The following is a 114,072-nucleotide window of genomic DNA, read 5'->3' as shown; positions in this document are numbered from 1 at the left end:
GGCGGTGCGGACCGGCTCGGCGACGACCGGCCCGGTGCCCGGCACGATGTCCAGGTCGACCCCGGCTGCGGCGACCGGCACCACGATGTCGCTGAACAGGATCGCCGCGTCCACCCCGTGCCGGCGCACCGGCTGGAGGGTGATCTCGGTGACCAGCTCCGGGCGGCGGCAGGACTCCAGCATCGGCACGTTCGCCCGGATTTCCCGGTACTCCGGCAGCGAGCGGCCGGCCTGGCGCATGAACCAGACCGGGGTGTGCGGGGCGGGTCGGCGCTGGCAGGCCCGCACGAAGGCCGAGTCGGCCGGTCCGCCGGGGCGGGGTGCTCCGTCTCGGGCGGCAGTGCCCGTGGTGTCCGTGGTCATCGCCGCCATCGTGCCACGCGCCCGAGCCGCTTCCCCGCCCCCGCCCCCTTTTGTGACCCGTCCCGCCCGCCCGCCGGAAAGGAAGGGCCCCTTGTTAACGCCTCCGGTAGACAAGGGTCCCCTTCTAACGTTGCCGCCCGGCTGGGCTGGCACGGGGAGGCCGCTGGGCGGCGGACCTCGGCGTGCCGTCGAGGCAGGTGGGCCGGCGGCGGCATAGGCTGCCGGCATGGCCCCCCCGATCGCGCTCCCGGAGACCTTCGCCCGCGCGGTCGCCGGGCTGCGGTCGACGGCACCCCGGCCGGAGATCCAGCTGGAGGAGGTCGGCGCGCCCCAGCGGCTCGCGCCGTACGCGTTCGCGCTCTCGGCGACCGTGCTGCGCGCCGGCGAGGAGGTGTCCACCGGGCGGCTGATCCTGCTGCACGACCCGGTGGGGCACGAGGCCTGGCAGGGCACCCTGCGGCTGGTCACCTACGTGACCGCCGAGCTGGAGGTCGACCTGGCCGCCGACCCGCTGCTGCCCGGGGTGGGCTGGACGTGGCTGACCGACGCCCTGGACGCCCAGGACGCGACGTACCGGGCGATCGGCGGGACGGTCACCCAGACCATGTCCACGCGCTTCGGCGACCTGGCCGGCCCGCCCACCGCCGGCGACATCGAGATCCGCGCCTCGTGGACCCCGCTCGACGACGACCTGGCCCCGCACCTGCTCGGCTGGTGCGCGCTGCTCGCCTCCACCGCGGGGCTCCCCCCGCCCGGGGTGACGGCCCTGCCCGACCGCCGGCCCGCCGGCGCGGCCTGACCACCCCCACCGCCCCCGCCCCACTGCGTCGATCATGAGGTTGTTGCCCGCCGCCTCGGCGTGTCGTGACAACAACTTCATGATCGACGGCCGGGGCCGGTCGCTCGGCCCGGGCGAGCCGGTCGGCCGGCCCGGTCACTGTCAGAGGTAGTTGTCCGCCTCGTCGCAGACCTTGTCCAGGCCCTTCATCGCGCTGTCGTACGCGCTCTTGTTGCCGGCCGCCGCCGCGCCCAGCGCGGTGGTCAGCTTGTCCAGGCAGGTCGCGATGACCTTCTTCTGCCGAGCCTGCTCGTCACGGTCGTTGCGGGTGCCGGTGAGGTCCTGCTCGGTGTCGTCGAGCTTGTCCTGCACGGTCTGCAGGTCGACCTTCAGCTTGTCGATTTCCTTGGTGTTCGCCGCGATCGTGCCGTCGCGCTGGCTGACCTGACCGGTCAGCCGCTTCTCGGTACGGTCCAGCTCGTTGCTCTTGGTCACGAACAGCCCGGTCATCACCCCACCGAGGACGAAGAGCAGCGCGGCCACCAGGGCCAGCACGAGCACGCCGCGGCCCTTGCCGGCGGGTGCCGTCGGCGCGCCGTAGGGCGGCATCTGACCGGGCGGCGCGGACATCGGCTGCCCGTAGGCCGCGCCGGAGACCGGCGGCGCAGACATCGGCGGCGCAGACATCGGCTGCCCGTAGACCGGGCCGGAGACCGGTGGCGCGGACATCGGCTGGCCGGGGTACGGCGGGGCGCTGGCCGGGTAGCCGGGCGCCGGCTGGGCGGCACCGGCGCCGTACTGCGGCTGAGGTGAGCCGTACTGCTGCCCGGGGCCGTACTGCACGGTCTGGTCGCTGGGCGACGGGCCACCCGCAACGGGCTGGCCGGGGCCGTACTGCTGTCCGACCGGCTGGCCGGGGCCGTACTGCTGTCCGACCGGCTGGCCGTACGCCACGGTCTGGTCCGGGCCGTACTGCACGGTCCGGTCGGCGGCGGACGGGCCCGGACCGTACTGCTGGGGAACGGGCTGGGTGGCGCCGGCCGGCGGCTGGCCCGGGGCGCCCGGCGCCGGGGTCACCGGCGGACGGCCCTCCGGTCCGGTCGGTGGCTGGGACATTTCTTCCTCCAGGTGAGCTGGCCCCGCGCCGCTGGGCGCGACGGGCCGGATGACACGGGTAGCTGCGGCCGGGTCGGTGGACCCGGTCGGGATCGGGAGACGGCCGGGGAGGCCGTGAAAGGGCGGGCGACCGACCGTTCAGCAGATCTTGAAGCCGTCGCAGGCGACCTTGATCGGTACGGCCAGCCCGATGCCCTCGGCGTCGCGGGCCTTGGCCGTGGCGATCCCGACCACCTGCTTGCTGCCGTTGATGACCGGGCCGCCCGAGTTGCCGGGGTTGATCGGAGCGTCGAACTGGATGGCCGGCCCGGAGTCGCCCTGGGCGGCGCGCAAGGCGCTCACCACGCCGGTGGTGACGCTGTCCTCCAGGCCGAGCGGGGCGCCGACCACCACGATCTGCTGGCCGGACTTGACCGGGGTGGACGCGGCGGCCAGGCCGCTGAACTTGCCGTTGGTGCGCAGTTGCGCCACGTCGTTGGTCTTGTCGACCTTGACGATGGTGGCCGGAAAGCGCTGGTCGGTGCGCTCCAGGAACACCTGGCGCCCGCCGCCGTTCCAGACCGACTCGACCACATGGAAGTTGGTGAAGAGGTTCGTCCCACCGCCGGCCACGGGCTTGCCGACCGCGAACGCGGTGCCGGTGAAGTCGCCGGCCCGGACCCGGAACACGCTGGGCAGCACCGCGCTGGCCACCGCCTCCGGGTTGAAGGCGGCGCCGGCCTGCTTCTCCAGCGCCTCGGCGCGCTTCTCCACCCCGTCGAGCCGGGTCCCGTCGGCGTCCTGGGCCTGCGCCAGCCGCCGGTCGGTGGCCGCGAGCCGGTCACCGAGCCGGTCGAGCTGGTACGCCTGCACCCCCGCGACGACGGCGAGCACCAGGGCGACCAGCGCGGTGAGCAGGGCCGGCCAGCGGCGCCGACGGGGGGATCCGCCGACCTGCTGCGCCCCGGCGGCCGGGTAGCCGGCGGCCGGCCCGGACGGATATCCGGCGGGGGCGGGGTGACTGGGCTGGCCGGGCACGGGAAACGACGGCGGGCCCGCCGGTGGGTAGGGACCGGCGCCCGGAAAGCCCGGCGCGGGGGCGGGCGCGGCCGGTGGGTAGCCGCCGCCGGCCCCGGGAGCGGTGGGCGCACCCGTACCGGGCGCGGCCGGTGCCAGGACAGCGCCGTAGGTGGGCGCGGCACCGGTCTGGCCGGTTGCGGCACCGCCGTGGGTCGGGCCGCCCCACTGCCCGGTGTGCGGTGCCGCGGAGGGCCAGGTGGCCCGGGGCGCCGCAGCGGCCGGCCCGGGGTCGAAGCTCTGGCCGGCGGTCGGGGCGGCGGACCATCTCGTTCCGGCGGCCTGCGGCGGCGCGACGCGCGGCGGCAGCGGACCGGGTCGGTCGCTCGGGGCGTCCGCCCCGCCGGGACCGGCGCCCGTCGGTCGTCCGTCCTCCGGCCCGTGGCCCCCCGAACCGTAGCCAGCCGTCATGATCGCCTTGCCTCCCCGTTGTCACCGCGTGCGGCCAACCGGCCGCGGGTCGCGTCGGACCAGGGCGGCGGCTCGATGGACCGTACCTGCGCGAACGGGGTTTGTCTCCCCCGATGTCCGGCCCCGGAACGGACACCTTCCGGCCACCTGATCGACACACACCGGACCGGCTGCACCCACCACATCGCCGGGCGCACTAGGGTTGGCAGGTGACCGACGAACCACCCCTGCGCCGTCGGCCCGCCGAAAACCTTCCGGGAGACGCACCCCACCGCCCGCAGCCGGCCGAGCCGCAGCCGGCGGGTGTGGGGAGCGACCCGACCGACGGTGGGCCCGTGCCGCTGATCGCCCCGCGCGAGGGCACCCCCGAGCCGGTGGCCGCGCCGGCCGAGCTGGCCGAGGTCGTGGCCCGCTTCGCGGCGGGCTCCGGCCCAGTCGCCCTGGACGCCGAGCGGGCCTCCGGCTACCGCTACAGCCAGCGCGCCTACCTGGTGCAGCTGCGCCGGGCGGGCTCTGGCACCGCCCTGATCGATCCGTTGCCGCTGCCCGACCTGAGCGCCCTCGACGCGGTGATCGGCGAGGCCGAGTGGGTGCTCCACGCGGCCAGCCAGGACCTGCCCTGCCTGGCCGAGCTGGGGCTGCGCCCGCGCCGGTTGTTCGACACCGAACTGGCCGCTCGGCTGGCTGGTTTCGAGCGGGTCGGCCTGGCCGCGCTGACCGAGCAGCTACTCGGGTTCACCCTGGAGAAGCACCACTCGGCAGCCGACTGGTCGAGCCGGCCGCTGCCCGAGTCGTGGTTGACCTACGCCGCCCTCGACGTCGAAATGCTGACCGACCTGCGCGACGCGCTCGACGCCGAGCTGGCCCGACAGGGCAAGTCGGAGTGGGCCGCGGAGGAGTTCGCGGCGCTGGTCCGCACCGGCGCCCGCCCGCCGCGGGTGCGCGCGGAGCCGTGGCGGCGTACGTCCGGGATCCACCGGGTGCGTGGGGCGCGGGCCCAGGCCCGGGTGCGCTCGATGTGGTACGCCCGGGACCAGATCGCGGCCCGCCGCGACGCGGCACCCGGCCGGGTGCTGCCCGACTCGGCGATCATCGCCGCCGCCGAGCTGGACCCGAAGGACGAGAAGACGCTGCTCACGCTGCCCGGTTTCGGCGGTCGTTCGGTCCGCCGGCTGGCCCGCACCTGGCTGGCGGCGCTCGACGACGCCCGGCAACTGCCGGACGACGCGCTGCCGGTCACCCCGGCGGTGGAGGGCCCACCCCCGCCGCACCGGTGGGCGGAGCGCGACCCGGTGGCGGCCGGTCGGCTGGCCCGTTGCCGGGAGGTGGTGCTGCGCATCGCCGGCGAGCACAACCTGCCGGCGGAGAACCTGATCACCCCGGATTCGGTCCGCCGCCTGGCCTGGACCCCACCCGAGGAGGTCACCGAGGAGACGGTGGCGGAGACCCTGCGCGGCTTCAACGCCCGCGAATGGCAGATCGCCCTCCTCACCCCCGACCTGACCGTCGCCATGGCCGACCCGTCCCTCACCTCCGCCTAGCCCCTCGGGGCGGCGCAGGTGTGGGGTGGGCCACAGCGGGGGGTGGGGACGGGCTTGGTTACTGGCGAGTAGCATCCGGGGAAACGTGCCCGTGCCCGCGACTGTCATTCGGTTCGTAGTGCCGTCCATCGCGCGAAGGCCGAATGATGGTCGAGAAGGAGGCTCCAGTGCCCCGTGAAGTCCGGGATGTCGTCTTCGTCGACGGCGTCCGCACCCCGTTCGGCAAGGCGGGTGGCATGTACGCCAACACCCGCGCCGACGACCTGGTGATCCGCTGCATCCGCGAACTGCTGCGCCGTAACCCGCAGCTGCCGCCGGAGCGGGTCGAGGAGGTCGCCATCGCGGCCACCACCCAGATCGGCGACCAGGGCCTCACCATCGGGCGCACCGCCGCCCTGCTGGCCGGCCTCCCCAAGACCGTGCCCGGCTTCGCCATCGACCGCATGTGCGCCGGTGCGATGACCGCGGTGACCACCGTGGCCGGCGGCATCGCCATGGGTGCGTACGACATCGCCATCGCCGGTGGCGTCGAGCACATGGGCCGCCACCCGATGGGTGAGGGCGTCGACCCCAACCCGCGGATCATCGCGGAGAAGCTCGTCGACCCGTCGGCGCTGGTCATGGGCGCCACCGCGGAGAACCTGCACGACCGCGTCCCGCACATCACCAAGGCGCGCACCGACGCGTTCGCGCTCGCCTCGCAGCAGAAGACCGCGAAGGCGTACGCCAACGGCAAGCTCCAGGACGACCTGGTGCCGGTGGCCACCCGCGACGCCGAGGGCGGCTGGGGCCTGGCCACCGTGGACGAGGCGCCCCGCGACACCTCGCTGGAGAAGCTGGGCACCCTGAAGACCCCGTTCCGCCCGCACGGCAAGGTCACTGCGGGTAACGCGGCCGGTCTGAACGACGGTGCCACCGCCAGCCTGATCGCCGCCGAGTCCACCGCCCGCGAGCTGGGCCTGCCGGTCGCCATGCGGCTGCGGTCGTACGGCTTCGTCGGGGTGGAGCCCGAGGTGATGGGCATCGGCCCGATCCCCTCGACGGAGAAGGCGCTGCGCATCGCCGGCCTGAGCATCGAGGACATCGGCCTGTTCGAGCTGAACGAGGCGTTCGCCGTGCAGGTGCTCGCCTTCCTCGACCACTTCGGCATCGCCGACGACGACCCGCGGGTCAACCAGTGGGGCGGCGCGATCGCCATCGGGCACCCGTTGGCCTCCTCGGGCGTGCGGCTGATGACCCAGCTGGCGCGGCAGTTCGCCGAGCACCCCGAGGTCCGCTACGGCCTCACCGCGATGTGCATCGGCATCGGCATGGGCGGCACGGTCATCTGGGAGAACCCCCACTGGGAGGGAGACAAGTGAGCGCGCTCGCCGCACCGAACGAGGTCGTCACCAGGGCGCTGCTGCGCTCGGTGAACGTACCGGGGCTGGACCGGCCGGCCGCCCTCATCACCCTGGACAACGGGTTCGACCACACCAAGCCGAACACCTTCGGCCCGGCCGGGCTGACCAGCCTGGACGAGGCAATCACCGCGGCGCTGGCCGCCGACCCGGCGTTCATCGCGGTCACCGGCAAGCCGTACATCTTCTGCGTCGGCGCCGACATCGTCGGCCTGCCGGCGCTCGCCGACCGCGAGCAGGCGCTGGAGATCGGCCGGCTCGGCCACCGGGTCTTCGCCCGGCTCAAGGACAGCACTGTGCCGACCTTCGCGTTCGTCAACGGCGCGGCCATGGGCGGGGGCCTGGAGCTGGCGCTGCACTGCCACTACCGGACGCTCTCCGGCGGCGCGGCGGCGCTTGCCCTGCCCGAGGTGTCGCTGGGTCTGGTCCCCGGCTGGGGCGGCACGCAGCTGCTGCCGAACCTGATCGGCATCCCGGCGGCGACCCAGGTGATCATCCAGAACCCGCTGATGCAGAACAAGATGCTCAAGCCGAAGCAGGCCGCCGAGCTGGGCATCGCGGACGTCCTGCTGGAGCCGGCCGACTTCCTGGAGCGGTCGCTCGAATGGGCCGCCGGCGTGGTCTCCGGCTCGGTCACCGTGACCCGACCCGAGGTCGACAAGGACATGTGGGCGGGCGTGCTCTACTTCGCCCGGGAGACGCTGAACCAGCGGCTGCACGGCGCGGTCCCGGCCGCGTACAAGGCACTGGACCTGCTGGAGACGGCGAAGGACGCGGACTTCGCGGGCGGCACCGCCGCCGAGGACGAGGCCCTCGCTGACCTGGTCTTCTCCGAGGAGCTGCGCAGCGGCCTGTACGCGTTCGACCTGGTGCAGCGGCGGGCCAAGCGGCCGGCCGGCGCACCGGACAAGGGCCTGGCCCGTCCGGTCACCAAGGTCGGCATCGTCGGCGCCGGCCTGATGGCCAGCCAGCTCGCGCTGCTGTTCGCCCGCCGCCTCCAGGTGCCGGTCGTGATGACCGACCTGGACCAGTCCCGGGTGGACAAGGGCGTCGGCTACGTGCACACCCAGATCGAGAAGGCCGTCACCAGGGGCCGGATGGACAAGGGCACCGCCGCCAAGCTGTACGGCCTGGTCAGCGGGACGGTCGACAAGGGCGCCTTCGCCGACGCCGACTTCGTCATCGAGGCCGTCTTCGAGGACCTGGGCGTCAAGAAGCAGGTCTGGGCCGAGCTGGAGAAGATCGTCTCCCCGGAGGCGGTGCTCGCCACCAACACGTCCAGCCTGTCGATCACCGAGATGGCCGCGGAGCTGGAGCACCCCGAGCGGGTGGTCGGTTTCCACTTCTTCAACCCGGTGGCGGTGCTGCCGCTGCTGGAGATCGTCCGGGGTGAGCGCACCGACGACGCCACCCTGGCCACCGCGTTCGCGGTCGGCAAGCAGCTCAAGAAGTCGTCGGTGCTGGTCAAGGACGCCCCCGCGTTCGTGGTCAACCGGCTGCTCACCCGCTTCCTGGGCACCGTCTTCGCCGCCGTCGACGCGGGCACCCCGCTGGACGTGGCGAACAGCGCGCTGGACCCGCTGGGCCTGCCGATGCGTCCGCTCGCCCTGCTCCAGCTGGTCGGGCCGGCCGTGGCGTACCACGTCGGCGGCACCCTGCACGCCGCGTACCCGGACCGGTTCGGCGTCAGCGAGAACCTCAAGCGGATCGCCGACTCGGGCCAGCCCATCGTGATCGACGACCAGGTCAACGCCGAGGTCGCGAAGCTGCTCGTGGTGGGTGACCAGCCGTTGACCGCGGAGCAGGTGCGCCAGAACGCGCTGGACGCCCTGGCGCAGGAGATCCGGCTGATGCTCAACGAGGGCGTGGTGGCCGAGGCGCAGGACATCGACCTGTGCATGATCCTCGGCGCCGGCTGGCCGTTCCACCTGGGCGGCGTCACGCCGTACCTGGATCGGACCGGCACCTCCGAGCGGGTCACCGGCAAGCGGTTCCTGCCGCGCGGGGCGGCCAGCCTCCCCGCCTGACCGACAGCAGCACCACCGTCGCGGTGGTCGGCAACGTCCCTCCTGGGCCGGCCGGCCACCGCGATCGCGTTCGGGGCAGCGGGCTGACCTGCGAGCAGGTTAAGATCACCCGTTTTGCAGACCTGACTTGGAGCTGATTGATGTCCCAGCCGCCGGCCAACCCCTACGGCCCGCCGCACGGTTCGTACCCCCCGCCGCACCAGCCCGCCGGCCAGCCGGCGACGCCCCAGCCCGGCGGCTGGCCGGCGCCGCAGCAGCAGGGCTTTCCGCCGCCCCAGCAGGGCCAGCCGTACGGCGCCCCGAACCAGCCCACCGGGCAGCCGTACGGCGACCCGAACCAGCCCACCGGGCAGCCGTACGGCGACCCGAACCTGGCCGGTGGCCCGCCGCCGAAGAAGTCCAAGGCCGGCAAGATCGTGCTGATCGTGCTCGCCGTCGTGCTGGTGCTCTGCCTCGGTGGCGCGGCGGTCACCTGGTTCGCGGTCAAGGACGAGGTGGGTGACGTCGTCGACGCCACCAAGACCCGCGTGGTGGCACCGGCCACCCTCGCCGGCCGGCCGAAGATCACCGACCCGGAGCTGCAGAAGGTCTCCGACGAGATGGTCACCGAGATGAAGTCGACGGTGCAGAACGAGACGAGCGCGGTCGGCGCCTTCTACGGCGACCCCGCCAAGCAGGACCTCGTCATGATCGCCGGCGCGTCCGGGGTGATGGCGGACCCGAAGAAGGAGCTTCAGGACGCGGTGACCGGGCTCTCCACTGAGCTCGGCGTAGCCAACATGGCGACGGTCGATCCGGGCCCGCTCGGCGGCGAGGCCCGCTGCGGCGACGGCAAGGCCGAGAGCGTGCCGCTGGGCGTCTGCGTCTGGGCCGACCGAGGCAGTGTCGGCATGATCATCATCTACTTCAAGACCGGCGCACAGGCGAAGTCCGAGTTCGTCGCCATCCGGGGTCAGGTCGAGCAGGTCTCCTGACCGGCGTACCACCGGGGCCCCGGTCCACCCGAGGGTGGGCCGGGGCCCCGTTCCGTCGGACGCCGGTCAGGCCGGGTCACCGTTTCGCGCGGCAGCCCGCGCCGCCGCTGCCGCCGCCCGCTCGGCCGCGTTGCCCAGCACGCAGAACTCGTTGCCCTCCGGATCGGCGAGCACCACCCAACCCCCACCGGTGGGGCCGACGTGGTCGGCGACGTGCACCGCCCCGATGCCGAGCAGCCGCTCGACCTCCTCGGCCCGGGTCCGGTCGGCGGGTTGCAGGTCCAGGTGCAGCCGGTTCTTCACCGCCTTGCCCTCCGGCACGGCGAGGAAGAGCACCTCCGGGCCTCCCGGCGGCAGGAGCATCGCCTCCGGGTCGCCGGGGAAGTCGTCGGGCTGCCGGGGGCAGTCGAAGACCTGCGACCAGAAGCCGGCCAGTGCGTACGTGTCGGCACAGTCGATGCTGATGTTGTGGATCGTCGAACTCACGGTTGGTCCTCCACAGTGGTGGAAGCGGTACGTTCCGGAGCGCTGCGCACCACGCAGAACTCGTTGCCCTCCGGGTCGGCGAGCACCGCCCAGCCCGTACCGTCGGCGTTCCGCCGGTCGGCGACCATGGCGGCACCGAGGCCGAGCACCCGCTCGATCTCCTCGTCCCTGGTCCGTTCGACGGGTTCCAGGCAGATGTGCAGCCGGTTCTTGGTCACCTTCTCGTCCGGCACCGCCTGGAAATACAGGTTGGGAGTCGCCTCGTCCGGTGGCAGCAGAGCCGCCTCGGGATCACCCGGGGCGTCGTCGGAGTGCCGGGCGTACCCGAGCACCGCCGACCAGAAGCCCGCCAGGGCGTACGTGTCATGACAGTCGAAACTGATGTTGCGGATCCGTGGATACACGGGTGTTCCCTCCAGGGCTGGATGGGGACGCTCCGCCTCCGGGGGTCAGCCGACGAGGACCCGGGGCGCGGAGCCAACAGTGGTGGACATCGACGCACCCCCCTTCGATCGTGAGCTGACGCCGTGATCTTGCCATCGCGGCAGCACCGCCCGCAACCCGGTCACCCGCCCAGGGCGGGCACCGGGCCGTGCACCACCGGGGAGTCGGCCGAGGGCAGCGTGACCGTCACCTCCAGGCCACCGCCGGGCTGGGCGATGACCCGCACCGTGCCGCCGTGCGCGTCGCAGACGGCCCGCACGATGGACAGGCCCAGGCCGGAGCCGCGGGCGCCGGTCCGCTCCCGGCCGCCGCGCCGGAACGGCTCGAACAGCCCCGGCACGTCGGCCTGGTCCACCTCGAAGCCGGTGTTCCCCACCACCAGCCACGACCGCTCACCGTCGGTGCCGGTGCGGACCCAGAGCCGCCCGTGCAGGTGGTTGTAGCGGACCGCGTTCTCGATCAGGTTGCCGGCCAATCGGTCGAGCAGCCCCGGGTCGCCGACCACCGGCGCGGACTCCAGAGAGGTCTGCACCCGCAGCCCGATCCGCTCCACCTCCCGGCGTACCGCCGACAGGGCGTTGGCCGTGCCGGCCGCGAGGTCGCACTCGGTACGGCGGCCGAGCCGGCGACCCGCCTGCGCCTCGCTGCGGGCCAGCACCAGCAGCGCGTCGACCAGGCCGTTCGCCCGCTCGGACGCGTCGCGGACCACGATGGCCATCCGGCGGTACTCGGCCGCGTCCGCCTCGTCGTCGCTGAGCGTCACGTCGATCTCGGTACGCATCACGGCCAGTGGGGTACGCAGCTCGTGCGAGGCGTTCGCCACGAAACGTCGCTGCGCGTCGAAGGCGGCGGCGATCCGGTCCAGCATGGCGTCGAACGTCTTGGCCAGCTCGGCCACCTCGTCGTCGGCGCCGGAGTAGCCGATCCGCTGGTCCAGCGTGGCCTCGCCGAGGCGCTGTGCGGTCGCGGTGACCTGGTGCAGCGGGCGCAGGGCCCGGCCGGCCACCGCGTACGCGCCGGCCACCCCGACCACGCTGATCGCCAGCAGCGCGACCAGGCCCTTGGCCAGCAGCTCACCGGAGGCCGCGTCGATCAGTTGCCGCTGCCACTGACCGGCGTCCAGCGACCGGCCGTCGGCCAGCACCACGGTGGTGCCTGGCAGCAGCTCGTCGGTCGGACGCAGCGCGTCACGGACCAGCAGCCAGGCCAGCAGCACCAGGATCGCGCCCGCGCCGATCAGCAGCACCCCGTTGAGCAGGGTCAGTCGCAGCCGCAGGGTGGGCCGCAGCCGCGGTCGGCGGGTCATGACACCACCTCGGCCGTGCGGTATCCGGCACCGACCACCGTCTCGATCAGCGGCGGGTCGCCGAGCTTCCGGCGCAGGGTCATCACGGTGACCCGGACGATGGTGGTGAACGGGTCGGTGTTCGCGTCCCAGACGCGCTCCAGCAGCTCCTCGCTGGAGACCACCGCGCCGCGCGCCTTGAGCAGCTCGCAGAGCACCCCGAACTCCTTGTTGGTCAGCTCCACCGGCACGCCGCCCCGGGTGGCGACCCGGCGGGCCGGGTCCAGCACCAGATCGGCCAGTTCGAGCACGGGTGGCGCGGCCGGGGTGGCCCGCCGGCCCAGCGCCTGCACCCGGGCGACCAGCTCGTCGAAGGCGAACGGCTTGGGCAGGTAGTCGTCCGCGCCCAGTTGCAGCCCCTCCACCCGATCGGCCACCGTGCCGCTCGCGGTGAGCATGAGCACCCGGGTCAGCGCCCCGGACGCGGCCAGGTCGGCGCAGATCTGGTCGCCGTGCACGCCGGGCAGGTCCCGGTCCAGCACCACCACGTCGTACCGGGTGACGAACGCGGCCTCGTGGCCGGCGTCGCCGTCGTACGCGACGTCGACCGCCATCCCCCGCTTGCGCAACCCCCGCGCGATCGCGTCGGCGAGGTTGCGCTCGTCCTCCACCACCAGTACCCGCATCCCGGCCTCCTCGCTGCTGACCACCGCCAACCTACTGTCGGCCGGCAACACCGTCCCGCGCCGCCGGCGCCGCCCGACGTTGCGGACCACCACGGGGGTACGCGATGCTTCCGCCAGCCGAGCGACGAACGGACCTGTCATGACCACCGCCGCACCACCCGGGAGGGACATCGCCTACCGGGGTTTCCACCTGCCGGCGGACCGGTCCGCCGGCACCGGCCACGGGGTGCGGGCCACTCCCTCCGGCCTGACGCTCACCGACCCGCCCGAGCGGGACGACCCGACCGAGCCGACGGCCCCGGACTCGCTGCCGGAGGGTGTGCTCGGGCCGGTACTGCGGGGCAGGTGGACCTCGCCACCGGTGCCGACCGGCTTCGACGTCGCCGAGGTGGTCCCGTCCTGGACCGCCGACACCCCTGACGGCTGCTGGATCGAGGTCGAGCTGCGCGGCTGGCACGGCGACGGGCCGGCCACCCGCTGGTACCCGCTGGCCCGCTGGGCGGCCGACGACCGCACCGTCCGGCGCACCTCGGTGCCCGGCCAGCGCGACGCCGGCGCCCGGGTGGACACCGACACCCTGCTGGTGACCGGAGCGACGGTCACCGGCTGGCAGGTGCGGGTCACGCTGTGCCGACCGGCGGACCGCCCGGCCGGCCCGGTGCTGCGCAGCGTCGGCGCGGTGGCCACCGGCCGGGCGCACCACACACCGCCGGCCGGGCCGGAGCCGACGTCCCCGGCCGGCGCCGGGCGCGGGATCGTGCTCGACGTGCCGCGGTACTCGCAGCGGCTGCACGCCGGCCAGCACCCGCAGTGGGGTGGCGGCGGCGACTCCTGGTGCAGCCCCACCTGCACCTCGATGGTGCTCGCCTACTTCGGCGCCGCCCCCGCCCCGGAGCGATACGCCTGGGTGGACCCGCCCGGCCCGCGCCCGGTGGTGGTGCACGCGGCCCGGCACTGCTACGACCACGCGTACGCGGGGGCCGGCAACTGGCCCTTCAACACCGCGTACGCCGGCCTGCACGGGCTGGACGCGTTCGTCACCCGGCTCCGGTCGCTGGCCGAGGCGGAGGCGTTCATCGTCGCCGGCATCCCGCTGATCGTCTCCGCCGCGTTCCGCTCCGGCGAGGTACCCGGCCTGGACTACGACACCCGTGGCCACCTGATGGTGCTGGTCGGCTTCACCACGGCCGGCGACCCGGTGCTCAACGATCCGTACGCGCCCGACGACGACGCGGTGCGCCGTACCGTGCCCCGGGAGCGGTTCGAGACGGTCTGGCAGCGCGGCAGTGGCGGGGTGGCGTACGTGCTGCGGCCGCGGTCGGTGCCGCTGCCTCCGGCGCCCGCCCAGTCCAACTGGTGATCAGCGGTTCAGCGTCCACAGCCCGTACGAGCCGTCGAACCGGCGGCACAGCAGCCGGCCGTGACCGCTCTGGCACTCGCCGGCCGCGTCCGGCAGCACGTCGAGCATCCGCACCGCGCCGGCCCGGATGTCGAGCTCGGCGACGAGCAGCCCGCCGTCGGGGTGCCGGCGCACCACGACCACCGGCTCTTCGGAGGCGAACCGGGCCAGCTCCCACCGGCCCAGCTCGGCGAGCACCCGGCCGCTCGCCGGGTCCAGCACTGCGAGCTGCTCCACCCCCGGGCCGGCGTTGCTGAGCGTGCTGGCCACCAGCCGGCCGGCGAGCGGCCAGACCGCCACCCAGCGGTCGCTGGTCCACCGCAGCCGGCCGGTCCCTGGCTCCACCGCCCGCAGGCCACCGGCGCCGTTCTGGAAGCAGACCACCGAGCCGCAGTCGCTCGCGTACAACAGGCCGTCGGCCCCGGTGCTCCAGCGCCGGTCCAACCGGTCCAACCCGTACGCGGTGATCGTGGCCGGCACCCCTCCCACGGCGAGCAGCAGGTCGCCCACCACCTGCACGGTCCCGAACGCCCGCGCGTGGGCGGCGCGCAGGTCGCGGCGAACCAGCACCGCCCCGGTGGTCGCGTCGCGTATCTCGGTCCAGCCGTCCGTGCGGGACAGCACGACCCGGTCCACTCCCCGCCCGGTCTGGTGGTAGCTGATCTCCCCGGGGGCGGTGCGTAGCTGCCAGCGCACGGTGCCGCAGCACGGGTCGACCGCGCGCAGGCTGCCCGGTTCGTCGCCGTCGACCGACTCCAGCAGCAGGCTGCCGTCGGCCAGCTCGGTGGCGCTGCCGGGCTGCTGCCAGCGGTACGCCCCGGTGGCCTGGTCCAGCGCCACGGTGAGGGTGCCTCCGCCGCCCGGTGTCGCCTGGTGCCCGGTGACCAGCAGCATCCCTCCCTGCTGGGAGATGCCCCAGAACCGGCCGTCCATTGGCAGCGGCACCTGCCAGGCCGGTTCGCCACCGGGGAGCCGGAACGCGACCAGGCGACGTTGCCGCGCCTGCGGGCTGATCGGGTCGATGACCAGGAACAGGTCGCCGGCGACCAGCGCGTCGGTGCCGAGCCGGGCCGGCAGGGTGACCACGCTCCGCCGGGCCGGGGGTGCGCCGGCGGCCATCGTGGCCAGCACCAGCAGCAGGGCCAACGCGCAGCGCAGCGGCCGGTCCCGGGCGCGGGGCGGGCGGGGCAGCGGCGCCTGCTCCGGCTCGTGCCGCAGCTCGCCGAGGTCGATGACCGGGCCGGTCACCGCCGCCACCGCCACAGCGTCGTGGAACTGTCGGTACGCCGGCAGAGCAGGACCCGCGGGGCGGCGGCCTGGCAGGCGCCGGCCGCGTCCGGCAGGACGTCGACGATCCGCGACCGGCCCGCGACGAGGTCCAGTTCGGCGACGACCAGCCGGCCGTCGGCGCCCCGCCGCACGCCGAACAGCGGGCCGTCCTGCCGCGGCACCGGCACCAGGTCCCACCGGCCCAGCTCGGCCCGCAACCGCCCGGTCGCCGGGTCCAGCACCGCGAATCGCCGACCGGCCCCGATCACCAGCAGCTGCCCGTTCCGGATGTCGACAAGCGTGTCCTGCCGCGGGTCCGACCAGCGCGTCGCACCGGTGCGCGAGTCGAGCGCCTGGACGCCACCGGTCTGCCGAGCCACGCACACCAGATCGCCGCAGTCGACGGCGAAGGCCACCAGCGGCAGCTCGGCCGTCCAGCGTCGTTCCAGCCCGGTCAGCCCGTAGGCCACCAGGCGCGTGCCGCCGGGCGGGACGAGGAGCAGCAGGTCGCCGGCGACCTGCACCCGCTGGAACGCCGCCCGCTCGCCGGGCAGCGTGTCGGCGCTGCGCAGCAGCTCGCCGGTGGCGGCGTCGTGGACCTGCAGTTCTCCGGTCGGTTGCAGGAGCACGATCCGGTCGACGTGGCCGTCGCGGCGGTGGTAGTCCACAATGCCGGGCGGCGGGACCGGCACCGACCAGCGCGGCCGGCCGCTGGCCGGCTCCACCCGGGTCACCGCGCCCGACCCGGCCCCGGGCCCGGTGAGCACGAGCAGGCCACCGTCGACCGTCCAGTGTGTGACACCCTGCCGCTGCCAGCGCTGCTCGCCGGTCCCGGAGTCGAAGACCGTCGTCCGGTACACGCCGTCCTCCGTGGTGGAGCCGAGCAGCAACACCAGACCCTGCTCCACCCGGAGGTCGAGGTAGTTCCCGGTGCCGGCCAGCGCCGCCTGCCACCGCCGCCGCAGGCCGCCGCCCGCGTCCGGCGACGGCTGGGCGTACGCGGTCAACCGCCGCTCCCCCTCGCCGGTGGACGGATCGACGACGAAGACCGCGTCGGCGGCCAGGAACACCGTGGCGCCCTGCGGGGCGGGCACCGTGGTCGTCATCCGCCGCGGCAGCGGTGTGGCCCCGGCCAGCACGACCAGGGCCAGCACCAGCACCGCCGCGCAGCGCAGTGGCCGACCGGTGGCGGCCGGCGGGCGGGTCGGCGGTGCCGGTACGGGCTCGTGCCGAACGTCACCCAGGTCGATGATCGCCAACCGACAGTCCCTCCGTCACCCGGGTGCGGCCGGCCGGCGGGTCGAGCCGACGAACCGACCGAGGTCGAACCGGCCGGCAAATGGGACGCATCCTCGCCTGTACGATGGCGCGTCGTGGCCGTGCCGGTGGTAGACCCTTCGCTGACTTTCGTGACCCAGACCGACGCCGACCCGGCCGAGGTCGAGCCCGCACGGAGGCCCCGCCGTCGCCCGGTCCGCGCCGACCTGCTGGCCCTCGGAGCCTATGCGCTGCTGGGCGTTTTCGTCTGCCTCAACTACTGGGGAGACGTCCAGGGCCGGGTCTCCTCGCACCTGCCCACGGACCACAGCTGGTTCGAGTGGCTGTTCGCGCACGGCGCCTACTCCGTGCGGCACCTGGAGAACCCACTCTTCACCGCCCGGCAGAACGCCCCGGACGGCGTGAACATGATGGCGAACACCTCGCTGCTCGGGGTGACCCTGCCGCTGGCGCCGCTGACCATGTTGCTCGGTCCACAGGTGGTGTACGCGCTCTACCTGGGCGGGGCGCTGGCGGCCACCGCCGGGACGGCGTACTGGATGCTCTCCCGGCACCTGGTGCGCTCGCGGGCGGCGGCCTTCGTCGGTGGCGTCTTCCTCGGCTTCGCGCCCGGCATCATCCACCACGCCAACGGCCAGCCCAACTTCGTGTCGAACTTCCTGCTGCCGCTGATCGTGGTGCGGGTGCTGCGGCTGGGCGAGCCGGGCCGGTGGCGGCGCAACGGGCTGGTGCTCGGCCTGCTGGTGGCGTACCAGATCTTCATCAACGAGGAGATGCTGCTGCTCACCGCGCTGGGCTGCCTGGTCGTGGTGCTGGCGTACGCCGTGCAGCGGCCGGCGGCGGCGCGGGCGGCGGCCGGCCGGTTCCTGGCCGCGCTCGGCCTCGGCGGCGTGGTGGCCCTGCTGCTGGCGGCGTACCCGATCTGGTTCCAGTTCAACGGCCCGCAGTCCTACCGTGGCCTGCAGGACGGCGTCTTCCACAACTGGGGCGAGGACCTGGCCGCCTTCGTCACCTTCGCCCGGGACACCTGGGCCGGCGACCCGGCGGTGGAGCAGACCATCGGGATGACCGAGCAGAACACCTGGTTCGGTTGGCCGCTGGTGCTGCTGTCGGTGGTGGCCCTGGTGCTGCTCGTACGCCGGTCGGTGCCGGCCCGGATCGTCGCGGTGCTGGTGGTGGTCTTCTCGGTCGCCGCGATCGGGCCGCAGGTGCGGTTCGACGGCGTGGAGACCGGGGTACGCGGCCCGTGGTCGTACGTGCCGGACGACCTGCCGCTGGTCGAGATGATGATGCCGACCCGGCTGACCCTGGTGGTGGTCGCCGCGGTGGGCGTGCTGCTCGCGTTGACCTGGGACGCGCTGGCCCGCACCGGCCGCGCCGGTGCCCTGGCCCGGGTGCCGGCCCCCCGCGCGCCCGAGCCGGCCGCCGTACCCGTCAGGCCGGCCGGCCCGGCTCGACCGCGTCGCCGCTGGCTGCGGCCGGTCGGTCAGGCGGCGGTGATTCTCGCGCTGCTGCCGCTCTTCCCCCGGCCGCTGCCGGCCCAGCCGATGGACCCGCCGCCGCACTTCATCACCGCCGGCGGCTGGCGACCGTACGTGCCGGCGGGCCGGACCCTGGTCCCGGTCCCGATCCCGAGCAACGTGCACGGGCTGCCCACCCTGCGCTGGAGTGTGCTCACCGGGCAGGAGTTTCCCATACCGGGCGGCTACTTCATCGGCCCGAACGAGACGGGCGAGGGGGTCTTCGGCGCGCCGAACCGGCCGACGAGCAGCCTCATCTACTCCACCATGGACGCCGGCGCGGTACCCGCGCTGACCGACGACAACCGTCGCCAGGCGGTGGAGGACCTGCGGTTCTGGCGGGCGTCGGTGGTGGTGCTCGGCGCCCACCCGCGCGAGGCCGTGCTGCGGGAGCTGATGACCGCCCTGCTCGGCCCGCCACGGCGGGTGGACGACGTCTGGCTCTGGGACGTCCGCCCGCTGGTGGGCTGACGGCTCCGACGGGGCGTCAGGCGCCGTCGACCAGGCTCCGGACGTCCCACACCCACGCGCCGTCGACCTGTCGGCCCGGGCCGAGCAGCTCGTCGACGGTCCGGCGGACCGGTTCGCCGTGGGCCAGGCCGCCCTGGACCACCAGCGCGGCCCGCCAGTGCCGCAGGTCCTGCACCGCCTGCCGGCGGTCGGCGTCGGTCACCACCGGCACCGCACCGGTGTCGGCCACCCGGCGCAGCAGCGCGCCGGTGGGCCGGTCCGGGGCACCCCAGCGCGCGGCCGGGTCGTCCGGGGCGCTCGGGCCGATGAAGTACCCGCCGGGCGCGCGGAAGGCGAGCCCGGTCCGGGCGGACCAGAGCATCACCGGGCTCAGCCCCGCGCCGGTGATCGGCGGCACCGCCACCAGCGTCCGCCCGGCCGGCACCGAGGCCCGCCACCCACCGTCGGCCACGAACGCCGGCACGGGCCGGGCCGGCACCGTCCGGATCGGCGTCGGGAAGAGCGGGAGCAGCGCGGCTGCCACCGCCCCGGTCCACAGCAGCCGCACCGGCACCGCCGGGCCGCCGGCCGCCGGCCGGGTGGGCGGCCGGGCGGTGCGGACCCGGTCCAGGGAGAGTGCGACCAGGATGCCCAGCACGGGTACACAGACCAGCGCGAACCGGGCCGGCACCGCGAGGTCGAGCAGCGGAAGCCCGGCGACCAGGCGGTACGGTCCCGGAATTCCGGTGGCCGTGCCGTCCACCCGCACCGGCGTGCCGAGCGAGAGCAGGGCGAAGAGCAGACCGCAGGCGGCCAGCGCGCGGACCAGCGGACGACGCCACAGCCAGATCACGACGACCACGGCGAGCACCAGCAGCCCCGGGCCGAAGAACGAGTTCTCCTCGGTCGGGTTCGGCGAGAGCAGCCCGGGCAGCCAGTCGTCGCCGACCACGGTCTGCCGGGCCGACGCGGTGAACGACGCCGCGTCGAGTTGGTAGCCGTACGCGGCGAAGGCCATCCCCCGGTAGTGCTGCGGGCCGTGGAACTGGAACCAGAGCGGGTACGCCAGCAGCACCGCGGCCACCGCCGCGCCCACCCCGAGTCGGCCGAGCAGGGCCGGCGCCAGCCGCCGGGCCGCCACCCGGTCGGCGAGCGCGTAGCCGAGCGCGAACACCCCGGCGGCGAGGGCCAGGAAGACCAGCACCTCCTCGCCGAGGAAGACCTGCCAGGCGACCAGCAGGCCGAGGCCGATCCCGGGCCGCCACACCCGGTCGGGTGCGGGCCGGAACACCAGGGCGAGGATGGCGGGCACCAGGAACTGGGCGGCCATGTGCAGGTGCGCGCCCGCCTGGGCGACCATGCCGGGGGCGAACCCGCAGACCAGCCCGCCGACCGCCGCCGCGGACCGGCCGGCGACCAGCCGGCGGCGCAGCAGCGCGTACCAGGCGGTGGCGGTGCCGGCGAGGCAGCAGACCACGGCCACGCAGAACGCGGTCTGCGAGCCGAGGAGCAGGGTCACCGGGGTCAGCGGGACGCCCAGACCGAGCACGGAGGTGTTCGCCATCAGGTTGACGCCGTCCGGCGCGTTCAACGCCGTGCTGTAGAGCGGGTTCTCCCACCCGACGACGGCCCGGGCCGCGCGGGCCAGCATCCACTCGAAGAGGACCTGGTCACCGGCCTGATGGAACAGCCGTCCGGGACGACCCCACTGCCCGGCCGTGAGCAGCACGGCCAGACCCAGGTAGCCGGCCACCACCACCGCGTCCAGCAGCCGGCCCGGCCGGCGCCGCGCCGCCCGCGCCACGATCGGCGGGGCCGCCGTCCCGGTGGCCATCAGGCCGACTGGGCGGTCAGCGTCCGCACGTCCCACACCCAGACGTCCAGCTCCCGGCGACCTGGCCCGACCAGTTGCTCGACGGTACGCCGCAACGCCTCGGCGTGCTGCTGGCCCACCGGAAGCACCAGGATGGCGGCCCGCCAGTGCCGCAACTCGTCCAGGCAGCGGCGGCGCTGCCGGTCGTCCAGCTTGGGCGTCCGGCCGGTGGTCGCCACCTCCTCCAGGAGTTGCCCGATCCCGCTGGGGCGACCGCCGAAGCGGCCCGGGTCACCGGTGTTGCCGTTGCGGGGGGCGAGGAAGTATCCCCCGGGAATCTTGAAGTCGAGGTTGGTGGCGGCGGCCCAGCGCATGCCGTGCGTGTTGCCCATGCTCGGCACCGGGACGGGCACCAGCGTCTGCTCCGGACCGACGTACGCCCGCCAGCGGTCGGCGGTGATGAACTGCGGCACCGGCGGCCGGGAGACCACCCGCAGCGGCAGCGGCGCGATCGGCACCAGGGCGAGCGCCAGGCCCGCGACGGTGAGCGCGCGCACGGTACGCCGATCGACCGACCGCAGCGACCTGGCCCGCTCGACGGCGAAGGCGAGCAGCATGCCGATCACCACGGTGGTGATCAGACCGAAGCGGGTGGGCACCACCGCGTCCAGCAGTGGCAGGCGCACCAGCCACTCCCAGGGCCCGGTGAACAGCTCCCGTTCCCACCAGGACACCCGCTCGCCCAGTGACAGGATGGCGAAGAACGCGCCGGTGACGGCGAGCGCCCGGACGACCAGCTCGCGCCGCAGCCAGACCACGATCCCGACGGCCAGCAGCGACAGGCTCCAGCCGAAGAAGGCGTTCTCCTCGGAGTAGTTCGGCGCGAGGTTGGCGTTGGCCCGCTGGTTGCCGCCGAGCGTGGGCGAGCCGGGGGCGAAGAAGGCGGCGATGTCGTTGCCGTAGTTCTGCACCGCGTCGCTGAGCCCGTGGTACGCCATCGGCCCGGCGAACTGCACGTGGAGCGGGTATGCCAGCAGCGCCCCCGCCAGCAGCGCGCAGACCGCCAGGCCGGCGGCGAGCGGACGCCACGCCGACGACCAGCGGGCCGGCTCCTGGGCCACCACGGCCAGCAGGAAGACCGCGCAGGCCAGCGCGGTGAAGAGCAGGATCTCCTCGTTGATGAACGCCTGCACGGTGACCAGCAGGGCCAGCAGCGCGCCGTCGCGCACCGGGCGGCGCGACCGGGTGAGCACCAGCACCCGCCAGACGATGAACGGCAGCAGGAACTGGCTGATGATGTTCGGGTGCCAACTGGCGTGCGAGAGCATGGCCGGCGAGAAGCCGCAGAACCAGCCGCCCACCGCGGCGGCGAGCGGGGTACGCACCAGGTGCCGGGAGAGCACGGCGTACCAGGCGGTGGCGGTTCCGGCGAGGCCGAGGGTGACCAGCACCACGAACGAGACCGCCGGCCCGAAGAGGAGGGTCACCGGCACCATCGGGATGCCCAGCGCCAGGACGGCCGTGTTGGCCATCAGGTTGACGCCGTCGGGGTAGTTGAACTGTTCGGTGTAGAACGGGTACTCCCCGTGCAGCACCACCCGTACCGAGTGGGCCAGGAAGAACTGCACCTGCGCCGGGTCGCCGGTGTAGAGCGACGCCACCCGGCCGGCGGGGTCGAGCCAGATCCGGCTGGTCACCCAGAGCGCCGCGAGCAGGAACAACCCGCCGACCGCGAGATCCTGCCGACGCCGGGTCCACCGCCGTCGATCAGGCGCGGCCGCAGCGTCCTCGGTGGGCGCCGGGTCGGCGTCCGCCGCCGCGGGCGGGTGCGGCGCGGGCAGGGCGCGGAGCTCGGCAGGCGTCACAGTCGGCGGAGTCTACCGGAGCGGCGAAAAGGAACTAAAGCCCCGGTGCGGTCCATTGTGGTGACGGCAGGACCGGCATTCGAGGCGCTGACGGTCACTGGTCGGACATCTCGTACTATGGCGCTTTCCAGCAGCGACGGACGAGGCGATCGGGGGCGGGTCAGGTGACTCCGGGCCGGCGGCACGGCAGGACGCTCACGGTGCTGCTGAGCACGGTGCTGACCGTCACGGCGTGCGGTCCGCTCGCCGACCGGCAGCCGGGTGCGCTGCGTGTCGGGTACGACAGCCTGGACGGGTCGCTGGCGGTGTGGCCACCCCGCGGCGACCTCGCCGGGGACACGGCGGCCACCGCGGCCGTCACCGACGCCGTACGCGACTGGCGGTCACCGGCGGACGACCGGGTCCATCTGCCGTCGTCGGGCATCCTCTGGTCCGGCCGCACGGACGGCGCCGCGCTGGCCCTGGTCGCCGCGGACGTACCCGGCGAGAGCGCGTCCTGGCTGCTGCAACTCACCCGCGACGGCGACCGGTACGCGGTCACCCGGGCCACCGAGTACACCGACCCCGGATACCTGGTCTACTCCGACGTCCTCCCGGTGCAGACCACCGCCGGCCGCCGCTACCTGGTCTCCGCCCGGGTGGAGCGGCTGGTCGGGCCGGACGACCGGGCCCTGGCCCTCACCGACGGCCTCAGCGCGCCGGTCGACGTGCCGGCCTGCCGGGCGGTGCCGGTGACCGCCACCCTGCGGGTCACCGGGTCGCTGCCCCGGGGCCGGGCCGCCGACCGGCTGCTCGACCTGGGCACCGGCACCACCGATCCGCGCTACCCGCTGGTGCGCGACGAGTCCGGCTCCGGCCGGCGGGCGCTCACCGGCCTCGACACCTGCGTGCTCGCCGGGGAGCGGGGCCCGTTCGGCAGCATCCCGCGCCGCATCGGTGACCGCGACGCGCCCCGGTCCGTGCCGACGTCCTGGCCGATGGCGAAGCTGACGGTCCGGTCGCTGGGCGAGGTCGCCCTCGGCGGCGGCGAGCCGGCCGAGTTGCAGCAGCTCAGCTGGGACACGGACGCCGGCACGATGACCGCGGTGGTCTACCGACCCGCCGACCGCGGCACGCCGGTGGTCTCGCCGGCGGACCGGGCCACCCCGCTGCAGACGTATTCGCTGCCGGTGCCCGGGCAGCCGCTGGTGGTGCTCAGCTGGCGGGCCACCCGGGACAGCTCGCTGTCGGTGCCGCCGGGCACCCCGCTGCTGGTCGAACGCCCCGGCCTGGCGGTCGTGCCCGAGCCCACGAGCACCCGCACCTTCAGCCTCGCCGGCGGCGACAAGACCCACTACCGCTCCGTCTCCCCCCGCTGACCCCCGCCCGCCGGATCGCGAGATGGCGACGGCGGGCGACCCCGGAGGGGCGCCCGCCGTCGGAGTGCGGAACTCGGGTCAGTTCTGGGCGGCGGCGTCGTCGGCGGTGAACCGGACCGGCTCGACCGGGGTGCCGTCCAGGCCGGAGATCCAGCCGGTGACGTTGCGGGCCACGTCCTGCGCGGTGAGGCCCAGGTCGGCGAGGATCTGCGCCCGGGTGCCGTGCGGGTGCCAGTCGGCCGGTACGCCCAGGTCCTTGAGCGGCACCCGGACGTCGGCGTCGCGCATCGCCTGGCCGAGCGCGTCGCCCACGCCGCCGACGCGTACGCCGTCCTCGACGCTGACCACGAGACGGTGGCCGGCGGCCAGCTCGACCAGCTCGGCCGGGACGGGACGGACCCACCGGGGGTCGACCACGGTGACCCCGTAGCCCTGCTCGGCGACCCGGGCGGCCACCTCCATGCCCAGCTGGGCGAAGGAGCCGACGGCGACCAGCAGCACGTCGGTACGGGCCGACTCGGCCAGCACGTCGACCGGGCCGACCCGGCGCAGCGCCGGCAGGTCCGCGGCGACCGCGCCGGTCGGGAAGCGCACCACGGTCGGGCCGTCGTCGACGGCCACCGCCTCGCGCAGCTCCTCGCGCAGCGTGGCGGCGTCGCGGGGGGCGGCGATCCGCAGCCCCGGGACCACCCCGAAGACGGACATGTCCCAGATGCCGTAGTGGCTGGGGCCGTCCGGGCCGGTGATGCCGGCCCGGTCCAGCACGAACGTGACCGGCAGCCTGTGCATCGCCACGTCCAGCAGGACCTGGTCGAAGGCGCGGTTGAGGAAGGTGGCGTAGACCGCGACCACCGGGTGCAGCCCGCCGAGGGCCAGCCCGGCCGCCGAGGTGGCCGCGTGCTGCTCGGCGATGCCCACGTCGTACACCCGCTCGGGGTACTTCCGGGCCAGCTTGGCGATGCCGGTCGGCTCGGCCATCGCGGCGGTGATGCCCACCACGTCCGGCCGCTCGTCGGCGATGGCCAGCAACTCGTCGGCGAAGACGTGGGTCCACTTCACCGAGGGGGCGGCCAGCAGCGCGCCGGTCTCCACGTCGAAGGCGCTGCCCGGGCCGTGCAGGCAGTCCGCCTCGTCCTCCTCGGCCGGGCGGTAGCCGTAGCCCTTGCGGGTGACCGCGTGCACTATCACCGGACCGCCGAAGTTCTTCGCCGCGCGCAGGGCCGACTCGACCGCGGCCACGTCGTGCCCGTCGACCGGGCCGACGTACTTGATGCCGAGGTCCTCGAACATGGCCTGCGGGGCGACGGCGTCCTTGATGCCCTTCTTGACCGCGTGCAGCACCTCGTACATCGGTCGGCCGACCAGCGGCGTGGAGCCGAGGGCGTCCTTGACCGTGTCGAGGACCTTCTCGTAGCCGGGGTTGAGCCGCAGCGAGGAGAGGTGGTCGGCCAGCCCGCCGATGGTCGGGGCGTACGAGCGGCCGTTGTCGTTGACCACGATGACGAGGGGGTTGCCGGCGGTGGCGATGTTGTTCAGCGCCTCCCAGCACATGCCGCCGGTGAGCGCGCCGTCGCCGACCACGGCCACCACGCTGCGCGACTCGCCGCGCAGGGCGTACGCCTTGGCCAGCCCGTCGGCGTAGGAGAGCGCGGTGGAGGCGTGCGAGTTCTCGATCAGGTCGTGCTCGCTCTCCGCCTGGCTGGGGTAGCCGGAGAGGCCACCGCGCTGGCGCAGCTTGTCGAAGCCGGCCTGCCGCCCGGTGAGGATCTTGTGCACGTACGCCTGGTGACCGGTGTCGAACAGGAGCCGGTCCCGGGGGGAGTCGAAGACCCGGTGCATGGCCAGCGTCAGCTCGACCACACCGAGGTTGGGCCCGACGTGCCCGCCGGTGCGGGAGACCTTGGCGATCAGGAAGTCCCGGATCTCGGCGGCGAGGATGTCCAGTTCCTCGCCGGACATCCGCTTGACGTCCTGCGGACCGCGCACCGTGGCCAGCAGCCGGCCGTGGTTGGCCGTGTCCTCTTCAACACTCATGACCGGAGAGTCTATCGGCCGTCCGGTACTCCGCAGCGCGGCCCGAGCGTCGGGCACCCCGGCCCGCCCGGCTCCGGCCGACTGAGCGACCGGTCAGACGGCGGCCGGCCCGGAGGCCGGCGGCCGGCCGCGCGGCTGGTCGGGCAACGGCTGCGCGGCTGGTCAGGCCCGGATGCGCAGCCGCCGGGGCGGAGTGGCCGGGGTGGCGCGGTGCGCCGGCCCGGCCGGAGTCCACGAGCCGAGCACCGCCGGCCGGGTGGCGCCGGTCACCGAGCCGATCGCGCCGGGCAGGCCGTGCCAGGACAACCAGCCGAGCAGGGCGAAGGCGTACGCCTCCTTGGCCTGCGCCGGGACGCCCAGCTCGTCGGTGCCGCGCAGCCGCCACCGGCCCGCGCCGAGGGCGGCCAGCCGGCCCAGCAGGGTCGGGTTGCGCACTCCCCCGCCGGCGATGACCACCTCGGTCACGCCGTGCCGGTCGCACTCGGCGGCCACCACCCGCGCGGTCAGCTCGGTCAGCGTGGCCAGCAGGTCGTCCACCGGCACCGGCTCACCGAGCGCGGTCAGCCGGTGGTCCAGGTAGCCGGCGTGGAACAGCTCCTTGCCGGTGGACTTGGGCGGCGGCGCCGCGTAGTACGGCTCGGCCAGCAGTTCGGCGAGCAGGCCCGGGTGCACCCGGCCGGCCGCCGCCCGGGCGCCGTCGACGTCGCAGGGCCGGTCCAGGAATCGGCGGGCCGCGGCGTCCAGCAGGGCGTTGGCCGGGCCCACGTCGTACCCGAGCACCGGCGCGCCGGGGGCGACCACGGTGAGGTTGGCGATGCCGCCGAGGTTCAGCGCCGCCCGGGGGCCCGCGCCGTCGGCCGGGTCGAGCAGCAGCGCGTCGAAGGCCGGCACCAGCGGTGCGCCCTGCCCACCGGCGGCGATGTCCGCCGAGCGCAGGTCGCTGAGCACCGGTACGCCGACCCGGGCGGCCACCCGGGCCACCGCGCCGAGCTGGAGGGTGCCCCGGGCGGTGCCGTCGGCGACCCAGTGGAAGACCGTCTGCCCGGGCGAGACCACCGCGTCGGCGCGTCCGCCGGCCAGCTCCAGACCGACCGCCGCCGCCTCGGCGAAGACCTCGCCGAGGCGGTTGTCGAGCCGGCAGACCGCCTCGATGGTGGTGGCCGCCGGCGGCAGCACCCTGCCGATCTCGGCACGCAGCTCCTCGTCGTAGGGGAGCTCACGATGGCCCAGCGGCCGCATCCACAGGGTGTCCCCGTCAACGCTGAACTCGGCGGCGACCACGTCCACCCCGTCGTACGACGTGCCCGACATCAACCCAACGATCTTCATGAAAGGAAGGGCCCCCTGTTAACGCCTGATGTATAGGAAGGGTCCCCTGCTAACCCGCGGCCGGGGGCAGCAGCAGCCCGACCAGCTCGACGTGCTGGGTCATCGGGAACATGTCGAAGCCGCGCAGCGCGGACAACCGCCAGCCCAGCTCCGTGAAGGTGCGGACGTCCCGGGCGAACGCGGCCGGGTCGCAGGCCACGTACGCGACCGCCCGCGGCCGGGCGGCCACCACGTCGCGCACCACGGGCGCGCCCGCGCCGGAGCGCGGCGGGTCGAGCACCACCAGGTCGACCGGCCCGGTGATCCGGCGGCGGGCCAGCGCGGTCTCCACCCGGGCGGCCACCACCTCCACCCGGGGCAGGTCGGCCAGGTTCTCCCGAGCCGCGTCGACGCCCTGCGCGGAGGACTCGACCAGGGTGATCCGGGCGTCCGGGCCGACCCGACCGGCGAGCGCGGCGGCGAAGAGCCCGGCCCCGCCGTACAGGTCCCAAGCGGACTCGCCGGGTTGCGGGGCGAGCAGGTCCAGCACGGCGGCGACCAGGGTGTCGGCGGCGGCCGGGTGGACCTGCCAGAAGCCTCCGACGGGCAACGTCCAGTCCCGGCCGGCGGCGACCTCACGGACCCGCTCCGGCCCGCTGACCGGCGTGGCTACCCCCTCCGCGACGGCGGTGACGGTGACGTCCCCGCCGGTGGAGGCGACCGTCTCGACGGCCTCGGCGTCCGGCCAGCGCGCGCCGGACGGGGTGAGCACCGGCAGGTGCTGGATCGCCGGGTGCGCGATCCGACACCAGTCGATCGGCACGACCTCGTGCGAGCGGTGCTTGAGCAGGCCGGCCCGGCCGGCGGCGTCGACCGCGTACCGGACCCGGGAGCGCCAGCCGAGCGGCCCGCCGGGCAGCGCCGCGACGGTGACCCCCAGGGCGTCCACCTCCGCGTCGGTGAGCCCGCCGAGCCGGGTGAGCTGCTCCCGGACCACGGTGGCCTTCCAGGTCAGCTGCGCCGGAGGTGCGACGTGTTGCAGGTCGCAACCGCCGCACCGGCCCGGCTTCGCCCACGGGCAGGGTTGTTCGACGCGGTCCGGCGAGGCCTCGAGGATCTCGACGGCGTCGGCACGGGCGAAACCCCGGTGCAGTTCGGTCACCTCGGCGATCACCCGCTCGCCGGGCAGGGCGTGCCGGACGAAGACCACCTGCCCGTCGAGCCGGGCCACGCAGTGCCCGCCGGGGGCCACCGAGTCGACGGTCAGCTCGACCCGCTCGGCCTCCTCCAGCACACGCCGCTGGCCGGTCGCCTCGTCGTTACTGCCGGCGGTCACGGGCGCTCCCCGGCGCTCGGGCCGCTCTCCCCGGGCGGCGCGGAGACCACCGGCGGGACGACCGGCGGCAGGGCGCCGGCCGGCACCACCCGCGGCCCGCGGGCCGGCCCCCGGGACAGGGTGGCGTCCAGCCGGTCCAGGTCCTTGCGCTCGCTCGATGCGAGCTGCCACGGCACGCTGGTCACCATCACTCCCGGTTCGAAGAGCAGCCGGCCCTTGAGCCGGAGCGCGCTCTGGTTGTGCAACAGGTTCTCCCACCAGCGTCCCACCACGTACTCGGGGATGAAGACGGTGACCACGTCGCGGGGCGACTTGCGGCGGGTGGAGGCGACGAAGTCCAGGATCGGCCGGGTGATCTCCCGGTACGGAGAGTCGATCACGGTGAGCGGGACCGGCAGCTCCCGCCGCTCCCAGTCGGCCTGGAGGTCGCGGGTGTCCTTGTCGTCCACGTTGACGGTCACCGCGGTCAGCGTGTCGGGCCGGGTGGCCCGGGCGTACGCGATGGCCCGCAGGGTCGGCTGGTGCAGCTTGCTGACCAGCACGATGGCGTGGTTGCGGGCGGGCAGCACCGCCCGGCCCTCGTCCGGCGGGGTCAGCTCGGCCGCCACCCGGTCGTAGTGCCGGCGGATGGCCAGCATGAGCAGGTAGATCACCGCCATGGCGGCGATCGCGATCCAGGCGCCGAGCAGGAACTTGGTGACCAGCACGATCACCAGCACCGTGCCGGTCAGGCCCATGCCGAACGTGTTGATGGCCCGGGAACGGTGCATCCGGCGGCGCGCCTCGGGATCCCGCTCGGTGCGCAGGTGCCGGTTCCAGTGCCGGATCATGCCGGCCTGGGAGACGGTGAACGAGACGAACACCCCGACGATGTAGAGCTGGATGAGTCGGGTCACCTCGGCCTGGAAGCCGACGATCAGCACGATCGCGAACAGGGCGAGGAAGGTGATGCCGTTGGAGAAGGCCAGCCGGTCGCCCCGGGTGTGGAACTGGCGGGGCAGGTAGCGGTCCTGGGCGAGGATCGAGCCGAGCACCGGGAAGCCGTTGAACGCGGTGTTCGCCGCCAGGAAGAGGATGAGCGCGGTCATCCCGGCCACCACGTAGAGCAGGAACGAGCCGGACCCGAAGACCGTCTCGCCGAGCTGGGTGGTGACGGTCTTCTGCACGTACCCGTCCGGACCGGAGACGATCTGCAGGGCCGGGTCCTCGACGAACTGCAGGTGGGTCAGCCGGGCCAGCCAGATGATCCCGACCAGCAGGCTCACCGCGATCGCACCCAGGAGCAGCAGCGTGGTGGCGGCGTTGCGGCTCTTCGGCGCCTTGAACGCCGGGACGCCGTTGGAGATCGCCTCGACACCGGTGAGCGCCGCGGCGCCCGAGCTGAACGTCCGCAGCAGCAGGAAGACCAGGGCGAAACCGGTCACGCTGTGCTCGGCCTGGATGACCAGGTCGGCACTGGGCGCACGGAGTTCGTCGCCCAGGACGAGGACCCGGAACAGCCCGGTGAACAGCATCGCGCCCATCACGATGACGAAGCCGTAGGTGGGAATGGCGAACGCGGTGCCCGACTCGCGCAGGCCGCGCAGGTTGACGGCGGTCAGCAGCACCACCGCGAGCACCGCGATCATGACCTTGTGGGTGGCCACGAAGGGCAGCACCGAGCCGAGGTTGGCCACGCCGGAGGAGACCGACACCGCCACGGTGAGCACGTAGTCGACCAGCAGGGCACTGGCCACCCCGACGCCGAACTTCGGGCCCAGGTTGACCGTGGCCACCTCGTAGTCGCCGCCGCCCGAGGGGTAGGCGTGCACGTTCTGCCGGTAGCTGGCCACCACCGTGAGCATGACCACCACCACGGCGAGGGCGATCCACGGCGAGTAGAAGTACGCCGAGGCGCCGGCGATGGAGAGGGTCAGCAGGATCTCGTCGGGCGCGTACGCGACGCTGGACAGCGCGTCGGAGGCGAAGACGGGCAGCGCGATGCGCTTCGGCAGGAGGGTGTGCTGGAGCCGGTCGGACCGGAACGGTCGACCGAGCAGAAGCCGCTTCAGCAGCGAGGTGGGACTGGCCACGAACGCCAAGAGTACGACCACCGCCAGCGGGGTGTGGGGGTGGGCGATCACGGACGGCGGCACCGGCGGAGTACCGTCGGTCCCCGCCCCCGGCCGGGACGTGGCAGGCTCGCAGTCGAAGGCCACCGGCGACCGGGCGGTGCCACCTTGGGAGGACAGCGTGCATGTCGTGATCATGGGATGTGGCCGGGTCGGCTCGACCCTCGCCCACAGCCTGGAGTCCCGGGGGCACTCGGTGGCGGTGATCGACCAGGACGCCGACGCCTTCCGCCGCCTCGGCCCGGACTTCGCGGGCATCACCGTGACCGGCGCCGGTTTCGACGGCGACGTGCTGCGCCAGGCCGGCATCGAGCGGGCGGACGCCTTCGCCGCGGTCTCCAGTGGCGACAACTCCAACATCATCTCCGCCCGGCTGGCCCGCGAGACGTTCGGCGTGTCCCGGGTCGCAGCCCGCATCTACGACCAGCGCCGCGCGCAGGTCTACGAACGGTTGGGCATCCCCACCGTGGCGACCGTGCGGTGGACCGCGGACCGGATGCTGCGGCACCTGGTGCCGGAGGGCAACGTGGAGATCTTCCGCGACCCGACGAGCACCGTGTCGATCGTCGAGGTGCCGGTGCACAAGGAGTGGATCGGCCGGTCGGTACGCGGGCTGGAGGAGGCGACCGGCGCCCGGGTGGCGTATCTGATCCGCTTCGGCATCGGCACCCTGCCCACCGCGTCCCTCGTCGTGCAGGAGGGTGACCAGGTCTTCATGCTGGTCACCGACGACATCGTGGCCACGGTCACGTCGGTGGCGGCGACGCCGCCCGAAGGGGGGCACTGAGCCATGCGCATCGCCATCGCCGGCGCCGGCAACGTGGGCCGCTCGATCGCCCAGGAGCTGATCGAGAACGGCCACCAGGTCATGTTGATCGAGCGTCAGCCGAAGATGCTGCGCCCGGACCGGGTGCCCGCCGCCGAGTGGGTGCTGGCCGACGCCTGCGAGCTGACCAGCCTGGAGGAGGCCAACGTCGCCGGCTGCGACGTGGTCGTCGCGGCGACCGGCGACGACAAGGTCAACCTGGTGGTGTCGCTGCTGGCCAAGACCGAGTTCGCGGTGCCCCGGGTGGTCGCCCGGGTCAACCGTGCCGAGAACGAGTGGCTCTTCACCGAGCAGTGGGGCGTCGACGTCGCGGTGAGCAAGCCGCGGGTGATGGCCGCGCTGGTCGAGGAGGCTGTCACGGTCGGCGACCTGGTCCGGCTGATGACCTTCCGGCAGGGCGAGGCGAACCTGGTGGAGATCACCCTGCCGCCGACCGCGCCCTACGTGGGCCAGCCGATCCACGCCGTGCCGCTGCCCCGGGACTCCGCGCTGGTGGCCATCCTGCGCGGCAAGCGGGTGCTGGTGCCCAGCCCGGACGACCCGATCGAGGCCGGCGACGAGCTGGTCTTCGTCTGTACCGCCGAGGTGGAGGACGACGTGCGGGCGGTCATCCTCGGCCCGGACAGCGTCGAACGGACCCGCGAGTCACGTTGAGAGAACGGCCGGTCGGCCGCCCGGCGCGTCGAGGGACGCGCGGGCCGACCGGCCGTCGGAGCCGCCGACCTGCCGTCAGGCGCCGGGCAGCGGCGTCGGCTGCGACTCCCGGGTGACCCGGCGCACCGTCCACACCGTGATCAGCAGCAGCAGCGCGTACGGCGGGTAACCCAGCGCCAGGCGGGCCACCCCGAGCGCGGTGTCCTGGTGGGCCAGGTAGAGCCCGGCCTGCACGCCCACCTTGGCCAGCCAGACCACGCCCCAGAGCACGGTGAGCTGGGTGAAGGTGCGCACCAGTCGGGGGTCGTCGCGCCACTCGGCGCGGCCCTTGGCGACCAGCACCGACCAGATCCAGCCCACCAGGGGCTGCCGGATGGCCGCCGAGACGAGCAGGGCTACCCCGTAGCCGATGCCGTAGAGGATGCCGGGGAGGTAGAAGTCCCGCTCGTCGCCGGTGCGCCAGGCGATGGCCGCGCCGACGCCGACGCCGAAGAGCCCGTTGACCGCGTGCCGGACCGGGCGGCGCTGGGCCAGCCGCAGACCGGCGATGAGCAGCGCGACGGCCACCGAGGCGAGCACCGCGGGCCGCAGCTCACCGATGATGTTGGCAACGACGAAGACCACCACCGGGATGCTGGACTCGACCAGCCCCCGCCAGCCGCCGAGCTGGTCGGCCATCTGCTCGGCGATCGTCGGCAGGCTCTCGTCGTCCTCCGGAGGTGTCCCCGGCGGTACGGCCTGGTGCTGGCCCGTGGTCATCGCCGGCCCTCCGTCCGCCGCCGTCACTTCGGCGCGTCCAGGTCGTAGTACGGGTTGTAGATGACCTTGCGGTCGTCGCGCATTGCCACCCGGCCGCGCGCGGTCAGGTGGCGCCCCGGCTCGATGCCGGCGATGTGCCGCCGGCCCAGCCAGACCAGGGTCACGACGTCGCTGCCGTCGTACAGGTCGGCCTCGAGCGTGGGCAGGTTGGTCCGCGGCGTGTAGACCACGGTACGCAGCTTGCCGGTCACCGAGACCACCTGGCCACGGGAGCACTGCCCGGCCGGAACACCGCCGCACTCCGCGCTCTCCTGGCGCAGTTCCTCCGCTTCGATCTCGGCCTCGCTGGCGGTGAGCCGTTGCAGGAACCGCCGCAGCGACACCCGGCTCTCGTCGGTCGTCATGACCTCCGCGTCACCCTCTCCAAGCTGGCCGGACCCGCCGGCGCTGGCGGCCCCGGCGACGCCGGAACCGTGCCGCCAGCGTACGCCGACGGGGCCGGTCCCGGCGGGCCGGTGCGCGTCGGTCAGACCTGGCGAGGCTCGGCGGCGGACGCGGCCTCGGCCTCGCCGGCGGCCTGGTCGGCGATCTCCCGGGGCAACCGCAGCGGCAGCGGCTCACGCACCGGCTTCGCCTCCTGGCCCCGGTCGACCACGAGGCCGTCGAGGCACTCGGCGAGCGGCCCGGCGGTGGACGGGTCCACGGCCACCGTGCCCTGGAACACCCCGCGCACCATCCAGCGCGGCCCGTCGATGCCGACGAACCGCAGGTCGGTCGGCCCGTCCGCGGTCCGCACCCGGGCGTGCAGCTCGGTGCCGTACTCGCCCTCGACCTCCTGGGCGGTGGCGCCGTCGCGGAGCAACGACTGACGGATCTCCTCGCGCACCTCGTCCCAGATCCCCTCGGACCGGGGGGCGGCGAAGACACCCAGTTGCAGGGCGTTCTCGCCGTGCACCAGCACCACCTGCTGGATCACGCCCTGCGGGTCGGCCTGCACCCGCACCTCGACCTCGGCGATGGCCGGGATCTGCAGGCTGCCCAGGTCGAGCCGCTGCACCCCGTCCGGAGCCTCGGAGACGTCGTACGGGCCCCGCACGAGGGCCGGCGCCGACTCCTCGGCGTCGTGCTCGAGGACCTCGGCGGTCCGCTCGTCACGGCTGTGCCGCCCGGCACCGGCCCGCTTTCGGGAGAAGATCACTGCGCCCACCCTCCGCTGTTCGCACTCACCCTGACACCTCTTCCGTACGCTCGCGCTCCGGTTCGGCTCGCCGGCGTTCCGGCCGGTCACCGGCAGCCGGCGGCGGCACCAGCCGCGCGTGCCCGCCGGTGGAGCCGTGCCCGCCGGCCCCGCGCCCGGACTCCGGCAGCTCGGCCACCGGCTGGAACTGCGCCCGCGCGACCCGCTGGACCACGAGCTGCGCGATCCGGTCGCCACGGGAGATCGTCACCGGCACGTCCCGATCATGATTGATCAGGTTGACCAGGATCTCACCCCGGTAGCCGGCGTCGACCGTACCGGGCGCGTTCAGCACCGTGACGCCGAGCCTGGCCGCCAGACCGGAGCGGGGGTGGACCAGGCCCACGTACCCCTCGGGCAGCGCGAGCGCCACGCCGGTCGGAACCAGGGCCCGACCGCCGGGTGGCAGCTCCACGTCGGCGGCGGCCACCAGGTCGGCCCCGGCGTCGCCGGGATGGGCGTACGCGGGCAGCGGCAGCTCCGGGTCGAGCAGCCGTACGGGCACGGGTACGACGTCGGTCACGGTTCCCCTTTTCCGTCCGTTTTTCCGGGGTGACCCTGCCATCCTGCCGGTTACCCGGGCCGTCGTGCGCCGTACCCTCTACAGGAGTGAGCATGTCGTCCTCCTCGCCCGCCGCGGTGTCGCCGACCGCGGCCCCCGTGGCGTACTCCGAACGGCTCGCGCTGCCGTGGTGGCTGTGGCTGGCCGGGCTGGTGGCCGCCGCGCTGCTGGCCGTCGAGGTGTGGATGGGCGCCGCCGGCGTCCGCGCCTGGCTGCCGTTCGCCGTGCTGCTGCCGGTGACCGCGGTCGGGCTGTGGTGGCTGGGGCGGATCCGGGTCGCGGTCGCCGACGGCGAGCTGCGGGTGGACGACGCCCGGCTGCCGGCGCGCTTCGTGGCCGACGTGGTGCCACTGGACGCCGCGGGCCGGCGTGAGGTGCTCGGCGTGGCGGCGGACCCGCTGGCCTTCGTGGTGCAGCGACCGTGGGTTCCCGGCGCGGTCCAGGTGGTGCTGGACGACCCGGCGGACCCCACGCCGTTCTGGGTGGTGAGCACCCGGCACCCGGTGGAGCTGGCCGAGGCGCTGCTGGCCGCCCGGGACGCACAGCCGCGGAGCTGAGCCGCGCCGGGTCAGGTGCCGGTCGGTGGGCCGGGCAGAGCCGCGGGCGACGCCGGCCGGGCGATCCCCCGCCGTCGCAGGTCCACCTGGAGCTGGTCGGCCATGGCCCGGGTGGCCCGCCGGTTGAGGTAGCTGGCCACGGCCGCGCCGGTGAGGAACGGCCCGAGCGTGGTGAGGTTGCGCCCGAAGCGCCGCATCACCATGTCCCGCAGTTCCTTGCGGGCGGCGGTGCCGAGCACGGCGCCCACCCCGGCGCCCGGCATCATCGGGTTGATCCCGCGCTGGGTGGCCCAGGAGTGCACCAGGGCGACCGCCCGCTGGGTGCCGCCGGGGGGCAGTTGCACGCCGTGCACCTCGTGCAGTTCGCCGATCATCTTCAACTCGACCGCCACCACGGCGACCGTCTCGGCGGCGAGCAGCACCGGCGCGGAGAGCAGGGTCGGGGCCACGGTCCACTCGACCGCGGCGACGCCCCCGCCGGCCGCGCCGATCGCGGCGGTGGTGCGGGCGGCGTTGCGGATCAGTCGCTCGGCCAGCTCGTCGTCGTCCAGCCCCGGGAAGTGCCCGCGGAGGGTGGCCAGGTCCCGGACCGGGACGTGCGGGGCCACCTCGGCGACCGTGTCGACCATCCAGCGCACGGCGCTGCGGGGCTTGAACAGGTCGGTGAGCCCGCGGGCGCGGGCCTGACCGACCAGTCGGGTGAGCAGTTGCCGTCGACGGGCCGGCTCGATGTCGTCCGCGGTCAACGCCGCGACGGTGGCGCCGAGGTCGTCCGCGCCGCCGCCGGTGGTGTCACCTCGCTCGCTCATGGATCCGACCTCCCGGTGGCTTGGCTACCCGCTACGAGTCAAGCAGGTCCCCACCGGCGTCGCACGGCTAAGTCGCCAGCGGCGGCCCCGATCAGGAGGCCGCCGCCGTTGTTGTTGTGAGTGTCAGACGCACTCTCGGCAGATCAGCTCACCATTGCGCTCGACCGCCAGCTGGCTGCGGTGGTGTACGAGGAAGCAGCGGGCGCACCGGAACTCGTCCTGCTGCATCGGTAGCACCTTGACCGTGAGCTCCTCGTCGGCCAGGTCGGCGCCGGGCAGCTCGAAACTCTCGGCGACCTCGGCCTCGTCGACGTCCACGGCGCCCGACTGTGAGTCGACGCGTCGGGCCTTGAGCTCTTCCAGGCTGTCCTCGCCGAGGTCGACCTCGTCGCGACGCGGGGCGTCGTAGTCGGTGGCCATCGGTTTTCACTCTCCCATATCGATGTTGTCGCTTCCGGTTGTAACGCCGGACGACGCTGTTTCGGTTCCGCTGGCCGGCCACCAGTTGTGTCGGTCACCCGACCCGTGGACCGACCGGATCGGGACCGCCGGGGCAACTCCCCGGCGAGCGCGGTACCTTACCCCCCCTTTGGGCGAGGCATGTATACCGCCCTCGTGGCTGAGATGTACGCCCCCGCACGCGAACTTGTTCCCAATGTGACTCAGGCGACACGAAGATAGGGGTAGTAGTACCCGGTTCCCGGTCGGCGCGCCGGCATGTCGGACTGTTTCCACGCGACGGCCGGACAACCGTTAACCTCAGCGGCGTATTCGACGGCCGCCGGTCCGCGCGACCGTGGCCGGCCGCCGCCACCCATTTGAGGTCCGGGGAGCGCCCAGATGAGTTTTGCGCGAGTGCGAGCACTCGTCGTCGTCGGTCTGCTGGCGGTGCTGGCCCTGACCTTCGTGATCGTGGCGCTGGTCCGCGACACCCAGGGCAAGGCGGGCACCGCGGCCGGTTGTCCGGACGGCTGGCCGCTGGCCGACGTCACCCTGCACAAGCAGGAGGACGTCAAGATCAACGTCTTCAACGCGACCGACGAGCCGGGCCGGGCCAGCGCCGTCGCGGACGACTTCCGCAACCGCAAGTTCCAGGTCAAGAAGGTCGGCAACGCCAAGGGGGTCGACGACGTGGCCGTGCTGCGGTACGGGCCCAAGGCCGTCGGCTCCGCGCACCTGCTGCGGGCGTACTTCCTCGACAACGCCAAGCTGGACTACCAGGAGAAGCGCACCGACGACGTCGTCGACGTGGTGCTGGGCAGCAGCTTCCAGCAGCTGGCCACCACCACCGAGGTGAACCAGTCCCTCGGCGACCTGGGCGCCCCGGAGGTACCGAAGGGCGCCTGCGCGGCCCCGGTCAAGGAGTGACGACCCGCCGTCGGCGGTCGCTGACCCTCCGGTCAGGGGCCGCCGGCGGCGTCCAGGGCGGCGAGCCGATCGTGCAGCGGCGCGAACAGCGCCGGCGGAGCCGCGATCACCAGATCCGGGCCGGCCGCTCGGCCGGCCAGGCCGGCGACCCGCAGCCCCGCCTCGGCGGCCACCAGGCCACCCGCCGCCAGGTCCCAGGCGGCCAGCCCCTTCTCGAAGTACGCGTCCAGCCGCCCCTCGGCGGCCAGGCAGAGGTCCAGCGCGGCGGCGCCGAGCCGGCGGATGTCGCGCACGTGCCCGATCAGCTCGGCGACCACCCGGGCCTGGTGGACACGACGGCCGGCGTCGTATCCGAAGCCGGTGGCGACCAGCGCCTGCCCCAGGTCGGTCTCGTCCGAGCAGCGCAGTCGCACCCCGTCGCGCCAGGCGCCGCCGCCGGCGGTGGCGGTCCACTCCTCGCCGGTGCTGACATTGCGCACCACGCCGGCGACCACCACCCCGTCCACCTCGGCGGCCAGCGACACCGCGGAGTACGGCAGCCCGTAGAGGTAGTTGACCGTGCCGTCGATCGGGTCGACGATCCACCGCACGCCGCCCCGTCCGACCGGTCCGGTGTCCCCCGCGCCGTACTCCTCGCCGAGCACCGCGTCGCCGGGGCGGAGCCGGTGCAGCGCGTCGAGCACCTGCCGCTCGACGGCCCGGTCGGCGGCGGTGACCACGTCGGTGACCGTGCTCTTGGTCGCCGCCACGGAGACACCTTCGACCCGCATCCGGTACGCCGTGGCGGCCGCGTCCCGGGCCACGTCGACCGCGATCTCCAACAATTCCCGCGGTGGCGGCACCGAACTGTCCATCGCAGCGTTCCCTTCCCGCACGTCCGGGGTGTTCCGGGTCACGCGCGAGTATCATCCTTACAAAGTCCACATCTGCGCCGAATCGGCGGTCCCCACCGCCGGTACGCCGTGCGGCGCAGGATGATCGCCGCAGACGGCGTTACAATTCACCCCTGCCCACGCGCCACGGACCGCCGAGACCGGCCGGCCCGGGACACGGGGGTCCCTCAACCACATCGTCCGGCACGGTGGCCCACGCTGCGCCGGGCGACCCGGCCGTGCCCGCTCTTCGCCTCCGGAAGGTCATTCGTGACAGAACCCCGCCAGACCGGCGCCGACGTTCGCTCGCTCACCGACACCCTGATCGCCCACGCGCAGAGCGCCGGCGGTCAGCTCACGTCGGCCCAGCTCGCGCGCACCGTCGAGTCCGCCGAGGTGACGCCGGCCCAGGCCAAGAAGATTCTGCGGGCGCTCTCCGAGGCTGGAGTGACCGTGGTCGTGGACGGCTCGGCGAGCACCCGCCGCCGGGTCGCCGCCGCCCGCTCCGCCACGCCGGCGTCCCGGGCCACCACTGCCAAGACCACCAAGAAGGCGGCCGCTCCGGCACCCAAGCAGGCGCCGGCCGCCGACGAGTCGCCGGCCACGCCGGCGCCGCGCAAGGCCACCGCGCGCAAGGCCACCGGTGGCCCCGCCGAGGTCGCCGCGGGCGCGCCGGCCAAGGCCGCGAAGTCGACCCGCGCCACCAAGGCCACGGTCGCCGCGGCCGGCGCCAAGCCGACCAAGGCCGCCGGCAAGAAGGGCGAGGGCGCCGAGGGCGACATCGACCCGGAGGAGCTCGCCGCCGCGATCGAGGACGTCGTGGTCGAGGAGCCGGCCGAGCTGACCCAGGCCGCCGAGACCGACGCCGCCGCCTCGGCGACCGACAACGACTTCGAGTGGGACGACGAGGAGTCCGAGGCGCTCAAGCAGGCCCGGCGGGACGCCGAGCTGACCGCCTCGGCCGACTCGGTGCGGGCCTACCTCAAGCAGATCGGCAAGGTCCCGCTGCTCAACGCCGAGCAGGAGGTGGAGCTGGCCAAGCGGATCGAGGCCGGGCTCTACGCCGCCGAGCGGCTGCGCGCCGCCGACGAGGGCGAGGAAAAGCTCACCCGCGAGATGCAGCGCGACCTGATGTGGATCTCCCGCGACGGCGAGCGCGCCAAGAACCACCTGCTGGAGGCGAACCTCCGTCTGGTCGTCTCGCTGGCCAAGCGGTACACCGGTCGCGGCATGGCCTTCCTGGACCTGATCCAGGAGGGCAACCTCGGCCTGATCCGCGCGGTGGAGAAGTTCGACTACACCAAGGGCTACAAGTTCTCCACGTACGCGACCTGGTGGATCCGGCAGGCGATCACCCGCGCGATGGCCGACCAGGCCCGCACCATCCGCATCCCGGTGCACATGGTCGAGGTCATCAACAAGCTCGGCCGCATCCAGCGGGAGCTGCTCCAGGACCTGGGCCGCGAGCCCACCCCGGAGGAGCTGGCCAAGGAGATGGACATCACACCCGAGAAGGTGCTGGAGATCCAGCAGTACGCCCGGGAGCCCATCTCGCTGGACCAGACCATCGGCGACGAGGGCGACAGCCAGCTCGGTGACTTCATCGAGGACTCCGAGGCCGTGGTCGCGGTCGACGCCGTCTCCTTCTCGCTGCTGCAGGACCAGCTCCAGCAGGTGCTGCAGACGCTCTCCGAGCGTGAGGCGGGCGTGGTACGCCTGCGCTTCGGCCTGACCGACGGCCAGCCCCGGACGCTGGACGAGATCGGCCAGGTCTACGGGGTGACCCGGGAGCGGATCCGGCAGATCGAGTCCAAGACGATGTCCAAGCTGCGTCACCCGTCCCGGTCCCAGGTCCTCCGGGACTACCTGGACTGAGCCGATTTCGTCAACCGAACGTGTCGTTTTGACCACCTGGCGTGCAACGCCAGATGGTGATCGTCCGGTTGCACGAATGTGATCGTTGACGTGGCACCCTGGGTGCACGGCACACTGTCCCTGCCATGTGTGACCTCGGTCCCCCGCGGGCACACAGGGAAGGCAGCGCCCGAGAAGGATGTTGCACGATAGGTGAGCAACGACCGAAGAGATTGTTCATCGGTGACGACCAGAGGAGGAAGGCGATGACCCCGACCCTCACGCCGCCGCCCGAGACGGTGGCTCCCCCAGCCGCCGATGAACGGTGCGACCGCTGCAATGCTGCCGGCAAGCTCCGTATCACTCTGGCGGGCGGGAGCGAGCTGGTGTTCTGTGGGCACCACGCGAACAAGTACGCAGAGGATCTCGTGAAGATCACCGTGCGGTACGCGGCGGACCCGGAGTTCAGCTGGCGTGGCGCCGATCTGATGGCGAACTGAATCCGTAACCCGACATAGCCGACCGGAGGCACCCCGAGGGTGCCTCCGGTCGGCTTTTCCATACGCCGCCGGCCGCAAGGAAGGTGCCCTTATTAACGCCTGAGGTAGAGGAAGGGCCCCCTACTAACACCCGCGTCCCGCGCCCCGCGCCCTGCCGATCAGAGGGTTTGTACGGTGGCGATGCGTTCCTCGAGCTGTTCGATCGTGGCCTGGGCACTGGGCGGGCCGCCGCAGAGTCGGCGCAGCTCGGCGTGGATCTTGCCGTGCGGCTGGCCGGTGCGGTGGTGGCGGGCGGCCACCAGCGCGTTGAGCTGACGCCGGAGCGCCACCCGGCGCTGGGCGGCACTCATTGGTGCCGGCGGCGCGGCGGTGGCCGCAGCGGCCGGCTCAGCGGCCCGGGCGGCGCTGCGCCGGCGCTGGGCGGCCAACTGCTCGGCCTGACGCTTGGTGAGCAGCAGCGAGACCTGGTCGGCGGTGAGCAGCCCGGGCAGGCCGAGGTACTCCTCCTCCTCGGGGGTGCCGGCCTGGGCCGCGGTGCCGAACGACGCACCGTCGAAGATCACCTGGTCCAGTTCGGCGGTGGCGGAGAGCGCGGCGAACCGCTTCTCCAGTTCCCCGCTGGCCTGGTCGTCGCGCTGGGCGCGCTCCAGCAGGTCGTCGTCGAGGCCGTCGGAGTCCTTCGGTTTGCCGAGCACGTGGTCCCGCTCGGCCTCCATCTCGCTGGCGAGCCCGAGCAGGTGCGGCACGCTGGGCAGGAAGACCGAGGCCGTCTCCCCGGGCCGCCGGGCCCGGACGAACCGGCCGATCGCCTGGGCGAAGTAGAGCGGCGTGCTGGCGCTTGTCGCGTAGACGCCGACCGCCAGCCGAGGGATGTCGACGCCCTCGGACACCATCCGCACCGCGACCAGCCAACGCTGGTCGGACGCCGCGAACGTCGCGATCCGAGCGGACGCCCCCACGTCGTCGGAGAGCACGACAGCGGCTGTCTCGCCGGTGATCTGCCCGATCAGCTTGGCGTACGACCGGGCGGTCTGCTGGTCGCTGGCGATGATCAGACCGCCGGCGTCGGGCATCCCGGCGTTGCGCAGCACGGTCAGCCGGGCGTCGGCGGCCCGCAGCACCTGCGGCATCCAGTCGCCGGCCGGGTCCAACGCGGTACGCCAGGCCTGCGCGACGAGATCCTGGGTCATCGGCTCACCGAGCCGGGCCGCCAGCTCGTCCCCGGCGTTGGTCCGCCAGCGGGTCTCGCCGGAGTACGCCAGGAACAGCACCGGCCGGACGACCCCGTCGCGGAGCGCGTCGGCGTAGCCGTACACCGAGTCGGCGCGGGAGCGCAGCAGCCCGTCGCCGCCCCGCTCGTAGCTGACGAACGGGATCGGGTTGTCGTCCGAGCGGAAGGGTGTACCGGTGAGCATCAGCCGGCGTACCGCGGGCTCGAACGCCGCCTTCACACCGTCGCCCCAGGATCGGGAGTCGCCGGCGTGGTGGATCTCGTCGAGGATGACCAGGGTGCGCCGGGTCATGGTGCGCCGCCGGTGCACCTGCGGGGCCATCCCGACCTGCGCGTAGGTCACCACCGCGCCGTGGAAGTCCGCCGAGGAGTGCACGTCGGCGTTGCGGAAGGCGGCGTCGAGCTGGATGCCGACCCGGGCCGCCGCCTGGGCCCACTGGGTCTTCAGGTGCTCCGTCGGCGCGACCACGGTGACCGCCTCGACGGTGCCGTCGGCGAGCAGCTCGGCGGCGATCCGCAGGGCGAAGGTGGTCTTGCCGGCGCCCGGCGTCGCGACCGCGGTGAAGTCCTCGGTGCGCCGGCGCAGGTACTCCACCAGGGCCTTGCGCTGCCAGGCACGTAGTGCCGGGAACGTCTCGAGCACCGGCGTCCGGGCTGCCACGCGAAGCTCCTCTCCGACCGCACGACGGCGGACCCCGGGCGAGGGCCACGAGTACCGCCGCCCATGAAAACGCCTCCGCGCAGTAGCTGCCGCGAAGGCCGACTCAGCATAACCAGCGCCGGCCGCCGAGCCCAGGCGACGCCACGCTGGTCACATCCGGGCCGGTTCACCACTCCCGGTCGGTACGCGGATCCGCGCTACCGGTCCGCGGCGGGCGCAGCGCCGCCACCGGTGCCGACCAGCGCCGGCGCAGCGCGATCAGGCGCAGCCCGAAGACCAGCACGGCGGCGGCGGTCAGGGGCACCGGCCCGGTCTCCCCGACGAGGTACAGCAGTGCCACCGCGATCGAGCCGACCAGCGCGGCCACCGCGTAGATCTCCCGGCGCAGCACCACCGGGATCTCGGCGGTGAGCAGGTCGCGCCCGAGCCCGCCGCCGATTGCGGTGAGCATGCCGATCAGGCAGGCGCCCACCGCCGGCACCCGGGCGTCGAGCGCCTTGAGCGTGCCGGTGACGGTGAACAGCCCCAGACCCGCCGCGTCCAGCACCAGCACGGTGGTACGCAGGCGGGCCAGCTGGGGGTGCAGCCAGAAGACGGCGAGGGCGGTGACCGCGGCGGTGCCGGCGTAGCGCCAGTCGGCGAAGGCCAGCGGGGGCACCTCGTCGATGACCAGGTCGCGGAAGATCCCGCCGCCGAGCGCGGCCACGAAGCCGACGAAGGCGACGCCGAACAGGTCGAGTCGTTTGGCCACCGCCGCGGAGGCCCCGGAGGCGGCGAACACCGCCACCCCGGTCAGATCAGCCAGGAGCAGGGCGGTGGAGGTGGTCACCGCCGCAGGTTACGTGGCCGGCCGGGACGCCGGCCCCGCTTCACCCCTTGTACGAGTCGTAGATCTCCTTGCACTTCGGGCACACCGGCGAGCCCGGCTTGGCCGCCTTGGTGACCGGGAAGGTCTCCCCGCAGAGGGCGACCACGAAGGTGCCCATGACGGCACTTTCGGCGATCTTCTCCTTGCGGACGTAGTGGAACATCTCGGGACCGGTGTCGGCGTCCTTCAGCTCCGGACGCTCGAGAACCTCTGTGCTCACGTCGCACCTCCAACCGACAAGTTTGGCAGGTCGTAGCGGCCCGGTCCACTTCAGGCCGCCGAAGCCGGCACCGTACCGTGGGCCAGCGTGACCGACTTTCACATCCGCTACGGCGTCGAGGTGGCCGACGCGCTGCGCGACGGGCGTCCCGTCGTCGCCCTGGAGAGCACCATCGTCTCGCACGGCCTGCCCCGGCCGCAGAACCTCCGGGTGGCCCGGCAGATCGAGCAGGCGGTCCGGGACGCCGGCGCGGTGCCGGCCACCATCGGCATGCTCGGCGGCCAGCTGACGGTCGGCCTGGACGACGCCGGGCTGACCCGACTGGCCACCGTCGATGGTGTGACCAAGCTCTCCGTCCGCGATCTGGCGGTGGCGGCGGCGACCGGCGCGGACGGCGCCACCACCGTGGCCGCGACCAGCGCGGTGGCCGCCGCGGCGGGGATCGGGGTGTTCGCCACCGGCGGGCTGGGCGGGGTGCACCGGGAGGCCGCGCAGACCTTCGACGAGTCGGCGGACCTCGTCACGCTGGCCCGGACCCCGATCGCGGTGGTCTGCGCCGGGGTGAAGTCAATCCTCGACGTGGGCGCGACGCTGGAACGGCTGGAGACCCTCGGCGTGGCCGTGATCGGCTACCGCACCCGGCGGTTCCCGGGCTTCTACCTCACCGACGGCGGCTTCGACCTGGACTGGTCGGTGGACTCGCCGGAGCAGGTCGCGGCCGCGCTGGCCGCTCGCGATGAGCACGCCGTGCACACCGGCGGCCTGATCGTGGCCAACCCACTGCCGGTCGACGAGCAGCTCGACCCGGAGCTGCACGACCGGACCCTCGCCGACGGCCTGGCCCGGCTGGCCTCGGACGGGGTGACCGGCAAGGCCGTGACCCCGTACCTGCTGTCGCACTTCCACTCGGCCACCGCCGGCGCGAGCCTGACGGTGAACGTCCGGATCATCCTGCGCAACGCCGACCTGGCCGCGCGGATCGCGGTGGCCGCCGCCGCTCCGCGTACCGACAGCCCGGCATGAGCCGAACGCCCCGCATCGTCGTGGTCGGCGACGTGATCACCGACGTGGTGGCGGTGCTGTCCGGGCCACTGGTCAGTGGGTCGGACACCGGTGCCGAGATCCGCTTCAGCGGGGGCGGGCAGGCGGCCAACACCGCTGCCTGGATCGCCGCCCAGGGAGTGGCGGTGACGCTCGTCGGCGCGGTCGGCGACGACGACGCGGGGCGCGACCGGGTGGCCGAGCTCGACCGCGCCGGCGTCGACTGCGCGGTCGACCGGGTGCCGGGCGCGTCGACCGGCACGGTCATCGTGCTGGCCGTCGACGACGAGCGGACCATGGTCAGCCAACGGGGCGCGAACCTGCGGCTGACCGCCGAGCACGTCGAGCGGGCCCTCGCGGGGGCGCCCGACGCCGGGCATCTGCACCTGTCCGCGTACACCCTGTTGGACGCCGGGTCGCGCAGCGCCGGGCTGCGCGCGCTGGCCGCCGCCCGCGAGCGTGGGCTGACCACGAGCGTCGACGCGGCGTCCGCGGCGCCGCTGCGGCGGGTGGGCGCGGCGGCCTTCCTGACCTGGGTACGCGACGTCGACCTGCTGCTTGTCAACGCGGACGAGGCGACGGTGCTGGCCGGCGGGTTGGACCCGGCGGCGCAGGGGCGGGTGCTCTCGGCGTCGGCCCGGCGGGTGGTGGTCAAGCGCGGGGCGGCCGGGGCGGTCTGGGTGGACCGGAGCGCGACGCTCAGCGTTGCGCCGGCGCGGCGGGTGGCGGTGGTGGACGTCACCGGGGCCGGCGACGCGTTCGCGGCCGGCCTGCTGACCGCCTGGCTCGCCGGCGCCGAGCCTCGCGCGGCCCTGGACCGGGCGGGCGACCTGGGCGCCCTCGCCGTCTGCACGATCGGCGCCCGACCCACGCCGTGAGCGCGGGCGGGCCGGGTCAGGGCTCGACGTCGATGACCTTGTGGGACCGCTCCTCGGCGGTGAGGCTCATCGGCGGGGTGTCGTCCTGCTGGCGCGGGTGGAAGCGGTTGGCCAGCCGGTGCTCCTCCTTGGGCGGCCGGTCGTTGGCCAGCAGCACGGCCAGCCAGGGGATGAGCACCATGCCCAGACCGCACAGCGGCAGCCAGAGCCAGAGCAGGGGGGCCTCCACGCCGACCAGGATCGCGCCCGCGATCAGGCAGGCGACCCGGATGCTCATCATCACGACATAACGGCGCTGACGGCTGGTGAGCTGGTCGTTCTGGCTGCGCGAGGCGTCGGTGATCAGAATCGGCTGGTACGCCTGACGCTTCACCATGGACCTCCTCGAGGGGGTTACAACTCATCCTGTCACCGCAGGACCGTGATCAGCGAAGTTCGACGCATCACGTTTCCGTGTTACGCCCGTGGTACGCTCCGCCTCGTGGGCAGCAGGTTCAGCTTCACCGACGAGGCGTTGGCCAACCTGAGGGTCTACGACGTCACGCCCGGGGAAGTCTGGGAGGCGCTGCACAGCACCCGGCGGGTGATCCGCCACCTGGGCGACGACGTGATGGTGGTCTACGCCGCCGCCCGTCGGGGTCGCCGGCTGGCCGTGCTGCTCGCCGAGGCCGACGGCACCGACAACGACTGGGACATCCTCTCCGCCCGCGAGCTGAGCGACGTCGAGTCCAAGCGCTACGACGAGGCCGTGCGGAGATCTCGCCGATGAGGAGGCGGTGACGATGCACCGTAACGACGCGACCAAGCAGTTCCACAGCGGCGACGACCGGATCGCCGAGTTGATCGACGAGAGCCCGGCGGTGGACCTGCCCACCCCCGACACCGACGTGCCGATGGTGAGCCGGTCGGTCCGCCTGCCACTGGACACCTACGAGCGGGTCCGTGCCGCGGCCGACGCCCGGGGCATCGGGGTCACCACCCTGATGCGCCAGTGGATCGAGGCGGGCCTGGCCGACCTGGACGACTCTGCCACCGTCTCCCTCGCCGACGTCCGGCGCGCGCTGGCCTCGCTGGCCCACCCCACCGCCGCCTGACCGGGCCGCCCGGGTCGGTCAGGCGCCCCCGGCCTTCGCCTTGGCCGCCGCCTTCATCTGCTGCTTGAAGTCCCGCACCTTGCGCAGCGAGTCGGCGTCGGTGACGTCGGCCACCGACCGGTACGCGCCCGGATCGCCGTACGCGCCGGCCGCCGTCCGCCAGTCCTGCGGCGTCACCCCGAACCGCTTGCCGAGCAGCGCCACGAAGATCTGCGCCTTCTGCCGGCCGAAGCCCGGCAGCTCGGTGACCCGGCGCAGCAGCTCCGGGCCGTCGGTGACGTCGGACCAGAGCCGGGCGGCATCCCCGTCGTAGCGGTTTACCAGGACCCGACACACCTCCTGCACCCGGGCCGCCATCGCCTTCGGGAACCGGTGCAGCGCCGGTGGCTCGGCGAAGAGCGCGACCAGCGCCTCCGGGTCGTACCCGGCCAGCTCCGCCGCGTCCGGTTCGTGGCCGAGCCGCTGCACCAGCACGTACGGCGAGGAGAACGCCTTCTCCATCGGCACCTGTTGATCAAGGACCATGCCGAGCAGCAGGGCCAGCGGGCTGCGCTCCAGCAGCCGGTTGGCCTCCGGGTCGATCGGAAGCACGAGCGTCATGGGCACCATCCTGCCCGGCCGTCGACATCCGGGCGCACCGACGCTCCGGGTCTTCTCCGGCGGGTGGCGTGAACCCGGGCCGCGGCGAGGGGCAGGATGGCGACGTGGACGAACACGACATGCTGCTCTCCCCCGCCGGCGTCGACGCGCTGCGGACCGCGCTGACCCGGACCGGGTTCACCGCCAACGGCATCGCGAGCCGACTCGGCGCGCAGACCACCGGGGCGGTGGCCCGCAACGACTACCGGGCCGCGCTGCGGGCCACCGAGGAGCGTGACCCGCTCGGCACCCTGATCCGGGTGTTCATCTGCGACCAGACCGAGTCGGAGGCGGACCTGGCCGCCGCGCTGGCGCCGCTGACCGTGGCCGAGGCGGTGGCCGGTGGGCTGGTCGAGCGGCACGGCGACGGCCTGCGCGCCGGCGTCGACCTGGAGCCGTACGCCGACGACTGGTGGGTGCTCGCCGACGTTCCGGCCAGCGCCCGGCCGGGCCGGCCGCTGCACTCCGAGCACGTGCTCGGCCTCGGCGGGGCGACCCAGACGCTGATCGGCGCCACGGTCCGCCGGCCGGTCGACACCGCGCTGGACCTCGGCACCGGCTCCGGCATCCAGGCCCTGCACCTGGCCACCCACGCCCGCTCGGTGACGGCCACCGACCTCTCGGAGCGGGCGCTGCGCTTCGCCGCCACCACCGCCGCACTCAACGGCCAGGACTGGGAGCTGCTGCGCGGCGACATGGTGGCGCCGGTGGCCGGGCGGCGCTTCGACTTGGTGGTGAGCAACCCGCCGTTCGTGGTCGGCCCGGGCACCACCACCCACGTCTACCGGGACTCCGGCCGGGTGGGTGACGCGATCGGCGCCGAGCTGGCCGCCGCCGCTCCCGACCTGCTGACCGACGGCGGCACCATGCAGTACCTGGCGAACTGGGTGCACGTCGCCGGCGAGGAGTGGGACGAGCGGGTGGCCGGCTGGTTCGCCGGCACCGGCCTGGACGCCTGGGTGATCCAGCGCGAGGTCGCTGACCCGATGGCGTACGTCGACCTGTGGCTGACCGACGTCGGTGATACCGCCGACCCGCGGCGGATGGCCGCCTGGCTGGACTGGTTCGACGCGCACAAGGTGGAGGCGATCGGCTTCGGCATCGTGTCGCTGCGCCGCGGCGGTCACGCCGACCCGGTGGTCCGGGTAGAGGAGCTGCGCCAGCGGGTGGAGCCGCCGCTGGGTGACCACGTCGCCGCCTGGTTCGACCGGCAGGACTTCCTGCGGGTACGCGACACCGATGCGCTGCTCGCCGAGCGCTACCGCGCCACCGACGGTCTCCAGCTCCGGCAGGAGGCCACCATGGGCGAGGAGGGCTGGGCCGTGGACCGGCAGGTCCTCGCGATGCCGCGTGGTCTGCACTGGACCGAGGAGATCGACCCGCTGGTGCTGGCGCTGGTCGGCGGGGCCGACGGCCGGCTGCCGCTGCGCGACCAGCTCGCCCTGCTGGCCGCCGCGCACGACGTCGATCCCGGCGAGTTGGCCGAGGCGGCCGGACCGATCGTCGCGCACCTGGTGGAACGGGGCTTCATCGAGCCGGTGACCGCCTGATGCGGGCGGTGGTGCAGACGGTGGGCCGGGCCAGCGTGACGGTCGACGGCGAGGTGGTGGGCGCGATCGAGGACGGCCTGCTCGTGCTGCTCGGGGTGACCCACTCCGACGACGCGCAGGTCGCGGCGACGATGGCCCGCAAGATCCACGAGCTGCGCATCCTGGACGACGAGCGGTCGGCCGCCGACACCGGCGCCCCGATCCTGGTGGTCAGCCAGTTCACCCTCTACGGTGACGCCCGCAAGGGCCGCCGCCCGACCTGGACCGCCGCGGCCCCCGCCGAGGTGGCAGAGCCCCTGGTCACCGCGGTCGTGGAGGCGCTACGCGAGCGCGGCGCCAAGGTGGAGACGGGCCGCTTCCGCACCCACATGCTGGTCGAAAGCGTCAACGTGGGCCCCCGCACCATCCTCCTGGACCTCTGACCTCGGCTCGCACCTGTTGATCATGAGGTTGACGGGCCTCCTGAAGATCGGAGTGACCGTCAACCTCATGATCAACGGCGAGCAGGAGGAGCAGGCGATCAGGAGAAGAGGCCACGGCGGGTCAGGGACTGGCGCAGCCAGCCGTCGAGTTCGGTGGTCCAGTCCGTGCGGTCGGCGGTGGCGTACTCGACGGTGAAGCGGCCGAAGGCGTCCCGCCCCTCGGTGAAGATCCCGCCGCGCTTGTCCATCTCCAGCACCACCTGCATCCGCTGCGCGTCGGCGATGAACGTGACCTCCAACTGGTTGATCGAGCGGGCGTACTGCGGCGCCGAGTGGAACTCGATCTCCTGGTAGAACGGCAGCGTCTGCCGTACGCCGTAGATGTGGCCGCGCTCCACGTCGGCGCGGGCGAACCGGAAGCCCAGCCGTAGCAACGCCTCCAGCAGCTTCTCCTGCGCCGGCAGGGGGTGCACAGCCACCGCGTCCAGGTCGCTCTTGTCGACCGCCCGCGCGACCTCCAACTCGGTGCGCAGGCCCATCGTCATGCCGTGCAGGTGCTGCCCGTACAGCTCGGTCACCGGGGTCTCCCACGGCACGTCGAAGCGGAACGGGATGTCGTGGCGCTGCCCCGGCTCCAGTCGGAACGCGCCGGTGAACTGCTGACGACCGAACTCCTGGGTGGTGTCGTAGTCGTTGTCGCCGCTCTCCACCTCGACCCGGGTCACCAGGCCCAGCGCCACGTGGTCGACGTCGACCGGGTGATCGCCGCCCACCACCTGGATGCGGCCCTCCAACTGGCCGCCCGGGCGGCAGTTCGGGTTGGCCAGCACCGTCTCCACCGACGGGCCGCCCACCCCCATCGCCTGCATGAGTCGCTTGAAGACCACGCCGTCCTCCAGTTCCTGTCCCGCCGGCCCGGGGTGGCCGTCCGTCGGCACGGTAACCGGGGTCGGCAAGGGCACCCGGGGCCGACACACCGCACCGGTGATCCGACCGGATTCCTGTCGGGTGCCCGATCGCCTCACTCCCGTTTCACGCCCCGCCCGCCAAGCTGTTTGTCACCGGCACCACCGCGCCGGACACGCGGCACAGACGTGGACACGGGGAGAGATCGAGATGGTCCTGCAGATGACGGAACACCGGATGCGCCCGGCCGCCAGCACCGACACCGACCAGGGCAGCGAGGCCCTCGTCGACCTGGACGCCACCGACGAGCGTGGCATCTCCACCGACCTGGTCCGGGCGTACCTCAACGGGATCGGCCGGACGAAGCTGCTGACCGCCGCACAGGAGGTCGACCTGGCCAAGCGGATCGAGGCCGGCCTGTTCGCCGAGGAGAAGCTGGCCACCTGCACCCCGGTCTCCCCCGAGCTGCGCTCCGATCTGGAGCTGGTCGTCGCCGAGGGCCGGGCGGCCAAGGACCACCTGCTGGAGGCGAACCTGCGGCTGGTGGTCAGCATCGCCAAGCGGTACACCGGTCGCGGCATGGCGTTCCTGGACCTGATCCAGGAGGGCAACCTGGGCCTGATCCGGGCGGTGGAGAAGTTCGACTACGCCAAGGGTTACAAGTTCTCCACGTACGCGACCTGGTGGATCCGGCAGGCGATCACCCGGGCGATGGCCGACCAGGCCCGCACCATCCGCATCCCGGTGCACATGGTCGAGCAGGTCAACCGGATGGTCCGGGCCCGTCGCGAACTGGCCGTGTCGCTGGGCCGCGAACCCACCGTCGCCGAGGTGGCGCGGGCGCTGGACGTTCCCGAGTTCCAGGTCATCGAGCTGATCTCCTACGACCGGGAGCCGGTCAGCCTGGACCAGGCCGTCGGCGACGACGGCGAGAGCGCGCTCGGTGACTTCGTCGCCGCGGTGGACCCGCGCACCGAGCCGGGCGACGCCGCCACGCAGGGCGAGCTGCGCAACGAGGTCAGCATCGTGCTGGCCACCCTGTCCCAGCGTGAGCAGGCGGTGATCCGCCTCCGGTTCGGGCTCGACGACGGCCGGCAGCGCACCCTGGACGAGGTCGGCCGCGAGTTCGGCCTGTCCCGGGAGCGGATCCGGCAGATCGAGAAGGTGACGCTGCTGAAGCTGCGCGCACCGGAGCGTGCCCAGCGCCTGGAGGCCTACGCCTGCTGACGCACCGGTTCCCACGAAAGGCCCCGGCGGTTCGCCGGGGCCTTTCGTGCCGCGACGGCCCGGCGGTCCTTGACCCGGCCGCCGTGGCGGGAGACGCTCGACCGGGTTGTCGACCCTCCCGAGAGGACGCACCGTGAACTGGACGTTGGAAGTGGTCGTGGTACCGGTCTCCGATCCGGACCGGGCGAAGGCGTTCTACGCCGACCAGCTCGGCTTCACCGTCGACCACGACACCGCCATCGGCGGCCTGGGCCGGGTCGTGCAGCTCACCCCGCCCGGTTCCGGCTGTTCCATCGTCTTCGGCACCGGAGTGCTCCCGGAGATGCCATCGGGCTCACTCAAGGGGCTGCAGCTGGTGGTGCCCGACCTGGAGCGGGCCCGAGCCGAGCTGGTCGAACGAGGCGTGCAGGTCAGCGAGATCCAGGTGCTGGGCACCAACCCGAGCCCGACGCCGCACCCGCTGGACAACGTCGGCTTCGTCTTCTTCGCCGACCCGGACGGCAACTCCTGGTCGGTGCAGCAGATCTCCAGCCGCGCCTGAGACGCCCTACAGCCGGCGGGGGCCGGTGTCCGGGCGGGCCGCGGCACCGCCGACGCGGACCTGGGCGTGCAGCACCGAGATGCCGTCCGGGCGGGCCAGCACCGGGTTCAACGTCAGCGAGCGGACCCGGGGCTGCTCGTCGGCGAGCCGGCCGACCCGCAGCAGCAGGTCGGCCAGGGCAGCCCGGTCGACCGGGGCGGCGCCACGGTGCCCGCGCAGCAGCGGCGCCGCCCGCGGCTCGTCGACCAGCTCGGCGGCGTCGGTGTCGGTCAGCGGCACCGCCCGCCAGGCCCGGTCCCCGAGCAGCTCGGTGGCCACGCCGCCGAGACCGAAGCCGACCACCGGGCCGAACGCCGGATCCTCCACCAGCTCCACCACGCAGGCCACGCCGGGCGCGACCATCGGCTGGACCAGCACGTCCGCGCCGAAGACCGGGGTCATCTCGGCGTACGCGCGGCGTACCGCCGGTTCGTCGGGCAGGTCGAGGCGGACCGCGCCCAGGTCGAGGCGGTGTCGCAGCCCCGGGGCGGCTGCCTTGAGCGCCACCGGGAAGCCGAGCAGCGCCGCCGCCTCGGCCGCCCCGTCCGCCGAGTCGACGGGCACCGACGCGACCAGATCGATGCCGTACGCGGCCAGCAGCGCGCCCGCGTCGGCCCCGTCACCGCGCAGCGCGGCCTGACCGGCGGCCCGGTCGACGCCGGGCAGCTCGGGCGGCACGCCGGGCGGGCGGCGCAGCCACTCGGCGTACCGGTGCACCCGGGCCAGGGCGCGCACCGCCTCCTCCACGCCGCCGTACGCGGGCACCCCGGCGGGCGGCCGGCCGACCAGGAACGTCGCCACGGTCGGCTTGCCCAGCGCGAGCGCGGCGGGCAGCGCCGCCGTGACGTCGGCGTCGACGTCGGTGAGCTGGCCGGGCAGCGGCGGGGCGAAGACCACCACCAGCGCGTCCACCCGGTCGTCGCCGGCCGTGTCGGCCAGCGCGGCGGCGAACTCGGCCGCCCCGGCGCGCGGCCCGACGTCGCGGGGGTGACCGTCGACCACGGTCAGCCCCTGCGCGGTGCAGGCGGTCGCGGCCAGGCCGGTGAGCGCCGGCGAGTTGCCGACCACGCCGACCCGGCCGCCGGCGGGCAGCGGCTGGTTGGCCAGCAGCACCCCGACGTCGAGCAACTCCGGAACCGTGTCCACCCGGATCACACCGGACTGGGCGAACAGCGCGGCCACCGCCACCTCGTCCGGCCCGGCCGAGTCACCCACCCCCGCCGGGCGGGCCGGCGAGGCCAGCGCGACGACCGGCTTCGCCCGCCCGATCCGCCGGGCCAGCCGGGCGAACTTGCGCGGATTGCCGAAGGTCTCCAGGTACAGCATGATCACGTCGGTGCCGGGGTCGTCCTGCCAGTACTGGAGCAGGTCGTTGCCGGAGACGTCGGCCCGGTTGCCGGCGGAGACGAAGCTGGACAGCCCGAGGCCCCGCCGGTCCGCCTCGGCCAGCAGCGCCACCCCGAACGCGCCGGACTGGCTGAAGATGCCCACCCGGCCCGCCGGCGGCAGCGCCGGGGCGAGGGTGGCGTTGAGGCGTACCGCGGGGTCGGTGTTGGCCACGCCGAGACAGTTGGGGCCGACCACCCGCATCCCGGCGGCGTGTGCCGCGCGCACCAGCGAGCGCTGCGCCGCCGCACCCTCGGCGCCGGCCTCGGCGAAGCCGGCCGAGATGACCACCAGGCCGTGCACCCCGGCGTCCGCCGCGTCCGCCACGACCGCGGTCGCCGCCTCCGGCGGCACCGCCACCAGCGCCAGGTCGACCGGCACGCCGGCGTCGACCGCCGACGGGTACGCGGGCAGCCCCGCGACCGTCGCCGCGCTGGGATGCACCGGCACGACCGCGCCGGTGAAGCCGCCGTCGCGCAGGTGCCCCAGCACCGCCGCACCGACGCCCTGGCCGGTGGCGCTGGCGCCGTACACGGCGATGCCGCGCGGCGCGAGCAGCCGGGCGATCGAGCGGGCCTCGGTACGGTGCTCCCGGCCGCGCTGCACCTCCAGCGTCGCTTCCGTGGGCGCGATCGGGAAGCTCAGGTGCACCACGCCGTCGGCGTACTGGCGCTGCACCTGGTAGCCGAAGTCGGCGAAGACCCGCAGCATCGCTCCGTTGGCCGGCAACACCTCGGCGGCGAAGCTCATGATGCCGTTGCGCCGGGCCGCGTCGGCCAGATGCTCCAGCAGCACCGAACCGATGCCCCGGCCCTGGTAGGAGTCCTCCACCACGAAGGCCACCTCGGCGTCGGGCGCCTGCGGGCCGAGCCGCTCGTACCGGCCGACGGCGACGATCCGGTCGCCGGCCAGCACCACGAACGCCTCCCGGTCACGGTGGTCCACCGTGACGAAACGGATTAGATCCCGCTCCGGGATCCGGGGGTACGGCGAGAAGTAGCGCAGGTAGCGGGTGCGCTCGGAAAAGCGGGCGTGCATCGCCACGATGGCCGAAGCGTCGTCCGGCCGGATCGGTCGCAACTGGACGGTGCTGCCGTCGCTGAGCAGCACGTCCAGCGGTTGGCCAACGGTGGTCACCGCCGGCCCTAGTCGCGCGGATCGTGCGGGTCGAGCCCGATCAGCGGGAACACCGCCCTGCGGGTGGCCAGGATCGCCCGGTCCACCGCGTTCGGCTCGCCGCTCGGCTGCCACGGCTGGAACGTCGGGTCCACGTCGTCGGTCATCCGCAGCGGGATGTCCTGGCCCGGCCGCCGGGCGGCGGCGAGCTCGCGCCAGGCCGGCGGAGTCAGGGTGGCGGGGTCGACCGGGTCGCCGGTGGCCACGGCCAGCAGGTGGCTCCACGCCCGGGGCACCACCTCGACCAGCGCGTACCCGCCGCCGCCGGTGGCCACCCAGCGCCCGTCGCACAGCTCGTCGGCGAGCGCCCGCAGCGCCCGGTAGGTGGCCCGCTGACCGTCCACGGACAGGTGCAGGTCGGCCAGCGGGTCCAGTCGGTGCCCATCGGCGCCGCACTGGGTGACCAGCAGCTGCGGCCGGAACGCGCGCAGCACCGAGGGCACGACGGCGTGGAAGGCGCGCTGCCAGCCGGGGTCGTCGATGCCCGGCGGCAGCGGCAGGTTGACCGCGCTGCCCTCGGCGTCCAGACCGCCGGTCTCGTCGGGGAACCCGGTGCCCGGGAACAGGGCCAGCGGGGTCTCGTGCAGGCTGACCGTGAGCACCCGCGGGTCGTTCCAGAAGATCTGCTGCACGCCGTCGCCGTGGTGCACGTCCACGTCCACGTACGCGATCCGTTCGGCGCCCAGGTCGAGCAGGCGGGCGATGGCCACCGCCGGGTCGTTGTAGACGCAGAAGCCGGAGGCCCGCGACGGCATCGCGTGGTGCAGGCCACCGGCCACGTTCACCGCACGCCGGGCGTCGCCGCGCCAGACCGCCTCGGCGGCGGCCACACTGGCGCCGGCGATCAACGCGCTGGACTCGTGTATCCCGTCGAAGACCGGGTTGTCGGAGGTGCCCAACCCGTACCCGGCGAAGAGCGGGTCACGCGGCGCGGCCCGTACCGCGTCCAGGTAGGACTGGTCGTGCACCCGGGCCAGCAGGGCGTCGTCGGCGGGCTCCGGCTTGACCAGGCGTACCCCCGGACGGTTGAGGATGCCCAGCTCACGGGCGAGCGCGAAGGTCAACTCCACCCGGACCGGGTCGAGCGGATGGTCACCCATGTCGTAGGCGAGCAGCGACTCGTCCCACACCACCACCGTGTCGTCGGACATGGGCCCATCGTCGCACGAGGACCGACGACGGCCCACCGCACGCGCTGGTCAGCGGCCAGGTGTCGGCCCGGTGGCGACCGGCCGGGAGGGGTCGGCCACCCAGTTGCTCCACGACCCGACGTAGAGCGCGGCGTCCGGTCGCCCGGCCAGGTGCAGCGCGAGCACCGCCTGCGCGGCGGTCACCCCGGAGCCGCAGTACGCCGCGACGGCCCGACTGTCGGTGACCCCGGCGGCGGCGAACCGCTCGCGCAGCACGTCGGCGGCCGGGAAGCGCCCGTCCGGGCCGACGTACTCCCCGGCGGGCAGGTTCGCCGCACCCGGCACGTGCCCGGCGACCGGGTCGATCGGCTCGACCTCGCCCCGGTAGCGGGGAGCGGCCCGCACGTCGAGCAGCACGGCGTCGTCCGCTGCGGCGAGCGCGGCGGCCCGGGCCGCGTCGAGCACCGGCAGCTCACCGGGACGCACCTCGACGTCGCCCGAGGTCGGGGCCGGCACCTCGGTGCTGACCGGCCGGCCGGCGGCCACCCAGGCGGCGAAGCCGCCCTGCAGCAGGCGGACCGGGCGGTGGCCGGCCCAGCGCAGGGTCCACCAGGCGCGGGCGGCGGCCAGGCCGTCACCGCCGTCGTACACCACCACTGGGTGACCGGCCCGGACGCCGGCGGCCCGCAGCGTGGCCTGCAACGCGGCCGGGTCGGGCAACGGGTGCCGGCCGGCGGCACCCGGTGGTCCGCAGAGGGCGGTGTCCAGGTCCACGAAGACGGCGCCGGGCAGGTGGCCGAGCGCGTAGTCGTCGCGGCCGGGCGGGCCGGTGAGCCGCCACCGGACGTCGAGCAGGGTGGGTGGGTCGACGCGGTCGAGCTCGGCAGTGAGCTGGTCCACCTCGACCAGCGGCTCCTCGGTACCGGACATGGCGTCCATCCAACACCATCCGGGTAGCCACCTCCCGGTTCGGCGGCGGTCGTTCGAACCTTTGTCGGGGTAGCATCGACGGCCGGAGGGCCGCTGACGTCATGAAGTCTCACGACCTGGTCGACACGACCGAAATGTACCTGCGCACCATCCTCGAGTTGGAGGAGGAGGGTGTGCCGCCGCTGCGTGCCCGGATCGCCGAGCGACTGCGGCAGAGCGGCCCCACGGTGAGCCAGACCGTCGCCCGGATGGAACGCGACGGCCTGCTGACCGTCGAGGGCGACCGGCACCTGACGCTCACCGCGCAGGGCCGCGGCACCGCCGTGGCGGTGATGCGCAAGCACCGCCTCGCCGAGTTGCTGCTGGTCAACGTCATCGGGATGCCCTACGAGGAGGCCCACGAGGAGGCCTGCCGCTGGGAGCACGTGATGAGCGACGCGGTGGAGAAGCGGGTGTACGACCTGCTCAACCGGCCCACCCGCTCCCCGTACGGCAACCCGATCCCCGGGCTGGAGCAGCTCGGCTCGGCCGAGCCGGAGGCCACCGAGGCGGTCGAGGGCGAGCGCAACCTGGCCTTCCCCGGGCTGTCCGGCCCGGTGGTGGTACGCCGGATCTGCGAGAGCGTGCAGACCGATTCCGACGTGCTGCGGCAGCTGCACGCCGCCGGCGTCGACCCGGGCGCCACGGTGACCGTGGCGCAGGAGCGCGACGGCGTGTCGATCGACCGCTCCGGCGACCGGGTCCGGCTGCCCCGCGAGGTCGCCTCCCGGGTCTTCGTCGCCGCCAACTGACGTCGGCCGCGCGGCCGCCCGCTCGCGGGCGGCGTCACAGCGCCCGGGTGTCCACCTTCCTGGCCAGTCCCACCAGATCGTTGGTCAGCTTGTCGACCGCCGCCCGCTGGGTGCCGCGGGCGCTGGTCCAGCTCAGCGTGGCCAGCCGCCCCTCGGTGGCCAGCCAGCCCACCTCGACCACCGGGCCGTGCCCGCCGGTCGCCGCGACGGTCCGCCGGTACGCCTGCTGGCCGAGGCCGGTCACCTTGCCGGCCTTGTCCGGCACCAGGTCGGCGTCGAAGGTCGCCTTGTCGATCGTGGTCTCGGTCACGCTCAGTGTCAGCTCCGGCAGCGTCGCCCGCTCGGTCCGCACCACGCAGGTGTGCGTGTCGCCCTGTTCGCTGGCCGCCGCCACGTCGAAGCGCACCTTGACCAACTGCTCGATCAGCGCGAAGTCCAGCAGTCGGCAGGCGCCGCCCGAGGAGGCCGCGGCCACCTCGACCGCGATCGGCGCCGGCGGCGGCACGGCGACCGGCTCAGCCTGCGCGGCGCAGCCGCTGACCAGCACTCCGGTCAACCCAGTGACGACCATCCGCCCGCGCACGTCCCACCCTCCCGCCGACCGACGGCGGGAGGCGCCCGCCGGATGTCCGTCGGACACCGTACGGGGTGTCCGGGTCGGGCGGAAGCCCTCGTTCGGCGCATCCGCCGCCACCCGGCCGGCGTCAATCAGAGGGCGGGTCGTCCACGTACGGGCAGTGCCGGCAGCCGCGCCCGCAGCAGGTTCCCCGCCGCGCCAGGAAGCCGGCGCTGAGCACGAAGAGCCCGGTCGCCGGGTCCGGGTAGCCCGCCTCACCGGCGGCCAGCGCGGCGGCGTGCGCGGCGAGGATCCGGGCCCGGTCGGGATGCTCCGGCGGCAAGCGGGACGGGTGCGGTTCGGTGAGCGGCCGATCCGCCAGGGGTCGTCGCTCTCCGCTCACTCCCAGCAGTCTAGGGACGACCTCCGGGTGCCCCGCGCTCAGCCGTGCCGGGCCAGGGCGGCGGTCAGCTCGGTGGAGTCCGCGCCGCCGGCCAGCAGCAGCCGCAGCAGCACCCGCGCCTTGTACGGATCGAGCAGGCCACCGTTGAGCAGTCCGCGCCGTTGCAGGTCGGTCTCCGACCCCACCGCCCCGTACGTGTTCCGCAGCACCGAGCCGGCGCCGGAGCGGGAGGTGAGCACCACCGGGATCCGTCCCGCCAGCTCGCCGAGCACCGGGGCCAGCGCGGAGGGCACGTGCCCGACCCCGAACCCGGCCACCACCAGACCCTGGTGCGTGTCGGCCAGGCCGCCCAGGAGCAGGCCGTCGTCGTCCAGGGTGACCACGTACAGGGCCACTCGGGCGGCGTCCAGCCGGTCCGCGTCCACCGGCGGCAGGGGCGCGTGGCGTGACGGCCGGGTCAGCACCCGTACCTCCCCCTCGATGACCTGGCCGAGCGGGCCGGCGTTCGGCGAGGCGAAGGTGGCCGTGCTGGTGCTGTGCGTCTTGCGCAGCCAGCGGGCGGCGTGCACCTCGTCGTTGACGGCGACCAGCACCCCCAGGTCGCGGGCATCCGGGGCCGCCGCCACCCGAAGGGCCGCGAGCAGGTTCGCCGGACCGTCCGGGCCGGCCAGGGTGGGGTTGCGCATCGCGCCGGTGAAGACCAGCGGGGCGGCGTGCGGCCAGACCAGGTCGGCCAGGAACGCCGACTCCTCCAGCGTGTCGGTGCCCTGGGTGACCACCACGCCGTTCGCCCCCTCGGCCACCGCCCGGGACGCCTCGTCGACCACGTCGAGCATCTGGCGGCCGGTGAGGTTGGCGCTGGGCACCGCCTGGACGTCCCGGACGTCCACGGGTACGCCCAGCTCGGCCAGGCCGGGCACGGCCGCGGTGAGGTCCACGCCGGTCAGCCGGGTGACAACTCCGGTGCGGCCACGATCGACGCCGCCCATCGCGATGGTGCCGCCGAGGGTGATGAGGGCGATGGACACGGATCGGGCCTCCGTTCCGCCGCCGCGAGCCGGTCGGCCGGACGACCGTACCCATGCCGGTTCCGGGTCCCGACGACGGTCCGACGTCCGCCTGCCCCACCGGCGGTTCGCGGTCCGACCCGGCCGCACGGGAGCCGGCGGAAATGCGGTGCCGGGCCGGGCGGCACCTCGGTAGAGTCCGCGCGCCGCCGGCCGGTGGCGTGTACCCGAACAGACAGGCAGCGAGCGTGACGCAGCAGACGGCGGAGTCTCCGGCGAAAGAGGCGGGGAGAACACCGTCGCTCTGGCGCAGCCGGAACTTCCTGCTGCTCTGGGGCGGTCAGACGGTCGCCGAGCTGGGTACCCGGATCGCCAACGTGGCCGTGCCGCTGCTCGCCGCCGACGTCCTCGACGCCACCGTCTTCCAGATCTCGCTGCTGACGTTCCTGACCTGGCTGCCGTACCTGCTCTTCTCGCTGCCGGCGGGCATCGTCGCCGACCGGGTCGACCAGCGCCGGCTGATGATCGCCTGCGACCTCGGTCGGGCCGCGCTGATGCTGTCGCTGCCGGTGGCCGCCCTGGTCGGGCAGCTCACCCTCGCCTTCCTGTACGCGGTGGTCGGGCTCGCCGGTGTGCTCACCGTGCTGTTCACCGTGGCCTACAAGAGCCTGCTGCCGCGGCTGGTCCCAGCCGCACACCTCATGGACGGCAACGCCAAGCTGGGCATCAGTCAGGACGCCGCCGAACTGGTCGGCCCGACGATCGGCGGCGTGCTGACCGGGCTGGTCGGCGCGGCCCGGGTGTTCCTCGGCAACGGGTTCGCCTTCCTGGTCAGCGCGCTGACCCTGGTGCTGATCAGACAGCCGCCGGACGACACGCCACAGCCGCCCCGGGTGCCGCTGCGGGTCGAGATGACCGACGGGCTCGGCTTCATCCGGCGGCAACCGATCCTGGTCAACATCCTGGCCTGCACCACCTGGTCGAACTTCTTCGTGATGGCGTCGGGCTCGATCGAGGTGACCTTCATGGTCCGCGAGCTGCACGCCTCGCCGGTGCAGGTCGGGTTGGTCTTCTCGGTCAGCGCCGTCGGCGGTCTGGTGGTGGGCGTGCTCGCCGCCCGGCTCTCGGCCTGGATCGGCTCGGCCAGGGTGATCTGGGTGGCGATGGCCGCACCAGGGCCGTTCTACCTGCTCATGCCACTGGCGCAGCCCGGCTGGGGAGTGCTGCTCTACGGCGTCGGGCTGGCCGCGTTCTCCGCCAACGCGGTGCTGTTCAACGTGGCGGCGATGTCGTACCGGCAGCGGATCACCCCGCCGGCGATCCTGGGGCGGGTCAACGCGGCGTTCCTCTGGATCTGCTTCGGGGTGATCCCGCTCGGTGCGCTGACCGGGGGCACGCTCGGCACCACGCTGGGCCTGCGCGGGGCGCTGTGGGTGTGCGTACTGGGCACCTGGGCCGCGTGCCTGTTCGTGGTCTGCTCCCCGCTGCGCCGGATGCGGGACCTGCCGGCGGTTTCGTCGTAGGGTCCCCGCGCCCACCGCCCTGCGGCTGGTGGAGAGCCGCGTTGCCCGGTGGCGAGAACATCGCGTTCACGTTCGGCAACGGCATGGTCCTGCTCCGCCACGAACGGGCCCGGTGATCCGCGCGACGGGTGGCGTTGGACGGCCGCGTGCTGGCAGGGTGCGGTGATGCCGACCTTCGCCGCGCCCGACGGGACCACGCTCGCCTACCGGACGCTCGGCGACGGCACTCCCCTGGTCTGCCTGCCGGGCGGCCCGATGCGCGACTCGGCGTACCTCGATGAGCTGGGCGGCCTGGCCGCGCACCGGACGCTCGTCCTCCCGGACCTGCGGGGCACCGGCCGGTCGGGGGTCCCGGCGGACGTCTCCTCGTACCGCTGCGACCGGCTGGTCGGCGACGTCGAGGCGCTGCGCCAGCACCTCGGGCTGGAGCAGGTGGACATGCTCGGGCACTCGGCCGGCGCCAATCTCGCGGTCCTGCACGCGACCCGGCACCCCGAGCGGGTCGGCCGGCTCGCGCTGATCACGCCGAGCACCCGGGCGGTCGGGCTGGAGGCGACCGCCGCACTGCGCCGGGAGGTCACCCGGGTCCGCGTCGCTGAGCCCTGGTACCCAGCGGCTGCCGCGGCGCTTGACTCCCTGCTGACCGGTCAGGCCACCGACGACAACTGGCAGGCCATCGCTCCGTTCTTCTATGGCCGCTGGGATGCGACGGCCCGCGCGCACCAGGCGGTCGAGTCCGCCCAGCGCAACCAGGAGGCCGCTCGGATGTTCGGCGCCGACGGCGCTTTCGATGCGCCGGCCGCCCGCGCCGCACTCGCCGTACACCCGGGCCTGGTGCTGCTGCTCGCCGGCGAACTCGACCTCGGTGCCCCGCCGGGCCTGGTCGCCCAGCTCGCGGAGCTCGCACCCCGCGCCGAACTGGTCGTGCAGCCGGGCGCGGGACACTACCCGTGGCTGGACGACGCCGAGCGGTTCACCGCCATCCTCTCGGCGTTCCTGCACTGATCCCCGAGCTCGACGATCCCCGCCACCCCAGGCTCGTGCGTGCGCGCGGGAACGATCGGCGGGTGCACGGGGTCCGCGCCTTTGCTCTGCTTCAACGGACGCAACCCCTGGGCCTGGTAAATGTTGCGTGGAGTGAAGCAGAGCAAAGCGTGCGGCAGGCACAGCCCGGCGGTCGGTGGGCACCGCCGGTGACGGCTTGAGTCTCCAGCGGGGGGAGACACCAGGGTGGAGGCATGAACGGCGAGAGGCGTTACACGATCGGCGAGCTGGCCCGGCGTACCGGCCTGAGCGTCAAGACCATCCGGTACTACGCCGACCGGGGGATCGTCCCGCCGACCGACCGGAGCCCGGCCGGCTACCGCCGCTACGGGCCGGACGCCGTCGCCCGGCTGGAGCTGGTCCGCACCCTGCGCGACCTCGGCGTGGACCTCGCCGCCATCCGCCGGGTGGTGGACCGCGAGGTCGCACTGCACGAGGTGACCGCGGCGCACGCCGAGGCGCTGGCCGTGCAGATCCGGGTGCTGCGGCTGCGGCAGGCGGTGCTCAGCGCGGCAGCCAGACGCGACGCGGGGCCGGAAGAGGTGGAGCTGCTGCACCGGCTGGCCCGGCTCTCCGGGCAGGAACGGGACCGCCTGGTCGCCGACTTCCTCGACGCGGTCTTCGACGGCGTGGCCACCGGGCCGGCGTACCCGGGGATCATGCGGTCGCTGACGCCGGAGCTGCCCGACGAGCCCAGCGCAGCGCAGGTGCAGGCGTGGGTGGAGCTGGCCGAGCTGGCCCAGGACCCCGACTTCCGCGCCGGCATGCGGCGACTGGTGCGGCAGTACGCCGCCGACCACGACGTCCCGGGGCCGCCCCGCCCCGACGGCGTCGCGGTGGTCCGGGACGCCGTGGCGCCCGCTCTGGCGGCCGGCGTCGACCCGACCTCGCCGGCCGCCGATGCCGTCGTGGTGACCGCCATGGGCCGGTACGCGCAGCTCACCGGCCAGGCCGACGGCACCGACCTGCGACGCCGGCTGCTGGCCCGGCTGGAGACGGCGAACGATCCCCGCCGGGACCGGTACCTCGACCTGCTCTCGGTGGTCAACGGCTGGCCGGCGGGCGGGCAGACAACGCCGGCGCTGGACTGGTTCATCCGGGCCCTGGGCACCCGGACGCCCGAGCCGGCCCAGTGACGACGGCTGGCTGAGCCGGCTGGGGCGGGCCGAGCCGGCTGGCGCGTCGAGCCGGCAGGCGCAGGGCGTCAGGCGAACCAGGTGAGGGCCTGGCCGTGCCCCCGGGTCCAGGCCAGCGGTGTGCCGTCCAGAGCGAGGACGTTGTGCCGCGCCTCGTCCGGCGGTTCGGGCAGCCCCGCGCAGGGCAGCACGTCCGGGGCCTCGTTGGCGATCCAGTGACCGGGCAGCTTGCGTACCACCTCGGTGAACGCCGCCCGGCGCGGCGCCGGCACCTGGTAGAGCACGGAGGTGTGGAAGACCACCAGGGTCGCGGCGGCCGGCGCCCGCGCCGCCAGGGCCGGCAGGTCGTCCACCAGGTCGCCGCGGACCAGCAGCGGCGGATCGGCCGCGGCCACGGCCGCCGCGGCCGACAGCCGGGCCCGCCGGTGCGCGTGCTCCGGCCAGATCAGGGCGTCCAACCAGGACACGTCGTCGGGATTGGTGACGTCGAGCGGGTTCAGGTCCAAGCCGGCCCGCCACACCACCTTGGGTACGCGATCCGGCGGCCTCAGCCCGGTGGCCGCGCACTCGATGACCGGCGTACCCGAGCCGAGGCGGTGCTCGCCGTAGCGGTAGGCGTACCGGTCCGGGTAGAGGCAGAGCCCGGCGGACGCGCCGACCTCCAGCAGGGCGAGGGGCTGCGGCAGCGCGGCGAGCACCGGCAGCAGCACGGCGCAGCGCCCGGCCTCGTTGGTCTGGGTGGCCCGGGCGCGCGCCTGCGCCTCGATGGCGGGCCAGTGCGCCACCGTGTAGTCATGGAACGCGGCCGGGTCGTCGACCGGGCCGCCGAGCCAGCGGACGACCCCGAAGAGCAGGTTGGGCTGCCGCTTGCCCGGCGGGAGCGTGCCGAGCAGTGCCAACAGTTCGTCGTCGTGGGCGACGGCGAGCGACAGGCGCTCGTACGCGGCCGACACGCCGCGCGCCTCCCGGGTGGCGAAGTCCAGGTAACTCTCGGCGATCGTCATGGCCCGATGGTGGCAGCTCCCGCCGCACCGTGACCGCAGCGGCGGTACAGCGCCCAGATGCTGCAGGCCCGTCCGCTGCCCGGACACGCGAAAGGGGAGCCCGACCGTGGTCCGACTCCCCTTTCCGGTCGTACGTCAGCTGCAGCCGCTGGTGGAGCCGCAGCCCTCGCAGACGTAGCAGCTACCGGCCGGGCGCATCTTCGTACCGCAGGTGAAGCAGAGCGGTGCGTCGGCGGCCTTGCCGATGACGGCCTCCAGCAGTTCGGTGCTGGAACCCACCGACGGCGCCGGCTTGGCGGCGGCGACCTCGGCCATCTCCTGAGCCGGCTGGGCCACGGCCTCCGGCTTGGCGGCCGGAGCCTCGACCGGAGCCGACGACGCCATCGCGGTGAGGTCCGCACCGGTCACGGCGGCGCTCTCCGCCTCGGCCTCGGCCCGCAGCTGGGCGGCCCGCTCGCTGGCGGTGAAGATGCCCAGCTCGGCGCGACGCTCGTAGGGCAGGAAGTCCAGTGCCAGGCGACGGAAGATGTAATCCATCACCGAGGCGGCCATCCGCACGTCCGGGTCGTCGGTCATGCCGGCCGGCTCGAAGCGCATGTTGGTGAACTTGCTGACGAACGTCTCCAGCGGCACCCCGTACTGCAGGCCGATGGAGATGGCCACCGAGAAGGCGTCCATCACGCCGGCCAGGGTGGAGCCCTGCTTGGACATCTTGAGGAAGACCTCGCCGAGGCCGTCGTCCGGGTAGGACGACGCGGTGAGGTAGCCCTCGGCGCCGCCGACGGAGAAGGAGACCGTCTCCGACGGGCGCTTCTTCGGCAGGCGCTTGCGGACCGGCCGGTACTCGATGACCTTCTCCACCGCGGCCGGGGCGGTCTCGACGGCGGCCGGCTCGGTGGCCTTGTTGGACTTGGCCACCGACAGCGGCTGGCCGACCTTGCAGTTGTCCCGGTAGATCGCCAGCGCCTTGAGGCCGAGCTTCCAGCCCTCGAAGTAGATCTTCTCGACGTCCTCGACGGTGGCCGCCTCCGGCATGTTGACCGTCTTGGAGATCGCGCCGGAGACGAACGGCTGGATGGCCGCCATCATCCGGACGTGACCCATCGGGGCGATGGTCCGCTCGCCCATGGCGCAGTCGAAGACCGGGTAGTGCTCCGGCTTGAGCCCGGGGGCGTCCACCACGTGGCCGTGGTCGGCGATGTGCTCGATGATCGCCTCGACCTGCTCCTCGGGGTAGCCGAGGCTGCGCAGGGCGCGCGGGACGGTCTGGTTGACGATCTGCATCGAGCCGCCGCCGACCAGCTTCTTGAACTTGACCAGCGCCAGGTCCGGCTCGACGCCGGTCGTGTCGCAGTCCATCATGAAGCCGATGGTGCCGGTCGGGGCGAGGACGCTGGCCTGCGAGTTGCGCCAGCCGAACTTGTCACCGATCTTGTTGCCCTGGGTCCACTGCTTGGTCGCCTCACGGACGATCGCGGTGGCCACCGGGGTGGTGGGCTTGATCTCGTCGTTGGCGGCGGCGTGCTTGCGCATGACCCGCTTGTGCGGCTCGGCGTTGCGGGCGTAGCCGTCGTACGGGCCGACGACACCGGCCAGCTCGGCGGAGCGGCGGTACGCGGTGCCGGTCATCAGCGAGGTGATCGCCGCGGCGACCGAGCGGCCCTGCTCCGAGTCGTACGGCAGGCCGGAGGCCATCAGCAGGGCGCCGAGGTTGGCGTAGCCGATGCCCAGCTGCCGGTAGGCGCGGGAGGTCTCCCCGATCTTCTCGGTCGGGAAGTCGGCGAAGCAGATCGAGATGTCCATCGCGGTGATGACCAGCTCGACGGACTTGACGAACTTCTCCACCTCGAAGCCGCCGTCGGCCTTGAGGAACTTCATCAGGTTCAGCGAGGCCAGGTTGCACGAGGAGTTGTCCAGGTGCAGGTACTCCGAGCACGGGTTCGACGCGGTGATCCGCCCGGTCTCCGGGCAGGTGTGCCAGTCGTTGATGGTGTCGTCGTACTGCAGGCCGGGGTCGGCGCACTCCCAGGCGGCCTGGGAGATGGCGCGGAACAGCTTCTTGGCGTCGACGGTCTCGATGGTCGCCCCGTCGAGCCGGCCGCGCAGGTCGAAGCCGCCGCCGTTCTCCACCGCCGTCATGAACTCGTCGGAGACCCGGACCGAGTTGTTGGCGTTCTGGTACTGCACGCTGACGATGTCGGCGCCGCCCAGGTCCATGTCGAACCCGGCGTCGCGCAGAGCGCGGATCTTGTCCTCCTCGCGCGCCTTGGTGACCACGAACTCCTGGATGTCCGGGTGGTCCACGTCGAGGATGACCATCTTCGCCGCGCGCCGGGTGGCGCCGCCGGACTTGATGGTGCCGGCGGAGGCGTCCGCGCCGCGCATGAAGCTGACCGGGCCGGAGGCGTTGCCACCGGAGGAGAGCAGCTCGCGGGAGGAGCGGATCCGGGAGAGGTTGACGCCGGAGCCGGAGCCGCCCTTGAAGATCAGCCCCTCCTCCTTGTACCAGTCCAGGATGGAGTCCATCGAGTCGTCGACGGCCAGGATGAAGCACGCGCTGACCTGCTGCGGCGACGGCGTTCCGACGTTGAACCAGACCGGGGAGTTGAAGCTGAACACCTGGTTCAGCAGCATCCAGGTCAACTCGTGGGCGAAGACTTCGGCGTCGGCCGGGGAGGCGAAGTAGCCGTACTCCTCACCCGCGGTGCGGTAGGTGGTGACCACCCGGTCGATCAGCTGCTTGAGCGACCACTCCCGCTCCGGGGTGCCCACGGCGCCCCGGAAGTACTTCGTGGTGACGATGTTGGCCGCGTTGACGGACCAGGACTCGGGGAACTCCACCCCGCGCTGCTCGAAGTTGATCGAGCCGTCCCGCCAGTTCGTCATCACGACGTCGCGCCGCTCCCAGGCGACCTCGTCGTAGGGGTGCACCCCCTGGGTCGTCCAGACCCGCTCGATCTTCAGACCCGCACCGGCCTTGCTCCGTGACCTGCTTGTCGTCACACCATCCCCCGACATCTCATCCGCCCCCTCGTCCGCGCGGCCACCCGCCGCGCGTCGACCTGTCTCAAAACCGGCAAAACTCAACTGGTACGGCCGGCGGTCTCCGCCGCCCCGGCCTCCGCCACGCCCTCCCGGGCGCGGGCGGCGGCCCGCAACGTCTCGATCTCCCGCTCGAAGTCGGCGAGCGAGTCGAAGGACCGGTAGACGCTGGCGAACCGCAGGTACGCCACCTCGTCCAGGTCCCGCAGGGGGCCCAGGATCGCCAGGCCCACCTCGTGGCTGGGAAGCTCGGCGGCCCCCTTGGCCCGGACCGTCTCCTCGACCTTCTGCGCGAGCAGCGCGATCGAGTCCTCGTCGACCGGCCGGCCCTGGCACGCCTTGCGCACCCCGCCGATGATCTTCGTGCGGCTGAACGGCTCGGTCACCCCGCTGCGCTTGACCACCGCGAGCACCGCCTCCTCGACGGTGGTGAACCGCTTGCCACACTCCGGGCAGGATCGCCGCCGTCGGATGAGCTGGCCGTCGTCGGCCTCCCGCGAGTCGACCACCCGGGAGTCGGCGTGCCGGCAGTACGGACACCGCATCGCCATACCTCCTTGATCAACTCAACGGCCGCACCGGGCACCCCCGGGCACGACGGAACACGCCGGCGCCATCTTCCGATGACCGCCGCCGTGGGTCGACGATACGGGAGTGCGGTCGGTAGTCGGACCCAACCTGTAGGCGACTTACGCCCGTGTCACTACTACATCTAGGGGTCGACCGTATGTCTCCGGCGGAGCCGGGTCAAGTTGAATGGCGTGTCCGGCGCGTCACGGATCATTCGCCCGACCGGACCACCCGCACCGCCGGAAGACCCAACGCGGAGACGCCACCCGGAGTCGCCGGCCGACAGGCCGGAGTCGACCGGAAAACGGCCGAGGATCGAACACCAGTGCTATCCGACGTACCATTTATCAGAACATCCGTACGAGCGGAGTGGTTTTTCACCCCGACACGCCGGTGATAGGTCGTACAGATGTTTGAAAATGACCGATCTCACCTATACGGTCAGGAACAACCGGCGCGGTGGATCTCCACGGCACCGGTGCCGCAGCACCCTCAGCAGAGTGGTGGCACCACCGCACGCACCACGAGCCGACGAGGCACCCAGCGCCGACCAGGGAGGACGGACGTGACCGAGGACCGGGCCAGCCGGCCGAAGAGCCCGCAACAGATCTCCGAGGCGGGCCCTCCGGCCACCCGACGCCGGGGCGCCGCGCGCAACCGGGCGGGCCAGCCCGCCGTGCGCCCGGTCACTCCGGTGGTCAGCACCTTCCCCGACCCCGCGACGGTCGACCTGACCGCCCGCCAGCGCCGGATCCTGGAGTTCATCCGCACCTGGGTGGAACGGCACGGCTACCCGCCGAGCGTCCGGGAGATCGGCGAGGCGGTCGGCCTAGTGTCGCCGTCCAGCGTCGCCTACCAGCTCAAGGAGCTGGAGAAGAAGGGTTTCCTGCGCCGCGACCCCAACCGGCCGCGCGCCGTGGACGTCCGCGCTCCCAGCGACACCATCGACGACGAGCTGACCCGCTCGCAGCGCCCCACCCCGGCGTACGTGCCGATGCTCGGCCGGATCGCCGCCGGTGGGCCCATCCTCGCCGAGCAGGCCGTGGAGGACATCTTCCCGCTCCCCCGCGAGCTGGTGGGTGAGGGCGAGGTCTTCATGCTCCAGGTCAAGGGTGACTCGATGCTCGACGCGGCGATTTGCGACGGCGACTGGGTGGTGGTCCGGCAGCAGCCGACCGCCGACTCGGGCGAGATCGTGGCCGCCATGCTCGACGGCGAGGCGACCGTCAAGACCTACCGGCGGCGTGACGGGCACGTCTGGCTGATGCCGCAGAACCCGGCCTTCGACCCGATCCCCGGCGACGACGCCACCATCATGGGTCGGGTCGTGGCGGTGCTGCGCCGCATCTGACCCGGTCCGCGGGTGAGTGCCCTCGGGCGCTCACCCGCACACTGCCGGCCACGAGGCCCGCCTGATGGCGGCCCATCGGCGTGTCGGTGCCGAAGCGTCAGTAGCGGTCGCCCTGCGGGCCGCGTACGCCCCCGGGCCCGTACGGGTCGACCGGCCCGTCGTCACGCCGACGGCCGGGCCGCTGAGCCCGGTAGTCGGGCTCGGGCCCGCCACGCCGGGGCGGCTCCACCCGACCGGCGCCGGGCTGGCCCCCGCCGTACACCCCACCACCGGGTCGGCCCCCATTGGCCGGAGGACGGCCACTGCCACCACCCGCCGGTCGGCCACCTCCGCCACCCACCGGTCGGCCACCGCCACCCGCCGGGGGACGTCCGCCGCCGTAGACACTGCCGCCAGCCCCGCCGGCACCGCCCGCCCCGGGCCGGTCGCCGCCGTCGCCCGCGGGGCGAGCCCCGCCGTACACCCCGCCGCCCGCCGGGGCGGGACCACCACGGCCACCGCTGCCGCCGTACACCCCGGTGCCGACACCGCCGTAGACCGCACCGCCCGCCGGCGCACCGCCGTAGACCCCGCTGCCCGGGCGCTCGCCGGCCGGAGGGAAGCGGTCGGCGGCAGGGCCGCCACGCCGATCCACCGGCTCGTCCGGGCCCGGACCGTCGGCGGCGGGTGGCTTGCGGCGGGCCCGCAGGATGCCGGCGACGCCGATGCCGACCAGCAGCAGGCCGATCGCGCCGACCGCGCCGATCAGGTAGGTGATGTCGTCGAGGGAGAGCCCGTCGAACCAGGACTGCGAGGCCGCCGGCTTCGCGGCGCCCTCGTCGGGTACCGGCGCCGCTCCGGAGGTGGACGGGGTGTAGCTGAGGATGTCGACCGGATCGTCCGAGGTCTCCTCGCGGACCTCCGAGACCGTGACGAAGGACCTGCCGTCCGGGGTGTAGCTGATCGCCTCGCCGAACGGGTCGGCGAGCGGCGTCACCCGGGGCTTGCCGGTGGTGAGCGCGCCGACGATGTCGCCGCCGGTCACGTCGAACTCGAAGGCGTCGGCGTAGGTGCGGACCACCACCCGGGAGCCGTCCGGGGACCGTGCCGCACCGGTGATCGAAACCCGGCCGAACGTGGCGAGCGGGTTCTCGGTCTGCGTCTTGGGCAGGGCGATCTCGCCGACCTTGCTCATCGGCACCGCCTCGGGGTCGCCGCTCTTCTTCAGCGCTCTCGTCGGCGTGTAGATCTCGGCCTTGCCGCTGGTCACCTTGGTGATGATCAGCGGCTTGCCGTCGTCGCCGATGAGCAGCGCCTCCGCGTCGTGCGGCTTGCCCTCGGGGTAGGAGAGGCGGTGCAGCACCGGCTGCTTGGTGCCGCCGACCGGCAACTCCCAGACCGCCACGTTCTTGCGGCGTTCCTTCGCGGTGACGTTGTCACCGGTGTCGGCGACCCACAGCGTCTTGCCGTCCTTGGAGAGCGCGAGGTCCTCGGTGTCGAACGGACCCTGCCCGGAGTACTGCAGAGGCGTCTTGGCGATCTTGCATTTGGCGTCCAGGAAGAAGATCCGCTTGCGCGCCTCGATCTGGGTGCCGTCGTTGATCACGACGAAGCCGGTCTTGGTCGCCACCAGGCCGGAAAGCTCGCGCAGCCGCTCATCGGCGGCCGTGCACACCTTCTTACCGGGCTTGGCGGCGGGCGGCTCGGACGATGCTGGTGCAGGAGCCGCCACAGCAACTCCGGCGAGCGCCACGGTTGCCCCGAACAGGCCGAGGGCAACCGTGACCGAGGAAACAACGCGGCGCATTCGGCCAGTGTCGCATGCCGCGCGTTTCCGATGGATGACGCCGTGACCGCTCAGGGTCGGCTGACGGCCGCCTGCTCCTGCGCGAAGGGCTCCAGCTCGGCGGCGAGCGCCTCGCTCACCCGCACGTGCAGCAGGGTGCCCTCCGCCAGGTGCGAGGTGCTCAGCACCTCACCGCCGCGGTGCACCCGGGCCACCAGGTCACCCCGGTCGTACGGCAGCACGGCCCGGACCTCCAGCGCGGGACGCGGCAGCCGCTCCTCGATCGCCTGGCGCAGCCCGTCGACACCCCGCCCGGTGTACGCCGAGACGAAGATCGCCTCCGGCCAGAGCCGCTTGAGCCGCAGCAGCGTCTCCTCGTCGGCGGCGTCGGCCTTGTTGACCACCAGCAGCTCGGGGAGCCGGTCGGCGCCCACCTCGCTGAGCACCTCCCGCACCGCGCGGACCTGCTCCTCCGGATCCGGGTGGGCGCCGTCGACGACGTGCACCACCAGATCCGCCTCGGCGACCTCCTCGAGCGTCGAGCGGAACGCCTCGACGATCTGGTGCGGCAGGTGCCGGACGAAGCCGACCGTGTCGGAGAGGGTGTAGAGCCGCCCGTCGGACGTGGTGGCCTTACGGGTGGTCGGGTCGAGCGTCGCGAAGAGCGCGTTCTCCACCAGCACACCCGCGCCGGTCAGCCGGTTGAGCAGGCTGGACTTGCCGGCGTTGGTGTAGCCGGCGATGGCCACCGCGGGGACGGCGTTGCGGGAGCGCCGGGCGCGCTTGGTCTGCCGTACCGTCTTCATGCCCTTGATCTCGCGGCGCAGCCGGGAGATGCGGGTGCGGATACGGCGCCGGTCGGTCTCCAGCTTGGTCTCACCGGGACCGCGCAGGCCCACGCCGCCGCCCGCGCCGCCACCGCGACCGGAACCACCGGTCTGCCGGGACAGCGTCTCGCCCCAACCGCGCAGGCGCGGCAGCAGGTATTCGAGCTGGGCCAGCTCGACCTGCGCCTTACCTTCCTTGCTCTTGGCGTGCTGGGCGAAGATGTCGAGGATCAGCGCCGTCCGGTCGACCACCTTGACCTTGGTGCGCTGCTCCAGGTTGCGCAGCTGGGACGGGGACAGCTCCCCGTCGCAGATGACCGTGTCGGCGCCACTGGACAGGACCATCGAGCCCAGGTCGTCGACCTTGCCGCGGCCGATGTAGGTGGCCGGGTCGGGTCGGGTACGGCGCTGAATCAGCCCCTCGAGCACCTGCGAGCCGGCGGTCTCCGCGAGCGCGGCCAGCTCGGCCAGTGAATTCTCGGCGTCGGTCACCGAACCCTCGGTCCAGACGCCCACCAGGACGACCCGCTCCAGCCGCAGCTGGCGGTACTCCACCTCGGTGATGTCGGTGAGCTCGGTGGAGAGGCCCGGTACGCGTCGAAGCGACTGCCGCTCCGACAGCTCCATCTCGCCGGTGGTGACGTCGCCGAGCTCATCGTCCTCGAAGGGGACGAAGCTCTCCTGGTCTAGCAAGCGGTTCTCCTGTCCGTTTTATCGGGTAGAACGCAATCCTGACATGTGACAACGCCGGACGCACCCGCTATATGCCCGTGCCGAGGGTCGCCAAGTGTGGGGGCGAATTCCGGCCGAGCTCGACAACCCGGTAGAAATGCGGGGCGGCGGCCGACCGGCCCCGCAGCCGTGACGGAGGGATCCCGTGGCCATCACCCGACTGCCCAGCGCCGGATTCTCGATCACCATCCGGATCGCGGTGACCGCGGACGCGTCCTCGATCGGCCGGCTCACCACGTCGGTGGGCGAGGCCGGCGCGATCGTCACCGCGCTGGACGTGGTCGACTCGGACCCGACCAACGTGATCGTCGACCTCACCTGCGACACCGCCGACGCCAGTCACGCCGACCAGGTGGTCCAGGCGCTCACCGCGCTCGACGGGGTGGACGTGCGCAAGGTGTCGGACCGGACGTTCCTGCTGCACCTCGGCGGCAAGATCGAGGTGACCTCGAAGGTCGCGCTGCGCAACCGTGACGAGTTGTCCCGGGCGTACACCCCCGGGGTGGCCCGGGTCTGCATGGCGATCGCCGAGAACCCGGCGGACGCCCGGCGGCTGACCATCAAGCGCAACACCGTCGCCGTTGTCAGCGACGGCTCCGCCGTGCTCGGCCTGGGCAACCTCGGCCCCGCCGCGTCGCTGCCGGTGATGGAGGGCAAGGCCGCGCTCTTCAAGCGCTTCGGCGGGGTGGACGCCTGGCCGGTGGTGCTCGACACCCAGGACACCGACGAGATCGTCGCGATCGTCAAGGCGATCGCGCCGGCGTACGGCGGGATCAACCTGGAGGACATCGCCGCGCCGCGCTGCTTCGAGATCGAGGCCCGCCTGCGGGAACTGCTGGACATCCCGGTCTTCCACGACGACCAGCACGGCACGGCGATCTGCGTGCTCGCCGCGCTGACCAACGCGCTGCGCGTCGTCGGCAAGCAACTCGCGGACGTCCGGGTGGTCGTCTCCGGCGCCGGCGCGGCCGGCACCGCGATCATGAAGCTGCTGCTGCGTCAGGGCGTGGGCGACATCATCGCGTACGACCGGCAGGGCGCCCTGCACCGCGGGCAGACCGACCTCAACCCGGCCTGGCAGTGGCTGGCGGAGAACACCAACAAGGAGAACTACGCGGGCGACCTGCCCGGGGCGATCCGTGGCGCGGACGTCTTCATCGGGGTGAGCGCGCCGAACCTGCTCACCGGCGACGACATCGCCACGATGGCCAAGGACTCCATCGTGTTCGCGCTGGCCAACCCGGACCCGGAGGTCGACCCGCGCGAGGCGCGCAAGCACGCCGCGGTGGTCGCCACCGGCCGGTCCGACCAGCCGAACCAGATCAACAACGTGCTCGCCTTCCCCGGCGTGTTCCGCGGCATGCTCGACGCGCACGCCGAGGAGTTCACCGAGGAGATGGCGATCGCCGCCGCCCGGGCCATCGCCGACGTGGTCGGCGAGGAGAAGATCAACCCGACGGTGATCGTGCCCAGCGTCTTCGACGCCCGCGTCGCCCCGGCGGTCGCCGCCGCCGTCCGCGCCGCCGCCCAGAACCCGTCCCCGGTTCCGGCCGCCGACCCGGGCCCCGCCGATCTTCCCGAGATCGCCGCCAACGCCAGCGCCACCCCCTGATCGACGACCGCCGGCGGACCGCGACCGGCAACTGCCACCCGGCGGCTCCGCACGGAGCTGCCCCGCGCGTCCTTTGCTCTGCTTCAACCGACGCAACACCCGATGTCCGCTATGCGGACGTCAGGCGTCGCGTGGGCTGAAGCAGAGCAAAGCGTGTCGAAGGCGTGTGGTCTGACCGGCGGCCGCGACCGTGGCCAGCCGCCCTGCCGCGACGGCTCAGCCGCCCGGCGGGGCCGCGTGACGGGCGGCGACCCGACGGGCGGGCGCGGTCGAGCTGCGGCTCAGGGCCGGAGTGGCCGCGTGACGGGCGGCCACCCGAATGGCGGCACGGTTGAGGGCAGCTCGCTCACGGGCGGAGTGCGGTGGGCTCCACCTCACCGGCAGCGACGAGGACGGCGGGGCCGGCCAGCCAGCAGGAGTCGTCGGTGACCGTCACGGTGAGGCGGCCACCGGGGACGTCGACGGCCACCGTGCCGGTGTCCCGGGCGGCGTCGCGCAGCGCCACGGCGGCCACCGCGCAGGCGCCGGTGCCGCAGGAGAGCGTCTCCGCGCTACCCCGCTCGTACACCCGCATCAGGGTGTGTCCGTCGGCGCCGTCGACCGGCTCGCCGGGCGCGGTGAACTCGACGTTGACCCCGGCGGGAAAGAGCGCGGCGTCGAACTCGGGAGCGCGGGTCAGGTCCAGGCCGGACAGCTCCAGGCCGGCGGGCAGTGCGCAGACCAGGTGGGGGTTGCCGACGTCCACCGCCGCACCGGTCAGGGTCAGACCGCCCAGGGTCGCCGTCGACGCGTCGTACACCCGGGGTCGTCGCATCTCCACGGCCACGACGTCGCCGTCGACCCGCGCGCGCACCAGGCCCGCCCGGGTGGCCACCGGCAGCGCCGCGCCGGCCGGCGTGGCCAGCCCGGCCTCCAACAGGTAGCGGACGAAGACCCGGGCGCCGTTGCCGCACATCTCGGCGAACGAGCCGTCGGCGTTCCAGTAGTCCATGAACCACTCGGCCTCATCCGCCAGGTCCGTACCGTCGGGGTGCTTGGCGGCCCGGACGACCCGCAGCACCCCGTCGCCGCCGACGCCGCGCCGCCGGTCGCAGAGCGCGGCGACCAGCTCGGCGGTCAGCTCGAGCTGATTGTCCGGATCGGGGAGGATGACGAAGTCGTTGCCGGTGCCGTGGCCCTTGATGAACTGCACGTCCCCATCATCGCGCAGCGGCGGGCACCAGACGCACGGCGGCCTCGATCACGTCGGGGTCGGTGGAGTCCAGCCAGTGGATCCGTGGGTCGCGCCGGAACCAGGAGCGCTGCCGGCGGACGAACCGCCGGGTGGCCCGGACCGTCTCGTCGTGCGCTTCGGTCTCGGTCAGCTCGCCGGCGAGGAAACGCAGCACCTGCTGGTAGCCGAGCGCACGGCTGGCCGTCCGCCCCTCCGGCAGACCCCGGCCCACCAGCTCGCGGGTCTCGGCCACCAGACCGTCGGCCCACATCCGGTCGACCCGCAGCGCGATCCGCTCGTCCAGCGCCGCGGTGTCCAGGTCGACGCCGACCTGCACGGACGGGTAGTACGGGGTCGGCTCCGGCAGCGACGCGGCGAACGGCGCACCGGTCAGCTCGATGACCTCCAACGCGCGGACGATCCGCCGGCCGTTGCCCGGCAGGATGCTCTCGGCGGCACCCGGATCGGCGGCGCGCAGCCGCGCGTAAAGCGGCGCCGGGCCGACCTCGGCCAACTCCCGCTCCAGCCGCTCCCGCAGCACGGGGTCGGTGCCGGGGAACTCGAAGCGTTCCAGCACCGCCCGCACGTACAGGCCCGAGCCGCCCACCAGCAGCGGCACCCGACCCCGGGCCAGGATGTCGTCGACGGCCGCGCGGGCCAGCCGCTGGTACTCGGCGACGCTGGCCGGCTCGGTGACCTCCCAGATGTCGAGCAGGTGGTGCGGCACGCCGTCCCGCTCGGCCGGGGTGAGCTTGGCGGTGCCGATGTCCATGCCCCGGTAGAGCTGCATCGAGTCGGCGTTGACCACCTCACCGTCGAGCGCGTGGGCCAGCGCGATGCTCAACGCCGACTTGCCCGCCGCGGTCGGGCCGACCACCGCCACGACCGTCCCCACCGGACCCGACCGCGTACCCGCCGGCCCGGACGGTGTCGCGCCGGTCACACGGGCTCCCAGGACGCCACGAAGTAGGCGACGCCGTAGGGCGCGGCGTCGTGCAGCAGAGCGCCGCGCCAGTCAACGCCGGTCGCGCGGGCGGCGCCGGCGAGCGCCTGCCAGGACGCCCGGCCGGCCGCCTTCAGCTCCGCCGACACGGCCGGGTCCAGGTCGAGCAGGACGTCGAGGTCCGCGCCGGCCAGGGCCGCGGCGACCCGCTGGTCGTACGGGTGGGCGCGCGGATCGTCGTACCCGGGGGACTTCTCCCCCCGGCAGGCCGACCCGTCGCCCAGCGCCAGCAGCGCCACCCGGGAACCCTCGGCGGCGAGCCGCTCCCCCACCGACGCCAGCTCGGCCGGGTCGGCGTCGACGGCCACCTGCACCGCGCTCACCGGCACCCGGACGTCGTGCCGGGCCAGCAGCCAGGCGCCGATGGTCAGGCTGAGCGGCAGCACCGCGCCCCGGTCCGGCTGCGCCGGCGTCAACGGCACGTCCAGGTCGACGCCCCAGGGTTGCAGCGACCCGGTGGCCGGCGCGTCGATCCGGCCGGTCGCCGGGCCGCCGCCGAGCAGCACCACGGCGTCCGGGCCGACGGCCAGCAACCGGCCGACGGCGGCGTCACAGGCGGCGCGGAGGTCGTCCAACTCCGGCGCGGCGGCGCCGGCCACATCGGGCACGAGCAGGGGCGGATGAGGGCAGACAGCGGCGGCGACCAGTGGCACCCGTCCACCGTAGCGGGAATCCCCGGTGCGTCTCCGCGCCGATCCGGTCATTCGGGCCCTAGGACACCGTATGGTCACGGTCGGCGATAGGCGCTCGACGTGGACCGGGTCGGACCTGTGACAATGCCGGAAGTAACTTGGCTGCGCCGTGGCGGCGACCGGGGGACAGGTTCCCTCGACGCCGGGAGATCGAGGATGGGCACATGAGCGACTGGACTGCCTTCGGACGGGTGGACGCGGACGGCACCGTGTACGTCAAGACCACCGAGGGCGAGCGGGTGGTCGGATCCTGGCAGGCGGGAGCACCGGAGGAGGGCCTGGCGCACTTCGCGCGCCGCTTCGCGGACCTGGTGACCGAGGTGGACCTGACCGAGGCGCGGCTCAACTCGGGTGCGGCGGACGCCGGCCACTCGCTGAGCACGATCCGGCGGATCCGCGCCTCCCTGCCCGAGGCCCACGTGGTGGGCGACATCGACGCGCTGGCCGCGCGGCTGGACAAGCTGGCCACCGTCGCCGAGGAGAAGGCTGGTGAGGCGCGGGCCGCGCGCGACGCCGCCCGGGTGGAAGCGCTGGCGCGCAAGACCGCGCTGGTCGAGGAGGCCGAGAAGCTGGCCGCCGAGTCCACCGGCTGGAAGACCGCCGGTGACCGGCTCAAGGAGATCCTCGACGAGTGGAAGACCATCCGCGGGGTCGACAAGAAGGCCGACGGCGAGCTGTGGAAGCGGTTCGCCGCCGCCCGGGACGGCTTCACCCGCCGCCGCGGTGCCCACTTCGCCTCCCTGGACTCGCAGCGCAAGCAGGCGCAGACGGTCAAGGAGGAGCTGGTCGCCGAGGCGGAGAAGCTCAAGGAGTCCACCGACTGGGCCGCCACCGCCAACCAGCTCAAGGAGCTGATGACGCAGTGGAAGGCCGCGCCGCGCGCCTCCAAGGAGGCCGAGCAGAAGCTCTGGGAGAGGTTCCGGGCCGCGCAGGACGCGTTCTTCAGCCGGCGCAGTGAGGTCTTCTCCGCCCGGGACAACGAGCAGAAGGTCAACCTGGAGCGCAAGCAGGCCCTGCTCGCCGAGGCCGAGGCGCTGGACGTCGACGCCGACCCGAAGGGCGCCCAGGCTCGCCTGCGCGACATCCAGGCCCAGTGGCACGAGGCCGGCCGGGTCCCCCGGGAGGCCGCCGCCGGGCTGGAGCGCCGGCTGCGCGCCGTCGACGACAAGGTCCGCGAGGTGATGGACTCGGCCTGGCGCCGGACCACCAAGGAGGACAACCCGCTGCTCGCGCAGATGCGGTCGCAGGTGGCCGAGGCCGAGGAGCGGCTGGCACGGGCGCAGGCCGCCGGAGACGCCCGCCGCATCAAGGAGGCCGAGCAGGCCCTCGCGTCGAAGCGGCAGTTCCTCCAGCTCGCCGAGCAGGCCGGCTGACCTGACGCGTCTCCGAGCCCCCGGTCCCGTGTGGAGATCGGGGGCTCTCGCGTGCCCGGGAGCAGCCGGACGGCCGGTTGACGCATCGAGGTGGGCGGTGAAAGGAAGGGCCCCCTGTTAACGCCTGCGGTAGAGGAAGGGCCCCTTGTTAACGCGGTGGCGTTAACAAGGGGCCCTTCCTTACCGGCAGGCTGGTCAGGGGGCTGTGCAGCCGAGGGATGGGGCGGGGGTGGGCGCCGGGGCGCCGATGGTGGGCAGGCCGAGCAGGACCCCGGGGGTACGCGGGGAACGGCCGGCCTCGGCCGCGTCACCGGCCCGGGTCCGGCGGTGCGCCAGCGGCGCTCCGTCGGCGTTGAGGTGGTGCGGCGCGGCGTATGTCAGCGTGGTGTGCACGATGTCGCCCGGGCGGATCTGCTCGGCGAGATCACCGACCGCGAAGTGCACGAGGCGGCCGTCGCGGGCGCGGCCGGACATCCGGCCGGTGCGCTCGTCCTTGCGGCCCTCGCCGACCGCGACCAGCACCTCCACGGTCTCCCCCACCAGGCGCTTGTTCTCCGCCCAGGTGATCTCCTCAACGGCGGCGATCAGCCGCTCGTAGCGCTCCTGCACGACCTGCTTGGGCAGTTGGCCGTCCATGGTGGCGGCGGGCGTGCCGGGGCGCTTGGAGTACTGGAACGTGAACGCCGAGGAGAACCGGGCCTCGCGGACCACGTCCAGGGTGCGCTGGAAGTCCGCCTCGGTCTCGCCGGGGAAGCCGACGATGATGTCGGTGGTGATGGCCGCGTCCGGCATCGCCGCACGGACCTTCTCGATGATCCCCAAGTATTTCTCCGACCGGTACGACCGGCGCATCGCCTTGAGCACGTCGTCGGAGCCGGACTGCAACGGCATGTGCAGCGAGTGGCAGACGTTCGGCGTCTCGGCCATCGCGGCGATCACGTCGTCGGTGAAGTCCTTCGGATGCGGGCTGGTGAACCGGACCCGCTCCAGCCCGTCGATGTCGCCGCAGGCGCGCAGCAGCTTGCCGAACGCGTACCGGTCGCCGAACTCCACGCCGTAGGAGTTGACGTTCTGCCCGAGCAGGGTCACCTCCAGCACGCCCTCGTCGACCAGGGCGCGGACCTCGGAGAGGATGTCGCCGGGGCGGCGGTCCTTCTCCTTGCCGCGCAGAGAGGGCACGATGCAGAACGTGCAGGTGTTGTTGCAGCCCACCGAGATCGAGACCCAGCCGGCGTACGTCGACTCGCGGCGGGTGGGCAGCGTGGACGGGAAGACGTCCAGCGACTCCAGGATCTCCACCTCGGCGGCGGTGTTGTGCCGCGCCCGCTCCAGCAGCACCGGCAACGAACCGATGTTGTGGGTGCCGAAGACCACGTCCACCCAGGGCGCCTTGCGGACGATGTCGCCGCGGTCCTTCTGGGCCAGGCAGCCACCGACCGCGATCTGCATCCCCGGATGCTTGGCCTTGACGGGACGCAGATGACCGAGGTTGCCGTAGAGCCGGTTGTCGGCGTTCTCCCGCACCGCACAGGTGTTGAAGACGACGACATCCGGGCTGTCGTCCGCCTCGGCGGCACGCACGTAGCCGGCCTGTTCGAGCAGGCCGGAGATGCGCTCGGAGTCGTGCACGTTCATCTGGCAGCCGTAGGTGCGCACCTGGTAGGTGCGCGCGCTGCCCGCCGCTGCGGTAGTCATGACCAGGACAGCGTATCCGGGTCCACCGGATCGAGGAGAACGAGGAGGAGCCGTGTGCCGGAGCATCAAGACGCTGCGTGAGCCGTACACCGCCCAGGTGACCGACGCGGACGTCGAGGCGGCCGCCCTGCAGTACGTCCGGAAGATCTCGGGCTTCCGGGCGCCCGCCGCGCACAACGCCGCCGCGTTCGACGCGGCGGTGGCCGCCGTGGCCGAGGCCACCCGCACCCTGCTCGACCAGCTGGTGGTCCGCGGCGGCGGGCCGACCGCCGCGGACCGGCCGGCGCCCGCCGCCAGCCTCGACTGACCTGGGACGCCGTTGCGTCAGGCCGCGGCGAGCACCGGGGCGACGGTGTCGGGGGCCCACCGCGAGCGGTGGCACTGCGACCAGCCCCGGCAGGCGGGGTCGGCCAGGGTGCAGAGCCGCTGGTTGCTGAGCAGCTCGCCGTCGTCGGTCTCCCGCACGTCGAAGTGCACCGGACGGACCGTCCCGTCGGGGGCGACGAGCAGGTGCCGGCCGGCGTCGAGCGTGTCGTCGCGTACCAGGCAGTTGCGGCCCAGCAGCCGGGCGAGCGCGGCGATGCTCGCGTGCTCGGAGAGCCGCTCGGGCACCCCGTAGCAGTCCACCACCGTCGCGAACTCGCCGGGCGCCTGCCAGACGTCGCAGACCACCGCGTACGCCGGCAGCCGGGTCGGGTCGGCCACCGCGAGGGGCATCACCACCCGACCGAGCGCCTCGGCCAGTGCCGGGTAGACCTCAACGGGTCGTGCCCGGTCGATTCTCCAGTTCCACAGCTCGGTCATGCCGCCTCCTCGCTGCGTTCGTCCCACCGGCCTCCGGATCGGGCCTTACTGACGATGGTGGGGGGCATATGACCTCAGCCGGGGCCAAGTTACCGGTCTGTGACCATTCCGGGCAAAATTTCCTGGGGCTACGTTGCTCCGAGTAGCGGGAAGGTGACAGTTTATCGGGTATCGTGCCCGGTCCGCGCGAGCCACTTCCACGTCCCGGAAGCTACCCGGTCAGCGCAGGACGACCAGGTGCTCGCCCCGGGGCAGCAGCTCCCCGACCACGGGCGCGCCGGGCAGCTCGCCGGCGACCAGCAGGCCGCCGGAGGTCTGCGCGTCGGCAAGCAGCAGCCGCTCGTCCTCTCCGACCTGGCCGAAGTCGGTCCACGGTTTGACCCACTCCAGGTTGCGCCGGCTGCCGCCGCTGACGTACCCGTCGCGCAGCGCCTCCCGCGCGCCCGGCAGATAGGGCACCCGGGCGGTGTCGATGGCCACGGTGAGCCGGCTGGCCCGGGCCAGCTTCGAGGCGTGCCCGAGCAGCCCGAAGCCGGTGACGTCGGTGCCGCAGCGGATGCCGGCGGCGATCGCGGCCCGCGCCGCGTCCCGGTTGAGCGCGCTCATCGTGGCCACCGCCTCGGGGAAGCTCTCGCCGGTGGCCTTGTGCCGGGTGTTCAGGACCCCCACCCCGAGCGGCTTGGTCAGCGACAGCGGCACCCCGGCGCGGCCGGCGTCGAGGGTGATCAGCTCCTCGGGCCGGACCGTCCCGGTGACCGCCAGGCCGTACTTCGGACCGTCGTCGTCGACGCTGTGCCCGCCGGCCAGGTGGCAGCCGGCCTCCCGGGCCACGTCCTGACCACCGCGCAGCACCTCGCGGGCCAGCTCCAGCGGCAGTACGTCCCGCGGCCAGCAGAGCAGGTTGAGCGCGACCAGCGGGGTGCCGCCCATCGCGTACACGTCGGAGAGGGCGTTGGCCGCGGCGATCCGCCCCCAGTCGTACGCGTCGTCGACGACCGGCGTGAAGAAGTCCGCGGTGCTGACCAGGCCCGTCCGCTCATCCAGCCGGACCACCGCCGCGTCGTCGCCGTGGTCGAGCCCGACCAGCAGCTCGGCGGTGCCGCTGGCCGGCCCCAGGCCGGCGACCATCGCCTCCAACTCCCCAGGCGGGATCTTGCAGGCGCAGCCGCCGCCGCGCGCGTACCGGGTCAGGCGTACCGCTTCGGTCATGCCGCCATGATCTCGGCAACCGGGCTCCGCCGCCACCGCAACGGCCCCGTCCGGTGACCGGAATCGGACTCCGTACGACGATCGTGACCGGTGTTACCGCTCCGTGACCCACGGAGTTGCGTTCCGCCACATGCCGCCGCCTACAGTGGCCCAACCGGGGGTCATCCGACCCCGATCCGGGGAGACGACAGGGACGGTGGACGACGTGACGACGGGCGAACCGCTCATCGTGCTGGACGCGGTCAACAAGTGGTTCGGGCCGCTGCACGTGCTGGACGACGTCTCACTGTCGGTGGGTCGGGGCGAGGTGGTCGTGGTGATCGGCCCGTCCGGCTCCGGCAAGTCGACGCTGTGCCGCGCCATCAACCGGCTGGAGCCGATCAACTCCGGCACCATCACCTTCGACGGCCAGCCGCTGCCGGCCGAGGGCAAGGCCCTCGCGAAGCTGCGCAGCGAGGTCGGCATGGTCTTCCAGTCGTTCAACCTCTTCGCGCACAAGACCATCCTCGAGAACGTCACCCTCGGGCCGATCAAGGTCCGCAAGGAGAAGCCGGCCGCGGCACGTGAGCGCGGCCTGGCCCTGCTCGACCGGGTCGGCATCGCCAACCAGGCGGACAAGTTCCCGGCCCAGCTCTCCGGCGGCCAGCAGCAGCGGGCGGCCATCGCCCGGGCACTGGCGATGCAGCCCAAGGCGATGCTCTTCGACGAGCCCACCAGCGCGCTCGACCCGGAGATGGTCGGCGAGGTGCTGGACGTGATGACCTCACTGGCCCGCGACGGCATGACCATGGTCGTGGTCACCCACGAGATGGGCTTCGCCCGGCACGCCGCGAACCGGGTCATCTTCATGGCCGACGGCCAGCTGGTCGAGGACGCCCCGCCGGCGGAGTTCTTCGCCAACCCGCGCAGCGAGCGGGCCCGGGACTTCCTCTCCAAGATCCTCACGCACTAGGCGTCCGTAGTGGAGCGTGCCGTCCCCCGGCGGGCTCCGTCGAAGAAGGAGAAAAGTATGCGTATGAAGCGCGTTGCCGCGGTCGCCGCGGTCGCCGCTCTGGCGCTCGGGCTGACCGCCTGTGGCGGCGACGAGGGCACGGGCTCCGGCAGCAAGTCCTTCGCCGCCGGCAGCACCATGGAGAAGCTCAACAAGGCCCAGAAGATCAAGGTCGGCACCAAGTTCGACCAGCCGGGCTTCGGTCAGAAGGGCCTGTCGGGCAAGCCGGAGGGCTTCGACGTCGAGATCGCGAAGATCATCGTCAAGGAGCTCGGCATCCCCGAGGACAAGATCGAGTACGTCGAGACGCCGTCGAAGGTCCGTGAGGACAAGATCGTCGATGGCAGCGTCGACCTGGTCGCCGCCACGTACACGATCAACGACAAGCGCAAGGAGCGCATCGCCTTCGCGGGCCCGTACTACGAGGCCGGCCAGAACATCCTGGTCAAGAAGGACGACGCGACCATCACCGGCCCGGATTCGTTCAAGGACGGCACCAAGAAGGTCTGCTCGGTCACCGGCTCGACGCCGGCCGAGACCATCAAGACGTACGTCAAGGACGTCGGCTCGCAGCTGGTGCTCTTCGACACCTACGACAAGTGCCGCGACGCCCTCAAGGGTGGCCAGGTCGACGCCGTCACCACGGACAACGTGATCCTGCTCGGCTACATCGCCAAGGACGAGGCGTCCTTCAAGCTGGCCGGCTCCAACTTCACCAAGGAGCCGTACGGCATCGGGGTGAAGAAGGAGGACACCGCGTTCCGCACCTTCATCAACGACACGCTGGACAAGGCCATCGCCGACGGCCGTTGGAAGAAGGCCTGGGACGACACCGCCGGCAAGTTCGGCGCGGAGCTCGGCGCGGCGCCGACCATCAACCGCTACTGATCTGATCCTTCGATCTGGAGGGTGGGGAGGAACACCGACCCGTGAACGTGCTCATCGACAAGTTCGACGTCTTTGCGGGTGGTTTCTGGCTCACCCTCCAGATCTGCGTACTCGCCGCGATCGGCGCCCTGATCCTGGGCGCCGTCGTGGCGGTGCTCCGCATCTCGCCGGTGCCGCCACTGCGCGCCCTCGGCACCGGCTACGTGAACGTCTTCCGCAACATGCCGCTGACCGTGGTGATGTTCTTCGCCGCCTTCGGCCTGCCGGCGCTGGGCTCCAACGCCGACTTCCTGCGCATCCCCGGCGTGGACGCGCTGTTCAAGCGGCTCGGCACCGACCTGCCGTACTTCCGCTTCGCGCTGATCGCCCTGGTGCTCTACACCGCGGCGTTCGTCTGCGAGGCGCTGCGCTCCGGGGTGAACGCGGTGCCCGCCGGGCAGGCCGAGGCCGCCCGGTCGCTGGGCCTGACCTTCGGCCAGAACCTGCGGTACGTGGTGCTGCCGCAGTCGTGGAAGGCTTCCGTGGTGCCGCTCGGCTCGGTGATCATCGCGATGATCAAGAACTCGGCGTTGGCCGGCTTCTTCGGGGTCGTGGGCGACCTGTCGGCCACCGCCGACCAGCTCACCGGAGCCGAGGGCTACGCCTTCATCCCGGTCGCCATCGGCATCTCGATCGGATACCTGATCATGACCGTGCCGCTCGGTGCCCTCCTGGACCGGATCGAGAAGCGACAGGCGGTGGCCCGATGAGTCAGCAGAGCGTCCTCTACGACGTCCCCGGCCCCCGTCAGCGGCGGATCACCCTGATCAGCAGCGTGGTCGCCGCGGCGATCCTGCTCGTCGGGGCGTACTACCTGATCTACCGACCGCTGGACGACAAGGGCCAGTTCTCGATGGAGCTGTGGGGGCCGCTGGTCGACCCCTCCAACGAGAACTTCTCCCTGGTGTGGGAGCGGATCGGCCTCGGCTTCAGGAACACCCTGACTGCGGCTGCGCTGTCCATCGTCGGGTCGCTGCTGGTCGGCACCCTGCTCGCCGTGCTCCGGATCCAACTCAAGAGCCTGACCCAGCGGCGGTTCACCGGGCTGGCGACGCCCGTGGCGTACCTGCTGCGCGGGCTGAGCCTGCTCCTCTCGACGGTCACCCGGGTCTGCGTCGAGGTGTTCCGCGGCCTGCCGGTCGTGATCACCATCTTCTTCGTCGCCCGTGGCTTCCCCGAGTTCGGCATCTCGTTCGACACCCTCTGGTACCTGGTGATCGGTCTGACCATCTACAACTCGGTGGTCATCGCGGAGATCCTCCGCTCCGGCATGGAGGGGTTGCCGGGCGGTCAACGGGAGGCCGCCTCCGCGATCGGGCTCTCCCCGATGCAGACCACCCGGATGATCCTGCTGCCACAGTCTTTCCGGATCATGCTGCCGGCGCTGATCAGCCAGCTGGTCGTGGTGCTCAAGGACACCTCGCTGGGCTTCATCATCAGCTACGAGGAGACGCTCAACATCGGCAAGCAGATCATCGGCGTGCTGGGCAACCCCATCCAGGTGTACGTCGTGATCGCCGTGCTCTTCATCGCGGTGAACTACTCGCTGTCGAAGCTCGCTCAGTACGTCCAGCGCCGGCTCGCCCAGGGCCGCAAGACGGCGAACACCCCGGCACAGAACCCTCCGCCGGCCGCGCTCATGTCGCAGGCCGAGGGCGGCGGGGGAGGCGGCGGGGCCTGAGCCACGCCATACCACCGACGCCATCAAGGGCCGCCCCGATCCGGGGCGGCCCTTTGGCGATCCACTCGGCCGGCGCGCCGCGCGGGCCACCCCGACTCAGCGGGCGATCTCCGTGACGCGGGACTCGCGGACCACGGTCACCCGGATCTGACCCGGGTAGGTCAGCTCCTCCTCGATCTGCTTGGCCACGTCCCGCGCCAGCACCGCCGCGCCGATGTCGTCCACGTCGTCCGGCTTGACCATCACCCGGACCTCCCGGCCGGCCTGCATGGCGAAGACCTTCTCCACACCCACCTTGCCGGCCGCGATCTCCTCGATCCGCTCCAGCCGCTTGACGTACGCCTCCAGGCTCTCCCGCCGCGCCCCCGGCCGGCCCCCGGAGCAGGCGTCGGAGGCCTGGGTGAGCACGGCCTCGATCGTCTGCGGCGGCACCTCGTTGTGGTGCGCCTCGATGGCGTGCACCACGTCCTCGTGCTCGCCGTACTTGCGGGCCAGGTCAGCGCCGATGATGGCGTGGCTGCCCTCGACCTCGTGGGTGAGCGCCTTGCCGATGTCGTGCAGGAACGCCGAGCGCTTGATGGTGGGCACGTCCAGGCGCAGCTCGGCCGCCATGATCCCGGCGATGTGCGCGGTCTCCACCAGGTGCTTGAGCACGTTCTGCCCGTACGAGGTGCGGTAGCGCAGCCGGCCCAGCAGGGTGACCAGCTCCGGATGGATCTCAGTGATGCCGACTTCGACCAGGGCGTCCTCGGCGGCCCGGTGGCAGAGCTCCTCCACCTCGTGCCGAGCCAGGTCGTAGACCTCCTCGATCCGGTGCGGGTGGATCCGGCCGTCGAGCACCAGCTTCTCCAGGGTGAGCCGGCCGACCTCCCGGCGCACCGGGTCGAAGCAGGAGAGCAGCACCGCCTCCGGGGTGTCGTCGATGATCAGGTTGACGCCGGTCACCGACTCGAAGGCGCGGATGTTGCGCCCCTCCCGGCCGATGATCCGCCCCTTCATCTCGTCGCCGGGCAGGTGCAGGACGCTGACGACGCTCTCCGCGGTCTGCTCGCTGGCCACCCGCTGGATCGCGTCCACCACGATGTGCCGGGCCCGCTGCTCGGCGGTGTTGCGCGCGTCGGACTCGATGTCCCGCACCAGCAGCGCGGCCTCCCGCTTCGCCTGCGTCTCGATCGCCTCGATCAGCTCGGCCCGGGCGTTGTCGGCGGTCAAGCCGGCCACCCGCTCCAGCTCCCGGCGGCGCGACTCCTCCGCCTCGGCCAGCTCGGACTCCCGCTGGCTCAGCGCCGCCTCCCGCGCCGACAGGGCGGCACTGGCCGCGGTGAGCTGCCGTTCCCGCTCGGCGAGCCGCTCCACCTCCTCGGTGTGCAGCCGCTCCCGCTCGTCCATCCGGGCCGCCCGCCGCTCCACCTCCGCGGCCTGCTCCCGGGTGGTGGCGGCGAGTACCGCGACCTCCCGTTCGCCGCTGCGGCGGGCCGCGGTGCGCAACTGCTCGGCGTCGGCCTCGGCCTGCTTGTGCGCGCGTTCCAGCACGGTGTCGGCCTCGGCGCGGGCGTCGTCGAGCACCCGACGGGCCTCGGCCCGGGCCGCCTTCGCCTCGGCTTTCGCCGCCGCGGCCTCGGTGCGGGCCGCCGCCGCCGCTGACTTCGCCACGTCGATGGTGCTGTTCGCCTCGTCGGCCGCCGTGCGCAGGGCGGCCAGCGACTGTTCCTGGCGGTCCTTCTCGGCGATGAAGGCGGGATCCTCCGGCGCCGGCGCCGCACCCATCCGGCGCAGCGTGCGGACGCCGACCAGCACGGCCCCGATCACCACCACGGCGAGGAGCACGACGGCCGCGAGGAGCACGACGTCGAAGGCGCTCATGCCGGAACCCCGTGGGGCCTACCGGTGATCCTGTGCCGCCGCCCCGCCATGGCCGCCTCCCCTGAACGTCGCCGTCCGCAGCGACTGTGCCGGTGGGCACACTCCTGCGGCTATGGACGCCCGACCGGAGCGGCTGGCCGTGGGTAGCTTTCTCCGCCGGCGGTGCCTGCGGGCAGCGTCGGCGATCGGGTGCAGTTGTCGCAGCGCTCCGGACCGGCCTGTCCGGAGCTGCCACCAAGGACCGTGGAATCGGCCAAAGTGATGCTGTTCTGTTACGCGATCTATGTTGTGCGCTTAGCCTGCGCTGGTCGGGCAATGTGAGCCTGTATGGCGAGGCTAGGTCGCCGGGGGCGGTCTGGTCAAGGACTCATGATCAAACCCCCCGAACGGAGCGAAGTTGGGCCATCACGTCCTGCTGATGTCGCGGCGGACACCAGCGGACAAACTCCGCGAGGCGTATCCGCCCCGGACGGGCGTCACACCTGCTCAGCGGGCCGCCACGGCGCTCACTCGGCCAGCCGGCCGCGGTCCAGCTCGCCCTCGGCGTCGGCCAGCGCGTCGGCGTCGATCTGCTCGGCGAACTCGGCCGCCTCCGCACTCTGCGCGGCGAGCGCGTCCTTCACCGCCCGGATCGCCACTCCCGGTGGGTAGCCCTTGCGGGCCAGCATGCCCACGAGGCGGCGGAAGACCGCGTCGGGCTCACCCCGGGCGGTACGCAGCTTGCGGTCGACTAGGGCACGGGCGGTGTCCGCCTCGGTCTCCTCGTCCAGCTCGCCGAGCGCCTCGGTGGCCACCTCGCCGTCCACGCCCTTCTGGCGCAGCTCGTTGGCGAGAGCCCGGCGGGCCAGGCCACGCCCGGCGTGCCGGCTGGACACCCAGGCCCGGGCGAACGCAGCGTCGTCGATGATGCCGACCTCGTCGTAGCGGTCGAGCACCTCGGCCGAGACCTGCTCGGAGATCCCCCGCTTGGCCAGCGCCCCGGCCAGCTCGGCCCGCGTGCGCGGGCGGACGGCGAGCTGGCGCAGGCAGATCTCCCGGGCCACCTCCGCCTCGTCGCGCGGCGGGGACTCCGGCTCGTCCGTCTGCTGCTCGGCCCGGCGGCCCCGACGGGGGCGGGCCGGACCGCTGGCGTCGCCCGTACGGGGCGGGCTGGCATCCCAGCCCCGCCCCGTACGGGCGCGTCGTCCTGCCACTGGTCAGCGACCGGTCAGAAGTCGACCGGCGGCAGCTCGGGGCCACCGGCGGCGTCACCCGCGCCGACCCCGACGCCGAGCTTCTCCAGGATCTTCTTCTCGATCTCGGCCGCCACGTCCGGGTTCTCCTTGAGGAACTCCCGGGCCTTCTCCTTGCCCTGGCCGAGCTGGTCGCCGTCGTAGGTGTACCAGGCACCCGACTTGCGGATGATCGCCTGCTCCACGCCGACGTCGATCAGCGAGCCCTCGCGGGAGATGCCCTTGCCGTACATGATGTCGAACTCGGCCTGCTTGAACGGCGCGGCCACCTTGTTCTTCACGACCTTGACCCGGGTGCGGTTACCGACCACGTCGGTGCCGTCCTTGAGGCTCTCGATGCGTCGCACGTCGAGCCGGACCGAGGCGTAGAACTTCAGCGCCCGACCACCGGTGGTGGTCTCCGGGCTGCCGAACATCACGCCGATCTTCTCGCGGAGCTGGTTGATGAAGATCGCGGTGGTGCCGGTGTTGCTGAGCACACCGGTGATCTTCCGCAGCGCCTGGCTCATCAGCCGGGCCTGGAGACCCACGTGGCTGTCGCCCATCTCACCCTCGATCTCGGCGCGCGGCACCAGGGCCGCCACCGAGTCGATCACGATGATGTCGAGCGCGCCGGAGCGGATCAGCATGTCCGCGATCTCCAGCGCCTGCTCGCCGGTGTCCGGCTGGGACACCAGCATCGCGTCGGTGTCGACGCCGAGGGCCTTCGCGTACTCCGGGTCGAGCGCGTGCTCCGCGTCGATGAAGGCCGCGATGCCCCCGGCCCGCTGGGCGTTGGCCACCGCGTGCAGGGCCACCGTCGTCTTACCGCTGGACTCCGGGCCGTAGACCTCGACCACCCGGCCGCGCGGCAGACCGCCCACACCGAGCGCGACATCGAGCGCGATGGAGCCGGTCGGGATCACGGCGGTCTGGATGACCGGCCGCTCCCCCAGCCGCATCACCGAGCCCTTGCCGAACTGCTTGTCGATCTGAGCGAGAGCAAGGTCGAGTGCCTTCTCCCGGTCAGGCCCTGCTGCCATGGTTGCCACCCCTGCCTTCGCCGGCGTCTTTGCTGAGCTTCGCGTCACGCGGACACGCTAGGCGCTGGGTCCGACAGAAAACCAGCCGACGGGCCGCGAGCTGTGGACGAGCACCCCGCTGTGGACAATAGCCGAACAGGTGTACGACTCGGCAAGCGACACGCGGATCGGTGGAAATCGCTGCTCAGCGTAGTCGGGCGGGCACGCGGTCGGGGTACGCGGCGCAGACCGCCCGCCACACCACGTGCGTCTGCTCGCCCGACGCCAGCGCCTGCTCGATGGTCCGCCCACCGAGCTGGGACAACACCTGGTCCCGGGCGATGCTGGCCGCGTAGCCGGGGCCGAACGCCTCCTCCAGCCGCGTCCAGAAGTCGGTCAGCCGCACGTGATCAGCCCTCCTCGTCCGGTGCCCCGGTCGGCACCGGCCGCAACGCTAGCGCCACCAGGGGCACCGTCGCGACCGCCGCGAGCAGGGTGAGCACCGGATAACCGGCCGCCCGCATGACAAACCCGCTCAGCGCGGCGGCACCCGCACCGGCCAGCCCCATGGTCAGGTCGGAGAGCCCCTGCACGCTCGGCCGCACACCGGTCGGGACCGACTCCGAGAGCAGCGTCGAGCCGGCCACCATGGTGCCCGACCAGCCCAGGCCGAGCAGGGCCAGGCCGACCGAGAGCAGGGGCGTGTCGTGCCCGGCGGTGCCGGCGACCGCGCACGCCGCCAGCAACAGCCCCACCCCGCCGAGGATCACCGCGCGCCGACCCAACCGGTCGGTGAGCCAGCCGACCACCGGGGAGAGCGCGTACATGCCGGCGATGTGCACGCTCAGCACGATGCCGACCAGCCGCAGCACGTCGGCGTCACCGTGCGACTGCCCGATCCGCACCGGGGTCATCGACATCACCGCCACCATCACCAGGTGGCCCACCGCCACCGCGGCGATGCCGAGCCGGGCGGCCGGACGGTCGCGTACCACCGACCAGGCCGCCCGAATCCCCGCGCCGCGCGACGCGCGCACCGTGCCCGGCGCGGCGGCCGGGCCGGCCCCCACGCTGGCGGCGGCCCCGGACACCGGGTCGACCGCCGCGGAGCCGGGCGCGACGTCGGCCGCCGGGGCGCCGGGCGGCGCGTCGGCCGCCGCGAGGCGGCGCGCGGTGAGCAGCGGGTCGGGCCGGAGCAGACCGAGGAGTACGCCGGCAGCGAGCAGGAAGGCCGCAGCGCTGAACGCGAACGGGCCGGCCAGCGGCGGCAGTCCCCAGCCGGAGGTGACCCGGTCGGCCAGTGCGGCGAAGTTCGGCGCCGCCACCGCGCCGATCGTGGTGGCCCAGACGATCAGGGAGAGCTGCCGACCCCGGCGGGCCGGCTCGGCGAGGTCCACCGCCGTGTAGCGAGCCTGGAGGTTGGCCGCGGTGCCACCGCCGAAGAGCAGCATGCCGAGGAAGAGCAACGGCACCCAGCCGGTGGCCGCGGCCAGCACCACCAGCACCCCGCCAGCGGCACCGACTACGTACGCCAGCACCAGGCCCGGCCGGCGACCGTGCCGGGTCATGATCCGGGTGACCGGGACGGCCAGCAGGGCCGCGCCGACCACGGCGGCGCTCTGCGCCAGGCCGGCGACCGCGGTGCCGGCGATCCGGGCGGCGAGCAGCGCGCCGACGGCGATGCCGATGGTCACGCCGATGCCGCCGATGATCTGGGTGGTGAAGAGCAGTCGCAGGGTGCGCCGCTGGATGGGCGCGACGTCGGGCCGGATGGGGGCCGGCGCGGTCAGGTCGGTGGCCATCGGTGCTCCTCGGTGCGGGGTGCCCATCCTCGCGCACCGCACCGACCAGCGGCAGCGGGGTTCGCTACGGGCCGAGACCGCCGTCACCGCTCAACGACCCGAGGCGGCCGCCGTGGTGGTGGGCGCTGGCCCGCTCGAAGAACCACCGGCGCCGCTGGCGACGCTGGCCCCTCGCGCCGAGCCTTCGTCCACGGTTCGGTCGGTACCCGGCCGGGCAGCCCGGTCAACCCGCCGACCGGCCGCCGGTCGATCGTGGACGGTCCCTCCCGAGCGGGACGAAGCGGTCAGCTGGCCAGGGCGCGCGCTCCCACGGTGAGGTCGGCGACCAGCCCCTCGTACGCCTTGTCCTGGTCGTCGGCGCGCAGCACCGCCGACGGGTGGATCGTGGCCAGCAACCGGGCCGGCGGGGCGTCGGCGAGCTTGCCGGCGCTGTCCACCGGGACGCGGGTGAAGTCCTCCGGGTGCTGGGCCGACGCCGGCCAGGGCAGCAGCTCCCCGCGCTGCTTCGTCACCCGGAACGTCGGGCCGAGCAGCGCCTTGGCGGCGGTGGCGCCGAGGACCACGACGATCTCCGGGTCGAGCCGGGCGAACTCGGCGACCAGCCAGGGCCGGCAGGCGGTGATGTGCACCCGGTCCGGGGTCTGGTGGATGCGCCGCTTGCCGCGCAGCTCGAAGCGGAAGTGCTTGACGGCGTTGGTCAGGTAGATGTGCCGCGGGTCGAGCCCCGCGTCGTCGACCGCCTTGCGCAGCAGCCGGCCGGCAGGGCCTACGAAGGGCAGCCCCTTCTGGTCCTCCATGTCGCCGGGCTGCTCGCCGACCAGCACCATGCGGGCGCTCTCGTCACCGCGGCCGAAGACGGTCTGCGTGGCGTCCCGGTACAGCTCGCACCCCTGACAGCCGCCCGAGGCGGTGCGCAGCTCGTCGATGGTGTCCGCGTCGGGCGGGATGAACCGCTGGGCACCCGGGGCGCTCTCGGTCTGCTCGGCCATGCCGACTGTTATATACCCGTTCGCCGCCCGATGCCGGGTACGGCCCGACGGGCTCGCCTGCCGCGTGCGGCCCGGCGGGGCGCGCGCCACTGGGATGATCCACTCGGGATGCGGGATGTCGGCCCATCCGGGTCCGTGGGAAGCCCCGACATCATGGAAACCGAGCCGATCATGTGGCGACCGCGCGGGTCAGTATCCGTTGCCTCCCCCGTCACCGCCGGCTGCGATCGCGATCAGCACGATCACGATCACCAGGATCGCCACCGCGATGGCGATCCACACTCCCTTGCGCGCTCCCGGTGAAGCCATGGTCATCCCACCTCCGCCGCCGCGCATACCCATTCCGCCGCCACCCACGCCCTCCCGCGCGGGGAGCCGCCGAGCGTTCACGTCCCCGACCCGGATCGTGAGGAAGGGTCAGGTGGTGTGGCCGGGCGGTGGGGTGGGGTCGGCGGCCCGGGCCAGGGCCGCGGCCAGGGGTGCGATCTCGGCGTCGGCGAGGTGGCTGACGGTGATCCGGAGGGCGGGCGGGGCGGCGATGCGGTACAGAGCGCCGGGAGCCACCGACCAGCCGGCGTCACGCAGCGCGGTCACCGCGCTGGTCTCGTCCGCCACCGGCAGCCAGACGTTGATCCCGCTGCGGCCCTGCGCGCTCAACCCGTGCCCGGCCAGCGCGGCCAGCAGCGCCTCGCGCCGTCGGTCGTAGGTGTCCGCGGCCCGGTCCACCAGTTCGGTGACGGCCGGGTCGACCCAGAGCGCGAGCACCAGCCGTTGCAGCACGGTGGAGACCCAGCCGGCGCCGACGCGGGCCCGGCCGGCCACCCGGGCCACCGTGGTCTCGTCGCCGACCAGCACGGCGAGCCGCAGGTCGGGACCGAAGGGCTTGCTCACCGAGCGGAGGAAGGCCCAGCTGGCGGTGGCACCGGCCAGCGGGTGCAGCGGCAGCCGGGCCAGCTCGGCGGCGTGGTCGTCCTCGATCAGCAGCAGGTCCCGCCGGTCAGCGAGCAGCGCGCGCAGCGCGGCGGCCCGGTCGGCGGAGATGGCCGCGCCGGTCGGGTTCTGCGCGCGGCTGGTCACCACCAGCGCCCGCGCGCCGGCGGCCAGCGCGGCGGCCACGCCCGCCACCACCGGTCCCTCGTCGTCGACCGGTACGCCGATCGGGCGCAGCCCGAGCGCGGCGACCAGGTCGAGCAGGTTGGCCCAGCCGGGGTCCTCGACCGCGACCGCGTCGCCGGGGCGCAGGTGGGCGCCGAGCAGCCGTTCGATGCCGTCCAGCGCGCCGCCGGTGATGGTGAGCTCCCCGGCCGGCACCCCGTCGGCGGTCAGCCGGGCCCGGGCAGCCTCGGCCAGCTCGGGCAGCACACCGGCATCGGAGTAGCCGACCGGCGGGCCGCCGGCGGCGGCGAGTGCCGCCAGGTGTGGCCCGAGCGGGGGCAGCAGGTCGGGGTCGGGTTCGCCCCGGGACAGGTCGCGGGTGCCGGGCGCGGGCGGTGGGCGCAGCGCCGACCGGCGGGCCGCGACGGGCGGGCGCGGGCGGACCCGGGTGCCGTGCCGGCCGGCGGTGGCGAGCAGGCCGCGCTGGCGCAGCTCCTGGTAGGCGCGGGCTACGGTGGCCGGGCTGACGCCCAGCTCGGCGGCGAGCGCCCGGACCGACGGGAGAGCGGCCCCGGGCGGGAGCGCGGCGGTGCGGACGCCCGACTCGATGCTGGCCGAAATCTCGACGGCCGTCGCCCCGGTGACCTGATAGCGTACTGACACAAATCAGGGATTGTACTAGAACAAAGGCGGGAGCATGTACCCACCCTCCGATCGGACCACCGCCAGCCGTTCCCGGGAGCGGATGAGCTACGACCGGGCCGCCGCGCACGCCGTGCTGGACGAGGCGTACCACTGCGCGCTCGCCTTCACCGTCGACGGCGAGCCACGGGTGCTGCCCACCCTGCACGTCCGCATCGGCGACACCCTCTACCTGCACGGCTCCACCGGCAGCCGACCACTGCTCGCCGCCCGCGGCGACGGGTTGAGGGTCTGCGTCGCGGTGACCCTGCTCGACGGGTTGGTCTACGCCCGCTCCCAGTTCCACCACAGCGCCAACTACCGCTCGGTGGTCGCGCACGGCACCGCCCGGCTGGTCACCGACGAGCGGGAGCGGCTGGCCATGCTCACCGCGCTGGTGGAGAAGGTGGGCGCCGGACGCAGCGCCGACAGCCGTCCGCCGAGCCGGCGCGAGCTGGCCGAAACCGCCGTGCTGGCGCTGCCACTGCGCGAGGTGTCGGTCCGCGCCCGCACCGGTGGGGTCAGCGAGGACGAGGCCGACCTGGACCTGCCGCACTGGGCCGGGGTGCTTCCGCTGCGGTTGACCGCCGGGCTGCCCGAACCGGCCGCCGGGGTGACCGCGCCGCTGCCGGCGTACCTGCGGGCCGCCCGCACGCCCTGGCACGAACCGGCGGTGCTGCGCGGAGAGCACGTCGTGCTGGAACCGCTCGACCCGAGCCACGCCGAGCAGTTGTACGCCGCCACCGCCGACCCGGAGGTGTGGCAGCACCTCGGCGGCCGGCAACCGGTCGACGCGACCGAGATGGGGGAGGTCATCGCGGCCTACCTGGGCGCATGGCATCGGGGCGAGCGGGTCTCCTGGGCCCAGCGCAGCGCGATGACCGGCGCGGTGGTCGGCACCACCTCCTTCTACGAGATCGAGCCCGAGCGGCGGTCCCTCGCCATCGGCTACACCTGGCTCGGACGACCGTGGTGGCGCACCGGGATCAACACCGAGGCGAAGCTGCTGCTGCTCACCCGGGCCTTCGAGGAGCTGGGCGCGCTGCGGGTGGCCTGGCACACCGACATCCGCAACACCCGCTCCCAGGCGGCGATCGAACGGCTCGGCGCGAGCCGGGAGGGGGTCCTGCGGATGCACCGGCAGCGTTCGGACGGCTCCTGGCGGGACACCGTGCAGTACTCGATGACCGTCGACGAGTGGCCGAACGCACAGGCCAGCCTGCGGGAAAGGCTTCGCCGGACGGCACCGGTGGCGTGATGATGGCGGGCGTGCTGGGGATCACCGACATCTGGACGTACGTGCTGGGCACCGTGGCCATCGTTCTGCTGCCCGGGCCGAACTCGCTTTTCGTGCTCTCCACCGCGGCCAAACGGGGCGTGCCCGCCGGCTACCGGGCCGCGGGCGGGGTGTTCGTCGGCGACGGGGTGCTGATGTTCCTCTCGGCCGCCGGGGTGGCGTCGCTGCTCAAGGCGTACCCACCGTTGTTCCTGGTGATCAAGTACGCCGGTGCCGCGTACCTCGGTTATGTGGGGTTGACCATGCTGCGCGGCGCCTGGCGGCGCTGGCGCGACCGCAACGACCCGAGCACGCCGCGGCTCATCGACGCCGCGGAGCCGGCGGCGATGCGCAGCCCGTTCCGCAAGGCGCTGGTGATCAGCCTGCTCAACCCCAAGGCGATCCTGTTCTTCATCTCGTTCTTCATCCAGTTCGTCGACCCCGGCTACGCCTGGCCGGCGCTGTCGTTCCTGCTGCTCGGCCTGATCGCCCAGGTGACCAGTGCGCTCTACCTCACCGCGCTGATCTTCGCCGGCACGTTCCTGGCCGCCCAGTTCCGGCAGCGCCGCCGGCTGGCCGCGGGCGCGACCACCGGCGTCGCGATGGTCTTCCTCGGCTTCAGCCTCAAGCTCGCCACCGCCTCGGTGTGAGGAGGAGCGGCCTGTCAACGCCTGAGGTAGAGGCGGGGGCCCCTGTCGACGCCGCCCACGGGCACGGCTCCCGTCAGGTGCCGTCGCCGCCGCCTCCACCGCCCCCGACGCCGCCGCCGCCAGCCGTGCCGCCCAGGCCGTAGCCGGGCGCGACCGGCTCGTCCGGGTGGCGGCTGACGTGGGCCGACTCGGTGATCTGCGCGGACCAGTCGGCGTGCGCGGCCGCCGCCGCGTGCCGGTTGATCGCCGACCGCAGCCAGCCGTCCACGGTGGCGACCCAGTCCCGTCGCTCGGCGTCCGCGTGCCAGACCCGGAAGCGGCTGATGCTCTGGTGGGTGATCCCGGCCAGTGCCAGCCGGCGGTCCATCCAGAGGATCACCTCCAGCCCCGCCGAGGTGGTCACGAAGATCAGCTCCAGCTCGGTGATCGGCCCGGCGTAGAGCGGCGCCACCCAGTAGCCCCACCGCTGGTGCAGCGGCAGGGTCTGCGCCACCCCGGGCAGCCCGCCCTGCACCAGCCCGGCCTGTCGGATCGTGAAACCCAGTGTGCCCAGCGCCGTCAGCACGTGCTCCTGAGTGGGGATCGGGTGCACGAAGACCGGCACCATCGCGCCCTGGTCCAGATCCGGGTCGACCGACACCTCGGTGCGCAGCCCCATCCGCAGACTCAGCAGCGGCACCCCCTTGTAGATCGTCACCGGGGTCTCCCAGGGCAGCGGCAGCGCGAAGTCGACCGCGCGGCGCCGGCCCGCCGGGACGACGAACCGGCCGGCGATCGGCACCTGGTGGAACTGGACAAGGCGCCGAGGCGCGGAAGGGTCGTCCGGCTCCGCGGTGGTGACGAGGCCGAGGCGGATGTGCCGCACCAGCACCTCCCCCGGCCCGGCGGCCACCGTCACCCGCCCCGGCAGCCGCAGGCCCGGACGCGTACTGGGGTTGGTCAGCGTGGTCTGCACGGACAGCCCGGTCCAGCCGGACTCCGACGACACCCCCGTCAGCCGCACCGCGCCCCCTCCGCCAGGCTCCCCGCCACCAACTGTCGCGGACCCGGCGCGTGGTCACCTCGACTTCGGCGAAGAGAGGCCACCCCTCCGGTTCATCGAAGCCGCCGTCCGCGCGGCACGGGATCGGTCTCGTCGTCGAACTCGCCGATGACCTCCTCCAGCAGGTCCTCCAGAGCCACGAAACCGATCGGCCGGGTCGGGCCGCCGCCGTTGCGTACCAGCGCCAACTGGGACTGCCGGGCCCGCATGGCGCCCACCGCCTCGGTCACCGAGGCCGTCGCCGGCAGGGTGAACGCGGACGTCATCAACTCGCCGGCGGTGGCCGCCCGACCGGTGGTGACGGCACGCACCGCCTCGCGGACGTGCACCAGGCCGCAGACGTCACCGGCCGGGTCCAGCACCGCCAGCCGGGACCGGCCGCTGTCGCGGCTGACCTGTTCGATCCGCTCGGCCCGGTCGTCGCAGCGGACGGTGACCATGGTGGTGAACGGCTCCATCACCTGCGCCACCGACGTGCCCTGCAACTCCAGCATGCTGGTCAGCAGCTGGTGCTGTTCGGCGCCGAGCAGGCCGTGCTCGCGTGACTGCTCCAGCAGGATGCGCAGCTCGTCCGGGCCGTGCACCTGGGCCAGCTGGTCCTGCTGGTTGACCCCGAACAGCCGCAATACCGCGTTCGCCAACGCGTTCAGCGCGGACAGCACCGGCCGGGCGACCCGCGCGAAGGCGCGGAACGGCAACGCCAACAGCGTCGCCGAGCGCTCGGCGTCGGTGATCGCCCACGACTTCGGCGCCATCTCGCCGACCACCAGGTGCAGGAAGGTCACCACCGCCAGGGCGAAGACCAGGGCGACGGCGTGGCTCGCCGCGTCCGGCAGCCCCACGGCGTGCAGCAGCGGGCTGAGCAGGTGCTCGATCGCCGGCTCGGCCAGCGCGCCGAGACCCAGCGTGCAGAGCGTGATGCCGAGCTGCGCGCCGGCGAGCATCAGCGACAGCTCGCGTACGCCGTCCAGCGCCGCCCGGGCCGCCCGTCCGCCAGCCGCCGCCGCCTGCTCCAGGCGGTAGCGCTTGCTGGCCACCAGGGCAAACTCGGCGGCCACGAAGAACCCGTTCAGCGCCAGCAGGACGACAGAGCTGAACAGCGCGATCCCCGGGCTCATCGGAGCTGCCTTTCATTCGCGACTGCGGGGCTCGCAAGCTCACTCCTCGCGCTCATCGGAGCTGCCCCTCGCTGAGCCGCAGCCGCACCGAGTCGGCCACGTGCCGGTCCACGGCCAGCACCTCGACCAGTGCCCGGGGCTCCACCTCGCCGTCCTCCGCCTCCGTGCCCTCGGGCCGCAGGCTGATCTCCAGCCGGTCGCCGACCTCCGGCACCCGGCCCAGCTCGCGCATCACCAGACCGGAGAGGGTGTCGTACTCCGGGGCCTCGGGCAGCGAGATGCCGGTGCTGTCGGCGACCTCGTCGATCCGCCAGCGGGCCGGCACCACCCAGGAGCCGTCGTCCTGGCGGGCCGGGGCCCGCTCGGGCGGGTCGTCCTCGTCCCGGATCGGGCCGACCAGCTCCTCGGCGATGTCCTCCAGCGTGATCACGCCGGCGAAGCCGCCGTACTCGTCGACCACGCAGGCCATCTGCCGGTGCCCGGAACGCAGCCGGTCGAGCACCGTGGGCAGCGGCAGGGTCTCCGGCACCAGCAGCGGCGGGCCGGCCACCGCGCTCACCGGGGTGGTGGCCCGCTCCCGCGGTGGCACCCCGAGCACGTCGGCGATGCCGACCACGCCGATCAGGTCGTCGACGCCCTCCGTACCGCGCACGGGGAAGCGGGAGTGGCCGGTGTCCAGCAGCTCGACCACCCGGCTCACCGGCTCGTGCGCCCGTACGGTGTGCACGTCGACGCGGGGCACCATGGCCTCGCCGGCGGTCAGCTCGCGGAAGTCCAGCCCGCGGTCGAGCAGCGTGGACATCTCGGCGTCCAGGCTGCCCTCCTCGCGGGACTCGGCGATGATCTGTTCCAGGTCCTCCGGGGTCGCGCCGCTGGGCAGTTCCTCGATCGGCTCGATGCCGATCCGGCGCAGCAGTCGTACCGACGCCCGGTCGAAGAGCCGGATCACCGGCCCGGCGATCGCCAGGTACAGCAGGGTGGAGCGGCTCAGCGCCCGGGCCAGCGGCACGGCCCGGGCGATGGCCAGGTTCTTGGGGGCCAGCTCACCGAGGACCATCTGCACCGCGGTGGCGATGACCAGGGCGAGCACCACCGACAGGGGCAGGCTGACCGCCTCGGACACGCCGGCACCGCCGAGCAGTTCGGCCAGCCCCGCACCGAGGTACGGCTCGGCGGCGTAACCGACCAGCAGGGCGGTGACGGTGATGCCGAGCTGGGCGCCGGAGAGCATGAACGAGAGCCGCCCGGTGACCTCAAGGGCCCGCGCGGCGGCCTCGTCGCCGTCGTCGGCGAGCTGCCGGAGCCTCCCCCGGTCCACGGCGACGTAACCGAACTCCTGGGCCACGAAGTAACCGGTGGCGGCGGTGAGCACGATGATCAGAAGGAGACCAACGACGGTCAACACGGGTCGCTCAGGGCTCCCGGGGTCGTCGGGTCGGAAAGATGCCGGGCACGACCCGGCTCGCTACTGCTGCCCTCCTGGGCAGAAGAGTCGATCATCCCGCCATTTTATCGGCCCTGGCTGGAAGCTCGCTGAGGGTGGGCTGAAGCCTCCCGCTTGTCCCGTTCGCCCCACGCCGCGGCCGCCGCCGGCCCGGTCACCGGCCCGCCAACTCGTCGACGTCGAGCAGGTCGCGGTCGATCTGGCCCGAACGGTACGCGGCTCGCCCGATCAACTGCGCGGCGACCGGCGCGGTGGTCAGTTGGAAGAGCGCCACCAGGGCGATCATGCCCACGTCGACCGGGCTGCGCAGCCGCAGCGCGACGCCGATCAGCAGCAGCAGCACGCCGAGCACCTGCGGCTTGGTGGCCGCGTGCATCCGGGCCAGCACGTCGGGCAGGCGCAGGACGCCGACGCCGGCGGCCAGGCTGAGCAGCGCGCCGGCCACCAGGCAGACGCCGCCCAGCCAGTCCGCGACCGCTGCGGCGGTCATCCCGGTCACACCCGTTCCCGGACGGCGAAGCGGACCAGCGACACCGAGCCGACGAAGCCCAGCAGGGAGAGCACCACGAGCACCGGCAGGGTCGTGGCGTGCCGGTTGACCGCGGCCTCGGCGCCCACCGCGCCGACCATGGTGGCCAGCAGCATGTCGGCGGCGATCACCCGGTCCAGCAGCGACGGCCCCCGGTAGAGCCGGACCAGCACGAGCAGCGCGGTCACCGAGAACAGAGTGGTCAGCACGGCGGCGAGGAACGTGGTCACGGTCGGTTTCCCTTCTCGACGGGTTCGGTGTGCAGGCGGCGTACCTCGGCGGCGGAGCCCACCGCCCGGACGATCCGCCGTTCGACGGCGAGGGTCCGGGCCCGGGCGCTGGTCAGGTCCGCCGGCCCCCGCACGTTCAGCACGTGCAGGTAGAGGGTGCCGCTCTCCCGGTCCACCTCGACGATGAGCGTGCCGGGCACCAGCGAGATCGCCTCCGCGGTGAGCGCCAGGTTCAGGTCGGTCGGCACCCGCAGCCGCACCCCGAGGATCGCCCCGCGCGGCCGGTAGCCGGGCCGCACGGCGATCCAGGCCACCCGCAGGCTGGCGTCGACCAGCTCGCCGGCGAACCGGAGCGCGAACGCGAGCAGCGCCCGGGGGCGCAACCGGCCACCGAAGGTGACCGGCGGCAGTGGGAAGAACAGCAGCACCGCGCCGCCGACGACCAGCCCGCCGACCAGGTTGCCCCAGCTGACCTCGCCCCAGAGCAGGTTCCACACCAGCACCAGCCAGCCGAGCGCCAGCGCCTGGTCCCGCCAGCGTCCGGCCCGGCGGCGCGGCGGCGGGTCGGCGGCGACGCCCGGCCCGGGCTCCGGCCCGTCGGGCCGGCTCACGGTGGGCCGTCCGGCAGCACGGCCCGCAGGTACGGGGTACGCGAGCGCAGGTCGGTGGCCGCGTCGACGGTGACGTCGAAGAGCGGACCGGCCAGCACGGTGAGCACCAGCCCGAACACGACCAGCGCGACGGTCGCCCCGACCATCAGCGTGGGCAGCCGGACGGCCGGTTCACCGGTGGCCAGCCGGGGTGCACGCCAGAACGCGATGTTCCACACCCGGGAGGCGACGTACAGGGTGAGCAGGCTGGTCAGCGCTCCCGCCCCGACCAGCACCGCGGGCAGCACCCCGCCGGAGGCGACGCCGGCCTGGAGCAGGCCGAGCTTGCCCAGGAAGCCGGAGAACGGCGGCACTCCGGCGAGGTTCATCGCCGGAACGAAGAACAGCACGGCCAGCAGCGGCGCCACCCGGGCCAGCCCGCCGACGCGGCGCAGGTCGGTGCTGCCGGCACGCAGCTCGACCAGCCCGGCGACCAGGAACAGCGTGGTCTGGATGGTGATGTGGTGCACCACGTAGAAGATCGCGCCGGAGAGGCCGGCGACGGTGCTCAACGCCACTCCGAAGATCATGTAGCCGATGTGGCTGACCAGGGTGAAGGAGAAGATCCGCTTCAGGTCCGACTGGGCGACCGCGCCGAGGATGCCGATCACCATGGTCAGCCCGGCCACCACCATGAGCAGCCCCCCGACCTGCCCGCCGGGGAAGAGCAGCGTCTCGGTCCGGATGATCGCGTAGACACCCACCTTGGTGAGCAGCCCGGCGAAGACGGCGGTGACCGGGGCGGGCGCGGTGGGATAGCTGTCCGGCAGCCACGCCGACAGCGGAAAGGCCGCGGCCTTGATGCCGAAGGCGACCAGCAGCATCAGTTGCAGGGCCAGCCGGACGCCGTCCGGCAGGTCGTCCAGACGCCCGGCCAGCTGGGCCAGGTTGAGGGTCCCGGTGGCCGCGTACACCAGGCCCACCGCGGCCAGGAAGATCATCGACGACAGGATGCTGACCACCACGTACATCGAGCCGGTCCGGATCCGGGTCTCGGTGCCGTTCAGGGTGATCAGCACGAAGCTCGCCGCCAGCAGGATCTCGAAACCGACGAACAGGTTGAACAGGTCCCCGGCGAGGAACGCGTTGGTGACGCCGGCGGTCAGCACCAGGTAGGTCGGGTGGAAGATGGTCACTGGCGTGCTCTCGCCGGTCTCCCCCCGGCCCTGGCCGATCGAGTAGAGCAGCACGCAGAGCGTGACCGCCGAGGAGACCACCAGCATCAGCGCGGCGAGCTGGTCGGCGACCAGCACGATGCCGACCGGAGCGGGCCAGGCGCCGACCGCCAGCACCACCGGCCCGTGCCGGTACGCCTGCACCAGCAGCAGCACCGCCACGGTGAGGGTGGTGGTCAGGCAGAGCACGCTGACCGACCGCTGCCACAGCGGGCGGCCGGCCAGCAGCAGGGTCAGCGCCGCGCCGAGCAGCGGCACCACCACCGGCAGCGGCAGCAGGGCGCTCATCGCGTACCCCGATCGGGGCCGGGTCGGGCGGGCCCGGTCATTCCACGCCGTCCCCGCGCGGCGGCCGGTGCCGCGCCGGCTCCGGGTCGACCTGCTCCGGGTCGCCGTCCGGGCCCTCCCCTCCGAGGTCGGCGGTGCCCACCTCGTTGCGCTCGGCCCGGCGGGCGATCTGCCGGTCCTCCAGGTCGTCGGGGACCTCGTCGTCCCCGGTGAGATACCAGCTGCGGTACGCGACGGCGAGCAGGAACGCGGTCAGCCCGAAGGTGATCACGATGGCGGTCAGCACCATGGCCTGCGGCAGTGGATCGCTCATCCCGTCCGCCGGCGCGGTGCCGACGATCGGCGCCCCGCCGGACCGGCCACCCAGCAGGATCAGCAGGTTGACCCCGTTGCCGGTCAGCACGACGCCGAGCAGGATCCGGGTCAGGCTGCGCTCCAGCAGCAGGGTCACCCCGCAGCCGACCAGCACCCCGACGGTGAGCACCAGCACCAGCGTCGGCCCCGCGCCGCCGGAGGTCATGCCCGCCTGCCCTTGTCGACGGCGAGCCCGCCCACGGTGGTGCCGCTGGCCTCGATGTGCCGGTCCACCTCGGCTCCCAGGCTGCGCAGGATGTCGAGCATCAGCCCGACCACGACCAGGTACACCCCGACGTCGAAGAAGAGCGACGTCACCAGGTAGAAGTCGCCGATCACCGGCAGCGAGAGGTCGACCCGGGCGCTCTCCAGCACCGACCCGCCGGTCAGCAGCGCCACCACCCCGGTGCCCACCGAGATCGCCAGACCCGCGCCCAGGACGGCGCCCGCACCGATCGGCGCCGCCTCGGCCAGCTCGTACCGGCCGCCGGCCAGGTAGCGCACCACCAGGGCGAGGCTGGCGACCAGCCCGCCGGCGAAGCCGCCACCCGGCGCGTTGTGCCCGGAGAGGAGCAGGAAGAGGGAGAACAGCACCACCGTGTGGAAGATCAGCCGGGTCACCACCTCCAGGACGATCGAGCGGCGACCCTCCTGCAGGGTGGGTCCGCCGCGCAGCCAGAGCGACCGGTCCGGCTCGTCCGCCTGCCTGGACGGTTCCGGTCTGCGGGGTCGCGGCCCGGTGCGGGAGCGCTCGAAGACCAGGCTCGCCACCCCCGTCGCGGCCACCACGAGCACCGCCAGCTCGCCCATGGTGTCCCAGGCCCGGATGTCGACCAGGGTCACGTTGACGACATTGCGGCCGTACCCCTGGGCCACCGCCAGGTCGGGAAAGACCGCGGAGATCTCCGGTGCCCGACGGGCAGCGGCGGCGGTCAGGGCCAGCCCGGCCGTCACCACCCCCACCGCCACCCCGATCACCCGGCGGGCCCACCGGCTGCGACGCAGCGGACGGGCCGAGAACCGCTCGGGCAGCCGACGCAGGACCAGCACGAAGACCGCGATCGTCGCGGTCTCGACCAAAAACTGGGTCAGCGCCAGATCGGGCGCGCCGTGCAGCAGGAAGAGCATCGCCGTGCCGTAACCGGTCGTGCCCACCAGCAGCATCGCGGTCAGCCGGCGTCGGGCGCCGACCGCCAGCACCGCCGCGACGCCGATCACCAGCCCGAGCACCGGTTGCAGTGGGGTGTCCCAGAGGGGGATCCGGGCCCGCCACGGTCCGGCGGCGAGCATCGCACCGCCGGGCAGCAGCACCAGGACGACCAGGATGGTGCCGAGGTACTGCGGCAGGGACCCGCGCTGGGTCGCGCCGGTGACCTCGATGGCCAGCCGGTCGAACCGGCCGACGACCCACTCGTACCCCTGGTTGCCGCCGACCGGCGCACGGAGCCGGGCCAGCGCCGGGGCGAGCGGCCCGCGCAGCGCGAAGAGCAGGCCGCCGCCCACCAGCGCCACCACCGACAGGCCGACCGCCGGGGTGGGTCCCGGCCAGAGCGCCAGGTGCGCGTCGACCTTCCCGAACAGGCCGGGGTACGGACGCAGCACGCTGTCCAGCACGCCGGCGGCCGGTCCGGCGAGCAGCCCGACGCCGGCCAGCAGCGCCGGGGGGACCAGCATCGGCGCGGCGATCCGGCCCGCCCGGACCGGCGAAACGCCCGGCCGGTCGGCGAACGCGCCCCAGAGGAAGCGGGCGCTGTACGCGACGGTCAGCACGGTGCCGGCCACCAGCCCGGTGAGGACGACGGGGTGGTCGGTGAACGCCGCGAACACCGCCTCCTTGGCGACGAAGCCGACCAGCGGCGGTACGCCGGCCATGGACGCCGCGGCCAGCAACGCGACCAGGAACAGCGGCCGGGACCAGTGCCGCAGGCCGGAGAGTTCCCGCAGGTCGCGGGTGCCGGCGCCGTGGTCGATCACGCCGACGACCAGGAAGAGCGCCGCCTTGAACAGCGCGTGCGCCAGCAGCATGGCGGCCCCGGCGAGAGCGGCGTCCGGAGTGCCCGCCCCGGTCACCGCGACCAGCAGGCCGAGCTGGCTGACCGTGCCGTACGCCAGCAGCAGCTTGAGGTCCGTCTGCCGCAGCGCCGCCCAGCCGCCGACCAGCATGGTGGCCAGGCCGGCGACCTGCACCACCGGGCGCCACGGCCCCACCGTGGCGAGCACCGGCGCGAGCAGCCCCACCAGGTAGACGCCGGCCTTGACCATGGCGGCGGCGTGCAGGTACGCGCTGACCGGGGTGGGTGCCGCCATCGCCACCGGCAGCCACGAGCTGAACGGCAGCACCGCCGACTTGGACAGCGCCCCGACGAGGATCAGCAGCACCGCGGTCACCAGGTAGCCGCCGGCGGGCAGCGGTCGGGCGGCGATCTCGGACCAGCGGTAGGTGTCGGCGTGCTCGCCGAGCAGGATGAACCCGACCAGCATGGCCAGCCCGCCCAGCGTGGTGACGGTCAACGCCTGGGCCGCCGCCCACCGGCTGGACCGCCGCTCGGTGCTGTGCCCGATCAGCAGGTACGAGAAGATCGTGGTCAGCTCCCAGCCGACGTAGAGCAGCAGCAGGTCGTCGGCGAGGACCAGGACGAGCATCGCGCCGGCGAAGGCGACCAGCACCCCGGCGAACCGGGCCAGGCCGACCGAGCCGGCGCTGAAGTACCGGGCGGAGTAGACCAGCACCAGGGCGCCGACGCCGCCGACCAGCAGGGTCATCAGCCAGGAGAGCGTCGTGAGCCGCAGCGCGACGTCCAGCCCGAGCTGCCGGATCCACGGGTACGTCTCCACCACCGCCCCGCCGTCCCGCACGGCGGGGGTGCGGGCCAGCGCCCAAACGAACGCGGCGGCCGGGGCCAGCGCCAGCGGATAACACGCACGCGGACCCCACCGCCCGACCAGCAGCGGCGCGACGAGGGCCGCCACGAGGTGGAGGATGAGCAGTACCAGCACCCGCGCTCCCGGTCGAGGTGGCCGACGCCGGTCCTGCCGTGGCGTCTACGAGCGATCAGACGCCAGTTCGTCGCACTGCGGGGCGTTTTGCCGGAAATGGCCGCCGAGTCGGCCTCGGTGGGTTCCGGTTGGGGTGGCCGGCCCGGGATCCAGGGGCGGCGGCCGGGGCTGACGTCGGGGCCGGTGCTGACGGCGGGGCCGGTGCTGACGGCGGGGCCGGTGCTGACGGCGGGGCCGGTGCTGACGGCGGGGCCGGGGCGGGTCAGCGGAGGGCGGCGTCGCCGATGGGCAGCGCGTCGTCGGGGGCCGGGCGGTCGCGGCGGAGGTCGGCCAGCAGGTCGCCCCGGCCGAGCTGGCGTGCGACCCGGCCGACCACCCGCTCGGCGGCGGCCAGCGAGCGGACCGACAGCAGCCGACCGCGGCTCTCGCGACGCAGCACGAAGTAGTGCACGGCCGCCCGCACCTGCCCCCGGTCGGCGGCGCTGGCCTGGGCGGTGGAGACGACCAGCTCCCGCAGGCAGCGGGCGAGGCGTTCGGCGAGCTCCAACTCGGGGCCGTGCAGGCCCGCGCGGAGCGCGGCGAGGTGACCGTCGACCTTGCGGATCAGGACGTCGGTGCCGGGTTCGACGTTCCGCTCCTCGACGGCCATCCGATCCCCCCACCCCTGATTCGCGTTGCGAGTGAAGTTACTTTACGTTGCTCCTCAGAAGCAAGCAGTTAAGTGAGACTTAACGCGTTAAGCGCGCATCCGACGCTTAAGAGTCACACCCGGACATGATCCACCTGCGGGCGGTCGTGGTTGTCGTACCTGCGGGGCACTATTGGACGCGTGACGGATGCGGGCAAGCGGGGCGACGACGGCGAGGTGCTTGCCGGGTTCGGCCCGGCGACCCGGGCCTGGTTCGACGCCGCATTCGCCGCACCCACCGCCGCACAGGCCGGCGCCTGGCGCTCGGTCGCCGCCGGCCGCAACGCCCTCGTCGTGGCCCCCACCGGCTCCGGCAAGACCCTCGCGGCCTTCCTCTGGTCGCTGGACCGGCTGGGCCGCGAGCCCGCCCCGGCCGACGCCCGGCAGCGCTGCCGGGTGCTCTACGTCAGCCCGCTCAAGGCGCTCGCCGTCGACGTGGAGCGCAACCTGCGCGCCCCCCTGGCCGGGATCCGGCAGGCCGCCACCCGGCTCGGCGTCGCCCCGCCCGACATCACCGTCGGCATGCGCACCGGCGACACCCCCGCCGACGAGCGCCGGGCCTTCGCCCGCACCCCGCCCGACATCCTCATCACCACACCCGAGTCGCTTTTCCTGCTGCTCACCTCCGCCGCACGGGATTCGCTGCGCGGCGTGCAGACGGTGATTGTCGACGAGGTGCACGCGGTGGCCGGCAGCAAGCGCGGCGCCCACCTCGCCCTCTCGCTGGAGCGCCTCGACGAGCTGCTGCCCACCCCGGCGCAGCGGATCGGCCTCTCCGCGACGGTCCGACCGATCGACGCCTGCGCCCGGTTCCTCGGCGGTGCCCGACCGGTCGACGTGGTGCAGCCGGCCACCCCGAAGACCATCGAGGTCAGCGTCCAGGTGCCGGTGGAGGACATGACCCGCCTCGACGAGCACGAGCAACCACCGGAGGACGACCTCGGCGGCCCCGGGCCGCGCCGCGCCTCGATCTGGCCGGCGGTGGAGGAGCGCGTCTTCCAGCTCATCGGCGCGCACCGCTCGACCATCGTCTTTACCAACTCCCGACGCAGCGCCGAACGGCTCTGCGCCCGGCTCAACGAGTTGGCCGCCGAGGAGGCGGCCGGCGTACCCGAGGGGTCGCCGGCGGACGACGGCGCGGCGGGCGGCGCGCAGCGGTGGGGCGGTCCGGCCGGGCCGGGCCGGGGCAACCGTCCGCCGGCGGAGGTGATGGCGCAGTCCGGTGCCGCCACCGGAGCGGCGCCGGTGATCGCCCGGGCCCACCACGGCAGCGTCTCCCGCGAGGAGCGCAAGCACATCGAAGAGGCGCTCAAGTCCGGCCAGCTTCCGGCCGTCGTGGCCACCTCCAGCCTGGAGCTGGGCATTGACATGGGCGCGGTCGACCTGGTGGTGCAGATCGAGGCGCCGCCGAGCGTGGCCGCCGGCCTGCAGCGCGTCGGCCGGGCCGGGCACCAGGTGGGCGCGGTTTCCCGGGGCGTGGTCTTCCCCAAGCACCGCGGCGACCTGCTCTCCTGCGCGGTGGTCGCCGAGCGCATGACCGAGGGCGCCATCGAGGAGCTGCACTACCCGCGCAACCCACTGGACGTGCTGGCCCAGCAGATCGTCGCGATGGTCGCGCTGGAGCCGTGGCCGGTCGGCGATCTGGCCGTGCTGGTCCGCCGGGCCGCGCCCTTCGCGGAGCTGCCCGACTCCGCGCTGCACGCCGTGCTCGACATGCTCTCCGGCCGCTACCCGTCCACCGCGTTCGCCGAGCTGCGCCCCCGGCTCGTCTGGGACCGGGCCACCGACGTGCTCACCGGCCGCCCCGGCGCGCAACGCCTGGCGGTCACCAGCGGCGGCACCATCCCCGACCGCGGTCTGTTCGGCGTCTTCCTGGCCGGCGCCGAGCGGGCCGCCCGGGTCGGCGAGCTGGACGAGGAGATGGTCTACGAGTCACGGGTCGGGGACGTCTTCCTGCTCGGCTCCTCCTCCTGGCGCATCGAGGAGATCACCCCCGACCGGGTGCTGGTGTCACCGGCCCCGGGGCAGGCCGCCCGGATGCCGTTCTGGAAGGGCGACCAGTTGGGCCGGCCGGTGGAGCTGGGCCGGGCCATCGGCGCCCGGGTCCGGGCCCTGCTCAAGCAGACCGACGAGGCGGCGCTGGCCGCGCTGCGCGACGGCGGGCTGGACGACTGGGCCGCCGGCAACCTCATGGCGTACCTGCGCGAGCAGCGGGAGGCCACCCGCTCGCTGCCCGACGACCGCACGATCGTCGTCGAGCGCTTCCGCGACGAGCTGGGCGACTGGCGGTTGGCCGTGCACAGCGTGCTGGGCGCCCGGGTCAACGGGCCGTGGGCCCTGGCGGTCGGCCGCCGGCTGGCCGAGCGGTACGGGGTGGACGCCCAGGTGATGCCCTCCGACGACGGCATCGTGGTGCGCCTTCCGGACACGGCCGAGGAGCCGCCCGGCGCCGACGTGGTCGTCTTCGAGCCCGACGAGATCGCCCAGCTGGTCGAGGAGTCGGTCGGCACCTCCGCGCTCTTCGCCGCCCGGTTCCGCGAGTGCGCCGCCCGGTCCCTGCTGCTGCCCCGCCGCGACCCGCGCCGTCGGCAGCCGCTCTGGCAGCAGCGCCAGCGCGCCGCGCAACTGCTCGACGTGGCCCGCGAGTACGCCGACTTCCCGGTCACCCTGGAGGCCGCCCGGGAGTGCCTCCAGGACGTGTTCGACCAGCCGGCGCTGGCTGGGTTGATGCGGGACCTGGCCGCCCGCAAGGTCCGGCTGGTCGAGGTGGAGACCAGCCAGCCCTCCCCGTTCGCCCGGTCACTGCTCTTCGGCTACGTCGGCTCGTTCCTGTACGAGGGCGACGCCCCCCTCGCCGAGCGGCGCGCCGCCGCGCTTGCCCTCGACTCCACGCTCCTCGGGGAGCTGCTCGGCCGGGTCGACCTGCGCGAACTGCTCGACCCGGCGGTGCTCTCCGAGACCGACCGGCAACTGCGCTGGCTGACCGAGCAGCGCCGCGCCCGCGACGCGGAGGACGTGGTCGAGCTGCTGCGGGTGGTCGGCGACCTGAGCGCGACCGAGCTGACCGAGCGGGGCGTGCCGGAGACCTGGCTGACCGACCTGGAGGCGGCCCGGCGGGTGCTGCGGGTCCGGGTCGCCGGCGAGGAACGATGGGTGGGCGTCGAGGACGCGGCGCGGCTGCGCGACGCGCTCGGCGTGGCGCTGCCCGTCGGAGTTGCCGAGGCGTACCTGGCCCCGGTGGCCGACCCACTCGGCGACCTGGTCGCCCGCTACGCCCGTACCCACGGGCCGTTCACCGCCGCAAGCTGCGCGGCCCGGTTCGGGCTCGGCGTGTTCGTGGTCGAGCAGACGCTGCGCCGGCTGGCCGCCACCGGCCGGGTGGTCTCCGGCGAGTTCACCCCCGACTCGACCGGCGCCCAGTGGTGCGACGCGGAGGTGCTGCGGCTGCTGCGCCGCCGCTCGCTCGCGGCACTACGCCGGGAGATCGAGCCGGTGCCGCCCCGGGCGCTGGCCGCGTTCCTGCCCCGCTGGCAGCAGGTCGGCTCCTCCGCCCGGGGAGTGGAGGCGCTCGCCGCGACCGTCGAGCAGTTGCAGGGCGCGGCGGTGCCGGCGTCCGCGCTGGAACGGCTGGTGCTGCCCGGCCGGGTGGCCGACTACTCCCCCGCCCAGCTCGACGAGCTCTGCGCCAGCGGCGAGGTGCTCTGGGCCGGTTCCGGGGCGATCTCCGGCGGCGACGGCTGGGTCACCCTCGCGTACGCCGACACCGCGCCGCTGCTGCTGCCACCGCCGGACGAGGCGCTGACCCGTACCCCGCTGCACGACGCGGTGCTCGACGCGCTCGGCGACGGGCAGGCGCTCTTCTTCCGACCGCTGGCCGACCGGGTCGGCTCGACCGACGACGCCGCGCTGACCGCGGTGATCTGGGACCTGGTCTGGGCCGGTCACCTCACCAACGACACCCTGGCTCCGCTGCGCGCGGTGCTCGGCGCCGGCGGGGCGCACCGCTCCCGCCCGTCCGCGCCGCGCACCCGCTACCGGCGCCCGGGCCGGGTGGCGCTGCCCACCCGCGGCGGCCCGCCGACCGTGGCCGGCCGCTGGTCGCGGCTTCCCGAACGGGATCTCGACCCCACCCGGCGCGCCGCCGCCCTGGCCGACGTGCTGCTCGAACGACACGGCGTGGTCACCCGCGGCGCGGTGATGGCCGAGCAGGTCGTCGGCGGCTTCGCCGCGGTCTACCCGGTGCTGTCGGCGCTGGAGGAGCGCGGCGCGGCCCGGCGGGGCTACTTCGTGGAGGGGCTGGGCGCCGCACAGTTCGCGGTGCCGGGCGCGGTCGACCGGCTGCGGGCGCTGGCCGAGCCGGCCGACGGGGCGCGCAGCCGTGGCGGGCCGACCCTGGTGCTCGCCGCCACCGACCCGGCCAACCCGTACGGCGCGGCACTGCCCTGGCCAGAGCGGGTGGTCGACTCGGGCGACGGTGCCGCCCCGGCGACCGGGCACCGGGCCGGGCGCAAGGCGGGCGCCCTGGTGGTGCTGGTCAACGGCGATCTGGTGCTCTACGTGGAACGCGGTGGCCGCACGCTGCTCTCCTTCGTCGACGACGCCGACGCGCTGGCCGGCGCAGGCAAGGCGCTCGCCGATGCCGTCCACTCCGGAGCGTTGGGTGCGATGTCGGTGGAGCGGGCCGACGGCGAGGCGGTGCACTCATCTCCGCTGCGCGACGCGCTGACCGCCGCCGGCTTCCGGGCCACCCCACGTGGCCTGCGCCTACGCGGCTGACCTGCCACTAGCCCGGGCCGACGCGACGCCCCGCACGCAACGCGAGCGACCCGACCCCCGGACCACCGGGACCGCCGGGAACACCGGGACCACGGGCCACCGGGGCCACCGGGGCCACCCGGCCACGGGCCACCGGGCCACCGGGCCACCGGGCCACCGGGCCACCGGGCCACCGGGCCACCGGGCAAGGTCCACTCGGGATCCTGCAAATCGGGGTGTCCCGCGCTCTCGGATACCGCGACATCCTGCAAACCGAGTCGATCATGGGCGGCGGCCGGCCCGCCGGGACGGGACGGCCGGCGGGGCGGGTGGGTCAGCGGAGGTCGGCGAGGATCTTCTCGTTTCCCGCTGCACGACGAGCTGGAGCTGCCGCATCGCCGCTGGAACGCCGCACTCGGGCGCGACGTCGGGGCGGGACACCGGCGACCGGGGTTAGCCTGCGGACATGTCCGCCGTGCCCTGGATCTCGCTGACCACCGACTACGGTCTCACCGACGGCTTCGTGGCCGCCTGCCACGGGGTGATCGCCCGGATCGCACCGACGGCCCGGGTCATCGACGTGACCCATCTGGTGCCGCCGGCCGACGTCCGCCGGGGTGCCGCCGTGTTGGCGCAGACGGTGCCGTACCTGCCGGTGGGGGTGCACGTCGCTGTGGTCGACCCGGGGGTCGGCACCGCCCGGCGCGGCGTGGCGCTGGCCACCCCGGCCGGGCTGCTCGTGGGGCCGGACAACGGGCTGCTGCCGGAAGCCGCCGACGCGCTGGGCGGGGTGACGGCGGCGGTGGAGCTGACCGAGCCGCGCTGGCTGGCGGAACGGGTCTCCGGCACGTTCCACGGCAGGGATGTCTTCGCCCCGGTGGCGGCCCGGCTGGCGCTCGGTGCGCGGCTGGCCGAGGCGGGCACGCCGGTCGACCCGGCGGGCCTGGTCCGGCTGCCCGCACCGGTGCTGGATGTGGACGCCGACGGCTTCACCGCGCAGGTGCTGACCGTGGACCACTTCGGCAACGTGCAGCTCGCCGCCCCGGCCGACCGGCTCGACCCGCTGCCCGGAACGCTCCGGGTACACCCGACCGGCCCGACCAGACCGACGGACCCGACCGGACCGACGGACCCGGCCCGAGCCACGGCGCCGGACCGGCCGACCGACGCTCCCCGGGAGCCGGTTGCCGGGGGGCCGGACGGCGGGTGGGTGGCCAGGCGCGGGCGGACCTTCGGCGACGTCCCGGTCGGCGCGCTGGTGGTGTACGTGGACTCCGCCGGGCTGGTCGCGGTGGCGGTCAACGGTGGGCGCGCGGCGGACCTGCTCGGGGTGTCCCCCGGCGACCTGCTGCGGGTCGCCGCCTGATATTCGACTGTGGAATGCTTCCCGGGTGGGTGAACACGTGGTTCCCGTGGCCTGTCCCTGCTGCGCCTCCCGGACCGGTGGCGGGACGTGCCCGGTCTGCTTCTGGACCGACGACGGTCAGTCCGACACCGACGCCGACATGGTGCGCGGCGGGCCCAATGGCGACCTGAGCCTGACGCACGCCCGGCTCAACTACGCCGTCTACGGGGCCAGTCACCCGCGCTACCAGGAGACCGTGCGCCCGGCCCTGCCCCACGAGCGCCCCTGACGAGGCAGCGACCGGCCGCGCGGCATACGCGCCGGACGCTCACCAACCGCCCGCCGCCCAATCCGGGCAGCGGGCCCGTCAGCAGACCGGCACGGTGCCGCCGTAGACGGCGGAGATGTACGCGTGGCTGACGTACTGCCCACTGGCCAGGCGGTTCCACCGGGTGGTGGTGCGGTAGGGGCCGGCCACCGACTGGCCCGTCACGTAGCACTGGATCGGCACGTTGGCGAAGCGGGCGGCGAGGCCGCGGGTCGGGTACGCGGTGCTCGCGCCGGTGCGGATGTTCAGCGGTCCGTCGCCGACCACGCCGCGCGGCCCGCCGCCGGTCCACAGGTACGCGACGTCCACCCAGGCGTTCGTGGTGAGCCGTAACCCGTCCCAGAAGGTGCCGTCGGCGAGGTCGATGCCGGCCGGGTTGAGCACGGTCCGGCCGAACTGGTCACGTCCGCCGTTGTAGCCGGACTGGTAGGCGGCCTGCGCCTCGGGTCGGCCCTGCGGCAGGTTCTTCCAGTTCTCCCGGACGGCGCTCGGGTTCCAGTAGTCGTCGCGGGTGTTCCACGGCCCGACGTCCCAGACCGGGGCGTACTCGCAGCGGGCACCGCTGGTCGTGCAGACCCGCACGGTGTAGTCGCCGCTGCCCAGCGGGCTGAGGCCGCGCCGCGACGGCAGCGCCGCGAAGTGGTCGCGCGGCTGCACGGTGCGGCCGTTGGCGGTCACCTCGCCGACCAGCCCGATCCGGGTGGCGTACACCCGGTAGGTGAGGCCCGGGGTGGCGGCGGAGACGGCGGCGACGGCGTCGGCGGTGAGCTGGACGCCGCGTACCGTCGGGGTAACGCCAGACGCGCGGGCGGTCAGCACCACCCGGGCCTGCACCCGGGTGACCGGCCGGTCGAAGACCGCGCCGGCGGTCGCGGCCCGCCACTCGGTCCAGCCGCTGCCGCGCCAGCCGCGGACGTGGGCCTCCACGGTGGCGCCCGCGGGGACCTGGGCGGTGATCTCGGCGGTGACCCGGGTGGCCGGGCGGCGGAGGGTACGCGGGACGGTCAGCAGCATCCCCTCGGCGTGCGCGCTGTGCGGACTGCGCGGGCTGCCTGCGGCGGAGCGGGCGTCGCGCAGGCGCAGACCGGCGGCGGTACGGCGGACGTTGACGTCGTCGCGGTCGAGCGTGGAGAGGTCGGCGCTCCACCGGTCGCCGCCCGCGGTGGCGGCGGTGAGGGTGACCGGGGCGGCGGGGGTGGCGGGGACGGGCATGGCCGCGGGGACGAGGGCGGCGGCGAGGATGAGGGTGGCGGCGAGGGCGACGGATCGGGTGGTACGACAACTAGTAGTGCTTTGTTAGGTTCGGTGGCGTTTGTTGCGGTGGAGCGGTTTCACGGGTTGGTG

102 protein-coding genes (1 of these 102 only partly in view) are annotated in these 114,072 nt (G+C 73.6%); 39 read left to right on the top strand and 63 right to left on the bottom strand.

The window, feature by feature from the left end; translation table 11 throughout:
- A protein-coding gene (gene hemE, locus ACFOW4_RS28530; RefSeq protein ID WP_377533386.1) for a uroporphyrinogen decarboxylase crosses the window boundary here: on the bottom strand, positions 1 to 363 show its beginning. Its footprint begins 735 nt before the window's first position; the window shows 363 of its 1,098 coding nt (coding positions 1-363); the start codon lies at positions 361 to 363; the stop codon falls past the left edge of the window.
- 226 nt (positions 364 to 589) lie between these two features.
- Here hemE and ACFOW4_RS28525 point away from each other — a divergent pair, with 226 nt between their 5' ends.
- Complete coding sequence (locus ACFOW4_RS28525) at positions 590 to 1,162, top strand: DUF3000 domain-containing protein (RefSeq protein WP_377533385.1); 573 nt, start codon at positions 590 to 592, stop codon at positions 1,160 to 1,162.
- Between the two features lie 141 nt (positions 1,163 to 1,303).
- On the opposite strand, the gene ACFOW4_RS28520 is transcribed toward ACFOW4_RS28525, so the two are convergent.
- Together ACFOW4_RS28520 and ACFOW4_RS28515 are read right to left on the bottom strand one after the other, a co-directional pair.
- Complete coding sequence (locus ACFOW4_RS28520; RefSeq protein WP_377533384.1) at positions 1,304 to 2,257, bottom strand: hypothetical protein; 954 nt, start codon at positions 2,255 to 2,257, stop codon at positions 1,304 to 1,306.
- 138 nt (positions 2,258 to 2,395) lie between these two features.
- Positions 2,396 to 3,724, bottom strand: coding sequence for a trypsin-like peptidase domain-containing protein (locus ACFOW4_RS28515; protein WP_377533383.1), 1,329 nt, complete (start codon positions 3,722 to 3,724; stop codon positions 2,396 to 2,398).
- A gap of 209 nt (positions 3,725 to 3,933) precedes the next feature.
- Here ACFOW4_RS28515 and ACFOW4_RS28510 point away from each other — a divergent pair, with 209 nt between their 5' ends.
- From ACFOW4_RS28510 to ACFOW4_RS28495, 4 genes are all read left to right on the top strand, one after another.
- Positions 3,934 to 5,265 carry a ribonuclease D gene (locus ACFOW4_RS28510; protein WP_377533382.1) on the top strand — a complete coding sequence of 444 codons (1,332 nt, stop codon included), beginning with the start codon at positions 3,934 to 3,936 and terminating at the stop codon, positions 5,263 to 5,265.
- Between the two features lie 167 nt (positions 5,266 to 5,432).
- Positions 5,433 to 6,626, top strand: a complete 1,194-nt coding sequence (locus ACFOW4_RS28505; protein WP_377533381.1) for a thiolase family protein — start codon at positions 5,433 to 5,435, stop codon at positions 6,624 to 6,626.
- Positions 6,623 to 8,692 carry a 3-hydroxyacyl-CoA dehydrogenase NAD-binding domain-containing protein gene (locus ACFOW4_RS28500; protein ID WP_377533380.1) on the top strand — a complete coding sequence of 690 codons (2,070 nt, stop codon included), beginning with the start codon at positions 6,623 to 6,625 and terminating at the stop codon, positions 8,690 to 8,692. Before ACFOW4_RS28505 ends, ACFOW4_RS28500 begins: the two co-directional genes overlap by 4 nt.
- Before the next feature lie 140 nt (positions 8,693 to 8,832).
- Positions 8,833 to 9,666: a hypothetical protein gene (locus tag ACFOW4_RS28495; protein WP_377533379.1), complete on the top strand. Its 834-nt coding sequence runs from the start codon at positions 8,833 to 8,835 to the stop codon at positions 9,664 to 9,666.
- A gap of 66 nt (positions 9,667 to 9,732) precedes the next feature.
- Here ACFOW4_RS28495 and ACFOW4_RS28490 read toward each other — a convergent pair whose 3' ends face one another.
- The 4 genes from ACFOW4_RS28490 to ACFOW4_RS28475 form a co-directional block, all read right to left on the bottom strand.
- Positions 9,733 to 10,152 carry a VOC family protein gene (locus ACFOW4_RS28490; protein ID WP_377533378.1) on the bottom strand — a complete coding sequence of 140 codons (420 nt, stop codon included), beginning with the start codon at positions 10,150 to 10,152 and terminating at the stop codon, positions 9,733 to 9,735.
- A complete protein-coding gene (locus ACFOW4_RS28485; protein ID WP_377533377.1) occupies positions 10,149 to 10,556 on the bottom strand; it encodes a VOC family protein in 408 nt (135 codons plus the stop codon). Before ACFOW4_RS28485 ends, ACFOW4_RS28490 begins: the two co-directional genes overlap by 4 nt.
- A 161-nt stretch (positions 10,557 to 10,717) precedes the next feature.
- Positions 10,718 to 11,902: a sensor histidine kinase gene (locus ACFOW4_RS28480; RefSeq protein WP_377533376.1), complete on the bottom strand. Its 1,185-nt coding sequence runs from the start codon at positions 11,900 to 11,902 to the stop codon at positions 10,718 to 10,720.
- The gene (locus ACFOW4_RS28475) at positions 11,899 to 12,567 is read right to left on the bottom strand and encodes a response regulator transcription factor (RefSeq protein ID WP_377533578.1); all 669 of its coding nucleotides are present in this window, start codon (positions 12,565 to 12,567) and stop codon (positions 11,899 to 11,901) included. The genes ACFOW4_RS28480 and ACFOW4_RS28475 overlap by 4 nt, the downstream gene beginning before the upstream one ends.
- A 139-nt stretch (positions 12,568 to 12,706) precedes the next feature.
- Between ACFOW4_RS28475 and ACFOW4_RS28470 the strand changes: the two genes are divergently transcribed.
- Positions 12,707 to 13,927 (top strand): peptidase C39 family protein, encoded by a 1,221-nt coding sequence (locus ACFOW4_RS28470; protein ID WP_377533375.1) that lies wholly within the window; start codon positions 12,707 to 12,709, stop codon positions 13,925 to 13,927.
- Here ACFOW4_RS28470 and ACFOW4_RS28465 read toward each other — a convergent pair whose 3' ends face one another.
- Both ACFOW4_RS28465 and ACFOW4_RS28460 read right to left on the bottom strand, forming a co-directional pair.
- Positions 13,928 to 15,223: a PQQ-binding-like beta-propeller repeat protein gene (locus tag ACFOW4_RS28465; protein WP_377533374.1), complete on the bottom strand. Its 1,296-nt coding sequence runs from the start codon at positions 15,221 to 15,223 to the stop codon at positions 13,928 to 13,930. It lies immediately after the preceding gene.
- Positions 15,211 to 16,494 carry a PQQ-binding-like beta-propeller repeat protein gene (locus ACFOW4_RS28460; RefSeq protein ID WP_377533373.1) on the bottom strand — a complete coding sequence of 428 codons (1,284 nt, stop codon included), beginning with the start codon at positions 16,492 to 16,494 and terminating at the stop codon, positions 15,211 to 15,213. The genes ACFOW4_RS28465 and ACFOW4_RS28460 overlap by 13 nt, the downstream gene beginning before the upstream one ends.
- Positions 16,495 to 16,644: 150 nt before the next feature.
- Here ACFOW4_RS28460 and ACFOW4_RS28455 point away from each other — a divergent pair, with 150 nt between their 5' ends.
- Entirely contained in the window at positions 16,645 to 18,504 is a 1,860-nt protein-coding gene (locus tag ACFOW4_RS28455) for a hypothetical protein (protein WP_377533372.1), read from the top strand.
- Between the two features lie 16 nt (positions 18,505 to 18,520).
- On the opposite strand, the gene ACFOW4_RS28450 is transcribed toward ACFOW4_RS28455, so the two are convergent.
- Together ACFOW4_RS28450 and ACFOW4_RS28445 are read right to left on the bottom strand one after the other, a co-directional pair.
- Positions 18,521 to 20,317, bottom strand: a complete 1,797-nt coding sequence (locus ACFOW4_RS28450) for a hypothetical protein (protein WP_377533371.1) — start codon at positions 20,315 to 20,317, stop codon at positions 18,521 to 18,523.
- The gene (locus ACFOW4_RS28445; RefSeq protein WP_377533370.1) at positions 20,317 to 22,161 is read right to left on the bottom strand and encodes a hypothetical protein; all 1,845 of its coding nucleotides are present in this window, start codon (positions 22,159 to 22,161) and stop codon (positions 20,317 to 20,319) included. Before ACFOW4_RS28445 ends, ACFOW4_RS28450 begins: the two co-directional genes overlap by 1 nt.
- A 164-nt stretch (positions 22,162 to 22,325) precedes the next feature.
- Here ACFOW4_RS28445 and ACFOW4_RS28440 point away from each other — a divergent pair, with 164 nt between their 5' ends.
- Positions 22,326 to 23,519, top strand: a complete 1,194-nt coding sequence (locus tag ACFOW4_RS28440; RefSeq protein ID WP_377533369.1) for a hypothetical protein — start codon at positions 22,326 to 22,328, stop codon at positions 23,517 to 23,519.
- Positions 23,520 to 23,597: 78 nt separating this feature from the next.
- Here the strand turns inward: ACFOW4_RS28440 and dxs are convergent, their stop codons facing one another.
- The 4 genes from dxs to ACFOW4_RS28420 all read right to left on the bottom strand — a co-directional run bounded on the left by dxs (position 23,598) and on the right by ACFOW4_RS28420 (position 30,269).
- Positions 23,598 to 25,553, bottom strand: a complete 1,956-nt coding sequence (gene dxs, locus ACFOW4_RS28435) for a 1-deoxy-D-xylulose-5-phosphate synthase (RefSeq protein ID WP_377533368.1) — start codon at positions 25,551 to 25,553, stop codon at positions 23,598 to 23,600.
- A 162-nt stretch (positions 25,554 to 25,715) separates the two neighbouring features.
- Entirely contained in the window at positions 25,716 to 26,882 is a 1,167-nt protein-coding gene (locus ACFOW4_RS28430; RefSeq protein WP_377533367.1) for an anhydro-N-acetylmuramic acid kinase, read from the bottom strand.
- A 49-nt stretch (positions 26,883 to 26,931) separates the two neighbouring features.
- Positions 26,932 to 28,197 (bottom strand): class I SAM-dependent RNA methyltransferase, encoded by a 1,266-nt coding sequence (locus tag ACFOW4_RS28425; RefSeq protein ID WP_377533366.1) that lies wholly within the window; start codon positions 28,195 to 28,197, stop codon positions 26,932 to 26,934.
- The gene (locus ACFOW4_RS28420; protein WP_377533365.1) at positions 28,194 to 30,269 is read right to left on the bottom strand and encodes an APC family permease; all 2,076 of its coding nucleotides are present in this window, start codon (positions 30,267 to 30,269) and stop codon (positions 28,194 to 28,196) included. Before ACFOW4_RS28420 ends, ACFOW4_RS28425 begins: the two co-directional genes overlap by 4 nt.
- 160 nt (positions 30,270 to 30,429) lie before the next feature.
- Between ACFOW4_RS28420 and ACFOW4_RS28415 the strand changes: the two genes are divergently transcribed.
- Together ACFOW4_RS28415 and ACFOW4_RS28410 are read left to right on the top strand one after the other, a co-directional pair.
- Positions 30,430 to 31,095 carry a potassium channel family protein gene (locus tag ACFOW4_RS28415; protein ID WP_377533364.1) on the top strand — a complete coding sequence of 222 codons (666 nt, stop codon included), beginning with the start codon at positions 30,430 to 30,432 and terminating at the stop codon, positions 31,093 to 31,095.
- Between the two features lie 3 nt (positions 31,096 to 31,098).
- Positions 31,099 to 31,788, top strand: coding sequence for a potassium channel family protein (locus ACFOW4_RS28410; protein WP_377533363.1), 690 nt, complete (start codon positions 31,099 to 31,101; stop codon positions 31,786 to 31,788).
- A gap of 75 nt (positions 31,789 to 31,863) precedes the next feature.
- Here ACFOW4_RS28410 and ACFOW4_RS28405 read toward each other — a convergent pair whose 3' ends face one another.
- From ACFOW4_RS28405 to dut, 4 genes are all read right to left on the bottom strand, one after another.
- On the bottom strand, positions 31,864 to 32,547 hold the full coding sequence (locus ACFOW4_RS28405) for a DUF3159 domain-containing protein (protein ID WP_377533362.1): 684 nt from the start codon (positions 32,545 to 32,547) through the stop codon (positions 31,864 to 31,866).
- Between the two features lie 23 nt (positions 32,548 to 32,570).
- The gene (locus ACFOW4_RS28400; protein WP_377533361.1) at positions 32,571 to 32,951 is read right to left on the bottom strand and encodes an OB-fold nucleic acid binding domain-containing protein; all 381 of its coding nucleotides are present in this window, start codon (positions 32,949 to 32,951) and stop codon (positions 32,571 to 32,573) included.
- 122 nt (positions 32,952 to 33,073) lie between these two features.
- Positions 33,074 to 33,745, bottom strand: a complete 672-nt coding sequence (locus tag ACFOW4_RS28395; RefSeq protein ID WP_377533360.1) for a DUF3710 domain-containing protein — start codon at positions 33,743 to 33,745, stop codon at positions 33,074 to 33,076.
- Positions 33,746 to 33,770: 25 nt separating this feature from the next.
- Positions 33,771 to 34,307, bottom strand: coding sequence for a dUTP diphosphatase (gene dut / locus ACFOW4_RS28390; RefSeq protein ID WP_377533359.1), 537 nt, complete (start codon positions 34,305 to 34,307; stop codon positions 33,771 to 33,773).
- A 92-nt stretch (positions 34,308 to 34,399) separates the two neighbouring features.
- Between dut and ACFOW4_RS28385 the strand changes: the two genes are divergently transcribed.
- The gene (locus ACFOW4_RS28385; RefSeq protein ID WP_377533358.1) at positions 34,400 to 34,903 is read left to right on the top strand and encodes a DUF3093 domain-containing protein; all 504 of its coding nucleotides are present in this window, start codon (positions 34,400 to 34,402) and stop codon (positions 34,901 to 34,903) included.
- An 11-nt stretch (positions 34,904 to 34,914) separates the two neighbouring features.
- Here ACFOW4_RS28385 and ACFOW4_RS28380 read toward each other — a convergent pair whose 3' ends face one another.
- Positions 34,915 to 35,712, bottom strand: coding sequence for a hypothetical protein (locus ACFOW4_RS28380; RefSeq protein ID WP_377533357.1), 798 nt, complete (start codon positions 35,710 to 35,712; stop codon positions 34,915 to 34,917).
- 123 nt (positions 35,713 to 35,835) lie between these two features.
- Positions 35,836 to 36,132 carry a DUF4193 domain-containing protein gene (locus ACFOW4_RS28375; RefSeq protein ID WP_007075406.1) on the bottom strand — a complete coding sequence of 99 codons (297 nt, stop codon included), beginning with the start codon at positions 36,130 to 36,132 and terminating at the stop codon, positions 35,836 to 35,838.
- 435 nt (positions 36,133 to 36,567) lie between these two features.
- Between ACFOW4_RS28375 and ACFOW4_RS28370 the strand changes: the two genes are divergently transcribed.
- Positions 36,568 to 37,080 (top strand): LytR C-terminal domain-containing protein, encoded by a 513-nt coding sequence (locus ACFOW4_RS28370; RefSeq protein ID WP_377533577.1) that lies wholly within the window; start codon positions 36,568 to 36,570, stop codon positions 37,078 to 37,080.
- A 32-nt stretch (positions 37,081 to 37,112) separates the two neighbouring features.
- Here ACFOW4_RS28370 and ACFOW4_RS28365 read toward each other — a convergent pair whose 3' ends face one another.
- A complete protein-coding gene (locus tag ACFOW4_RS28365; RefSeq protein ID WP_377533356.1) occupies positions 37,113 to 37,934 on the bottom strand; it encodes an inositol monophosphatase family protein in 822 nt (273 codons plus the stop codon).
- A gap of 288 nt (positions 37,935 to 38,222) precedes the next feature.
- Here ACFOW4_RS28365 and ACFOW4_RS28360 point away from each other — a divergent pair, with 288 nt between their 5' ends.
- Entirely contained in the window at positions 38,223 to 39,827 is a 1,605-nt protein-coding gene (locus ACFOW4_RS28360; RefSeq protein ID WP_377533355.1) for an RNA polymerase sigma factor, read from the top strand.
- A gap of 245 nt (positions 39,828 to 40,072) precedes the next feature.
- Entirely contained in the window at positions 40,073 to 40,306 is a 234-nt protein-coding gene (locus ACFOW4_RS28355) for a hypothetical protein (RefSeq protein ID WP_184533193.1), read from the top strand.
- A gap of 158 nt (positions 40,307 to 40,464) precedes the next feature.
- Here the strand turns inward: ACFOW4_RS28355 and ACFOW4_RS28350 are convergent, their stop codons facing one another.
- From ACFOW4_RS28350 to ACFOW4_RS28340, 3 genes are all read right to left on the bottom strand, one after another.
- Positions 40,465 to 42,198 (bottom strand): DEAD/DEAH box helicase, encoded by a 1,734-nt coding sequence (locus ACFOW4_RS28350; protein WP_377533354.1) that lies wholly within the window; start codon positions 42,196 to 42,198, stop codon positions 40,465 to 40,467.
- A gap of 166 nt (positions 42,199 to 42,364) precedes the next feature.
- Positions 42,365 to 43,027, bottom strand: a complete 663-nt coding sequence (locus ACFOW4_RS28345; protein ID WP_377533353.1) for a trimeric intracellular cation channel family protein — start codon at positions 43,025 to 43,027, stop codon at positions 42,365 to 42,367.
- Between the two features lie 40 nt (positions 43,028 to 43,067).
- Positions 43,068 to 43,286 carry a DUF3039 domain-containing protein gene (locus ACFOW4_RS28340; RefSeq protein WP_377533352.1) on the bottom strand — a complete coding sequence of 73 codons (219 nt, stop codon included), beginning with the start codon at positions 43,284 to 43,286 and terminating at the stop codon, positions 43,068 to 43,070.
- Between the two features lie 87 nt (positions 43,287 to 43,373).
- Here ACFOW4_RS28340 and ACFOW4_RS28335 point away from each other — a divergent pair, with 87 nt between their 5' ends.
- Entirely contained in the window at positions 43,374 to 44,309 is a 936-nt protein-coding gene (locus ACFOW4_RS28335; RefSeq protein ID WP_377533351.1) for a pseudouridine-5'-phosphate glycosidase, read from the top strand.
- Positions 44,306 to 45,205: a carbohydrate kinase family protein gene (locus tag ACFOW4_RS28330; protein WP_377533350.1), complete on the top strand. Its 900-nt coding sequence runs from the start codon at positions 44,306 to 44,308 to the stop codon at positions 45,203 to 45,205. Before ACFOW4_RS28335 ends, ACFOW4_RS28330 begins: the two co-directional genes overlap by 4 nt.
- 16 nt (positions 45,206 to 45,221) lie before the next feature.
- Here ACFOW4_RS28330 and ACFOW4_RS28325 read toward each other — a convergent pair whose 3' ends face one another.
- Complete coding sequence (locus tag ACFOW4_RS28325; protein ID WP_377533349.1) at positions 45,222 to 45,581, bottom strand: DUF3099 domain-containing protein; 360 nt, start codon at positions 45,579 to 45,581, stop codon at positions 45,222 to 45,224.
- Positions 45,582 to 45,686: 105 nt separating this feature from the next.
- Between ACFOW4_RS28325 and ACFOW4_RS28320 the strand changes: the two genes are divergently transcribed.
- Positions 45,687 to 45,974 (top strand): hypothetical protein, encoded by a 288-nt coding sequence (locus tag ACFOW4_RS28320; protein WP_377533348.1) that lies wholly within the window; start codon positions 45,687 to 45,689, stop codon positions 45,972 to 45,974.
- A gap of 13 nt (positions 45,975 to 45,987) precedes the next feature.
- The gene (locus ACFOW4_RS28315; RefSeq protein ID WP_278138095.1) at positions 45,988 to 46,299 is read left to right on the top strand and encodes a hypothetical protein; all 312 of its coding nucleotides are present in this window, start codon (positions 45,988 to 45,990) and stop codon (positions 46,297 to 46,299) included.
- Positions 46,300 to 46,317: 18 nt separating this feature from the next.
- Here ACFOW4_RS28315 and ACFOW4_RS28310 read toward each other — a convergent pair whose 3' ends face one another.
- Positions 46,318 to 46,908, bottom strand: coding sequence for an HhH-GPD-type base excision DNA repair protein (locus ACFOW4_RS28310; protein ID WP_377533347.1), 591 nt, complete (start codon positions 46,906 to 46,908; stop codon positions 46,318 to 46,320).
- 95 nt (positions 46,909 to 47,003) lie between these two features.
- On the opposite strand from ACFOW4_RS28310, the gene ACFOW4_RS28305 reads away from it, so the two are divergent.
- Both ACFOW4_RS28305 and dtd read left to right on the top strand, forming a co-directional pair.
- A complete protein-coding gene (locus ACFOW4_RS28305; protein WP_377533346.1) occupies positions 47,004 to 48,488 on the top strand; it encodes a methyltransferase in 1,485 nt (494 codons plus the stop codon).
- A complete protein-coding gene (gene dtd / locus ACFOW4_RS28300; RefSeq protein WP_377533345.1) occupies positions 48,488 to 48,910 on the top strand; it encodes a D-aminoacyl-tRNA deacylase in 423 nt (140 codons plus the stop codon). Before ACFOW4_RS28305 ends, dtd begins: the two co-directional genes overlap by 1 nt.
- A gap of 98 nt (positions 48,911 to 49,008) precedes the next feature.
- Here the strand turns inward: dtd and ACFOW4_RS28295 are convergent, their stop codons facing one another.
- Entirely contained in the window at positions 49,009 to 49,797 is a 789-nt protein-coding gene (locus ACFOW4_RS28295; RefSeq protein ID WP_377533576.1) for a sporulation protein, read from the bottom strand.
- A 229-nt stretch (positions 49,798 to 50,026) separates the two neighbouring features.
- On the opposite strand from ACFOW4_RS28295, the gene sigB reads away from it, so the two are divergent.
- Both sigB and ACFOW4_RS28285 read left to right on the top strand, forming a co-directional pair.
- Positions 50,027 to 51,043, top strand: a complete 1,017-nt coding sequence (sigB, locus tag ACFOW4_RS28290; RefSeq protein ID WP_377533343.1) for an RNA polymerase sigma factor SigB — start codon at positions 50,027 to 50,029, stop codon at positions 51,041 to 51,043.
- A 133-nt stretch (positions 51,044 to 51,176) separates the two neighbouring features.
- Positions 51,177 to 51,584 (top strand): VOC family protein, encoded by a 408-nt coding sequence (locus ACFOW4_RS28285; protein ID WP_377533341.1) that lies wholly within the window; start codon positions 51,177 to 51,179, stop codon positions 51,582 to 51,584.
- A gap of 6 nt (positions 51,585 to 51,590) precedes the next feature.
- On the opposite strand, the gene ACFOW4_RS28280 is transcribed toward ACFOW4_RS28285, so the two are convergent.
- Genes ACFOW4_RS28280 through ACFOW4_RS28270 form a run of 3 tightly spaced genes read right to left on the bottom strand, consistent with a single transcriptional unit; the run spans position 51,591 to position 56,245 of the window.
- A complete protein-coding gene (locus ACFOW4_RS28280; protein WP_377533339.1) occupies positions 51,591 to 54,146 on the bottom strand; it encodes a GNAT family N-acetyltransferase in 2,556 nt (851 codons plus the stop codon).
- 8 nt (positions 54,147 to 54,154) lie between these two features.
- Positions 54,155 to 55,336, bottom strand: coding sequence for an acetoin utilization protein AcuC (locus tag ACFOW4_RS28275; protein ID WP_377533337.1), 1,182 nt, complete (start codon positions 55,334 to 55,336; stop codon positions 54,155 to 54,157).
- A gap of 48 nt (positions 55,337 to 55,384) precedes the next feature.
- Positions 55,385 to 56,245 carry a sulfurtransferase gene (locus ACFOW4_RS28270; RefSeq protein WP_377533335.1) on the bottom strand — a complete coding sequence of 287 codons (861 nt, stop codon included), beginning with the start codon at positions 56,243 to 56,245 and terminating at the stop codon, positions 55,385 to 55,387.
- Between the two features lie 101 nt (positions 56,246 to 56,346).
- Between ACFOW4_RS28270 and ACFOW4_RS28265 the strand changes: the two genes are divergently transcribed.
- The gene (locus ACFOW4_RS28265) at positions 56,347 to 57,036 is read left to right on the top strand and encodes a metal-dependent transcriptional regulator (protein WP_377533333.1); all 690 of its coding nucleotides are present in this window, start codon (positions 56,347 to 56,349) and stop codon (positions 57,034 to 57,036) included.
- A 34-nt stretch (positions 57,037 to 57,070) separates the two neighbouring features.
- Here ACFOW4_RS28265 and ACFOW4_RS28260 read toward each other — a convergent pair whose 3' ends face one another.
- From ACFOW4_RS28260 to ACFOW4_RS28250, 3 genes are all read right to left on the bottom strand, one after another.
- The gene (locus ACFOW4_RS28260) at positions 57,071 to 57,619 is read right to left on the bottom strand and encodes a hypothetical protein (RefSeq protein WP_377533331.1); all 549 of its coding nucleotides are present in this window, start codon (positions 57,617 to 57,619) and stop codon (positions 57,071 to 57,073) included.
- 121 nt (positions 57,620 to 57,740) lie between these two features.
- A complete protein-coding gene (locus tag ACFOW4_RS28255; RefSeq protein ID WP_377533330.1) occupies positions 57,741 to 57,995 on the bottom strand; it encodes a DUF5522 domain-containing protein in 255 nt (84 codons plus the stop codon).
- Positions 57,996 to 58,033: 38 nt separating this feature from the next.
- The gene (locus tag ACFOW4_RS28250; RefSeq protein ID WP_377533328.1) at positions 58,034 to 59,023 is read right to left on the bottom strand and encodes an asparaginase; all 990 of its coding nucleotides are present in this window, start codon (positions 59,021 to 59,023) and stop codon (positions 58,034 to 58,036) included.
- A gap of 227 nt (positions 59,024 to 59,250) precedes the next feature.
- On the opposite strand from ACFOW4_RS28250, the gene ACFOW4_RS28245 reads away from it, so the two are divergent.
- The 3 genes from ACFOW4_RS28245 (at position 59,251) to ACFOW4_RS28235 (ending at position 62,705) form a co-directional block, all read left to right on the top strand.
- Positions 59,251 to 60,525, top strand: coding sequence for an MFS transporter (locus ACFOW4_RS28245; RefSeq protein WP_377533326.1), 1,275 nt, complete (start codon positions 59,251 to 59,253; stop codon positions 60,523 to 60,525).
- Positions 60,526 to 60,690: 165 nt separating this feature from the next.
- Positions 60,691 to 61,530, top strand: a complete 840-nt coding sequence (locus ACFOW4_RS28240; protein ID WP_377533324.1) for an alpha/beta fold hydrolase — start codon at positions 60,691 to 60,693, stop codon at positions 61,528 to 61,530.
- Positions 61,531 to 61,763: 233 nt separating this feature from the next.
- Positions 61,764 to 62,705 carry a MerR family transcriptional regulator gene (locus tag ACFOW4_RS28235; protein ID WP_377533322.1) on the top strand — a complete coding sequence of 314 codons (942 nt, stop codon included), beginning with the start codon at positions 61,764 to 61,766 and terminating at the stop codon, positions 62,703 to 62,705.
- Between the two features lie 68 nt (positions 62,706 to 62,773).
- Here the strand turns inward: ACFOW4_RS28235 and ACFOW4_RS28230 are convergent, their stop codons facing one another.
- From ACFOW4_RS28230 to nrdR, 3 genes are all read right to left on the bottom strand, one after another.
- Entirely contained in the window at positions 62,774 to 63,709 is a 936-nt protein-coding gene (locus ACFOW4_RS28230; RefSeq protein WP_377533320.1) for a DUF2332 domain-containing protein, read from the bottom strand.
- Positions 63,710 to 63,844: 135 nt separating this feature from the next.
- The gene (locus ACFOW4_RS28225; RefSeq protein ID WP_377533318.1) at positions 63,845 to 66,727 is read right to left on the bottom strand and encodes a vitamin B12-dependent ribonucleotide reductase; all 2,883 of its coding nucleotides are present in this window, start codon (positions 66,725 to 66,727) and stop codon (positions 63,845 to 63,847) included.
- Positions 66,728 to 66,792: 65 nt separating this feature from the next.
- Positions 66,793 to 67,296: a transcriptional regulator NrdR gene (nrdR, locus tag ACFOW4_RS28220; protein ID WP_377533316.1), complete on the bottom strand. Its 504-nt coding sequence runs from the start codon at positions 67,294 to 67,296 to the stop codon at positions 66,793 to 66,795.
- Between the two features lie 590 nt (positions 67,297 to 67,886).
- On the opposite strand from nrdR, the gene lexA reads away from it, so the two are divergent.
- Entirely contained in the window at positions 67,887 to 68,672 is a 786-nt protein-coding gene (gene lexA, locus ACFOW4_RS28215) for a transcriptional repressor LexA (protein ID WP_377533314.1), read from the top strand.
- A gap of 97 nt (positions 68,673 to 68,769) precedes the next feature.
- On the opposite strand, the gene ACFOW4_RS28210 is transcribed toward lexA, so the two are convergent.
- Positions 68,770 to 70,458, bottom strand: coding sequence for a hypothetical protein (locus ACFOW4_RS28210; protein WP_377533312.1), 1,689 nt, complete (start codon positions 70,456 to 70,458; stop codon positions 68,770 to 68,772).
- A gap of 50 nt (positions 70,459 to 70,508) precedes the next feature.
- On the bottom strand, positions 70,509 to 71,957 hold the full coding sequence (gene hflX, locus ACFOW4_RS28205) for a GTPase HflX (RefSeq protein WP_377533310.1): 1,449 nt from the start codon (positions 71,955 to 71,957) through the stop codon (positions 70,509 to 70,511).
- A 184-nt stretch (positions 71,958 to 72,141) separates the two neighbouring features.
- On the opposite strand from hflX, the gene ACFOW4_RS28200 reads away from it, so the two are divergent.
- Positions 72,142 to 73,608: an NAD-dependent malic enzyme gene (locus ACFOW4_RS28200; protein WP_377533308.1), complete on the top strand. Its 1,467-nt coding sequence runs from the start codon at positions 72,142 to 72,144 to the stop codon at positions 73,606 to 73,608.
- Positions 73,609 to 73,954: 346 nt separating this feature from the next.
- Here the strand turns inward: ACFOW4_RS28200 and dapF are convergent, their stop codons facing one another.
- Genes dapF through ACFOW4_RS28185 form a run of 3 tightly spaced genes read right to left on the bottom strand, consistent with a single transcriptional unit; the run spans position 73,955 to position 76,528 of the window.
- On the bottom strand, positions 73,955 to 74,800 hold the full coding sequence (gene dapF / locus ACFOW4_RS28195; RefSeq protein ID WP_377533306.1) for a diaminopimelate epimerase: 846 nt from the start codon (positions 74,798 to 74,800) through the stop codon (positions 73,955 to 73,957).
- 7 nt (positions 74,801 to 74,807) lie between these two features.
- On the bottom strand, positions 74,808 to 75,776 hold the full coding sequence (gene miaA / locus ACFOW4_RS28190) for a tRNA (adenosine(37)-N6)-dimethylallyltransferase MiaA (protein WP_377533575.1): 969 nt from the start codon (positions 75,774 to 75,776) through the stop codon (positions 74,808 to 74,810).
- Positions 75,761 to 76,528, bottom strand: a complete 768-nt coding sequence (locus ACFOW4_RS28185; protein ID WP_377533304.1) for a class III extradiol dioxygenase subunit B-like domain-containing protein — start codon at positions 76,526 to 76,528, stop codon at positions 75,761 to 75,763. Before ACFOW4_RS28185 ends, miaA begins: the two co-directional genes overlap by 16 nt.
- 152 nt (positions 76,529 to 76,680) lie before the next feature.
- On the opposite strand from ACFOW4_RS28185, the gene ACFOW4_RS28180 reads away from it, so the two are divergent.
- Entirely contained in the window at positions 76,681 to 77,889 is a 1,209-nt protein-coding gene (locus tag ACFOW4_RS28180; RefSeq protein WP_377533302.1) for a DUF349 domain-containing protein, read from the top strand.
- A 195-nt stretch (positions 77,890 to 78,084) separates the two neighbouring features.
- On the opposite strand, the gene miaB is transcribed toward ACFOW4_RS28180, so the two are convergent.
- Entirely contained in the window at positions 78,085 to 79,584 is a 1,500-nt protein-coding gene (gene miaB / locus ACFOW4_RS28175) for a tRNA (N6-isopentenyl adenosine(37)-C2)-methylthiotransferase MiaB (RefSeq protein ID WP_377533300.1), read from the bottom strand.
- A gap of 52 nt (positions 79,585 to 79,636) precedes the next feature.
- Between miaB and ACFOW4_RS28170 the strand changes: the two genes are divergently transcribed.
- Positions 79,637 to 79,891 carry a DUF2277 family protein gene (locus ACFOW4_RS28170; protein ID WP_377533298.1) on the top strand — a complete coding sequence of 85 codons (255 nt, stop codon included), beginning with the start codon at positions 79,637 to 79,639 and terminating at the stop codon, positions 79,889 to 79,891.
- 17 nt (positions 79,892 to 79,908) lie between these two features.
- Here ACFOW4_RS28170 and ACFOW4_RS28165 read toward each other — a convergent pair whose 3' ends face one another.
- Both ACFOW4_RS28165 and selD read right to left on the bottom strand, forming a co-directional pair.
- The gene (locus ACFOW4_RS28165; protein ID WP_377533296.1) at positions 79,909 to 80,388 is read right to left on the bottom strand and encodes a hypothetical protein; all 480 of its coding nucleotides are present in this window, start codon (positions 80,386 to 80,388) and stop codon (positions 79,909 to 79,911) included.
- 219 nt (positions 80,389 to 80,607) lie between these two features.
- Positions 80,608 to 81,597, bottom strand: coding sequence for a selenide, water dikinase SelD (gene selD / locus ACFOW4_RS28160; protein WP_377533294.1), 990 nt, complete (start codon positions 81,595 to 81,597; stop codon positions 80,608 to 80,610).
- Positions 81,598 to 81,793: 196 nt separating this feature from the next.
- Between selD and ACFOW4_RS28155 the strand changes: the two genes are divergently transcribed.
- Genes ACFOW4_RS28155 through ACFOW4_RS28140 form a run of 4 tightly spaced genes read left to right on the top strand, consistent with a single transcriptional unit; the run spans position 81,794 to position 85,196 of the window.
- Positions 81,794 to 82,549, top strand: coding sequence for an amino acid ABC transporter ATP-binding protein (locus ACFOW4_RS28155; protein WP_377533292.1), 756 nt, complete (start codon positions 81,794 to 81,796; stop codon positions 82,547 to 82,549).
- Positions 82,550 to 82,606: 57 nt separating this feature from the next.
- Complete coding sequence (locus tag ACFOW4_RS28150; protein ID WP_377533290.1) at positions 82,607 to 83,476, top strand: glutamate ABC transporter substrate-binding protein; 870 nt, start codon at positions 82,607 to 82,609, stop codon at positions 83,474 to 83,476.
- A gap of 41 nt (positions 83,477 to 83,517) precedes the next feature.
- On the top strand, positions 83,518 to 84,225 hold the full coding sequence (locus ACFOW4_RS28145; RefSeq protein ID WP_377533288.1) for an amino acid ABC transporter permease: 708 nt from the start codon (positions 83,518 to 83,520) through the stop codon (positions 84,223 to 84,225).
- Positions 84,222 to 85,196 carry an amino acid ABC transporter permease gene (locus ACFOW4_RS28140; RefSeq protein ID WP_377533286.1) on the top strand — a complete coding sequence of 325 codons (975 nt, stop codon included), beginning with the start codon at positions 84,222 to 84,224 and terminating at the stop codon, positions 85,194 to 85,196. The genes ACFOW4_RS28145 and ACFOW4_RS28140 overlap by 4 nt, the downstream gene beginning before the upstream one ends.
- 96 nt (positions 85,197 to 85,292) lie before the next feature.
- Here ACFOW4_RS28140 and rny read toward each other — a convergent pair whose 3' ends face one another.
- The 7 genes from rny to ACFOW4_RS28105 all read right to left on the bottom strand — a co-directional run bounded on the left by rny (position 85,293) and on the right by ACFOW4_RS28105 (position 93,841).
- The gene (gene rny / locus ACFOW4_RS28135) at positions 85,293 to 87,059 is read right to left on the bottom strand and encodes a ribonuclease Y (RefSeq protein WP_377533284.1); all 1,767 of its coding nucleotides are present in this window, start codon (positions 87,057 to 87,059) and stop codon (positions 85,293 to 85,295) included.
- 506 nt (positions 87,060 to 87,565) lie between these two features.
- Entirely contained in the window at positions 87,566 to 88,252 is a 687-nt protein-coding gene (locus ACFOW4_RS28130; protein WP_377533282.1) for a regulatory protein RecX, read from the bottom strand.
- A 14-nt stretch (positions 88,253 to 88,266) separates the two neighbouring features.
- Positions 88,267 to 89,313, bottom strand: a complete 1,047-nt coding sequence (recA, locus tag ACFOW4_RS28125; RefSeq protein WP_145784951.1) for a recombinase RecA — start codon at positions 89,311 to 89,313, stop codon at positions 88,267 to 88,269.
- Between the two features lie 184 nt (positions 89,314 to 89,497).
- Positions 89,498 to 89,698 (bottom strand): DUF3046 domain-containing protein, encoded by a 201-nt coding sequence (locus ACFOW4_RS28120; protein WP_377533280.1) that lies wholly within the window; start codon positions 89,696 to 89,698, stop codon positions 89,498 to 89,500.
- Positions 89,699 to 89,702: 4 nt separating this feature from the next.
- A complete protein-coding gene (locus tag ACFOW4_RS28115; protein ID WP_377533278.1) occupies positions 89,703 to 91,094 on the bottom strand; it encodes an MFS transporter in 1,392 nt (463 codons plus the stop codon).
- A 284-nt stretch (positions 91,095 to 91,378) separates the two neighbouring features.
- Positions 91,379 to 92,083, bottom strand: coding sequence for a UdgX family uracil-DNA binding protein (locus ACFOW4_RS28110; protein WP_377533276.1), 705 nt, complete (start codon positions 92,081 to 92,083; stop codon positions 91,379 to 91,381).
- Between the two features lie 417 nt (positions 92,084 to 92,500).
- Complete coding sequence (locus tag ACFOW4_RS28105; RefSeq protein WP_377533274.1) at positions 92,501 to 93,841, bottom strand: aminotransferase class I/II-fold pyridoxal phosphate-dependent enzyme; 1,341 nt, start codon at positions 93,839 to 93,841, stop codon at positions 92,501 to 92,503.
- Between the two features lie 34 nt (positions 93,842 to 93,875).
- On the opposite strand from ACFOW4_RS28105, the gene ACFOW4_RS28100 reads away from it, so the two are divergent.
- Both ACFOW4_RS28100 and leuE read left to right on the top strand, forming a co-directional pair.
- A complete protein-coding gene (locus tag ACFOW4_RS28100; RefSeq protein WP_377533272.1) occupies positions 93,876 to 95,117 on the top strand; it encodes a bifunctional pyridoxamine 5'-phosphate oxidase family protein/GNAT family N-acetyltransferase in 1,242 nt (413 codons plus the stop codon).
- Positions 95,117 to 95,785 (top strand): leucine efflux protein LeuE, encoded by a 669-nt coding sequence (gene leuE, locus ACFOW4_RS28095; RefSeq protein ID WP_377533270.1) that lies wholly within the window; start codon positions 95,117 to 95,119, stop codon positions 95,783 to 95,785. The genes ACFOW4_RS28100 and leuE overlap by 1 nt, the downstream gene beginning before the upstream one ends.
- A gap of 73 nt (positions 95,786 to 95,858) precedes the next feature.
- Here the strand turns inward: leuE and ACFOW4_RS28090 are convergent, their stop codons facing one another.
- The 10 genes from ACFOW4_RS28090 to ACFOW4_RS28045 all read right to left on the bottom strand — a co-directional run bounded on the left by ACFOW4_RS28090 (position 95,859) and on the right by ACFOW4_RS28045 (position 106,261).
- Positions 95,859 to 96,788 (bottom strand): sporulation protein, encoded by a 930-nt coding sequence (locus ACFOW4_RS28090; protein WP_377533268.1) that lies wholly within the window; start codon positions 96,786 to 96,788, stop codon positions 95,859 to 95,861.
- Between the two features lie 92 nt (positions 96,789 to 96,880).
- Positions 96,881 to 97,945 carry a hemolysin family protein gene (locus ACFOW4_RS28085; protein WP_377533266.1) on the bottom strand — a complete coding sequence of 355 codons (1,065 nt, stop codon included), beginning with the start codon at positions 97,943 to 97,945 and terminating at the stop codon, positions 96,881 to 96,883.
- 52 nt (positions 97,946 to 97,997) lie between these two features.
- On the bottom strand, positions 97,998 to 99,350 hold the full coding sequence (locus ACFOW4_RS28080; protein WP_377533264.1) for a hemolysin family protein: 1,353 nt from the start codon (positions 99,348 to 99,350) through the stop codon (positions 97,998 to 98,000).
- A gap of 193 nt (positions 99,351 to 99,543) precedes the next feature.
- Positions 99,544 to 99,879, bottom strand: a complete 336-nt coding sequence (mnhG, locus tag ACFOW4_RS28075; protein WP_377533262.1) for a monovalent cation/H(+) antiporter subunit G — start codon at positions 99,877 to 99,879, stop codon at positions 99,544 to 99,546.
- 5 nt (positions 99,880 to 99,884) lie between these two features.
- Complete coding sequence (locus ACFOW4_RS28070) at positions 99,885 to 100,148, bottom strand: monovalent cation/H+ antiporter complex subunit F (RefSeq protein ID WP_377533260.1); 264 nt, start codon at positions 100,146 to 100,148, stop codon at positions 99,885 to 99,887.
- Entirely contained in the window at positions 100,145 to 100,759 is a 615-nt protein-coding gene (locus ACFOW4_RS28065) for a Na+/H+ antiporter subunit E (protein WP_377533258.1), read from the bottom strand. The genes ACFOW4_RS28070 and ACFOW4_RS28065 overlap by 4 nt, the downstream gene beginning before the upstream one ends.
- A complete protein-coding gene (locus tag ACFOW4_RS28060; protein ID WP_377533256.1) occupies positions 100,756 to 102,261 on the bottom strand; it encodes a Na+/H+ antiporter subunit D in 1,506 nt (501 codons plus the stop codon). The genes ACFOW4_RS28065 and ACFOW4_RS28060 overlap by 4 nt, the downstream gene beginning before the upstream one ends.
- Positions 102,262 to 102,298: 37 nt before the next feature.
- A complete protein-coding gene (locus ACFOW4_RS28055) occupies positions 102,299 to 102,781 on the bottom strand; it encodes a Na(+)/H(+) antiporter subunit C (protein ID WP_377533254.1) in 483 nt (160 codons plus the stop codon).
- The gene (locus ACFOW4_RS28050; protein WP_377533252.1) at positions 102,778 to 105,612 is read right to left on the bottom strand and encodes a Na+/H+ antiporter subunit A; all 2,835 of its coding nucleotides are present in this window, start codon (positions 105,610 to 105,612) and stop codon (positions 102,778 to 102,780) included. The genes ACFOW4_RS28055 and ACFOW4_RS28050 overlap by 4 nt, the downstream gene beginning before the upstream one ends.
- A gap of 262 nt (positions 105,613 to 105,874) precedes the next feature.
- Positions 105,875 to 106,261: a hypothetical protein gene (locus ACFOW4_RS28045; protein WP_377533250.1), complete on the bottom strand. Its 387-nt coding sequence runs from the start codon at positions 106,259 to 106,261 to the stop codon at positions 105,875 to 105,877.
- Positions 106,262 to 106,441: 180 nt separating this feature from the next.
- Here ACFOW4_RS28045 and ACFOW4_RS28040 point away from each other — a divergent pair, with 180 nt between their 5' ends.
- The 3 genes from ACFOW4_RS28040 to ACFOW4_RS28030 all read left to right on the top strand — a co-directional run bounded on the left by ACFOW4_RS28040 (position 106,442) and on the right by ACFOW4_RS28030 (position 112,689).
- Complete coding sequence (locus ACFOW4_RS28040) at positions 106,442 to 111,076, top strand: ATP-dependent helicase (RefSeq protein ID WP_377533248.1); 4,635 nt, start codon at positions 106,442 to 106,444, stop codon at positions 111,074 to 111,076.
- A 445-nt stretch (positions 111,077 to 111,521) separates the two neighbouring features.
- Entirely contained in the window at positions 111,522 to 112,421 is a 900-nt protein-coding gene (locus ACFOW4_RS28035; RefSeq protein ID WP_377533246.1) for an S-adenosyl-l-methionine hydroxide adenosyltransferase family protein, read from the top strand.
- Between the two features lie 25 nt (positions 112,422 to 112,446).
- Positions 112,447 to 112,689 carry a CPCC family cysteine-rich protein gene (locus tag ACFOW4_RS28030; RefSeq protein WP_377533244.1) on the top strand — a complete coding sequence of 81 codons (243 nt, stop codon included), beginning with the start codon at positions 112,447 to 112,449 and terminating at the stop codon, positions 112,687 to 112,689.
- A gap of 78 nt (positions 112,690 to 112,767) precedes the next feature.
- Here ACFOW4_RS28030 and ACFOW4_RS28025 read toward each other — a convergent pair whose 3' ends face one another.
- Positions 112,768 to 113,940 carry a hypothetical protein gene (locus ACFOW4_RS28025; protein WP_377533242.1) on the bottom strand — a complete coding sequence of 391 codons (1,173 nt, stop codon included), beginning with the start codon at positions 113,938 to 113,940 and terminating at the stop codon, positions 112,768 to 112,770.
- Positions 113,941 to 114,072: the final 132 nt, after the last annotated feature.

Source organism: Micromonospora sp. GCM10011542, from assembly GCF_042650685.1.
Classification (GTDB): domain Bacteria; phylum Actinomycetota; class Actinomycetes; order Mycobacteriales; family Micromonosporaceae; genus Micromonospora.
This window is presented reverse-complemented; position numbering and strand designations above follow the sequence as displayed.

Bases quoted from the DNA above. Each gene is read 5' to 3' on its own strand.
- ACFOW4_RS28060 (WP_377533256.1), bottom strand. From the start codon at position 102,261: ATGAGCGCCCTGCTGCCGCTGCCGGTGGTGGTGCCGCTGCTCGGCGCG.
- ACFOW4_RS28270 (WP_377533335.1), bottom strand. From the start codon at position 56,245: ATGTCCGGTACCGAGGAGCCGCTGGTCGAGGTGGACCAGCTCACTGCC.
- rny (WP_377533284.1), bottom strand. From the start codon at position 87,059: ATGAGCGCCTTCGACGTCGTGCTCCTCGCGGCCGTCGTGCTCCTCGCC.
- ACFOW4_RS28480 (WP_377533376.1), bottom strand. From the start codon at position 11,902: ATGACCCGCCGACCGCGGCTGCGGCCCACCCTGCGGCTGCGACTGACC.
- ACFOW4_RS28110 (WP_377533276.1), bottom strand. From the start codon at position 92,083: ATGGCCGAGCAGACCGAGAGCGCCCCGGGTGCCCAGCGGTTCATCCCG.
- sigB (WP_377533343.1), top strand. From the start codon at position 50,027: ATGGTCCTGCAGATGACGGAACACCGGATGCGCCCGGCCGCCAGCACC.
- ACFOW4_RS28100 (WP_377533272.1), top strand. From the start codon at position 93,876: ATGTACCCACCCTCCGATCGGACCACCGCCAGCCGTTCCCGGGAGCGG.
- ACFOW4_RS28240 (WP_377533324.1), top strand. From the start codon at position 60,691: ATGCCGACCTTCGCCGCGCCCGACGGGACCACGCTCGCCTACCGGACG.
- ACFOW4_RS28235 (WP_377533322.1), top strand. From the start codon at position 61,764: ATGAACGGCGAGAGGCGTTACACGATCGGCGAGCTGGCCCGGCGTACC.
- miaB (WP_377533300.1), bottom strand. From the start codon at position 79,584: ATGACTACCGCAGCGGCGGGCAGCGCGCGCACCTACCAGGTGCGCACC.
- ACFOW4_RS28495 (WP_377533379.1), top strand. From the start codon at position 8,833: ATGTCCCAGCCGCCGGCCAACCCCTACGGCCCGCCGCACGGTTCGTAC.
- ACFOW4_RS28265 (WP_377533333.1), top strand. From the start codon at position 56,347: ATGAAGTCTCACGACCTGGTCGACACGACCGAAATGTACCTGCGCACC.
- ACFOW4_RS28035 (WP_377533246.1), top strand. From the start codon at position 111,522: ATGTCCGCCGTGCCCTGGATCTCGCTGACCACCGACTACGGTCTCACC.
- dtd (WP_377533345.1), top strand. From the start codon at position 48,488: ATGCGGGCGGTGGTGCAGACGGTGGGCCGGGCCAGCGTGACGGTCGAC.
- ACFOW4_RS28185 (WP_377533304.1), bottom strand. From the start codon at position 76,528: ATGACCGGATCGGCGCGGAGACGCACCGGGGATTCCCGCTACGGTGGA.
- ACFOW4_RS28325 (WP_377533349.1), bottom strand. From the start codon at position 45,581: ATGGTGAAGCGTCAGGCGTACCAGCCGATTCTGATCACCGACGCCTCG.
- ACFOW4_RS28430 (WP_377533367.1), bottom strand. From the start codon at position 26,882: ATGAAGATCGTTGGGTTGATGTCGGGCACGTCGTACGACGGGGTGGAC.
- ACFOW4_RS28475 (WP_377533578.1), bottom strand. From the start codon at position 12,567: ATGCGGGTACTGGTGGTGGAGGACGAGCGCAACCTCGCCGACGCGATC.
- ACFOW4_RS28210 (WP_377533312.1), bottom strand. From the start codon at position 70,458: ATGCGCCGCGTTGTTTCCTCGGTCACGGTTGCCCTCGGCCTGTTCGGG.
- leuE (WP_377533270.1), top strand. From the start codon at position 95,117: ATGATGGCGGGCGTGCTGGGGATCACCGACATCTGGACGTACGTGCTG.
- dxs (WP_377533368.1), bottom strand. From the start codon at position 25,553: ATGAGTGTTGAAGAGGACACGGCCAACCACGGCCGGCTGCTGGCCACG.
- ACFOW4_RS28230 (WP_377533320.1), bottom strand. From the start codon at position 63,709: ATGACGATCGCCGAGAGTTACCTGGACTTCGCCACCCGGGAGGCGCGC.
- ACFOW4_RS28330 (WP_377533350.1), top strand. From the start codon at position 44,306: ATGAGCCGAACGCCCCGCATCGTCGTGGTCGGCGACGTGATCACCGAC.
- ACFOW4_RS28115 (WP_377533278.1), bottom strand. From the start codon at position 91,094: ATGGCCACCGACCTGACCGCGCCGGCCCCCATCCGGCCCGACGTCGCG.
- ACFOW4_RS28140 (WP_377533286.1), top strand. From the start codon at position 84,222: ATGAGTCAGCAGAGCGTCCTCTACGACGTCCCCGGCCCCCGTCAGCGG.
- ACFOW4_RS28315 (WP_278138095.1), top strand. From the start codon at position 45,988: ATGCACCGTAACGACGCGACCAAGCAGTTCCACAGCGGCGACGACCGG.
- ACFOW4_RS28375 (WP_007075406.1), bottom strand. From the start codon at position 36,132: ATGGCCACCGACTACGACGCCCCGCGTCGCGACGAGGTCGACCTCGGC.
- ACFOW4_RS28055 (WP_377533254.1), bottom strand. From the start codon at position 102,781: ATGACCTCCGGCGGCGCGGGGCCGACGCTGGTGCTGGTGCTCACCGTC.
- ACFOW4_RS28400 (WP_377533361.1), bottom strand. From the start codon at position 32,951: ATGACGACCGACGAGAGCCGGGTGTCGCTGCGGCGGTTCCTGCAACGG.
- recA (WP_145784951.1), bottom strand. From the start codon at position 89,313: ATGGCAGCAGGGCCTGACCGGGAGAAGGCACTCGACCTTGCTCTCGCT.
- ACFOW4_RS28165 (WP_377533296.1), bottom strand. From the start codon at position 80,388: ATGACCGAGCTGTGGAACTGGAGAATCGACCGGGCACGACCCGTTGAG.
- ACFOW4_RS28150 (WP_377533290.1), top strand. From the start codon at position 82,607: ATGCGTATGAAGCGCGTTGCCGCGGTCGCCGCGGTCGCCGCTCTGGCG.
- mnhG (WP_377533262.1), bottom strand. From the start codon at position 99,879: ATGACCGCCGCAGCGGTCGCGGACTGGCTGGGCGGCGTCTGCCTGGTG.
- ACFOW4_RS28450 (WP_377533371.1), bottom strand. From the start codon at position 20,317: ATGGCCACCGGGACGGCGGCCCCGCCGATCGTGGCGCGGGCGGCGCGG.
- ACFOW4_RS28385 (WP_377533358.1), top strand. From the start codon at position 34,400: ATGTCGTCCTCCTCGCCCGCCGCGGTGTCGCCGACCGCGGCCCCCGTG.
- ACFOW4_RS28470 (WP_377533375.1), top strand. From the start codon at position 12,707: ATGACCACCGCCGCACCACCCGGGAGGGACATCGCCTACCGGGGTTTC.
- ACFOW4_RS28045 (WP_377533250.1), bottom strand. From the start codon at position 106,261: ATGGCCGTCGAGGAGCGGAACGTCGAACCCGGCACCGACGTCCTGATC.
- ACFOW4_RS28525 (WP_377533385.1), top strand. From the start codon at position 590: ATGGCCCCCCCGATCGCGCTCCCGGAGACCTTCGCCCGCGCGGTCGCC.
- ACFOW4_RS28405 (WP_377533362.1), bottom strand. From the start codon at position 32,547: ATGACCACGGGCCAGCACCAGGCCGTACCGCCGGGGACACCTCCGGAG.
- ACFOW4_RS28380 (WP_377533357.1), bottom strand. From the start codon at position 35,712: ATGAGCGAGCGAGGTGACACCACCGGCGGCGGCGCGGACGACCTCGGC.
- nrdR (WP_377533316.1), bottom strand. From the start codon at position 67,296: ATGCGGTGTCCGTACTGCCGGCACGCCGACTCCCGGGTGGTCGACTCG.
- ACFOW4_RS28410 (WP_377533363.1), top strand. From the start codon at position 31,099: ATGCGCATCGCCATCGCCGGCGCCGGCAACGTGGGCCGCTCGATCGCC.
- ACFOW4_RS28310 (WP_377533347.1), bottom strand. From the start codon at position 46,908: ATGGTGCCCATGACGCTCGTGCTTCCGATCGACCCGGAGGCCAACCGG.
- ACFOW4_RS28355 (WP_184533193.1), top strand. From the start codon at position 40,073: ATGACCCCGACCCTCACGCCGCCGCCCGAGACGGTGGCTCCCCCAGCC.
- ACFOW4_RS28225 (WP_377533318.1), bottom strand. From the start codon at position 66,727: ATGTCGGGGGATGGTGTGACGACAAGCAGGTCACGGAGCAAGGCCGGT.
- ACFOW4_RS28180 (WP_377533302.1), top strand. From the start codon at position 76,681: ATGAGCGACTGGACTGCCTTCGGACGGGTGGACGCGGACGGCACCGTG.
- selD (WP_377533294.1), bottom strand. From the start codon at position 81,597: ATGACCGAAGCGGTACGCCTGACCCGGTACGCGCGCGGCGGCGGCTGC.
- ACFOW4_RS28275 (WP_377533337.1), bottom strand. From the start codon at position 55,336: ATGTCCGACGACACGGTGGTGGTGTGGGACGAGTCGCTGCTCGCCTAC.
- ACFOW4_RS28025 (WP_377533242.1), bottom strand. From the start codon at position 113,940: ATGCCCGTCCCCGCCACCCCCGCCGCCCCGGTCACCCTCACCGCCGCC.
- ACFOW4_RS28085 (WP_377533266.1), bottom strand. From the start codon at position 97,945: ATGAGCCCGGGGATCGCGCTGTTCAGCTCTGTCGTCCTGCTGGCGCTG.
- ACFOW4_RS28365 (WP_377533356.1), bottom strand. From the start codon at position 37,934: ATGGACAGTTCGGTGCCGCCACCGCGGGAATTGTTGGAGATCGCGGTC.
- ACFOW4_RS28520 (WP_377533384.1), bottom strand. From the start codon at position 2,257: ATGTCCCAGCCACCGACCGGACCGGAGGGCCGTCCGCCGGTGACCCCG.
- ACFOW4_RS28515 (WP_377533383.1), bottom strand. From the start codon at position 3,724: ATGACGGCTGGCTACGGTTCGGGGGGCCACGGGCCGGAGGACGGACGA.